The organism is Ruminococcus sp. NATIVEDY160 (genome assembly GCF_045819885.1).
In the GTDB taxonomy this organism is placed as follows: domain Bacteria; phylum Bacillota; class Clostridia; order Oscillospirales; family Acutalibacteraceae; genus Ruminococcoides.
Map to the genome: position 1 here is coordinate 1436248 of NZ_CP162391.1, position 115343 is coordinate 1551590.

General features: G+C 48.5%; 113 protein-coding genes, 2 tRNA genes, 5 pseudogenes and 1 riboswitch (1 of these 121 running past the window's edge). Of the genes and pseudogenes, 41 read left to right on the top strand and 79 right to left on the bottom strand.

All coding sequences use genetic code 11. The features are described 5' to 3' along the window. Both AB1I49_RS07035 and AB1I49_RS07040 read left to right on the top strand, forming a co-directional pair. Positions 1-996: the 3' portion of a LicD family protein gene (locus AB1I49_RS07035; protein WP_407720534.1), read on the top strand. It extends 855 nt beyond the left edge of the window; the window shows 996 of its 1851 coding nt (coding positions 856-1851); the start codon falls outside the window, past its left edge; it ends in the stop codon at positions 994-996. A gap of 94 nt (positions 997-1090) precedes the next feature. Further along, positions 1091-1177, top strand: a tRNA-Leu gene (locus tag AB1I49_RS07040). 280 nt (positions 1178-1457) lie between these two features. On the opposite strand, the gene AB1I49_RS07045 is transcribed toward AB1I49_RS07040, so the two are convergent. From AB1I49_RS07045 to AB1I49_RS07060, 4 genes are all read right to left on the bottom strand, one after another. Next, positions 1458-1658: a hypothetical protein gene (locus AB1I49_RS07045; RefSeq protein WP_407720535.1), complete on the bottom strand. Its 201-nt coding sequence runs from the start codon at positions 1656-1658 to the stop codon at positions 1458-1460. Positions 1659-1858: 200 nt separating this feature from the next. Further along, a complete protein-coding gene (locus AB1I49_RS07050; RefSeq protein ID WP_407721689.1) occupies positions 1859-2812 on the bottom strand; it encodes a hypothetical protein in 954 nt (317 codons plus the stop codon). Beyond that, positions 2721-3077 carry a recombinase family protein gene (locus AB1I49_RS07055; RefSeq protein ID WP_407720536.1) on the bottom strand — a complete coding sequence of 119 codons (357 nt, stop codon included), beginning with the start codon at positions 3075-3077 and terminating at the stop codon, positions 2721-2723. Before AB1I49_RS07055 ends, AB1I49_RS07050 begins: the two co-directional genes overlap by 92 nt. Next, positions 3001-3627, bottom strand: a complete 627-nt coding sequence (locus AB1I49_RS07060) for a hypothetical protein (RefSeq protein WP_407720537.1) — start codon at positions 3625-3627, stop codon at positions 3001-3003. The genes AB1I49_RS07055 and AB1I49_RS07060 overlap by 77 nt, the downstream gene beginning before the upstream one ends. Before the next feature lie 155 nt (positions 3628-3782). Further along, positions 3783-3888: riboswitch (TPP riboswitch) on the top strand. Between the two features lie 55 nt (positions 3889-3943). On the opposite strand from AB1I49_RS07060, the gene thiS reads away from it, so the two are divergent. The 11 genes from thiS (at position 3944) to AB1I49_RS07115 (ending at position 13256) form a co-directional block, all read left to right on the top strand. Then, entirely contained in the window at positions 3944-4138 is a 195-nt protein-coding gene (gene thiS, locus AB1I49_RS07065) for a sulfur carrier protein ThiS (protein WP_201428128.1), read from the top strand. 1 nt (position 4139) lies between these two features. Continuing rightward, positions 4140-4772 carry a thiamine biosynthesis protein ThiF gene (thiF, locus tag AB1I49_RS07070; protein ID WP_407720538.1) on the top strand — a complete coding sequence of 211 codons (633 nt, stop codon included), beginning with the start codon at positions 4140-4142 and terminating at the stop codon, positions 4770-4772. Between the two features lie 17 nt (positions 4773-4789). Beyond that, entirely contained in the window at positions 4790-5560 is a 771-nt protein-coding gene (locus AB1I49_RS07075; protein ID WP_201428130.1) for a thiazole synthase, read from the top strand. Between the two features lie 11 nt (positions 5561-5571). Beyond that, positions 5572-6825, top strand: coding sequence for a 2-iminoacetate synthase ThiH (thiH, locus tag AB1I49_RS07080; protein WP_407720539.1), 1254 nt, complete (start codon positions 5572-5574; stop codon positions 6823-6825). After that, positions 6818-7420, top strand: a complete 603-nt coding sequence (locus AB1I49_RS07085) for a thiamine phosphate synthase (protein WP_201428132.1) — start codon at positions 6818-6820, stop codon at positions 7418-7420. The genes thiH and AB1I49_RS07085 overlap by 8 nt, the downstream gene beginning before the upstream one ends. Further along, positions 7407-8048: a thiamine phosphate synthase gene (thiE, locus tag AB1I49_RS07090; RefSeq protein ID WP_201428133.1), complete on the top strand. Its 642-nt coding sequence runs from the start codon at positions 7407-7409 to the stop codon at positions 8046-8048. The genes AB1I49_RS07085 and thiE overlap by 14 nt, the downstream gene beginning before the upstream one ends. A gap of 64 nt (positions 8049-8112) precedes the next feature. Continuing rightward, a complete protein-coding gene (gene thiD / locus AB1I49_RS07095; RefSeq protein WP_407720540.1) occupies positions 8113-8910 on the top strand; it encodes a bifunctional hydroxymethylpyrimidine kinase/phosphomethylpyrimidine kinase in 798 nt (265 codons plus the stop codon). A gap of 14 nt (positions 8911-8924) precedes the next feature. Continuing rightward, on the top strand, positions 8925-10238 hold the full coding sequence (thiC, locus tag AB1I49_RS07100; protein ID WP_201428135.1) for a phosphomethylpyrimidine synthase ThiC: 1314 nt from the start codon (positions 8925-8927) through the stop codon (positions 10236-10238). Between the two features lie 317 nt (positions 10239-10555). Continuing rightward, entirely contained in the window at positions 10556-11470 is a 915-nt protein-coding gene (locus AB1I49_RS07105) for a MetQ/NlpA family ABC transporter substrate-binding protein (protein WP_407720541.1), read from the top strand. 75 nt (positions 11471-11545) lie between these two features. Next, on the top strand, positions 11546-12556 hold the full coding sequence (locus AB1I49_RS07110; RefSeq protein WP_407720542.1) for a methionine ABC transporter ATP-binding protein: 1011 nt from the start codon (positions 11546-11548) through the stop codon (positions 12554-12556). A gap of 40 nt (positions 12557-12596) precedes the next feature. Next, positions 12597-13256 (top strand): methionine ABC transporter permease, encoded by a 660-nt coding sequence (locus tag AB1I49_RS07115; RefSeq protein ID WP_407721649.1) that lies wholly within the window; start codon positions 12597-12599, stop codon positions 13254-13256. A 54-nt stretch (positions 13257-13310) separates the two neighbouring features. On the opposite strand, the gene AB1I49_RS07120 is transcribed toward AB1I49_RS07115, so the two are convergent. Both AB1I49_RS07120 and AB1I49_RS07125 read right to left on the bottom strand, forming a co-directional pair. Further along, positions 13311-13994, bottom strand: coding sequence for a CAP domain-containing protein (locus AB1I49_RS07120; protein WP_316610046.1), 684 nt, complete (start codon positions 13992-13994; stop codon positions 13311-13313). A 120-nt stretch (positions 13995-14114) separates the two neighbouring features. Next, positions 14115-14264, bottom strand: a pseudogene (locus AB1I49_RS07125) (GNAT family N-acetyltransferase); the annotation flags it as partial. On the opposite strand from AB1I49_RS07125, the gene AB1I49_RS07130 reads away from it, so the two are divergent. Together AB1I49_RS07130 and AB1I49_RS07135 are read left to right on the top strand one after the other, a co-directional pair. Next, entirely contained in the window at positions 14239-14883 is a 645-nt protein-coding gene (locus AB1I49_RS07130; protein ID WP_407720543.1) for a PP2C family protein-serine/threonine phosphatase, read from the top strand. The pseudogene AB1I49_RS07125 and the gene AB1I49_RS07130 overlap by 26 nt on opposite strands. Positions 14884-15248: 365 nt before the next feature. Further along, positions 15249-15791, top strand: coding sequence for a dockerin type I repeat-containing protein (locus tag AB1I49_RS07135; protein ID WP_407720544.1), 543 nt, complete (start codon positions 15249-15251; stop codon positions 15789-15791). Between the two features lie 287 nt (positions 15792-16078). Here the strand turns inward: AB1I49_RS07135 and AB1I49_RS07140 are convergent, their stop codons facing one another. From AB1I49_RS07140 to AB1I49_RS07220, 17 genes and pseudogenes are all read right to left on the bottom strand, one after another. Further along, positions 16079-17245 carry a pyridoxal phosphate-dependent aminotransferase gene (locus AB1I49_RS07140; RefSeq protein WP_316610544.1) on the bottom strand — a complete coding sequence of 389 codons (1167 nt, stop codon included), beginning with the start codon at positions 17243-17245 and terminating at the stop codon, positions 16079-16081. 46 nt (positions 17246-17291) lie between these two features. Then, on the bottom strand, positions 17292-18632 hold the full coding sequence (locus AB1I49_RS07145) for a phenylacetate--CoA ligase family protein (RefSeq protein WP_316610543.1): 1341 nt from the start codon (positions 18630-18632) through the stop codon (positions 17292-17294). Positions 18633-18652: 20 nt separating this feature from the next. Then, positions 18653-19540, bottom strand: coding sequence for a thiamine pyrophosphate-dependent enzyme (locus tag AB1I49_RS07150; RefSeq protein WP_316610542.1), 888 nt, complete (start codon positions 19538-19540; stop codon positions 18653-18655). Continuing rightward, a complete protein-coding gene (locus AB1I49_RS07155) occupies positions 19530-20702 on the bottom strand; it encodes a transketolase C-terminal domain-containing protein (RefSeq protein WP_405318374.1) in 1173 nt (390 codons plus the stop codon). Before AB1I49_RS07155 ends, AB1I49_RS07150 begins: the two co-directional genes overlap by 11 nt. Next, positions 20703-20993: a 4Fe-4S binding protein gene (locus AB1I49_RS07160; RefSeq protein WP_316610540.1), complete on the bottom strand. Its 291-nt coding sequence runs from the start codon at positions 20991-20993 to the stop codon at positions 20703-20705. It abuts the gene before it with no gap. Next, positions 20990-21511, bottom strand: coding sequence for a 2-oxoacid:acceptor oxidoreductase family protein (locus AB1I49_RS07165; RefSeq protein WP_316610539.1), 522 nt, complete (start codon positions 21509-21511; stop codon positions 20990-20992). Before AB1I49_RS07165 ends, AB1I49_RS07160 begins: the two co-directional genes overlap by 4 nt. A gap of 12 nt (positions 21512-21523) precedes the next feature. Next, positions 21524-22444 carry an ABC transporter permease gene (locus AB1I49_RS07170; RefSeq protein ID WP_316610538.1) on the bottom strand — a complete coding sequence of 307 codons (921 nt, stop codon included), beginning with the start codon at positions 22442-22444 and terminating at the stop codon, positions 21524-21526. Further along, the gene (locus tag AB1I49_RS07175) at positions 22444-23256 is read right to left on the bottom strand and encodes an ABC transporter ATP-binding protein (protein ID WP_316610537.1); all 813 of its coding nucleotides are present in this window, start codon (positions 23254-23256) and stop codon (positions 22444-22446) included. The genes AB1I49_RS07170 and AB1I49_RS07175 overlap by 1 nt, the downstream gene beginning before the upstream one ends. A 25-nt stretch (positions 23257-23281) precedes the next feature. Next, positions 23282-24409: an ABC transporter substrate-binding protein gene (locus tag AB1I49_RS07180; protein ID WP_407720545.1), complete on the bottom strand. Its 1128-nt coding sequence runs from the start codon at positions 24407-24409 to the stop codon at positions 23282-23284. Between the two features lie 41 nt (positions 24410-24450). Beyond that, complete coding sequence (locus AB1I49_RS07185; protein WP_316612053.1) at positions 24451-24687, bottom strand: hypothetical protein; 237 nt, start codon at positions 24685-24687, stop codon at positions 24451-24453. A gap of 273 nt (positions 24688-24960) precedes the next feature. Beyond that, a complete protein-coding gene (locus AB1I49_RS07190) occupies positions 24961-25746 on the bottom strand; it encodes an amidohydrolase family protein (protein WP_316620689.1) in 786 nt (261 codons plus the stop codon). A gap of 15 nt (positions 25747-25761) precedes the next feature. Then, on the bottom strand, positions 25762-26673 hold the full coding sequence (locus tag AB1I49_RS07195; RefSeq protein ID WP_407720546.1) for a PLP-dependent cysteine synthase family protein: 912 nt from the start codon (positions 26671-26673) through the stop codon (positions 25762-25764). Positions 26674-26675: 2 nt separating this feature from the next. Then, the gene (locus AB1I49_RS07200) at positions 26676-27833 is read right to left on the bottom strand and encodes a trans-sulfuration enzyme family protein (RefSeq protein ID WP_316612050.1); all 1158 of its coding nucleotides are present in this window, start codon (positions 27831-27833) and stop codon (positions 26676-26678) included. Positions 27834-27838: 5 nt separating this feature from the next. After that, positions 27839-28300, bottom strand: a complete 462-nt coding sequence (locus AB1I49_RS07205; RefSeq protein WP_316612049.1) for an S-ribosylhomocysteine lyase — start codon at positions 28298-28300, stop codon at positions 27839-27841. Continuing rightward, entirely contained in the window at positions 28297-29208 is a 912-nt protein-coding gene (locus AB1I49_RS07210; RefSeq protein ID WP_316612047.1) for a class I SAM-dependent methyltransferase, read from the bottom strand. The genes AB1I49_RS07205 and AB1I49_RS07210 overlap by 4 nt, the downstream gene beginning before the upstream one ends. Before the next feature lie 226 nt (positions 29209-29434). Then, complete coding sequence (cysK, locus tag AB1I49_RS07215) at positions 29435-30364, bottom strand: cysteine synthase A (protein WP_405318378.1); 930 nt, start codon at positions 30362-30364, stop codon at positions 29435-29437. Between the two features lie 128 nt (positions 30365-30492). Further along, positions 30493-30786 (bottom strand): annotated as a pseudogene (locus AB1I49_RS07220) (arsenic resistance protein); the annotation flags it as partial. Here AB1I49_RS07220 and AB1I49_RS07225 point away from each other — a divergent pair. Continuing rightward, positions 30764-30970, top strand: a pseudogene (locus AB1I49_RS07225) (IS30 family transposase); the annotation flags it as partial. The pseudogenes AB1I49_RS07220 and AB1I49_RS07225 sit on opposite strands and share 23 nt — an antisense overlap. A gap of 461 nt (positions 30971-31431) precedes the next feature. Here AB1I49_RS07225 and AB1I49_RS07230 read toward each other — a convergent pair. From AB1I49_RS07230 to AB1I49_RS07250, 5 genes are all read right to left on the bottom strand, one after another. After that, positions 31432-31974 carry a flavodoxin family protein gene (locus AB1I49_RS07230; RefSeq protein ID WP_201426519.1) on the bottom strand — a complete coding sequence of 181 codons (543 nt, stop codon included), beginning with the start codon at positions 31972-31974 and terminating at the stop codon, positions 31432-31434. 10 nt (positions 31975-31984) lie between these two features. Beyond that, complete coding sequence (locus tag AB1I49_RS07235) at positions 31985-32980, bottom strand: alpha/beta hydrolase (protein WP_407721651.1); 996 nt, start codon at positions 32978-32980, stop codon at positions 31985-31987. A gap of 18 nt (positions 32981-32998) precedes the next feature. Beyond that, the gene (locus tag AB1I49_RS07240; protein ID WP_407720547.1) at positions 32999-33964 is read right to left on the bottom strand and encodes an alpha/beta hydrolase; all 966 of its coding nucleotides are present in this window, start codon (positions 33962-33964) and stop codon (positions 32999-33001) included. Positions 33965-33976: 12 nt separating this feature from the next. Continuing rightward, positions 33977-34102: a cyclophilin-like fold protein gene (locus AB1I49_RS07245; RefSeq protein WP_407720548.1), complete on the bottom strand. Its 126-nt coding sequence runs from the start codon at positions 34100-34102 to the stop codon at positions 33977-33979. Positions 34103-34212: 110 nt separating this feature from the next. Next, on the bottom strand, positions 34213-34788 hold the full coding sequence (locus tag AB1I49_RS07250) for an acyltransferase (protein WP_407720549.1): 576 nt from the start codon (positions 34786-34788) through the stop codon (positions 34213-34215). Between the two features lie 125 nt (positions 34789-34913). On the opposite strand from AB1I49_RS07250, the gene AB1I49_RS07255 reads away from it, so the two are divergent. Continuing rightward, entirely contained in the window at positions 34914-35789 is an 876-nt protein-coding gene (locus tag AB1I49_RS07255; protein ID WP_399552666.1) for a LysR family transcriptional regulator, read from the top strand. Positions 35790-36175: 386 nt separating this feature from the next. Here the strand turns inward: AB1I49_RS07255 and AB1I49_RS07260 are convergent, their stop codons facing one another. The 3 genes from AB1I49_RS07260 to AB1I49_RS07270 all read right to left on the bottom strand — a co-directional run bounded on the left by AB1I49_RS07260 (position 36176) and on the right by AB1I49_RS07270 (position 43104). Continuing rightward, complete coding sequence (locus AB1I49_RS07260) at positions 36176-36481, bottom strand: hypothetical protein (RefSeq protein ID WP_201426523.1); 306 nt, start codon at positions 36479-36481, stop codon at positions 36176-36178. Positions 36482-36526: 45 nt separating this feature from the next. Then, positions 36527-37135 carry a hypothetical protein gene (locus tag AB1I49_RS07265; protein ID WP_316610375.1) on the bottom strand — a complete coding sequence of 203 codons (609 nt, stop codon included), beginning with the start codon at positions 37133-37135 and terminating at the stop codon, positions 36527-36529. Between the two features lie 77 nt (positions 37136-37212). Then, complete coding sequence (locus AB1I49_RS07270) at positions 37213-43104, bottom strand: hypothetical protein (RefSeq protein ID WP_407720550.1); 5892 nt, start codon at positions 43102-43104, stop codon at positions 37213-37215. A gap of 712 nt (positions 43105-43816) precedes the next feature. On the opposite strand from AB1I49_RS07270, the gene AB1I49_RS07275 reads away from it, so the two are divergent. The 7 genes from AB1I49_RS07275 (at position 43817) to AB1I49_RS07305 (ending at position 52377) form a co-directional block, all read left to right on the top strand. Further along, positions 43817-45142 carry an IS1380 family transposase gene (locus AB1I49_RS07275; RefSeq protein ID WP_407720551.1) on the top strand — a complete coding sequence of 442 codons (1326 nt, stop codon included), beginning with the start codon at positions 43817-43819 and terminating at the stop codon, positions 45140-45142. Positions 45143-45638: 496 nt separating this feature from the next. Further along, complete coding sequence (locus tag AB1I49_RS07280; RefSeq protein WP_407720552.1) at positions 45639-46397, top strand: hypothetical protein; 759 nt, start codon at positions 45639-45641, stop codon at positions 46395-46397. Positions 46398-46550: 153 nt separating this feature from the next. Next, a complete protein-coding gene (locus AB1I49_RS07285) occupies positions 46551-47075 on the top strand; it encodes an S-ribosylhomocysteine lyase (protein ID WP_201426527.1) in 525 nt (174 codons plus the stop codon). 163 nt (positions 47076-47238) lie between these two features. Continuing rightward, positions 47239-49608, top strand: a complete 2370-nt coding sequence (locus AB1I49_RS07290; RefSeq protein ID WP_407720553.1) for an ABC transporter permease — start codon at positions 47239-47241, stop codon at positions 49606-49608. Positions 49609-49710: 102 nt separating this feature from the next. Continuing rightward, the gene (locus tag AB1I49_RS07295; RefSeq protein WP_407720554.1) at positions 49711-50466 is read left to right on the top strand and encodes an ABC transporter ATP-binding protein; all 756 of its coding nucleotides are present in this window, start codon (positions 49711-49713) and stop codon (positions 50464-50466) included. A gap of 22 nt (positions 50467-50488) precedes the next feature. Next, on the top strand, positions 50489-51154 hold the full coding sequence (locus tag AB1I49_RS07300; protein WP_201426530.1) for a response regulator transcription factor: 666 nt from the start codon (positions 50489-50491) through the stop codon (positions 51152-51154). Between the two features lie 2 nt (positions 51155-51156). Then, positions 51157-52377 carry a HAMP domain-containing sensor histidine kinase gene (locus AB1I49_RS07305; protein ID WP_201426531.1) on the top strand — a complete coding sequence of 407 codons (1221 nt, stop codon included), beginning with the start codon at positions 51157-51159 and terminating at the stop codon, positions 52375-52377. A 44-nt stretch (positions 52378-52421) separates the two neighbouring features. Here the strand turns inward: AB1I49_RS07305 and AB1I49_RS07310 are convergent, their stop codons facing one another. Further along, positions 52422-53501: a serine hydrolase domain-containing protein gene (locus AB1I49_RS07310; RefSeq protein WP_201426532.1), complete on the bottom strand. Its 1080-nt coding sequence runs from the start codon at positions 53499-53501 to the stop codon at positions 52422-52424. 125 nt (positions 53502-53626) lie between these two features. Between AB1I49_RS07310 and AB1I49_RS07315 the strand changes: the two genes are divergently transcribed. After that, positions 53627-54307, top strand: a complete 681-nt coding sequence (locus AB1I49_RS07315) for a DUF421 domain-containing protein (RefSeq protein ID WP_407720555.1) — start codon at positions 53627-53629, stop codon at positions 54305-54307. Between the two features lie 132 nt (positions 54308-54439). Here the strand turns inward: AB1I49_RS07315 and AB1I49_RS07320 are convergent, their stop codons facing one another. From AB1I49_RS07320 to AB1I49_RS07365, 10 genes are all read right to left on the bottom strand, one after another. Continuing rightward, positions 54440-55750 (bottom strand): sensor histidine kinase, encoded by a 1311-nt coding sequence (locus AB1I49_RS07320; RefSeq protein WP_201426534.1) that lies wholly within the window; start codon positions 55748-55750, stop codon positions 54440-54442. Next, entirely contained in the window at positions 55747-56421 is a 675-nt protein-coding gene (locus AB1I49_RS07325) for a response regulator transcription factor (RefSeq protein ID WP_316610722.1), read from the bottom strand. Before AB1I49_RS07325 ends, AB1I49_RS07320 begins: the two co-directional genes overlap by 4 nt. A gap of 32 nt (positions 56422-56453) precedes the next feature. After that, positions 56454-57113, bottom strand: a complete 660-nt coding sequence (locus AB1I49_RS07330; RefSeq protein WP_407720556.1) for a hypothetical protein — start codon at positions 57111-57113, stop codon at positions 56454-56456. A gap of 4 nt (positions 57114-57117) precedes the next feature. Further along, positions 57118-57897, bottom strand: coding sequence for an acyl-CoA dehydratase activase (locus AB1I49_RS07335; RefSeq protein ID WP_201426537.1), 780 nt, complete (start codon positions 57895-57897; stop codon positions 57118-57120). Between the two features lie 5 nt (positions 57898-57902). Next, a complete protein-coding gene (locus AB1I49_RS07340; protein WP_407721653.1) occupies positions 57903-58358 on the bottom strand; it encodes a 2-hydroxyacyl-CoA dehydratase in 456 nt (151 codons plus the stop codon). After that, positions 58334-59206 carry a hypothetical protein gene (locus AB1I49_RS07345; RefSeq protein WP_407720557.1) on the bottom strand — a complete coding sequence of 291 codons (873 nt, stop codon included), beginning with the start codon at positions 59204-59206 and terminating at the stop codon, positions 58334-58336. Before AB1I49_RS07345 ends, AB1I49_RS07340 begins: the two co-directional genes overlap by 25 nt. A gap of 10 nt (positions 59207-59216) precedes the next feature. Then, the gene (locus AB1I49_RS07350) at positions 59217-60479 is read right to left on the bottom strand and encodes a 2-hydroxyacyl-CoA dehydratase (protein ID WP_407720558.1); all 1263 of its coding nucleotides are present in this window, start codon (positions 60477-60479) and stop codon (positions 59217-59219) included. Further along, positions 60460-60981: a hypothetical protein gene (locus AB1I49_RS07355; protein WP_407720559.1), complete on the bottom strand. Its 522-nt coding sequence runs from the start codon at positions 60979-60981 to the stop codon at positions 60460-60462. Before AB1I49_RS07355 ends, AB1I49_RS07350 begins: the two co-directional genes overlap by 20 nt. 250 nt (positions 60982-61231) lie before the next feature. Beyond that, entirely contained in the window at positions 61232-61450 is a 219-nt protein-coding gene (locus tag AB1I49_RS07360) for a hypothetical protein (RefSeq protein WP_316611492.1), read from the bottom strand. A gap of 5 nt (positions 61451-61455) precedes the next feature. After that, on the bottom strand, positions 61456-62064 hold the full coding sequence (locus AB1I49_RS07365; RefSeq protein WP_407720560.1) for a polymorphic toxin type 50 domain-containing protein: 609 nt from the start codon (positions 62062-62064) through the stop codon (positions 61456-61458). 15 nt (positions 62065-62079) lie between these two features. Between AB1I49_RS07365 and AB1I49_RS07370 the strand changes: the two genes are divergently transcribed. Together AB1I49_RS07370 and AB1I49_RS07375 are read left to right on the top strand one after the other, a co-directional pair. After that, positions 62080-62514, top strand: coding sequence for a carbon starvation CstA family protein (locus tag AB1I49_RS07370; protein ID WP_316611488.1), 435 nt, complete (start codon positions 62080-62082; stop codon positions 62512-62514). A 160-nt stretch (positions 62515-62674) separates the two neighbouring features. Beyond that, positions 62675-64903, top strand: a complete 2229-nt coding sequence (locus AB1I49_RS07375; protein WP_407720561.1) for a leucine-rich repeat protein — start codon at positions 62675-62677, stop codon at positions 64901-64903. A 96-nt stretch (positions 64904-64999) separates the two neighbouring features. Here AB1I49_RS07375 and AB1I49_RS07380 read toward each other — a convergent pair whose 3' ends face one another. From AB1I49_RS07380 to AB1I49_RS07390, 3 genes are all read right to left on the bottom strand, one after another. Beyond that, a complete protein-coding gene (locus AB1I49_RS07380) occupies positions 65000-67810 on the bottom strand; it encodes a leucine-rich repeat protein (RefSeq protein WP_407720562.1) in 2811 nt (936 codons plus the stop codon). Between the two features lie 16 nt (positions 67811-67826). Then, positions 67827-68924, bottom strand: a complete 1098-nt coding sequence (locus tag AB1I49_RS07385; protein WP_407720563.1) for a hypothetical protein — start codon at positions 68922-68924, stop codon at positions 67827-67829. 157 nt (positions 68925-69081) lie between these two features. Next, on the bottom strand, positions 69082-70482 hold the full coding sequence (locus tag AB1I49_RS07390) for a helix-turn-helix transcriptional regulator (RefSeq protein ID WP_407720564.1): 1401 nt from the start codon (positions 70480-70482) through the stop codon (positions 69082-69084). Positions 70483-70636: 154 nt separating this feature from the next. Here AB1I49_RS07390 and AB1I49_RS07395 point away from each other — a divergent pair, with 154 nt between their 5' ends. Beyond that, positions 70637-71083: a GNAT family N-acetyltransferase gene (locus AB1I49_RS07395; protein ID WP_316611482.1), complete on the top strand. Its 447-nt coding sequence runs from the start codon at positions 70637-70639 to the stop codon at positions 71081-71083. Positions 71084-71141: 58 nt separating this feature from the next. Here AB1I49_RS07395 and coaBC read toward each other — a convergent pair whose 3' ends face one another. From coaBC to AB1I49_RS07420, 5 genes are all read right to left on the bottom strand, one after another. After that, entirely contained in the window at positions 71142-72335 is a 1194-nt protein-coding gene (gene coaBC / locus AB1I49_RS07400) for a bifunctional phosphopantothenoylcysteine decarboxylase/phosphopantothenate--cysteine ligase CoaBC (protein WP_407720565.1), read from the bottom strand. A 9-nt stretch (positions 72336-72344) separates the two neighbouring features. Further along, entirely contained in the window at positions 72345-72734 is a 390-nt protein-coding gene (gene panD, locus AB1I49_RS07405; protein WP_201427695.1) for an aspartate 1-decarboxylase, read from the bottom strand. Positions 72735-72742: 8 nt separating this feature from the next. Then, positions 72743-73585, bottom strand: a complete 843-nt coding sequence (panC, locus tag AB1I49_RS07410) for a pantoate--beta-alanine ligase (RefSeq protein WP_201427694.1) — start codon at positions 73583-73585, stop codon at positions 72743-72745. 13 nt (positions 73586-73598) lie between these two features. Then, entirely contained in the window at positions 73599-74426 is an 828-nt protein-coding gene (gene panB / locus AB1I49_RS07415) for a 3-methyl-2-oxobutanoate hydroxymethyltransferase (RefSeq protein WP_316618781.1), read from the bottom strand. Positions 74427-74604: 178 nt separating this feature from the next. Next, positions 74605-74988 (bottom strand): hypothetical protein, encoded by a 384-nt coding sequence (locus AB1I49_RS07420; RefSeq protein ID WP_186833905.1) that lies wholly within the window; start codon positions 74986-74988, stop codon positions 74605-74607. 171 nt (positions 74989-75159) lie between these two features. Here AB1I49_RS07420 and AB1I49_RS07425 point away from each other — a divergent pair, with 171 nt between their 5' ends. The 6 genes from AB1I49_RS07425 (at position 75160) to AB1I49_RS07450 (ending at position 79920) form a co-directional block, all read left to right on the top strand. Continuing rightward, positions 75160-75477: a TfoX/Sxy family protein gene (locus tag AB1I49_RS07425; protein WP_407720566.1), complete on the top strand. Its 318-nt coding sequence runs from the start codon at positions 75160-75162 to the stop codon at positions 75475-75477. Between the two features lies 1 nt (position 75478). Then, the gene (locus AB1I49_RS07430) at positions 75479-76348 is read left to right on the top strand and encodes an SPL family radical SAM protein (RefSeq protein WP_407720567.1); all 870 of its coding nucleotides are present in this window, start codon (positions 75479-75481) and stop codon (positions 76346-76348) included. A gap of 17 nt (positions 76349-76365) precedes the next feature. Then, entirely contained in the window at positions 76366-77583 is a 1218-nt protein-coding gene (locus AB1I49_RS07435; RefSeq protein ID WP_407720568.1) for a chloride channel protein, read from the top strand. A 117-nt stretch (positions 77584-77700) separates the two neighbouring features. Continuing rightward, on the top strand, positions 77701-79038 hold the full coding sequence (locus AB1I49_RS07440; protein ID WP_407720569.1) for an alpha/beta hydrolase family protein: 1338 nt from the start codon (positions 77701-77703) through the stop codon (positions 79036-79038). Positions 79039-79040: 2 nt separating this feature from the next. Further along, complete coding sequence (locus AB1I49_RS07445) at positions 79041-79484, top strand: LytTR family DNA-binding domain-containing protein (RefSeq protein ID WP_186833900.1); 444 nt, start codon at positions 79041-79043, stop codon at positions 79482-79484. A gap of 1 nt (position 79485) precedes the next feature. Then, positions 79486-79920 carry a hypothetical protein gene (locus AB1I49_RS07450; protein WP_186833899.1) on the top strand — a complete coding sequence of 145 codons (435 nt, stop codon included), beginning with the start codon at positions 79486-79488 and terminating at the stop codon, positions 79918-79920. A gap of 49 nt (positions 79921-79969) precedes the next feature. On the opposite strand, the gene AB1I49_RS07455 is transcribed toward AB1I49_RS07450, so the two are convergent. Next, positions 79970-81421, bottom strand: a complete 1452-nt coding sequence (locus tag AB1I49_RS07455; protein ID WP_407720570.1) for a hypothetical protein — start codon at positions 81419-81421, stop codon at positions 79970-79972. Positions 81422-81640: 219 nt separating this feature from the next. Between AB1I49_RS07455 and AB1I49_RS07460 the strand changes: the two genes are divergently transcribed. The 3 genes from AB1I49_RS07460 (at position 81641) to AB1I49_RS07470 (ending at position 85464) form a co-directional block, all read left to right on the top strand. Continuing rightward, complete coding sequence (locus tag AB1I49_RS07460; protein ID WP_407720551.1) at positions 81641-82966, top strand: IS1380 family transposase; 1326 nt, start codon at positions 81641-81643, stop codon at positions 82964-82966. A 585-nt stretch (positions 82967-83551) separates the two neighbouring features. Further along, positions 83552-84556: a helix-turn-helix domain-containing protein gene (locus tag AB1I49_RS07465; protein ID WP_407720571.1), complete on the top strand. Its 1005-nt coding sequence runs from the start codon at positions 83552-83554 to the stop codon at positions 84554-84556. A gap of 164 nt (positions 84557-84720) precedes the next feature. Next, positions 84721-85464 (top strand): polysaccharide deacetylase family protein, encoded by a 744-nt coding sequence (locus AB1I49_RS07470; protein WP_407720572.1) that lies wholly within the window; start codon positions 84721-84723, stop codon positions 85462-85464. Here AB1I49_RS07470 and AB1I49_RS07475 read toward each other — a convergent pair whose 3' ends face one another. From AB1I49_RS07475 to AB1I49_RS07505, 7 genes and pseudogenes are all read right to left on the bottom strand, one after another. Further along, complete coding sequence (locus AB1I49_RS07475) at positions 85465-86595, bottom strand: low temperature requirement protein A (RefSeq protein WP_407720573.1); 1131 nt, start codon at positions 86593-86595, stop codon at positions 85465-85467. Between the two features lie 189 nt (positions 86596-86784). Further along, a pseudogene (locus AB1I49_RS07480) lies at positions 86785-87143 on the bottom strand (four helix bundle protein). A gap of 167 nt (positions 87144-87310) precedes the next feature. After that, positions 87311-87399 (bottom strand) — tRNA-Ser (locus AB1I49_RS07485). A 108-nt stretch (positions 87400-87507) separates the two neighbouring features. After that, positions 87508-88419 carry a translation elongation factor Ts gene (gene tsf / locus AB1I49_RS07490; protein ID WP_316610676.1) on the bottom strand — a complete coding sequence of 304 codons (912 nt, stop codon included), beginning with the start codon at positions 88417-88419 and terminating at the stop codon, positions 87508-87510. A 36-nt stretch (positions 88420-88455) separates the two neighbouring features. After that, complete coding sequence (gene rpsB, locus AB1I49_RS07495; RefSeq protein WP_186833275.1) at positions 88456-89187, bottom strand: 30S ribosomal protein S2; 732 nt, start codon at positions 89185-89187, stop codon at positions 88456-88458. 193 nt (positions 89188-89380) lie between these two features. Then, positions 89381-90379, bottom strand: a complete 999-nt coding sequence (locus AB1I49_RS07500; protein ID WP_316612511.1) for a hypothetical protein — start codon at positions 90377-90379, stop codon at positions 89381-89383. A gap of 310 nt (positions 90380-90689) precedes the next feature. Further along, a complete protein-coding gene (locus tag AB1I49_RS07505; protein ID WP_186833273.1) occupies positions 90690-90977 on the bottom strand; it encodes a PRC-barrel domain-containing protein in 288 nt (95 codons plus the stop codon). A gap of 108 nt (positions 90978-91085) precedes the next feature. Between AB1I49_RS07505 and AB1I49_RS07510 the strand changes: the two genes are divergently transcribed. Then, on the top strand, positions 91086-91958 hold the full coding sequence (locus AB1I49_RS07510) for a DegV family protein (RefSeq protein ID WP_186833272.1): 873 nt from the start codon (positions 91086-91088) through the stop codon (positions 91956-91958). A 29-nt stretch (positions 91959-91987) separates the two neighbouring features. Here the strand turns inward: AB1I49_RS07510 and AB1I49_RS07515 are convergent, their stop codons facing one another. From AB1I49_RS07515 to AB1I49_RS07565, 11 genes are all read right to left on the bottom strand, one after another. After that, positions 91988-93448 carry a hypothetical protein gene (locus AB1I49_RS07515; protein WP_407720574.1) on the bottom strand — a complete coding sequence of 487 codons (1461 nt, stop codon included), beginning with the start codon at positions 93446-93448 and terminating at the stop codon, positions 91988-91990. A gap of 19 nt (positions 93449-93467) precedes the next feature. Beyond that, the gene (locus AB1I49_RS07520) at positions 93468-93677 is read right to left on the bottom strand and encodes a hypothetical protein (RefSeq protein WP_407720575.1); all 210 of its coding nucleotides are present in this window, start codon (positions 93675-93677) and stop codon (positions 93468-93470) included. Then, positions 93655-94806 (bottom strand): hypothetical protein, encoded by a 1152-nt coding sequence (locus AB1I49_RS07525; protein WP_186833269.1) that lies wholly within the window; start codon positions 94804-94806, stop codon positions 93655-93657. Before AB1I49_RS07525 ends, AB1I49_RS07520 begins: the two co-directional genes overlap by 23 nt. Continuing rightward, complete coding sequence (locus tag AB1I49_RS07530; RefSeq protein ID WP_186833268.1) at positions 94803-95276, bottom strand: glycosyltransferase family 2 protein; 474 nt, start codon at positions 95274-95276, stop codon at positions 94803-94805. Before AB1I49_RS07530 ends, AB1I49_RS07525 begins: the two co-directional genes overlap by 4 nt. Beyond that, complete coding sequence (locus AB1I49_RS07535; protein ID WP_186833267.1) at positions 95225-95911, bottom strand: hypothetical protein; 687 nt, start codon at positions 95909-95911, stop codon at positions 95225-95227. The genes AB1I49_RS07530 and AB1I49_RS07535 overlap by 52 nt, the downstream gene beginning before the upstream one ends. Further along, positions 95848-96441, bottom strand: a complete 594-nt coding sequence (locus tag AB1I49_RS07540) for a hypothetical protein (protein ID WP_407720576.1) — start codon at positions 96439-96441, stop codon at positions 95848-95850. Before AB1I49_RS07540 ends, AB1I49_RS07535 begins: the two co-directional genes overlap by 64 nt. An 824-nt stretch (positions 96442-97265) precedes the next feature. After that, positions 97266-97568: a HEPN domain-containing protein gene (locus AB1I49_RS07545; protein ID WP_407721655.1), complete on the bottom strand. Its 303-nt coding sequence runs from the start codon at positions 97566-97568 to the stop codon at positions 97266-97268. An 84-nt stretch (positions 97569-97652) separates the two neighbouring features. Beyond that, positions 97653-97991 (bottom strand): nucleotidyltransferase domain-containing protein, encoded by a 339-nt coding sequence (locus AB1I49_RS07550; RefSeq protein WP_092970398.1) that lies wholly within the window; start codon positions 97989-97991, stop codon positions 97653-97655. A gap of 73 nt (positions 97992-98064) precedes the next feature. Continuing rightward, the gene (locus AB1I49_RS07555) at positions 98065-98673 is read right to left on the bottom strand and encodes a hypothetical protein (RefSeq protein WP_407720577.1); all 609 of its coding nucleotides are present in this window, start codon (positions 98671-98673) and stop codon (positions 98065-98067) included. 270 nt (positions 98674-98943) lie between these two features. Then, positions 98944-99351 (bottom strand): hypothetical protein, encoded by a 408-nt coding sequence (locus tag AB1I49_RS07560; protein ID WP_407720578.1) that lies wholly within the window; start codon positions 99349-99351, stop codon positions 98944-98946. A gap of 64 nt (positions 99352-99415) precedes the next feature. Continuing rightward, complete coding sequence (locus tag AB1I49_RS07565; protein WP_407720579.1) at positions 99416-99886, bottom strand: hypothetical protein; 471 nt, start codon at positions 99884-99886, stop codon at positions 99416-99418. A gap of 259 nt (positions 99887-100145) precedes the next feature. Here AB1I49_RS07565 and AB1I49_RS07570 point away from each other — a divergent pair, with 259 nt between their 5' ends. The 3 genes from AB1I49_RS07570 to AB1I49_RS07580 are packed head-to-tail and all read left to right on the top strand — an operon-like array spanning position 100146 to position 103306. Further along, the gene (locus AB1I49_RS07570) at positions 100146-100850 is read left to right on the top strand and encodes a LytR/AlgR family response regulator transcription factor (protein ID WP_407720580.1); all 705 of its coding nucleotides are present in this window, start codon (positions 100146-100148) and stop codon (positions 100848-100850) included. Then, positions 100829-102154: a sensor histidine kinase gene (locus AB1I49_RS07575; protein ID WP_407720581.1), complete on the top strand. Its 1326-nt coding sequence runs from the start codon at positions 100829-100831 to the stop codon at positions 102152-102154. The genes AB1I49_RS07570 and AB1I49_RS07575 overlap by 22 nt, the downstream gene beginning before the upstream one ends. Positions 102155-102172: 18 nt before the next feature. Further along, positions 102173-103306, top strand: a complete 1134-nt coding sequence (locus AB1I49_RS07580; protein WP_407720582.1) for a hypothetical protein — start codon at positions 102173-102175, stop codon at positions 103304-103306. Between the two features lie 609 nt (positions 103307-103915). Here AB1I49_RS07580 and mobP3 read toward each other — a convergent pair. From mobP3 to AB1I49_RS07630, 10 genes and pseudogenes are all read right to left on the bottom strand, one after another. Next, the gene (gene mobP3, locus AB1I49_RS07585) at positions 103916-105445 is read right to left on the bottom strand and encodes a MobP3 family relaxase (protein WP_407720583.1); all 1530 of its coding nucleotides are present in this window, start codon (positions 105443-105445) and stop codon (positions 103916-103918) included. Then, positions 105438-105848, bottom strand: coding sequence for a ribbon-helix-helix domain-containing protein (locus tag AB1I49_RS07590; protein WP_201426585.1), 411 nt, complete (start codon positions 105846-105848; stop codon positions 105438-105440). Before AB1I49_RS07590 ends, mobP3 begins: the two co-directional genes overlap by 8 nt. A gap of 246 nt (positions 105849-106094) precedes the next feature. Beyond that, complete coding sequence (locus AB1I49_RS07595) at positions 106095-107024, bottom strand: S66 peptidase family protein (RefSeq protein ID WP_201426584.1); 930 nt, start codon at positions 107022-107024, stop codon at positions 106095-106097. Then, a pseudogene (locus tag AB1I49_RS07600) lies at positions 107025-107825 on the bottom strand (class I SAM-dependent methyltransferase). A 999-nt stretch (positions 107826-108824) separates the two neighbouring features. Further along, complete coding sequence (locus tag AB1I49_RS07605; RefSeq protein ID WP_407720584.1) at positions 108825-110537, bottom strand: hypothetical protein; 1713 nt, start codon at positions 110535-110537, stop codon at positions 108825-108827. Beyond that, positions 110530-110865 carry a hypothetical protein gene (locus tag AB1I49_RS07610; RefSeq protein WP_407720585.1) on the bottom strand — a complete coding sequence of 112 codons (336 nt, stop codon included), beginning with the start codon at positions 110863-110865 and terminating at the stop codon, positions 110530-110532. Before AB1I49_RS07610 ends, AB1I49_RS07605 begins: the two co-directional genes overlap by 8 nt. Before the next feature lie 15 nt (positions 110866-110880). Further along, the gene (locus AB1I49_RS07615; RefSeq protein ID WP_407721657.1) at positions 110881-111606 is read right to left on the bottom strand and encodes an ABC transporter ATP-binding protein; all 726 of its coding nucleotides are present in this window, start codon (positions 111604-111606) and stop codon (positions 110881-110883) included. A gap of 23 nt (positions 111607-111629) precedes the next feature. Continuing rightward, positions 111630-112322, bottom strand: a complete 693-nt coding sequence (locus AB1I49_RS07620; RefSeq protein ID WP_316610861.1) for a hypothetical protein — start codon at positions 112320-112322, stop codon at positions 111630-111632. 52 nt (positions 112323-112374) lie between these two features. Next, complete coding sequence (locus AB1I49_RS07625) at positions 112375-114435, bottom strand: dockerin type I domain-containing protein (protein ID WP_407720586.1); 2061 nt, start codon at positions 114433-114435, stop codon at positions 112375-112377. 73 nt (positions 114436-114508) lie between these two features. After that, entirely contained in the window at positions 114509-115177 is a 669-nt protein-coding gene (locus tag AB1I49_RS07630) for a hypothetical protein (RefSeq protein WP_330055334.1), read from the bottom strand. Positions 115178-115343 lie beyond the last annotated feature (166 nt).

The window sequence follows — 115343 nt, forward strand, 5'->3', positions numbered from 1 at the left end:
GCAATAATCGCGCTGACTGACGGCAAAGAGCTCAACCACTCGCCCGTCGCAACGGGTAAAATCGAAACCTACGGCTGCCCTGCTGCGTTAAAGCTCGAAACCGCGCTGGAGCTGTGCGTTATGAGCTATATGAAAACCACCGAGGGCATGCAGCTTCCAAACACTCACGACGGTCGGCTCGATGCGATTCAGCAAATCCAGCTCGCCTATCTGCTCGAGGTGGACAGAATTTGCCGCAAGCACAATATTAAGTATTTCCTCGGCGGCGGCACCCTGCTCGGCGCGATCAGACACAAGGGCTTTATTCCGTGGGACGATGACTCCGACATTATGATGCTGCGCGAAGACTACGACAAGTTCTGCAAAATCGCCGCTGACGAGCTGCCCGCGAACATGAGCTTTCAGTCAAACAAAACCGACAAAAGCTGCTTTTATGAATTCTCCAAGCTGCGCGTAAACGGTACCGCCTTCGCCACGGAATTTGCTAAAGAGCATAAGACTATGCACAACGGCATTGCGTTTGATATTTTCTGCCACGACAAAACCGCAAACTCGTGCTTCGGTCAGAAGATACACCTCGCTATGACTATCTTCACCCGCGCGCTTGTTTTCAACAAATGGAATCACCGCAAAACCGAAAACGGCAGCAGAATCCAGACCGCTGTTACGAATTTCTGCGTAAAGCTCTTCCCCATCAGATTCAGTCTTTGGCTGATGAACCACACGATATCATTCTTTAAGAGAAAAAAGAACGCCAAATTCCTGTATGACGGAATGGGAAGAAATGTTTATAACGGAGTATTTCCGGCTGATTTGCTCGACAAGGCGATTTATATTGACTTTGAGGGCTATATGCTGCCTGTTCCCAAGAAATACGACGAGTACCTGCGTTTTCTCTACGGTGACTATATGCAGCTCGCGCCGCTCAGCACAAGGCTCGGCTGCCACGAGATTCTGCTCTGCGATATCGGCAAGTATGACGGACTGAACAAATAAGTGATTTTTTCAAAAAAGCCCGAATTTGTCATTGACAATCGGGCTTTTTTATGGTAAAATAATATTTGTGGTTGAGAAACCGCAAAGTGAATATGCAGGTATGGCGGAATTGGCAGACGCGCATGGTTCAGGTCCATGTGAAAGCAATTTCATGCAGGTTCAAGTCCTGTTACCTGCACCAAGCGAAGATAATCCGAACCTTCTCCCTGTCGGGGACGGGTTCGGATTTGTCTTTTTCTATGCTTATCCGAATTTCAACAGTAAGATTGATAGATATGTTCGTTAAGTGCAAGGCAGGAGGTTTACCGCTCCCTGCCATTTTACAGTATCTTTCTTTCTCTTTTGAATTAAAACAAGTTAATCCCAACAAACAATGTGTTTGTTGGGATTAGTAAATAGTTAAGGTAGTAGAATGTGTGTTATCTTTCTTAAAAAGTTCGTAACGATGAAAGATAAATAGTCTATCCGCGTCTTACCGTATTAACAACACTTTGCATACTCCTGCTACGCATTGCCTCATTTGCACTAACTTGTGCAGATACTTCTATTTCTAAACCTTTTAATGAATCTGCAGTTGGTTTTTTGCTTGCTGGAACTTTTTTCAAAACAGCTTCTCCATTACTCCTGCTTGCTATCTTGGATATAGTTTTAATAAAATTCATGATTAATTACCTCATAGTCGTACAAACGATACTAATATCTCCGACCGTAATGCTGTGTTATTTCCGATAGTCCGTCCGCATTGAATATTATAACCTTGTTCTTTGAAAAAGTCAACAACTTTCATAATAAATAATATCTGGAAATATCTGAAATCTTCATGTTTATTTTGAAAGATAATATAACAATGGTTATAATAATATTATTCAGATGGATTGATTATGCTCAAATTCTTTTTATATCCTTCGAATAATTCATCATTTTTTAATTCGAGCATATCTTCAAATTCTGGTTTTGATTGTTCAGGAGAACGCATACACAAAACGCCTGGATAATGCATCAAAATTATGTTTTGAACGCTATGACCTGTACCTAATGCTGCCGTAGCATCAATTACTATCTCGCCAAATGCTTTGCTTTGAAAGTAATCATCCATCCTATACAGTTCACAAATCCATATGAATCGGGGCATGGGAATTGATGCATATACTTCACGTGCAATCCTGTTGCATAATGAATTAGATCGATACTCTTTAAAACTTCGTGATGATGCCATAAATAAACGAATAACAACATCTTCTTTGGGTTTCAAGAATTCTCCTGCCCACACATCTATACCAAAATGCTCGTGATGCAATACAGATCTTACAACAGCTGCTGCATCAGATGCATCTAAAAACATCCTTTTATACAAAGGTACCGCTATGTATTCAACTCGCATATCAGGGTAAATAGATAGTTTATGGAATGGTTTGATTTGATATATTGGTTGATTATCATCAATAACAATATAGTCTTCAAAGAAATCAGCTGAGTTAATAATTGGATGGCATTTTTCTCTATGCTTCCATGGAATCCATTTATTCCGAATTGCCTTTTGCACATGTGATGCTTCGATTTTTCCATGCCCTATACATACGACAGAATGTCCCGAACCATTTCCTCCAACAGGTGACAAATTAAGTGCAACTGGAAATCCGGATTCAATGTAATAATGCAACAATCTTTTAAGTTCATCTTCTGGATTCATTTTAGATAAGCTGAATCGTTCTATTGAAGAAAAACTATATAATCTCGGAGCAAAGCCAAATTCCGACAGAATTTTCGTTAATATCGGGTATGTTACTGCCGCAATCGGCGCAATAGAGAAAATCACAAAACATATTTTTCTCGCCGTTTTCCTGTTTAGGAGCACGGCGCTTTGTCTTTACGACAAGCGTCTGCACCAACTCAAAATCATCACGGTTGATAATCGGCTCGTGAACATCCTTGAATATAACCCAATTTTCTTTGGGATTATCATAGCGTTTCTTATTCTTATATGATTTAGAATACGTCTTGAAGTTAATAATATCGCCACAATACTCCTGTTGGGTAAGAATTTTGGTAATTGTATTTCCCTTCAACTTTGAGGTCGGCATTTTGTTTGCCAAGCTCGTCAAGTATGATCATGTGTTCGGTGAAGGCCGCCCTGAGATTGACCTGTATTCGTAATCCTTCGCTCGTTTCATAGATCAGTATTTTATCAATAAGCTGCCTGAGATTCGCGTCGCTGATCTCCCCCTCCTTGATGATTTCGTCAATCAGCTCCACGGTTCGCTTCATTTCGGATTTGCGCTTTTTGATTGTTTCGCTGTAGTGCTGAATATCATAAAGCTCCTGCTCGATTTTTTTGATGTCGCTTTCACATGCTGAGAGCATTTCATCATAGACAGAAGCGTGTTCCCTGTCGCGGATTCTCTCCAGCAGAATTTCTTTCTGGTCATTCTTTCTCTGTTCAAGCTCGGCGTTGAGCTGACGGATTTTGCCCGTGACCGTGCTCTTTTTCTTCAGCCACTTTCGAACCTCGCCGTCGATGTTTTCATAAAGCTGTGCCGCTTGTTCCTTGACATTGCTGATTTCTCCGCAGATGATCTCGTCGAGCTCTGTCTCCCGGATGCGGTGCGGAGGACAGTTTTCCTTGCCTTTCATTTCTTTATATGATAATTCATATAAGATTACTATGCTTTATTATATCGATATATTTCTATTTGTCAATAGTTCTGTGTGATATAATTGCATACATAATTTTTCAATTGAAATATTTCCTGATGCACTTGACTTTTCAACAAAAGGGTGTATAATAGCCTTGAACAAACGGGAGCTTGTGTGACAGGCTGAGAGGGAGGTACTACCTCCGACCGGTAACCTGATTTGGATAATGCCAACGTAGGGATATACCTTAGAATTGTTGCGGAGTACTGCCAAATCGGCGGTGCTCCGTTTTTTCTTGCAAGGAGGTTACAAAATGGTTTTAATCAACGGAAAAAACACGTCTGCAGACGGAAAGACAGTCAGTCAGTATCTCGAAGAAGCAAACTTCAATCCTCAGACGATTGCGGTTGAACTTAACGAGGATATTCTGCCCAAGCCGCAATACGGAGAAACCGTGCTCAAAGACGGCGATGTCCTCGAGGTCGTCAGCTTTGTGGGAGGAGGTTAATATGCCTACCAAAGAAGAATGGCAGAATGCCTTTGCCGCTCGACACGGTGAAAAGCTGCAAAAGGTCTTTTCTTCATCGGTCGTCGCCGTATGCGGTCTGGGCGGCTTAGGCTCAAATATCGCGACAGCACTCGCAAGAGCCGGAATCGGCATGCTGATTCTGATCGACTTTGACAGTGTGGATCTATCCAATCTCCACCGTCAGCAATATAAAGCCTCGCAAATCGGCAAATACAAAACCGACGCGATAGTAGAAAACCTGTGCGAGATCAATCCATATATCCGGACAGAAGCACACACCATACGTCTGACTGAGGAAAATGCCCTTACCCTGCTGTCACAGGCAGATGTGATCTGTGAGGCGTTTGATAATCCGCAGGCAAAGGCAATGCTGTGCAATCTCGTATTAGAGAAGCTGCCGCAAAAGTTCTACGTTGCCGCGTCAGGCATGGCAGGTACCGACAGTCCGAATCTGATCAAGACAAAACGCGTCAGCAAACGCTTTTATCTCTGCGGCGACGGCGTTAACGGCGTAGGAGAAAGCGACGGCCTGTTTGCAAGCCGCGTAATGCTGTGTGCGGCTCATCAGGCGCACACGGTTTTGCGCGTGCTGGCAGAGGAATATGAAGTATAACGAAAGAAGGTCAAAATATGAATAACGATAAACTGATACTCGGCGGTCACGAATTCAACTCGCGTTTTATTCTCGGCTCGGGTAAATACTCTCTGAACCTGATTGAAGCGGCAATCAAAGACGCAGGCGCTGAAATCATCACGCTTGCAGTAAGGCGCGCCAATACCAAAGACGGAGAGAACATTCTCGATTTTATCCCGAAAAACGTTACCCTGCTGCCCAACACAAGCGGCGCGAGAAACGCAAAGGAAGCGGTCAGAATTGCCAAACTTGCGCGCGAGCTGGGCTGCGGCAATTTTGTAAAGGTAGAGATCATGCGCGACTCCAAATATCTTCTTCCAGACAATCAGGAGACGATCATAGCGACTGAAACGCTTGCAAACGACGGCTTTGTCGTTCTGCCGTACATGTATCCCGACCTCAATGTTGCGCGCGACTTGGTCAGCGCAGGCGCGGCGGCGGTTATGCCTCTTGCCTCTCCTATCGGCTCCAACAAGGGACTTGCCACAAAGGATTTCATTCAGATACTGATTGATGAAATCGATTTACCCATCATCGTTGACGCGGGCATCGGCAAGCCCTCTCAGGCGTGCGAAGCGATGGAAATGGGCGCTGCGGCGGTCATGGCAAACACCGCTCTTGCAACCGCGGGCGATTTGCCATTAATGGCGGCAGCCTTCCGTCAGGCAATCGAGGCAGGCAGAAAGGCGTATCTCTCGGGCTTGGGCAGAGTGCTCACCCGAGGCGCTTCCGCTTCCGATCCTCTGACGGGATTTCTGCATGACTGAGGGAGAATGAAATGGAAAACCGATTTTTAGTTGATTCCGATTCTCTTTCAGAGGAAGCGCTCAAACGCAAGCACCGTCTGGAAACCGACCCTTCATCAAGAACAGACCATATGGCATATATGGAAGAAATGGAGATTATCGAATCCGACGTGTGCGAGAACGTCATCTCGCAGATGAAATCCTACGACTACACAAAGTACACTGCAAAGGACGTAAAAGCCGCGCTTGAACACGAAACCTGCACGATTGAGGATTTCAAAGCGCTCCTTTCCCCTGCCGCCGAACCGTTTCTGGAACAGATGGCACAGCGGGCGCGTCTTGAAACAGGCAAGCACTTCGGCAACACGGTCTATATGTTCACGCCGCTGTACATCGCGAATTACTGCGAAAACTACTGCGTCTACTGCGGCTTTAACTGCTACAACAAAATCAGCCGCATGAAGCTGAGCATGGAACAGATAGAACACGAAATGCAGGTCATCGCACAGAGCGGAATGGAGGAGATCCTTCTTCTCACCGGCGAAAGCCGCGGACAAAGCAACGTCGAATACATTGGCGAAGCCTGCAAGCTCGCGCGGAAGTATTTCCGCATGGTCGGACTGGAAATCTATCCTGTAAATACAGACGAGTACCGCTATCTGCACGAATGCGGAGCGGACTATGTCACCGTTTTTCAGGAAACCTACGACGCCGACAAATACGAAACGCTTCATCTTTTTGGTCACAAGCGCGTCTGGCCTTACCGCTTTGACGCGCAGGAGCGCGCGCTTCGCGGCGGCATGAGAGGCGTTGCATTCTCCGCTCTGCTTGGGCTTTCCGATTTCAGAAAGGACGCGCTGGCTTCCGCCCTGCACGTCTATTATCTGCAGAGAAAGTATCCATATGCGGAAATGTCGCTTTCCTGCCCCCGACTGCGCCCGATTATCAACAACGACAAAATCAGCCCTCTGGACGTTCACGAAACGCAGCTGTGCCAGATTCTCTGCGCCTACAGAATTTTTCTGCCGTATGTCGGCATCACGGTTTCCTCGCGTGAAAGCGCAGAATTCCGCAACGGTATCGTAAAAATTGCCGCGACAAAGGTTTCCGCGGGCGTATCGACAGGCATCGGAGACCATGAGAGCAAGTACAGCGGCACTGAAGCGGACGGACAGCAGGGCGACGAACAGTTTGAAATCAGCGACAGCCGCAGTCTGTCAGCTATGTATTCAGATATTACAGGCGAAGGCCTGCAGCCTGTGCTGAACGATTATTTATATGTGTAAGATAATATGTATCACAAACCGCCTTCTGTGCGGCAAGGACTTTATCGGTCATCTCGAAGCTGTCGCAGCGGCTCACCCCGACGCTGTTATTCTGCGCGAAAAGGGTTTGTCGGAAGCGGATTATCTGCGCCTTGCGGAACAAACAAAAGCTATATGTGAAAAGCAGCAAACGCTGCTGATTCTTCACAGCTTTCCCAACGCGGCAAAGGCGCTCAGTCACAAAGCGATTCATTTACCCATGCCCATGCTCAGACATCTTTCGGATAGAGAGCGCGCGTACTTTTCTGTCTTAGGCGCGTCCTGCCATTCTGTTGAAGAAGCGAAGGAAGCCGAGCGGCTCGGGTGCACCTATATCACCGCAAGTAATGTTTTTGAAACTGATTGCAAAAAGGGCTTGCCGGGAAAAGGCGTAGAGTTTTTGCGTGAGATTTGCGAAAGCGTCAATATAGATGTATACGCGCTGGGAGGTATTACCGCTCGGAATATCGCTGAGCTCATGCGTTCAGGCGCGGACGGCGCTTGTATCATGAGCGGCTTCATGAAGTCCGAGAACCCCGAAATATTGATGGAGGAATTACACAATGCGATTTCATAAGGATATGCTGCTTTTATACGCCATTACCGAGGAGTACTGCAACCGTCAAAGACCGCTGATCGAGATGGTAAAGGAAGCGCTCGAAGGCGGCGTTACAATCTTGCAGCTGCGCGAAAAGCATTTGAGTGACGAGGAGCTTATGACGGAGGCTCTGGAAATCAAGGAGCTTTGTCATTCCTACGGCGTTCCGCTGATTATCAACGACAACGTCGAGCTCGCTTTGCGCTGCAGTGCGGACGGTGTGCATGTCGGTATTGAGGATACGCCCGTTGCCGAAATCCGTGCAAAGGCAGGCAATGACTTTATCATAGGCGCGACGGCAAAAACCGTTGAACAGGCAACCGCCGCCGAACTGGCAGGAGCGGATTATATCGGCGTCGGCGCGGTATTCCCTTCACCTACCAAGCAAAACGCCGTGCGTATCACAAACGCTCAGCTTCGTGAAATCACCTCAGCTGTGTCGATTCCTGCCGTCGCAATCGGCGGCATTACGCTTGGTAACATTTCGCAGATCGACTGCGGCACCCTTTCAGGGATCGCGGTGGTATCGGCGGTTTTCGGCGCGAAGGATATTACGCAGGCAGCTAAAGAGTTAAAAGCCAAGGCGACTGCTTTGGTTCATTCATAAAAAACAGCGGCGGATCGGGGGCACCACCTTCCGTCGCTCAACAAAAATAATGTGAGGAGAAAATATGAGAACTGCATTATCAATCGCGGGAAGCGATTCCTGCGGAGGCGCCGGTATTCAGGCAGATATCAAAACCATGACAATGAACGGCGTGTATGCCATGACCGCCGTCACCGCTTTGACCGCGCAGAATACGCTCGGCGTGAGGGCGATTCAGGAGGCGACTCCCGAATTTCTCCGTCAGCAGCTCGACGCGGTATTCGAGGACATCTTCCCCGACGCGGTCAAAATCGGTATGGTCGCAAGCTCGGACCTGATTCGCGTTATTGCGGACAGGCTCCATTGTTGCAAGGCGATGAACATCGTTGTCGACCCGGTCATGGTATCCACAAGCAACGCAGCCCTGATAAAGACCGACGCTGTTAGCACTATGACAGAGGAACTGCTTCCTCTCGCCACACTCATTACGCCAAACATTCCCGAAGCTCAGGTTTTGTCGGGAATGGAGATACACAGCAGCGCCGATATGGAGAAAGCCGCCGAACAGCTCGGCAAATCCTATGGCTGCGCGGTACTGCTCAAGGGAGGTCATTGCGTGAATGACGCAAATGACCTGCTTTACTCAAACGGTACGCTCCGTTGGTTTGAGGGAAAACGCATCGACAATCCAAACACCCACGGCACAGGCTGCACGCTGTCAAGCGCGATAGCAGCAAATCTTGCCAAGGGTTACACTTTGGAAAAGTCTGTTGAACGCGCCAAGGATTATATTTCGGGCGCTCTTGCCGCTATGCTCGATTTAGGTAAAGGCAGCGGTCCCATGAACCACGCGTTTGCGCTGAACAATAAATATTCTGACTGAAAGGAACCACTGAAATGAAACAATACTATACGCAAATGGAAGCCGCCAAAAAAGGCATTATCACTCCCGAAATGGAAATTGTCGCCGCCAAAGAGGACATGGACGTTGAGCCGCTGCGCGAGAGAGTCGCGCAGGGCGTTATCGCGATTCCCTGCAATGTGCGTCATTCCTCGATCTCCCCCGAGGGTATAGGTATGGGTCTGCGCACCAAAATCAACGTAAACCTCGGTATTTCGGGCGACTGCAAGGATTACTCGGTCGAGATGCAGAAAGTTGATATGGCAATCAGATTCGGCGCGGAAGCGATCATGGACTTGAGCAACTACGGCAAGACCAACACCTTCCGCCGTCAGCTTATAGAAAAATCTCCCGCAATGATCGGCACCGTACCGATGTACGACGCGATCGGTTATCTCGAGAAAGATCTGCTCGACATCACCGCAGAGGACTTTCTGAGGGTAGTTCGCGCTCACGCCGAGGAAGGCGTTGACTTCATGACGATTCACGCGGGTATCAACCGCCGCGCTGTGGAAGCATTCATGCGCGACAAAAGAAAAATGAACATCGTATCCAGAGGCGGCTCTCTCCTGTTTGCATGGATGATGATGACAGGAAACGAAAACCCGTTCTTTGAGCACTACGACGAGGTGCTTGATATTCTACGCGAATTCGATGTTACCATCAGCCTTGGCGACGCTCTCCGCCCCGGCTGCATTGACGACAGCACTGACGCAGGACAGATTTCTGAGCTGATTGAGCTTGGAAATCTGACAAAGCGCGCATGGGAAAAGGACGTTCAGGTAATGGTCGAAGGTCCCGGTCACATGGCAATGAACGAAATTGAAGCGAACATGAAGCTGCAAAAACGGCTTTGTCATAACGCTCCGTTCTACGTTCTCGGTCCGCTGGTAACCGACATCGCTCCCGGCTACGACCACATCACCTCCGCAATCGGCGGTGCAATTGCTGCTGCGAGCGGCGCTGATTTTCTCTGTTACGTAACCCCTGCCGAGCATCTCAGGCTGCCCGATCTGAGCGACGTAAAGGAAGGCATTATCGCCAGCCGTATCGCGGCTCACGCTGCGGACATCGCAAAGGGCGTTCCTCACGCGAGAGAACAGGACGACGCTATGGCGGACGCCCGTCACAAGGTTGACTGGGATGAGATGTTCAAACACGCGATTGACCCTGAAAAGGCTCGTGCGTACTTTGAGAGCACTCCGCCTGCCGACCGCCACACCTGCTCCATGTGCGGCAAGATGTGCGCTGTCCGCACAACCAACATGATTCTTGAAGGCAAAAAGGTCGAGTTTTGCTCCGAGCTGTAAAATCATTTCATACCGTACAATTTGCAAGCAGCAAGTTGTGCGGTATTTATTTTGTTTCTGTGCTTTTTTCTAAAACAGTTATAGTGGTATCCTATTGCTCGGTATAGATATTTCGAATTGGACAACAGCAGACTTTGGTTGTATAATGACAGCTGTAAGACCTACTTATCCACTATGAAATGAAGATGGAGTGAGAATCATGGAACTACAGTTTCCTCATTTGCTTCGTCTGAACTTTCGGTTCGGGCGAATGTGTTGATGACAAACCAAAACGATTATAAACAAAACAATTCGGAGTATAGAAAGGATTTATTATCATGAAAAAAATAACCGCAATTCTTACAGCAGCCGCACTGGTTCTGACATCAGCAATAGCTTTTGCAGGCTGCTCAAACAAAACCGAATCATCTGATTCATCTGCTTCTTCCGACAAAGCGACATCAGCGGTCAGCACCTCTGCCGAAAAGCTTACAATCGCGATCCCGAATGATACCACAAACGAAGCTCGTGCGCTTCTGCTCTTACAGGAGCTTGGCTACATCAAGCTCAAGGACGGTGCAGGAATTACCGCAACACCGAAGGATATCGCCGAAAACGCCCACAACCTCGAATTCAAGGAAGTAGAAGCCGCTCAGGTTCCCAACGCACGTCAGGACGTTGACTACGCGATCATCAATTCAAACTACGCGATTGAAGCAGGTCTGAATCCCGTCAAGGATTCGCTCGGTATTGAAGGTTCAGCATCCGCATACGGCAACATCCTTGTCGTCAAGGAGGGCAACGAGAAAGAACCGAAACTCCTAGCATTAAAAGCAGCGCTCGAAAGCCAGAAGGTAGCGGACTTTATTAAAGAAAAGTATGACGGCTCTGTTGTAAGCGTCGTAGAAAAAACCACCAACGGATTTGATGATTCCATTGATTACGCAGCACTCAAGGGCGAAAAAGTAACCATCGCAGCTTCTCCTACACCGCATGCAGAGATTCTCTCTGTTGTCAAGGACATTCTCGCAGAGAAGGAAATCACTCTTGACATCAAGGAGTACACCGATTATGTTCAGCCCAACAACGTAGTTGACAGCGGCGAGCTTGACGCAAACTACTTCCAGCATCTCCCCTATCTTGATGACTTCAACGCTGAAAACGGCACAAAGCTCGTTTCAATTTCGACAATTCACGTTGAACCTCTCGGACTCTACGGCGGAAAGCAAACAACTCTTGACGCCTTAAAATAATCATATAAAACTCTGCGCCGACCGTACTGCTTCGATCGGCGCATACTTGTATAAACTATCAGAAAGGCGACAGTTATGATTGAGATTAAAAACCTGTCCAAAACCTTCTCCACGGCTGACGGCACATTCCAGGCACTGAAAAACGTCAACATCTCTGTCAGCGACGGTGATATTTTCGGTATCATCGGAATGAGCGGCGCTGGAAAAAGCACTTTGGTTCGCTGTATCAATATGCTCGAGCGTCCCAGCGAAGGCAGCGTGGTGATTGACGGCGTAGATGTCGGCACGCTCGGGAGACGTGAACTGCGCAAGCTTCGCCGCAGCGTGACGATGATTTTTCAGGGCTTCAACCTTTTGATGCAGCGCACCTGTCTGAAAAACGTCTGCTTTCCGCTGGAGCTCGACGGCGTCGGCAAAAAGGAAGCAAAAAAACGGGCTCTTGAGCTGCTTGAGCTCGTCGGACTCAGCGACAAGGCTAACGCCTATCCCTCACGTCTTTCGGGCGGTCAGCAGCAGCGTGTTGCCATTGCGCGCGCTCTGGCGACAAACCCGAAGGTGCTGCTCTGCGACGAAGCGACCTCTGCCCTCGATCCGAAAACAACGCGTTCCATTCTCTCTTTAATCAAGGATATCAACGAAAAGCTCGGTATTACCGTCATCATCATTACTCATCAGATGAGCGTGATTGAGGAAATATGCAGCCGTGTGGCAATTCTTGAAAACGGCGAGGTTGTCGAACAGGGCGAGGTCAATCAAATATTCAGCTCACCAAAATCAGAGGCGGCAAAACACCTCGTGTTCCCCGGTGAAGAGGAAAATGTCGCCGAGCTCCAATACGGAAAACGCGTGCTGCGTGTAGTGTTCAACGACTCGGAATCGACAGAAACGCCGTTGATTGCAAAGTTAGCGGCGGAAATAGGCATCGCGGCAAATATCCTGTACGCTTCCACCAAGAGCGTCGGCGGAAAAGCGTTCGGCTGTATGCTGCTGAGCTTTCCCGACGGAGAGACAGCCGAAGGAGCCAAAAGGTATTTGTCGTCACACGACGGAATCACGGTAGAGGAGGTTGTAAACAATGGGAAATGATTTGTTTTCTGCTGAGGTGCTCAACGAAACATGGGAAATCATGTGCAATGATATGCCTCTGGCGCTCTGGGAAACCTTCTATGTCACTGTCACCGCAACATTTTTCGCGATAGTCATCGGACTGCCGCTCGGCGTGCTGCTGGTGGTTGGCGAAAAGGACGGTATACTGCCGATCCCAAAGCCTGTCATGGGCTTTCTGAACGTACTGATCAACGTGCTGCGCTCGGTTCCGTTCCTGATATTAATGATTCTGGTGTTTCCTCTTACCCGTCTGATTGTGGGCACGATCGTCGGCACAACAGCGTCAATCGTACCGCTTGTGATCGCCGCGTTCCCGTTTGTAGCGCGGCTCGTAGAAAGCAGCCTGCGCGAGGTCAATCCGAATATCATTGAGGCTGCGCAGAGCATGGGTGCATCGCCGCTGCAGATCATCGTCAAGGTGATGATACCAGAGAGCGTTCCATCATTGATATCCAACTTCACCATTGCCGTCACCACGGTTCTCGGCTACACCGCAATGAGCGGCATCATCGGCGGCGGAGGTCTCGGAAAAATCGCCATTAACTATGGATATTACCGGTATAAATATCTTGTTATGCTTGTTGCCGTCGTAATTCTTGTGCTCCTCGTTCAGCTTTTCCAGAGCGTAGGCACTAAGCTCGCAAAGGCAACCGATAAACGGCTGAAAAGCGGAAAGTAAAAAACACGCAGGCAGATAGCCAAGCGGTTATCTGCCTGCGATTATTTCGATTAATCAGCCGATAAAAAACTGTGACCAGTACATTACTCCGTTTGCGGAATAACTGCCGACACCGATTTTTGTGTAGGACGCGGAAAGTATGTTCTTTCTGTGACCTTCAGAATTCATCCAGCCGTTTACAACCTGAGCAGGTGTCGCATAACCGTAGGCGATGTTCTCGCCTGCCGAGCGATATGTCACGCCCAGATCCGAAGCCGCCGTAAAGCAAGAGCTTCCGTCAGGCCGTGTGTGCGAGAATGACTGCACAATCTCCTTCGCCCTGACATGAGCCACGTTCTGCGCCCCATCGTCCTGAATCAAAGCCGCAAGTCCGTACTTTGCACGTTCTTCATTAACCAGCCGAACGACCTCCGCCTCATATGCCGCGTTAAACTCAGAATCCTGCGGCTTGACAATTTCCGCAACAGGTTTTGTCGGCTGTTCCGCAGGTTCTTGGGCAGACTTGTCCACACTGCAATTACCCTCGGGACAATAACCGCCGCTGATTTTCTGCAGCATGCTCCAATCGCAGCATTTACCGTTCTTTATCTGGTCCATGATGTACCGGACGTTTTTGCAGTTTGCACCCGAGCAGTATACCGCATTTTTGTAAGTCGCTGCCCCTGCCAATACGGATGAACCGGAAATAAGCATCACAGCCGAAAGACCGATGGATAAGATTTTTGAGAATCGCTTCATAACAAAGCTCCCTTCATTGAATTTGGCGTTGCCGCCTATTTCATGCTACCGCAGTTCAAGGGAGTTTTCAATGCAAAAAATCTGGCAAGACCGGATAATTTTTTCTCATGTTAATGCTGTTTTTTCCTTTTGAATACAGTCAAGGACAAGCTTTTCGCCGATATGCTGTCCGCGGCAGGATGATGAAACGGCGAAGCTCGCGTTGCAGATATGCCCGCAGCGTCCGACATTGTTAGGGTGAAGAATGTACAAGCCCACAACAGAAGAAGATCATCTTGCGCTGGTGATAGCAGACGTATCCGGAAAGGGTATTCCGGCTTCACTGTTTATGATGTCCTCAAAAATTCTTATCAACGACCATGCCCTTATGGGCGGCACTCCGGCGGAGATACTCGGTAGAGTCAACAAACAGGTCAACGCCAACAACGACGCCAATATGTTCGTGACTGTATGGCTGGGCATACTTGAAATCAGCTCAGGCAAGCTCACCACAGCAAGCGCCGGCCATGAATACCCGATCATCAATATCAACGGCAGATACGAGCTGCTGAAAGACAAGCACGGTCTGGCGATCGGAGCTATGCCGACGGCAAAATACAAAAACACTGAGATTACACTCAAAAAGGGTGACAGCATATTTGTTTATACCGACGGTGTTGCCGAGGCTACTGACGCGAACAATGAACTCTTTGGCACTGACCGCACTGTTGAAGCCCTCAACGCTATCCCCGGAGACGCTTCGCAGAAGGATGTACTGGCGGGCGTCCGCGCTGCTGTTGACACTTTTGTCAAAGAAGCGCCCCAGTTTGACGGCCTGACGATGCTCGGTCTGAAATACAACGGTCCTGCAGATAATGCCGGAACAGAGGAGCATCATGACGGAGCTTAAAATAGAAGCGGCTGTTAAAAATATCGAGGCGGCGACAGGCTTTGACAAGATTCTCACTTACGAAAAAAGGTGATCACCCCAAGCGGTTTGCCTGTTTCACAAGAGTACAAATGCGGAATCCGTTACAGGAGAATAAAACAACCTCCGATACGGCGTCAGTCAAGGGCACCGTATCGGAGGCTGTTCTGCTGTTTTCATAATACACGTTCCCTGCCCGAAAATCTGAATATTTCATGATCTGCAAGAGAGTGTTCCATTTCGGAACACTCTCTTGAAAGCTGCATCAAAATACAATATAATGATGATAGGTATAGATGCTTCTGACATCAACCATTCATAAAAGAATGGAAAGGAAATCAAGTCAAATGAAACGCTTTTTATTTTACTCAAAAAAGACAGTATGTCTGCTGTTGGTGCTGATTCTGACGGCAGCCTTTGTACCGGCGGTATACGCGGCTGAGCCGGAGGATGCGCTAATGAAAGGCACGTTTACCATGACGACCTTTGACGGCTTCGATCCGGGCGAGCAGACCTTCTATTACAGCGACAGCTATTTTTCATCATCCGGCAAAAAATCAAACGAACATCTGCGCACAATGTCCGCCGCGCTGGTTTTTCCGTTAATGGATTCTTACTATACCGAACGCAAAGACGGCGTCTTACTCGGCGACGCGGACGGCGACGGAGAGATAACGATTTCAGACGCGACAATGATACAAAAATACATCGCGGATTATAATATGCCCGATAATTTTCAGATAACGGCTTGCGACGTCAACGGAGACGGAAGCGTTAATATATACGACGTTACTGAAATCCAGCGTTTTCTCGCAGATTTCGGCAATCCCTATCATATTGGCGAGCCTGTCAGATATGATGAATATGAACTGCCGTTATTATCTAAATAATTCTCCTTGCATTCGTTGATCAATCTGCGCGATACGCTTAACGCAAAGCTCGCGGAAACGGAAGAAGATTGGAACTCGTAAAACCGCTTGACTAACTTTTTCTTCTATGCTAAACTGTCAAAAACCCCATAACCATGCGGGAAATCGAGATTCACCGAACGGGTGTGGCCCTCAAGTCCACGTGTAAGCAATTTCATGCAGGTTCAAATCTGGTTTCCGGTACAAAATAAAAAATCCGAACCTTTCTCCGGTTGGAGATTGGTTCGGATTTTATTTTTCCTATTCATTTATTTCCTTTTGATTTTCGCCCTGATATATTCCAGTCGGTTGAGCGCTTCGTTGAGAGTCTCGTTCTTTTTGGCGAAGTGCAGGCGAATCAGGTGATTGACGTCCTCGCGGAAAAAGCTCGATCCCGGTACGGCACCTACGCCGACATCTCTTGCCAGTACCTCACAGAATTCGAGGTCGCTTTTATAGCCAAACTCCGAGATATCCAGCAAGATATAATACGCGCCCTGCGGTACGGTGTGGACGATACCGATATCATCGAGTCCTTTCAGGAACAGATCTCGCTTTTCGGTGTATTTATTCTGAAGATGTTTGTAGTAATCGTCGCCGAAGTTAAGTCCGACAACAGCAGCCTCCTGCAGCGGAGCAGCCGCGCCGACTGTCAGGAAATCATGAACCTTTTTTGCAACATCGATGATATGCGGAGGCGCGATGATATAGCCAAGCCGCCAGCCTGTTATGGAATAGGTCTTGGAAAGCGATGAGCAAGATATCGTGCGCTCCCACATATTTGGCAATGAAGCAAAATATGTGTGATGATACGGCTCGTATATGATGTGCTCATACACCTCGTCGGTAATTACGAAAGCGTCGTATTTCTCCGCTAAGTCCGCAATGATTTGCAGCTCGTCACGGGTGAAAACCTTGCCGCTGGGATTGGACGGGTTACAGAGAATCAGCGCCTTTGGTTTCTGTCTGAACGCCGCCTCCAGCTCGTCAGGATTGAAATTAAATTTGGGAGGATAGAGCGGCACATATATCGGCTCCGCTCCCGAGAGAATCGTGTCAGCACCGTAATTTTCGTAGAACGGTGAGAACACTATTACCTTATCCCCGGGATTTGTGACGGTCATCATCGCCGCCATCATCGCCTCGGTGCTGCCGCAGGTCACGACAATATTTTCGTTCGGGTCTATGTCAACTCCCATCAGGTGCGACTGCTTTCTCGCAAGCGCTTCACGGAAATTCTGCGCGCCCCAGGTGATGGAATACTGGTGAAAATCTTCTCTGGTGACCTCGGCGAGTCTGTCGAGCAGCTCGCGCGGCGGTTCAAAATCAGGAAAGCCCTGAGAGAGATTCACCGCGCCGTATTTGTTTGAAATGCGCGTCATGCGCCTGATGACCGAGTCGGTGAATGTTTCGGTTCGTTTGGATAGTGCGGGCATATGGCTGCCTCCATCTTTGTATTTTGCTTAGCTAATTATACTCAAATCAGATGTTATAGTCAAGGGTGCGCTCGTCGATCACGCGTCTGGACTTATGCTCTGAGCGTGTATCAAGTCCGCCGTCAGGATGAACCACAACCCTCGCGGGCTTTACACCGATACGCGCCTTCAGAGCCGCTGTCACCTCTGCAGCCACCTCGTCGTCAGACTTAGTATTGTCGGCATTCTTCTCGATTTCAACGGCATATTTATTGGTGAAGTCCTTCTCAAAGATACGGATAAGATACTCGCCCGTGATACCCTCATGCTCGCGGATAACCGCCTCGATGTCGCTCGGGAATACGTTAACAGCTGATACGATGAACATATCGTCCTTTCTGCCCAGAATGTGGATTCTTCCGTGCGTTCTGCCGCAGGAGCACTTGCTGTTGTCGATCCAGCCGATGTCGCCTGTGCGGAAACGAATCAGCGGACGCGCGTGCTTGCGGAGAGTTGTAAATACAAGCTCGCCTACCTGACCGGGCTCGAGGATTTCGCCCGTATGGATATCGATGGTTTCAACTAAAATATGGTTCTCGGCGATGTGCAGACCGTCCTTCGCTTCGCACATTGCGGCACACGCTCCAAAGATGTCGGACAGACCGTAGAAGTCGTAAACCTCCGCGCCCCAGATATCCTCGATCGCTTTTCTTGTGGCTTCAATCGAGCCGCCCAGTTCGCCTGCAACAATGATTTTCTTGATATTCAAGTCCTTTTTCGGATCAATGCCGCTCTTGAGCGCCTTTTCTCCAAGCTGCCATGCGTAGGACGGAGACGTCCAGATTACTGTCGGCTGATAGGTTTTCAGAACGAAAAGCAGTCGTTCGCTGGGAAGCGTACCTCCCCAGATGCACAGCGCGCCGAGGTTCTGCGCGCCGATTACGTCGGGACCGCCGACATAGAGCGAGAAGTTGAGCGCGTGAACATAGCGGTCAGTCGGACGTATGCCGACCTGCCAGAACCAACGGCTCTCGGTGTCCTGGAATTCATCGAAGTCCTTCTTGGTGAACGGGCTCATGGTGGGAACGCCTGTGGAACCTGACGAGGTCGAGATAAATACAACGTCCTCCTCGGGCACTGCCGCCAGCTCGCCGAGGAAGGAACCGACGCCCTGGGTATCTCGCTGGGTTTTCTTGTTGATAAAGGGGAATTTCTGAATATCCTTGAGGGTTTTGATGTCCTCGGGCTTTACGCCTGCCTCGTCAAATGAGCGCTTGTAATACGGCGCGTTATCATAAGCGAATTTTACAATTTCCTGCAAATCCGCAAGCTGTCTTTTTTCCAATTCCTCACGGGGTAAGGTTTCAAGCTCCTCATCCCAGTATTTATTGTTTATATCTCTGCTCATTGCTGATTACTCCTTATTACTCAATTAAAATTTTTATGAATAAACTCCCACTTCGCATCGCGGGACTGTGTGATGATTTCTATATCCTCCGCCGTTAAGTGCTTGAAACGGCTTTGTTTTCTGAGGTAGCTTTCAACGCTTGAAAACTCCTTTGGCTGATGATTCAGTGTGAAAGCGCCGTTTTCATACTCGGCAAGGTACCACAGACCGCAGTCTACCACCTCTTTGGCGATATCCACTGTTTCATCTGTTTTCACACCCCAGCCCGTGGGACACGGTGCGAGAATGTGAATGTATTTTGTGCCCTTTATGCTCTTTGCCTTCTCCACCTTGCGCATGAAGTCGTTGAGATATCCGACGCTTGCGGTGGCGGCGTAAGGAATCCCGTGGGCGGCGACGATCTCAAACAGGTTTTTCTTCGGTCTGAGGTTGCCTCGGATGTTTTTTCCCGCGGGAGTCGTTGTCGTTCTCGCCCCAAACGGGGTCAGCGAGCTTTTCTGAATGCCCGTATTCATATAGGCTTCGTTGTCATAGCAGATATAAAGAATATCGTCGTTGCGGTCAATCGCGCCCGAAAGCGCCTGCAAACCGATATCCGCCGTGCCGCCGTCTCCCGCAAAGCCTACAGCGTGAAAGTCGGTAATGCCCTGCGCTCTCAGCCCTGCTTCAACGCCCGTCAGCATGGAAGCGGTTCCCGCAAAGGTTGAGATTATGGCATTGTTGCCGAAGCAAAGCTGCGGAAAGTTGAAGCCGACCGCCGACATACAGCCTGCGGGAAGAACGGCGACGGCGTTTTCACCGAGAACCTTCAAGGCGATTCTGACAGCTAAGCTGCCGCCGCAGCCCGCGCACGCCTTGTGACCGTAAAAAAACTCTGTTTCGTTCAGATTCTTTGCGTTAACCGCCATTTGCTACACCGCCTATCCCTAAAAATTTCACCGCTGATTTTTGTGATTTCAACTCGTCAAAGATTGTTCTTATTTCTTCTGCGGAAATATTTTTGCCGCCGAGGCCTCCGATATAATTCGAATTTGGAATATTAATTCCTGCCTTCTGCAGCGCGGAATTGACGTTCGTGTAGACCGTGCCCTCGTTACCGAAGGAGATGTCCTTTTCCAGAACCGCTACTGCCTTGGCGTTTTTGACGGCATTCGCGATTTCTTCATTCGGGAACGGACGGAGATATCGCAGCCGCAGCAGACCGACGCGTCTGCCCTCTTGTCTGAGTGCGTCCACAACCTCGCGGACAAGTCCCGCGATACTTCCGAGCGTGATTATGATATAATCCGCGTCCTCGGTTCGGTAGCTCTCGGTCAAACCGCTGTATCGCCTGCCGAAAATGGTTTCAAATCTGTCCTCGGCTTCCTTGATAACAGACTTTGAGTTCAATATCCCGATGTGCTCCTTGTATTTGAAAATGGTATTTGTGTCGGGTCCTGCCGAAAAAGCGAGGTTTCTTGGATGCTGCAAATCGAGCTTGTTCTCTGTTTCGTACTTTGGCAGAAACGCGTTCGCCTGTTCCGATGTGGGCACGTCAACGACCTCGTAGGTATGGGTTAGAACAAAGCCGTCGAGATTAGCCATGAATGGTGTGCTGACGTTTTTGTGCTCCGCGATGTAGAAGCTCATCAGCGCAAGGTCAAGCGCCTCCTGCGCGTTTTCGGCGAAAGCCTGGATCCAGCCGCTGTCGAGCTGCGAGAGCGAATCACGCTGGTCGCCGTAGATATTCCACGGCAGCGCGGTCGAGCGGTTCGCGTTCATCATAACGATCGGGAACCGTCCGCCTGCCGCGTACGGCAGGCACTCCGCCATATAGAGCAAGCCCTGAGAGGACGTCGCGGTAAAGGCTCTCGCGCCGACTGAGGACGCGCCTATCGCGCAGGACAGCGCCGAATGCTCGGATTCCACATGAATAAATTCCGCGTTCAGGCTGCCGTCCTCAACAAATTCGGAGAGCTTCTCCACCACGATCGTCTGCGGCGTTATCGGATAAGCGGAAATCACCTGCGGACGCGCCAGCCGCACACCGTAAGCAAATGCCTCGTTGCCTGATAAAAATGCTTTTGCCATTTACTTTTCCGCCTCCATCTCTATCGCGCCTATTTTACAGATTTTGCGGCAGATACCGCAGCCCTTGCAAAAATCGTAGTCGATTGCCACACTGCTTCCCTCGCGGTAAATCACACCGTCGGGACAATACAGATAACAATTCAAGCAGCCGACGCATTTTTGCGCGTCAATTACGGGACGGACGTTGCGCCAGCCCGCGTTCTTTGTGACAAGATAGCCTGCCTCATATGCGGTCGCGTCGGGAATATCCTCAAAGGCGTTCGGAACGAAATCCCTCAGATACGGCTTCATGCGACGACCTCCTCATATGCCGCTTTGACGGCGGCGATATTCTTCTCATGCAGACGGCGCGGCATTGTCTGTCGAATCGCTTCATATATTTCCTCTAAAGAAATTTCATTCGAGATTGCCGCGAACGCGCCAAGCAATATTGTGTTTGTGATAGGAAGTCCCAGAATCCGCGCCGCTATGCTGTCTCCGTCGAGCGTTATTACGCGCGGGTCGTCGAGCTTTTTTTTTGTATTTAAAAGAATTTTTCCGTTCTGCTTCAGCTCGCGGAATGACTTCGCGCTGAAAAGCGTGTCGTCCAGAAAAATACTGTAGTTGGATTTTGTGATTTCGCTGCGGTTGCCGATCGGCTTTTGGTCGAGCTTGGTAAACGCCCTGATCGGCGCTCCTCTGCGCTCGGGTCCGAAGGACGGGAACGCCAGCGCGTACGCATTATCCTTGAGCGAATAAGCGTCGCCGAGAAGTCTTGCGGCGGTGAAGGCTCCCTGTCCTCCCCTGCCGTGCCATAATATTTCTGTCATGCTTTCGCCCCCTCAGTGCTTCCAGCGAAGCAGGTATTTTTGAATCTTATTGAATCCGAATGAAATGACGACAATCACGATGCCAATCACGATCAAGCCGACGAGCGTGCGTGTGTAGTCGCCGAAATCAGAGTAGTTTTTGATGTAGAAGCCGAGTCCGCTCTGTGCGCCGATCATCTCCGCCGAAGTCAGCAGGACAAACGAAACAGTCAGTCCCTGATTGCAGCCGATGAAAATCTGCGGCAGCGACGCGGGCAGAATAACGGAAAACAGCATGGTGAATCGGTTGACGTTGAGTACCCTCGCGGAATCGAGCGTCTTTTTGTCAACGTTCATCACGCCGCTCATGGTACCTGCCAGCACAGGCCAGAAGGTCGCCAGAAAGATGACAAAAACCGATACCGAACGGAAGGTTGGCAGCAGCGCGATGCCGTATGGAATGTATACGATCGGCGGGATCGCGCCTAAGAACTTTGCAAGATAAGTCGCGACGTTGCCGAGTCGTTCGCTTGAACCGAGCAGCAATCCGAGAATGATCGCAACGGCAGCTGCCAACAGGTAACCCTGCAAAATAATGCCGACCGAGCTGAGAATGTTCGTGAATATTTTTTCGTAGTCGCCGATGAGCTGCCAGAAAACTCTTCCGGGCGGCGGAAACAACGAGGGCTTCAGCAAATTGAATTTTGCCGTCGCCAGCGTCCATGCAATCAGCAAACCGTATATAAAGCTGACGATATCCACGAACAGAGTCAGTCCGAGCGGCTTTTTGATCAGTGCCGACACAATCAGCGTCAGGATCTCCACTCCGACGGCGAACCATATCACATAGCCGGCGTAGGTGTCCGTGGTCAGTTTGTCCGGCAGGAGCTGAACGAGCAGCAGCGCGATAAACAGGAAATGTACCGTTCTGAGATAACGTTTTTTGAGAGTCATTACAGCACGACCTCCTCTCCGCCGATCTTGTTCACAATGTCGCTGTAGAACATCGCGAGCAGCCTGTTGCGGAACTTGTTGTATTCCTTTGTCTGAACAAGCTGCGCGCGATTCCTCGGGCGTGCAAATGGAACCTCTATCTCTTTGTATACCTGACCGGGATGAGCGGTCATCATCACAATCTTATCCGAAAGCAGGATTGCCTCGTCAATGTCGTGAGTGACAAACACAACGGTTTTTCTCGGGCTTGTGCCGTCGCCCTCCCAAAGCTCTAGCAGAAGCTCCTGCAGAATGGTGCGGTTCTTCGCGTCGATTGCACCGAACGGTTCATCCATCAGAAGAATGTCCGTGTCCATTGCGAGCGCTCTCGCGATTGCAACACGCTGCTGCATGCCGCCCGAAAGCTGTGAGGGATATTTGTTTTTGAAGTTTTCCAGTCCGACCTTTTCGAGAAACTCGTCCGCGATTTGCAGACGTTCCGCCTTGGAAGCGGACTTATTGACCTGCTTCACACCGAAAGCGACGTTCTTCCTTGCGGTCATCCACGGAAACAGCGAATAGTGCTGAAATACGACGCCTCGGTCGGTGCCCGTACCCTTGATCGGCTCGCCGTCTATCAGGATTTCTCCCGAGGTCGGGAAATTGATACCCTCCAGAATGCTGAGCAGCGTGCTCTTTCCGCAGCCGCTCGAGCCGATGATGCTGACGAACTCGCCCTCTTCGATCGAAAAGCTGACGTCCCTCAGGGCTGTAAAGCGGTTCTTCTTCTCGGTATAGTCAACCGTTAAATTTTTGATTTCTATCTTACTCATAAACCTTCATCCCGGATATGTTTTGTTATTCGTATTTGTCGAAATGCTCCTGAAGCTCCGCGTAGATTTTATCGCCGGGGTTTTCCTTGATCAGGCTTGCCAAAGCATTCTTGTATATCTCTGTGTTATAGAGCTTATCGATGTCGTAGTCCTCGGTGTAGCCCAGCTCCACAATGGAGTTTTTGAGAGCAACGGTACCCTGCTTGTCGGGATCGGGAACTGAGGTTCCGTAGCCGCCGTACACCTCGGTGTTGATCAGGTTTTCCTCAATGTCAATGTACTTTTTTACGTCCTTGACGGTCTGCTCCTTGTTCTCCTGTGTGAACTTGTACGCCTTGATCAGTGCGCGCTCAAACGCATTGTAGGAGTTGGGATATTTGGAAAGCGCCTCGGTTGTGGCGACCTGACGGCAGCAAGGCTGATTCTTGAGGAGCTCTTCCTCGGAGCAGCGGTAGACGATCTTGTAGCCCTGACTCTCGGCAAGCGAGGTGTATGGTGAATACGCCGAAGCCGCGTCGATGGTGTCATTCTTGAGAGCGTTATAGGCGTCCTTCTGGCTGTCGAAGTAGACGATATTGACCTTGTCCTCCCCCTCGCCGATCTTTATATTCTTATCCTTTAACAGGATCTGCAGCTCCGCGTCCTGTACGGAGTTCTTGACGGAAGCGACGTTTCTGCCCTTGAGAATCGAAACGTCCCAGTCGGTTTTGCCCTCGACGTACTCCGGCTTGATCACATAACCGTGACCGTTGGTCATCTCACCGCCGAAGATAGTCAGGTCGTGTCCCTTGCTCTGGAATGTCAGCGCGGGAACAGAACCGATAAAGGCAACGTCGAGCTTTTCGGATTCAAGACCGCTCGAAAGCTCCGCGGCAGATGAAAACAGCGTGAGAGTAACGTCAAGTCCCTCTTCCTCAAAATAGCCCTCCTCCTTGGCAACAAAGCCGAGCAGGTGAGCGGTGGAATTTAGGTGTCCGAGGTTGAAGCTTGTTTTTTCGAGCGTTGCCTTTGCTGCTTCCGTTCCGGACTCCTTTGCAGTGCTTGCGGAAGCGGAGTTCTCGGAGGTTGAGTCTGATGAAGCTGTATTACAACCCGCAAAAGCGGTTAATGTCAGTGTGGCGGCGAAAAGAGCCGCGAGAATTCTTTTTTTCATTTTTATTTCCCTTTCTAAATGTGTTGATCAATTTATCTTTATCAGTCTCCCGCACAGCAGTCGGGAACATCTGAGGTTTTTGATGTATCGTTATCCGCGTGTTCCTTGCTCTTGCAGCAATCTGGAACCTCGGAATCAGTCGCTTCTTTGTCCTTGCAGCAGTCGTGCGTTGTGCTTTCGCTGTGACTGCTCTCGTTTGATGCGTTTGTCGACGCGCAGCCTGTCACGCTGAACGCGGCGACAAGCGCGATGATACAGACGATTAATACTTTTTTCATTTGATTACTCCCTTTCTGCCCGTTTTGGGCATAAAAAAACGGAAGTCATGCGCTGACTTCCTCAGTGAAACGCAGAATTGCCCTTCACATTCGGAGCGCACAGCATGCCACAACGCAGAAATATCCCTTTTGCATCGTACACATAATAGTATTACAACACGTTGAATAACGCATGGTCATGATGCTCTCTCCTTTCGTTTCAGTGATTATATTTTATCATGGTTTTTGTTAAATGTCCAATATCCGATAGGTATAGTAGGTAATAGGTTTTGCCTATTGGTTTTTTAAGATACGAAGCGCGTTTTTGTACGCGATTTTATCAAATTCTTCCGCAGACAGCGGCAGCTTCCGAAAGGAATCAACCTCGGTTTTGGGGTTCCAAAGAGGAAAATCAGTTCCGAACAAGATCCTGTCAGCGCCGTAGCCCGCGATGTACCGCGACACTCTTTCGGGCGGTAAAAACATGGTGCAGCTCGAAATATCAAGAAAGCAGTCTGTATCCCTCAGTAAAGCAAAGGCTTCCCCGAACAGCGACCAGCCGCCCAGATGGGCGGCGATGACCTGTAATTTCGGGAAATTGTCTATAACACGTTTCAGCCGCGCGGGATGGGAAAAATCAAATCTCTTATCGCCGCAGTGCACAAGCAGCGGCAGCTTTCCCTGAACCGCTTCATAGACCTCGAACAATCTCTTGTCATCAGTATTGAAACGCTGAGTGTCGGGGTGCAGTTTGATGCCCTTAAGCCCTGAGTTAAGAATATATTCGGCTTCTTCCATTATGTTTTCGCAATCGGGGTGCAGCGTGCCGAATCCGTGAAATTCCTTATGCGCGGCTGTTTCACCGAGAATAAACTCGTTGACGTGACGTACCTGCTCAGGCTTTGTCGCAACGGGAAGGAGGACAAATTCATCAATACCGGCTATTTTGCCCTCCCTCAGCAGCTCGTCACCCGTGCCGATACATGCAGGCGATATGCCGTAAAAGTCCGCGGTGGCATTCGTCGCCTTTTGGGCTATTTTATTCGGATAAATGTGCGCGTGAAAATCAATAATCGGCATTTCTTACTCCCAATTTTATTCATACAAATGCTTTGTGAAATAACGGTCGCCGCGATCGGGCAGGATAATCACGATATTGCCGCGCGCGCCGCTTTCAATAAGCTTTTTCGCCGCAGCAAGCGCCGCTCCCGACGAGGAACCCGCAAAGATTCCTTCCTTTTTGGCAAGCTCGCGCGCACCGTCAAAAGCTTCGCCGTCATTCATCTTTACAACCCTATCGACAAGGGACATATCCATCGTATCGGCGATGAAGTCGTTGCCGATGCCCTCAATATTGTAGTCGCCGTGTTCACCGCCGCCCATTGTGGAACCTTCGGGGTCGGCAAGCACGCCGACGATGTTTTTATTTTTCTCTTTCAGAAATTTAACTACACCCGAATATGTGCCGCCGCTGCCTGCGCCTGCAACGAGATAGTCTATCTGACCGTTCAGATCCTCATATATCTCTCTGCCTGTCGTTTCGTAGTGAGCCTGCGGATTCGCCTGATTCTTGAACTGCTCGAGCGTTACCGCGCCCGGAATGGATTGGCGGATTTCCTCCGCCTTATCCCACGCACCGAGCATACCGCCCTCGCGCGGGGTGTTGATGATCTCCGCTCCGAGCGCGCGGAGAAGCGTCTGCTTTTCCTGTGAAAACTTGGTCGGCACCACAAGGATGATTTTGTAGCCCTTATTCAGCGCGGCAAAGGCTATGCCGAGACCTGTGTTGCCTGCGGTCGCCTCGACGATTGTGCCGCCCTTTTTGAGAATACCGCGCCGCTCCGCGTCGGCTATCATATATTTTCCGATTCTATCCTTGACGCTGCCCGACGGATTGAAAAGTTCCAGCTTCGCGTAGAGATTAACGCCGTCAGGGAGATCGAGATGATTGAGCTTTACAAGCGGCGTGTTGCCGATAAGCTCCTGCATATCGTTGTAGAGTGCCATGATTATTCCTCGCTTTCCGCAATCGCCTGTTCCAAATCGGCGAGAATGTCGTCGATATTTTCAATGCCGATGGATAGTCTGATCAAGCCGTCGGTAATGCCGACCTTCTGGCGCACCTCATATGGAATTGACGCGTGCGTCATGCTTGCGGGATGGCAGACAAGACTCTCAACGCCGCCGAGACTTTCCGCGAGTGCAACAAGCTTGAGTGACTTGAAAAATTTCTTAATATTGTAGTTTTCGTAAAGCTCGAATGAAATCATTGCACCGCCGTTTTTCGCCTGACGCTTGTTTATTTCGTAGCCCTGCGCGTCGGGCAAGCCGGGATAGTAGACCTTCTTGACAGCCCTGTGGTTCTGAAGGAATGCCGCGGCTTTTTCGGCGTTCTCAACGTGACGGTCAAGACGCACTCCGAGGGTCTTGATACCTCTTATCAGTAAAAAGCTGTCGAAGGGACCGAGAACGCCGCCTGTGGAGTTCTGGATAAACGCGAGTCTTTGCGCCAGCTCGTCGTCATTGACTACGACCAAGCCGGACACTACGTCGCTGTGACCGCCGAGGTATTTTGTCGCGCTGTGGACAACGATGTCCACGCCCAGTTCAATCGGTCTTTGCAGGTACGGCGTCATAAAGGTGTTGTCAACAATCGAAAGGATTCCATGCTTTTTAGCAAGCGCAGCGACTGCCGCAAGGTCGGTGATCGTCAGCAGCGGATTAGCGGGACTTTCGACGAGGATCGCCTTGACATCACTTGTAATTTTCTTTTCGAGAGCCTCCAAATCTGTTGTGTCCTCAATTGAATAGCCGATATTGAAGTGGTTGAAAACCTTGTCGAGCACGCGGAAGGTGCCGCCGTAGACATTGCTTGAAATCAGGACTTTGTCGCCCGATTCAAACAGACTGAGCACCGCTGTGATTGCCGCCATGCCCGAGCCGAAGGCAAAACCTGCCTTGCCGTGCTCCAGCTCAGCAATAAGCGATTCCAATGCCGCCCGCGTGGGATTGCCTGTGCGGGAGTACTCCCACTTCGGTTCCTCACCCAAGCCGCTCTGCTGATAGGTTGAGGTCTGGTAAATCGGTACATTGACCGCTCCCGTGAATTCGTCTGTTGAAATGCCGCCGTGAATCAGTGCGGACTCGATTTTTTTATAATTAGCCATAATGATTACTCCTTGTATTTCAAATCTTCTGCTGTCCAGTTTTGTAAAACTGACAGCATATCTTTTGCCGTTTCTTTTGCGCCGTTCAAATCCTGCTCGCGGTAGTTGCCGCATTCCTCCCGTTTGGCTCCGGGTATTTCGCCGCTGAACCGCGCGATATATTCAAAGCTCTCCTTAACAAGAGCGATTGCCTGTGTGTGTGAAATATTATTCCTTACAAGAAAATAAAAACCTGTTCTGCACCCCATCGGGCCTACATAAATTACGCTGTCCGAAAATCTGCTGTTGCGCGCATAGGTCGAGAAAAGATGCTCAAAGGTGTGCAGCGCGCCGTTGCCGAGATAATCGCCGCCGTTTGGTTTTTTCATGCGAATATCGTAGGTAATTACGTCACCGTCCGTCCGAGAGAGATACATTCCCTTATCTAACTTGTCATGGTTGACGGTAAAGCTTGCGATTTTGTTCATACGCTCTCCCTCCTGTCCGCCAAAATGAAATGGATGTTTTCAAACGCCGTGATGCCGTCCGTTCTGTTTTCAAAATACTGCCGCTCGATCATCTGTGGCGTTTCATGATCCTCTATCTCATAGCTGTAACGCTCCAGCGTTTCGCTGATCTCGCGGAACGAGTAGCCGTGCATCATTTTCTCACCGAGCTTTTCGGTGATTTCCGCGAGCGTATGGACGCGCTCCGCGCCTGAACCGCTCAGTGTTGTTTCGTCGGGATAATCAAAGACGATTTGGCTGTCCGCAGTGCAAAGACCGCTGATTTCGCCTATCGTCTGCGCGAATACCGGAAGCGTCAGGTAATAGGACACGCCGAGGATAGCAAAAAACGACGGCACATCAGGCTGAAAGCCCGCGTCAAGAAGCGCTTGAGTCATGTTATCGGTAGAAAAATCAATCGGCACAAAGGTCAGATTGTCGGGAATGTTCCACTCGAGCTGCTTCACTCTCTCACGCTTGTATCTGCCCGTATTTGGGTGGTCAAGCTCAAAAACATGAATATCGGGATTGCCGTTGCGGAAGGCAAAGGTATCCATGCCCGCGCCGCAAACGACGTACTGGCATTTCCCGTGCTTTTGCGCAAATTCCAGCAGCTTATTCTCCGCGAAAGCGATACGCGACAGCGGTATCGGCGCGATATAGCGATTCAGCTTCTCAATAATCCTCTTTGAGCTGAACGAATAGTTGATACTCAGTTGCTCCGATTCAAAGTCATTTTCAATCAGCTGACCGATTTCCTCATATTCCTCCTTGCCCATCAGATCATAAGCGAGGTAATCGTCAAAAATCTTCTGTCTGCCTGTATTGGAATGATAGGCGCGGGCAAAGGAGCAAAGCTTAGCAGTAGTGCTTTCTCTTGTTTCAGTCATATTCAACCCTCTTTTAAACATAAAATACCGCCTGCTTACGAAAGCGCAAACAGGCGGTGAAACGATAGCTGTATATGATGTCTCAACATCGCGCTATGCCGCCTGTATGCATCATACAAACACAACAGCACATGGGCATAGCAACGCTGCCGAAACGCACGGCGGCGATTTCAGCTGAAAAACGGTTCAGTTTTGCGTTGCTGAGATAAAGCATTTTGATAACCTCTTATTCTGTAAACATCGGTGTGGATAAATAGCGTTCGCCCGTGTCGGGAAGAAGCGCTACGATGATTTTGCCCTTGTTCTCGGGACGCTTAGCGAGCTGAGCCGCTGCCCATACAGCCGCGCCTGAAGAAATTCCGACAAGCAAGCCTTCTTTTTTGGCGAGGATCCTGCCTGTTTTGAAGGCGTCCTCATTCTCAACCTTGATAATCTCGTCATAAACGTCTGTATTCAGCGTCTCGGGAACGAAGCCGGCGCCAATGCCCTGGATCTTATGCGGACCTGGCTTCTCACCGGAAAGCACAGGCGAACCCGCAGGCTCTACCGCGACTATTTTTACATCGGAATTCTGACTTTTCAGATATTCGCCGACACCCGAAACTGTTCCGCCTGTTCCGACTCCTGCAACAAATATATCCACCTTGCCGTCTGTGTCATTCCAGATTTCGGGACCGGTTGTGCTGCGGTGCGCGCTCGGATTTGCCGCGTTCGTGAACTGGCTGGGGATAAAGCTGTTTTCGTTTTCCGCAGCAAGCTCCTGCGCCTTCTGAATCGCGCCCTTCATGCCATTCACGCCGGGTGTCAGAACAACCTGCGCGCCATAAGCCTTGAGAAGATTCCTTCTCTCGACGCTCATAGTCTCGGGCATAGTCAGAATAACCTTGTATCCCCTCGCAGCCGCTACCGCCGCAAGACCGATACCCGTGTTGCCGCTCGTCGGCTCTATGATGACTGAATCGGGCTTTAACACGCCCTTTGCCTCAGCGTCGTCGATCATCGCCTTGGCGATTCTGTCCTTGACGCTGCCGGCGGGATTGAAATATTCCAGCTTTCCGAATATCTTTGCGCCGAGATTTTGATACTCTCCGTAATTCTCAAGCTCTAACAAAGGTGTATTTCCGATCAGGTCGGTAATCTTTTTATAGGTTTTCATCCATAGTGCTCCTTACTTAGCGGAATCATATTGCATAGTTCTCCTACTAACTTAGTAGGTTTATCTGCAATACTATTATCACACTATTCTATGAATTTGTCAAGACATCTGCTAATAGGTATTTCCTATTACCGGTTATCATTATTTCTGAAAACGCTTTTCGTCTTATTGGCAATGCTGACCATGAACAGCATTACGGGAACCTCCGTCAGCACACCTACTCTCGTCGCCAGCGCTGCAGGAGAGGTGGTGCCGAACAACGCGATCGCCACAGCGACAGCAAGCTCGAAGGAGTTCGAGGCGCCAATCATTCCAGCGGGCGACGCAATATCATGTGGCAGCCTCAATATCTTGCATGCAAGATACGCAATCGCAAACACTAAAAATGTCTGCAAAACCAGCGGTACTGCAAAGGGAACTAACGAGTGCCACAACAAAATGCTGCGCAGATTTATACCGAAGGGCAAAAGCATTGACGACTACAGCGCTGATGACATCCTCTACTTTGCGGATAAAATCAACAACCTGCCCAGAAAGATTCTGGGCTACAGAACCCCGGAAGAGCTGTTCGAGCAGGAACTCGACCGCATATATGTTGCCGCGTGAGCCGCGTCGCCGCGAGTTTTTCGAGGGAGGAGCGTAGCGACGAGTGAGGAAAACTCGCGGCGATCTACTACAGACTCAAAAACTGTTGCAACTTGCTATTGCAATTTGCGAAATAATTTATTAGTAACAGCTTAAAAAAATAAACGAGCAGGGCATCAAATTAAACCGTCCTGCTCATTTTTTAGAGGCTTCACTAGAAAGTGTGGGTAGATAAAACCCGCGTTTATGCCGCGAAAGCTATTGACAATGAGTATGCATATGGTAGGCTAAATGCCGGGCAGCAGCCCATTTACATGGCTTGCCTGCGCTGACGGAATACCATATGCATAGAGGCTCATTGTCAATAGACCGTGGAATAAATGCGTTTTATTGATTTATCAGTATTTTTCTACTAGACTGCAATTTCTTAACCACTGGTTCTATGGAAGAGCCATTTTTTATCTCAGATATTTCTCGTACTTTTATGAAATTGCCTTGCCCATCTCAAAAGCTTCTTTCAGTTTCGTACTGCCCTCTATCTCCTTCGGAACAGTAAAGCCTCCGGCAAAGACCTTTCCGGCAAAGCGAGCTTTTTCAAAGCAGTCGATCCAGCCCTGTACGCCTTTCAAAGCGCCTTCATCAACATACGCTTCATCCTCTGCAGCCGTTGTGAGAAGATAAACGTCGCGGAAACGGTAATCGAGCGTAAATAGAGGATTGGCGCGGTCGATCATTGTTTTCATCTGACCGCTCATTTCATAGTAATAAATCGGCGTCGCCCAGACGATCACATCGGCGTTAAGCATCTTTTCTGTAATCGCGTTCGCGTCATCCTTGATGACGCAGTGACCGAGCTTCTGGCAGGCAAAACAACCCTTACAAAAATCGATTGTTTTATTCTTCAGCGAAATCAGCTCTACTTCGTTTCCGGAAGTCCTCGCACCGTCGGCAAATGCGTTGGCGAGAATTTCGGAATTGCTGTTCGGGCGAATACTCGTGCTGATAATCAATACTTTTTTAGCCATAGCTCTCTCCTTACAAATATTCTCTGAAAAATGCTTCCAGCTTATCAAACGGGATCGCGTTCTTTCCGCCGCCGTCGTAAAGGTCGGTATGCACCGCGTCGGGAATAATGAGCAGTTCTTTGTTTTCCGTGTATTTGCTGTCCTTTGTCATACTTTCATAAGCGTCCTTACTGAAATAGCAGGAGTGCGCCTTTTCGCCGTGAATGATCAGAACCGCGCTTCTGATTTCGTTTAAGTACTGCAAAATCGGCTGATTGATAAACGACTGACAGCCGACCATATTCCAGCCGTCGTTGGAATTGAGCGAGCGCGGATGATGGCCGCGGTCTGTCTTGTAGTAGTCGTGGTAATCTTTTACAAAGAACGGCGCGTCGTCGGGCAAAGGATCAATCACACCGCCCGCGCGTTTGTAGCTGCCGTTTTTATAGTCCTCCAAGCGCTGCGCGTTGATTGCGGCTTTAAGCTTGTAACGCGCTTCTTCGTTATTCTCGCTGTCAAAATACCCCTTCGCGTTGACGCGGCTCATGTCGTACATAGTGGAGGCAACCGTCGCCTTGATTCTCGTGTCAAGCGCGGCTGTGTTGATCGCCATACCGCCCCAGCCGCAGATACCGATAATGCCGATTCTGTCGGGGTCGACCTTATCATGTAATGAAAGGAAATCCACCGCCGCCATAAAGTCCTCGGTGTTGATGTCGGGGGACGCCATATATCTTGGCTGACCGCCGCTCTCACCCGTAAAGGACGGGTCAAAGGCAATCGTCAGAAAACCCCGCTCAGCCATTGTCTGCGCGTACAATCCCGAGCACTGCTCCTTGACCGCACCGAAGGGTCCAGAAACAGCGATAGCGGGCAGCCTGCCCTCCGCGTTTTTCGGCACATACATATCCGCCGCGAGAGTGATGCCGTAGCGGTTGATGAATGTCACCTTGCTGTGGTCTACCCTGTCGCTCTTAGGGAAGGTCTTGTCCCAATCCTGCGTTAATACCAACTCTGCTGTTTTCATCATTGCCTGTTCCTCCTGTTATTTGAAAATTTTCCTCAGATAATTATAGAAGCACTGTCTCCAGAATTTATAATCATGTCCATATTCGTCAGCCAGATCTGTCTGATTCTTAACGCCCATTTCATCGAGAACCTGATGATAATACTGTGTACAGTCGATATTCCACGGATCTTCGCTGCCGACCGCCATATAAAGATAATACGGCTTTGTTTCGGCTGTCGGCTGAGGAAATTCCTCAAACACGGGCGTATTCCAGAAAGTGCCTTTATAGTATTCGGTTGGAATCACGCCGGTATCGGGCGCGAATCCCGCAATATAGCCGAATTTATCGAGCCATTTGAAGCCTGTGCAGAGTGATTTCGCACCGCCTTCACTCATACCTGCAACGGCTGTGTATTCTCTGCCTGTTCTGACGGGATAGTTTTTCTCTATATACGGCATTAAGTCCACCGCGACGTCATCGATCGCTTTGTCGTATATGTAACGAAGTTGTTCCTCGGTCTTGTTTTCCTTATCGGACTGCTTGTCGGTGTACATATCCACGTTGACAAGAATCATCGGCACAGTCAATCCGTCGTTCAACATATTGCCGTAGAGCAGGGTCACATATGAATCTGTATCGATCTGATCGCTGTGGCTGCCGCCAAAGCCGTGGAAAATATACATCACCGGGTAGGTTTGGTTCTCATCATAGCCCGCAGGCAGAAGAATATTGCACTGCTTGTTATCCCCCGCCGTTGTCGAATAATAAGTCACGTCCGTTTGTACGGTTCCGTAATCCACGCCGCTTTTCTTTTCAAAATAGCTGTCTGGAATGTCATAGCGGTTCTCAACGGAATATGGGTCGTAATTTGTATCATCAGCGTCTGTTTTTGATGTGCTGCTGTCTGAGGTTGTTCCTTTTGCGTCATTATTCTGTGCGTTGGTACAAGCGGAAAAAACAAACGTACTGATCAGCAATAGTGCAACAATGATTTTTTTCATAAAGCCCTCCGATTAATGACTGAGTGTAATTGTTACGTTGCCGTTTGAAAGCAGCTCCGTCAACTCTGCCTGTGTTTTGTCTGTGATATGTCCTAGGCGTGTATATGCCCATGTGTTGGAGCCGTAGAACACGACCATTGAGTTGCCGTTACTGCCGTGGTTTCTGTTTCACTTCTTTCGCTGTTGCAGGCGCTGAACAGAATACAGCAAACCGCAATCAGCAAAACGGCGAATATTTTATTCATACACTATTCCTTCGTTTCGATTTGCTTTATCAGCTTTGCAGGCACACCGCCGACAATGGTATTGGCTTCAACGTTTTTATTTACGACCGCGCCTGCCGCTACTATCGCGCCGTCCCCTATTGTCACACCGGGAAGAATGGTCACATTCGCGCCGATCCAGACGTTCTTGCCGATAACAACGGGCTTTGGAATGAGATTAGCGCGCTTGCTCGGATTCATATGATGATTGAGAGTTGCAATCACCGTTTTGGGCCCCACCAGCGTTCCGTCACCGATGGTGATACCGCCCTGATCCTGAAACTGACAGCAGGAGTTGATAAACACATTTCTGCCTAATTTCAGATTCTTTCCGCAATCGGTGTAGAACGGCGGAAACATATACGTTCCATCGGGAAACTCTTTGTCCGTTAGTTTTTCCATCAGCGACTTGATTTCATCGGGCGTGTGGCAGGCGTTGTTCAGCTCGACTGTTATTTCCATAGCTTTATTGGACAGCTCGGTCATTTTCAGATGAACGTCTGAGAATGCAATTACTTCCTGTCCGCTGTTCATATAGTTTAAAAACTCTTGTGTAGTCACAGAATCACCTCTCTGTGTCTATATTATACATCAGGCTCTTGCAAATTACAAATACTTATATTAAATATTGTATTATGCTTTACAAGCATATTAGAAGGTGGTATGATAATATAGAGGTGAGCATATTGGAACTCAGAGTTTTGAATTATTTTTTGGCAGTTGCCAGAGAGGAAAGCATTTCAGGTGCGGCAAACGCTCTGCACCTTAGCCAGCCTACGTTGTCACGGCAGTTGAAGGATATGGAAGATGAGCTCGGCAAACAGCTTTTTATTAGGGGCAGAAAGAGGATCGAGCTGACCGATGAAGGCAGGATCCTGAAGAAACGAGCAGAGGAGATCATCGCGCTTGTCGAGAAAACAGAAAACGAAATCACCGTATCCGATGAGCATATCTCCGGCGATGTTTTTATCGGCGCAGGTGAGACCGTCGGTGTGCACTTTCTGACAAAAGCTGCAAAGCGTGTGCGGGACATCTACCCAGACATCCGCTTTCACATCATCAGCGGCGACAGAACCGATGTTGTCGAAAGGCTTGACAGCGGTCTTGTGGATTTCGGCTTGGTGTTCGGAAGCGTTGACGAAACAAAGTATGAATCAATAAATATCCCCAACAGCGATGTATGGGGTGTATTAATCAGAAATGACAGCCCGCTTGCGAAAAAGGAAATGATAGATCCTAAGGATCTATATGACAAGCCGTTGATTGTGTCCCGTCAGGCAGATAAAACCGGAATCGTAAAGCGTTTGCTTCAGCGCTCGGCAGATAAGATGAACATCGTCGCAACCTACAACCTTATTTTCAACGGCGCTCTGATGGTGCATGACGGATTGGGTTACGCACTGTGCTTAGAGAGCGTTCATCAACCGGATCCAAACAGCGAGCTGGTCTTCAAACCTCTGTCCACCGCTGTCAGTGAAGACCTGCACATCGTATGGAAAAAAGACAACGTCTTCTCTAAAGCCTCACAAAAGTTTTTTGAGGAAATAACAAAAGCACGTTAAATGACAAACCTCCGCTTGGAAATCTTAAAAGCCCAAACGGAGGCATTTTTATATCTCTATTATCCCGTGATTTTCCTCGTTCTTTTCGAACGCGTTACAAAAAAATCAATATCTGATTGTTCTACGAGCGCAAAGCTCGCAGAAACGGAAGAAGATTGGAACTCGTTCTTAAGAATCCCCATATTCTTTTATGCCGTATGGTATCATGACATTATTGTTTTTTCCATTTCACTCCCTGAATTATTAGTCACAACAGAAGAATAAATGATTACACCCTCGCCGAAAACGACGAGGGTGTAATTATGCTTATCAGTTCATTATATCCATTTTAGCCGAAGATAAACATCAATATTACGAATAAACCGATAATACAGTCATAAATACCTCTAGTGTTCAGAACGACTATTCATCCACACCAGAACCATTGTTCCGCCCAAAACAAACATAATAATAAAAGCATACCACGCAATCAACTCTCCTGTCTGAACCGGACTGCTGTCCGACGGTTCGGGGCTGGTTGGCAAGGGCTGTGTTGCTTCGCTCGTCTGTTCCGTTTCTGGTTCAATGCGGGCAATTACCTCCGTGCTTCCGCCTTGTCCGCTTTGCGCGGACATAACGGCGGGAACAGTTAAGAGAAAAAGGCTGAACAGCATGAAAAACACACACGCGCCCTTGAATATGCAATTTTTCATACCAATAACCTATGGCAAAGTCATCTCAATAACAACGCCCTGTTATCAAACGTTGTCAATCGTGCTGAAGAATACCATGTAGCCGCTGTAATCGCCGGCGATTTCAGCAATGTTCTGACCGTAGAGCTGCTTCTGATGGAAGCGAAGCGTACCGTTCAGAGTCTGACCCTCTTCATTGAAGCTGGTAAGATAATAGCCCTTGGTGAAGAAATCACCATTGTTGACTCTGGTGGACTCGTTTAAGGTTTCGGTAGAACGGTAAACGTCATAGTTAAATTCTATTGCAGAATTCTCTTTATTTGCGATTTGGAAAGCACGGTCATCTGCACTTGCGTTCTGATCCTTGACATAGACTGCGATTGCCTGCTTTGCGGTGTCAAGACCTGTAATTTCGGTTGCCTCAACAGCATAGGTTACATCCTTGTTGTAGTCATCATTGTCATCGGCGGGAATGGCAAGTGTTCCAAAATCAACTACATCGGGAATGGTGATGATGTAGCTTACGTCGCCGGGAGCGGCGCCGTCAATGTGGGCAATGACTTCTGTATTGCCGCTCCGATTGGTTTCTGTCAGCTGAGCCGCAGATACGGATACGGCTGATAACGCCGCGAGAGCTGCTGCAATAGTGATGGAGATTATTCTTTTTACTTTCATGGAAATACGTCCTTTCAATAAAGATTTTTTATCTCAAGCTTATTTGACAATAAGCCGAATGCCTGATTTTGCTTTTCTTATCGGTTTTCAAATTTGCGCCTCCTGAAATAAGCAAAAACCACGATTGCCAATATAACGATAAGCAATGCGCCTGTATAGAAAGGTTCTCCCGTCTGAACCGCGCCGCCCGCGACAGTGCTGCCGGATCTGCCGGTGTCGTCGGTACTCTTATTTGCGCTGTCCTTTGTGGAGGACGAAGCGTCATCGGAAGGCTTCGTTTGAGTAAGTGCAAAGCTGCCGAGGTCGGCGACGGTAAAGGTCGCTGTACCATTTTCAACGCTGTCGGGCGCGATGGCAATTACTTCGCCGTCTGAATTGATCACCGTCAGCCAGATGGTTCTGCCGTTTGTGGGAACCGACAGTTTCATGCCACCCGCTGTCCACAGCTCGGCAGGCATATAGTTTCCGCTGCAGTCAATCGTATTGGCGCTGTAGGCGGCGATGATATTGCCCTTTGCCGCAAGCTTTGCGTATTCCTCGCTGCCGGAGGAAAGAGGCTGCAGGTCAAATTGCAGATCCTTGTGCATCAGGCTGCTGACCGTGAGGTTTTCGGCGAGGGTAAGCGTCCGCCGGTTCAGGGTTCTGCCCTGAATGATTGGAAAACCATTGTTGAAATAAGTATTATTATAGGCTGTATGCACCCATGCGACGGTATCATCGGTCACGGTGTTGAGCTTGTCAACGAACGCGGGCTTTTTCATGTCGGCGGTTTCCATCAATCCGGAGTTATCGCTGAGCTTTGCGGAGGATAATGCGCCGACAGCGGGAATATTGTCGAAATCCGGATAGAATACATTTCTGACTGCCGCAGAGCTGTTATCACCTGCGATCATACCCTGCTTTTTGCTGTCGCCGCAGGAGGGATGACCGGAGTTATAGCAGGCTTTGATCTTGCCACTGTTATTGCCCGCGATGCCGCCTGAGACTTTACAACTGCTCGAGGTGGAACCGACGGCGCCGTTGTTGGCACAGCCGTAGATTTCACCATTGTTGTCCGCAGCGATACCGCCGCTGGTAACCCCCTCAACTACCGTGGCGTTGCGGGTGCCGGTAATAGTGCCCTTGTTGACTGCCGCAACACCGCCGCAGTTCTCGCCGAAGATATAGGAATTATAGTCTGACGGCTTGATTACTTTTCCGTTAGAAAGAGTGACGGTCTTGCTGCCGGCAAGATTGATACCGCTTGTGCAGTGGTCGATGGTTCCTTCATTGAACGCCGCAATACCGCCTGCGTACTCGGCGGCTGTTACACTGCGACAATCCAATACCATCAAATCTTTAACAATGCCGTCCTTGCCGATGTAATCAAATAACGCCTCGTTTTGGGAGTTATTCATTCTCAGACCGACGATGCAGTAGCCCCTTCCGTCAAATGTGCCGCTGAACGGTTTGTCGGACGTTCCGATACCCTGAGTCCATTCTGAACCGTCGGGCACAATGATGTCGGCGTCAAGATAAGCGGAATCAGAATTGCTGCCGCTATTTACCTGGTCGCGGAATTCGCACAGTTCCTCATAGGTGCGGATACCGCGACCGGCAGGCTCCGGCTCCGTTGCAGGCTCTGTTGTCGGCTCCGTGGGTTCAACGGTTGTCGGCTCCGTGGGCTCTGTCGTGGGCTCAACAGTCGTCGGCTCCGTGGACTCCGTCGTGGGTTCAATAGTTGTCGGTTCAACGGTTGTCGGCTCAACAGTAGTCGGCTCAACGGTCGTCGGCTCTGTGGGCGGCTGCGGAGGATTGCCGTCGGGATAGTTGGAATAGCGGTTCTCGCTCTCGATGTAGTAGATCGTGCCGCGGTTCTTGTCGGGCAGCGGATAATCGTCGGGCGTTTTGCCGTTGTCGATGTTCTGATACCACGCCTGCGTGCCGTCGGTCACGCCCTTGTTTAGCTTGTATCCCGTCTCGCCCGTTTTAAACTGTTCCGCAGAGTGAGGGGAAGCGTGTCCGTAATCGTTAGAACTGTTTACGAGATAGTAGCAGTTGTTGATACTCACTCTATCCGATGTCACAACCGCGATCGGATCGCTGGAACTGGATGAGGCGGCAGTTAGCATTCCGTAGTTGTAGCAGTTGTTGATATTGAGGTAGCAATAGTCGAAGAAAACGGAAGTCCACGGGAAAACGATGATACCGGAAAGAAGCCCCGACAAATCTTTGTAATTATCCCATGATGATGAGAGATCTCCGATATTCGCGCAGTTTTCGACGGTTGCCGTGGGATAGGCTGCTGAGAATACGATACCCGCCGCACATCTGATCGGTCCGCTGAAGCTGCCGAAATTGAGACAGTTGCTGACGGTGTCTTTATCCATAATGTCTGTCGCGATACCCGCAACAGTTACGAGCATGGTCAGGTTTTCGTCGGCAGAGAGGGTCACGTCAACATAGCTGTAAACGTGGTCGATGGTCGTTCCTACGGTCAAGCCTCCCGCTATCGAGGCAAAGCTCAGCACGCTTGAAGAGTACGGATTATAAGTGTCTTCGCGGTGATAGTCCAACTCCGCTTTTCCTTTCAAGGCAAAATTCTGGATCTTTGCCCCATCGCAGTTGACGAAAAATCCGTACTTCATGTTTTCTTCATCATGATTCGTGACCGTTTTGCTGAAGTAGAAATCGTTAATGGTGAAGCCCTGTCCGTCAAAAACGCCGCCGAAATCAGGGATCGGCTCCCACTGAAGGCTTTCAAGGGTGATGTCGTTCATCAGCTTGAACTTCGGCGATTTGTTCTGATTATCAAATATCGCGTGGGTGTGGTCGTTTCTCACCAGCGCGGAGATCCAGAACAGGTTGCCGGCGTTTCTGATCTGATAGCAGCCGTCCTCACCCTGAATGGGCGTTTCATACAGACCGCAGTCGCGGCAAATGCCATTGTGGAAATCATGGTAATCGGGAATGTTGAGTGTGATGTTTTTGGCGGGCATAGTGAAGGTGATGGTCTTGGCATCCTCGTCAACAGTGAGCGGAACATTCTCGGTGATATCCTTGCCCCATTCATCGGTGATGACGATAGTGCCGGTCAGCGCTTCGTTGATGGTGGCGATCAGCGTAACGGTATCGCCCTCATCATACTTCATCTCATAGACGGGAAGGGTTTTGCCGTCGCTGTCAACAAAGAACAGTCCTCTGTCATGCACCACGGAATCTCGGATCGTAACGGTATAGTCCTTTTCCAATTCAGCAAATTCGGGAACCACCACGATGTTCTCGGGGTTTTCCGCGTCAAACGTCACAGTGTAATCGTTATTTATGATGGTGACGGGATAATCCATGTTGCTGGTTTCGCCGTGTGCACTGACGGATTTCAGAACGTGTTTGTCGTCCGTCACCGCTTCAAGCTTCGCCGTTTCGCCGGCGTTGTAAGCAACGGGAACAAAATCCCAGCCGATGTAGAGCCAGCCGCCGCCAACCTTCATATAGCTGGTGGGCTTGCCGTTATTGTCATATACAAATTTATCGGTATCAAATATTAAAAGCTTACCCGATTTATCGTAATCCGCTCTGACAAAAACGTCCTGCGCCGGCATTACAAAGGAATACGCACGTTCGGTAGGCACAAAGCACTGCGCATCGGAGGGCGAGCAGGTCACGTTCTTCAGCTCGTGCTGCTCGGGTTCGGTGGTGTCCTCATCCAGCAGCCATACCTTCGTCACCGTGCCGCTCTCATAGGGACGTACAAAGAAGGTGACCGTCTCTCCCTCGGCAAATTCCTTGCGGGAGATACTGTCGTGTTCTCCGAATTGCAGGTCGCCGTCGAAGGAATTGAGCAGGGTGACGCTGTGGCGAGGGGTCGCGGCGTTCTTCGTGGTAACCTTGACTGTGCAATCCTGATAGGGAGAGGAGAATACAAGCTTATAGCAGCCGCTGCTCACCTCGCAGAGCACATCGGTGACATCGACGCTTTTCTGGTCGCCCGTTTTGGAATCCTTCATTGTCTGGTTGCTGTTATAAAGGGTGGTCATTTCGCTGCCGTCGGCGCGATAGAGCTTGATAGTGTCGATCGCCTTGCCGCTGTCGGGCGTCATTTGCAGCTCCACTGCGGAGCCGCTGTTCACCTTTTGACCGCCGTCGGCAAGCTTGTTGCCGCCGCAGTACAGCGATACTGCCGCGCCGCTGCCCTCCGCCTTTATATTGCGGCTGATGGTCTCGTAGTTCTTCATGATGATCGTCACAGGGTTATTGCCGCTATTAGGAAGATCGGCGATTTTCACGTTGAACTGGTTAGAGCTTGCGGAACCGAGAATCGGCATCGACTCGTTGAGGATCTGCATCTTGTTGCTTGAGTTGTCGTAGCCGCTTTCATTCAGGATGACATAGGCGCCCGTTTTCAAATCGTCATAGTCGTTTGAAGCAGACTTGTATGAGCTCTCGACGTTCGCCGTCTGGGTAAGTCCCGCGACATTTCTGAGGTATGCGTCAAGTTGGTTGCCGGACGAATCCCAGATGTTCGGCGAAAGCAAGTCATTCAGATCTTCCCCGTTGGTGATTGTTTTAAAGCCTCTGTCCCTGCTGTTTTCGTTTGTTTTTTGCAGATTGAAATAATCCTGAGTCGGACAGTAATCACCCGGCATATTATAATTAAAATATAGGTATTGTGTGGTGAATTGGGTCTTTTCATCCTTGTAGTTGCTGACGGCGTATACGGATGAGGTGCCATAGGGCTTGATCAGATAAAACTTGCGGTCGGCATCGGTCACATACGCCTTAAGCTTTCTCGTCAGATCTTGAAGCAGGTTATCTTCAACCTTATGCTCTTCGTATTCTTGATAGTCCATCTGCATATTCTGCATCATGTCGTAACCGCGCATCAGAGAGGTGAGCTGGTTCTGATAGAGCGAACAGAGCTGATAGACGCCGCGAACAGCCTTTTTCTGGCGTTTATCAAACAACGACCATGTGTCGTATACCACCTTCTGGCGGTCCGACTCTTTATCTTTATCATCGCAGTAGCTCACGTCGGAGTTCAGCAGGCACACCTTGTAGCTCGCGTACAGCTGGTAGGCGGTAAGATAGGTAATCAGCGGAGAGGCGGCGTCGCCGATACTCGCCGTCATCAGATCGTACATCTGGTTCTCGCCGACGATCTGTGCCTTATAGCATTCCTCCGCATAATCGAGATAGGTCAGATTATCGGAGCGGTTACCCCAACCGTTAGTGTCCGATAAATCATCCAACAATGCCTGCGACGGCGAATACGGAGAAATCAGCTCCAGATATCCGGTCAGGTCGCTGTCAAAGTTGATGCCGTCCTGATGCTCAACCGCATCGGCGCCGTCGGTTTTTATGCCGTCGTAATATGCGGATACCGTACTGTAAGCGGTTTGAAGATTATGAAAATCCTCATATAGCTGATTCTCGGTCGCATCGGGATCGTTCGAGTCTTTGCAGTATTTTTGAAGCGCATCGTTCAGATCGGTAAAATTATTGATGACGCTTCTGTATTTGTCGTCGAACGAACGCTCTTCCGATACCTTATCATTGAACGCGTATTTGGTGATGATCACGTTCAACTGTGAAAGCAGACTGTTTGTGTGAGAGGTTGCGGCGCGGACGGTCAGATCCAGCTCGGAAAGCTGCTGCTGAATCTCGCTGCACGCCGAAAGAATTTTGGAGTTAGCGACGCCCTGACCGCCGCCGAGGATCTTTCTCGTGGCGTTGAGCACCATCTGAACATTCTCGTTTTCAACCGAGGACGCCGCCTTGCCCAATCCTGCCAGAATAGTGCGGTCGATCAGGTCATAGGCAAACTTCTTCATTTCCTTTGTGGCTAAGCTCGTCACAATTCCGCCGACGGACTCATCGGATGTCTGAACCGCCGATACCACTGAGGGCATAACGCATGACAGAACTATCAGCACAGACAGCAAAGCAGCCGTGACGACAAGTCCTGCTTTTTTTGATAGTCGTTTTAGCATACACAACACTTCCTGTTATAATTTTCCAGGATTATAATAGCAAAAAATACAGGTTATAACAAGGTATTCGGGACTAACGGTCAAATTTAGGGACGAACGGTATTAATTTTTTCGACAAATCGAACAATAATGATATAATAGAAGTTCGACTGCCGTATGCTCGAAAAAAAGTCACTCAGGTGCTTGACGAAACAAAAAAGCACCCTCGGCAAAAGTGAAATTATAGAGATAGCTGACTGCAAATCCCTGCACTCGGAAATTCTCTACTTCAGTGCCTCTACCGCGATTTTGATTCCAAGCTGACGGTAAAACACCATAGGGTAATTTCCACACCATTTGGGATCCACGAAAAAGATGTTCTCATAGTCAGATATATCGTCAAGATACTCTTTTAATTAGGGACGAGCCTTTGCTCTTAGCTCGGCGTTTGCTTATTTGATACATAAAATATAATCATTATCATACAGCTTGACTGTATCGATCTCAACACAAAAGCGCGGATACCATCCGGTTATCCCGCGCTTTTAAATTAAAATAATTAGCCTAAATTATTCACGCAAGTGCCGGTAAGGACCCCAACACCGGGGAAAACACTGATAAAATCGAAAAACGGGCTTTCACCTAAAAGATGAAGCCCGCAGGGTATGGAAAAGGGACTTCAAATTTGGTATAATGTAGTTACCACAACAACAAACCAAAGGAGAGAAGTCCCATGGCTATTATATCAGAAACAGTGTTGGAAAGCAATAAGAAAATTCGCGTAAATTTCGATGGCGGCAATCTTTCTTCGGATGGCGGACTGCTTTTGCTCAAGGAGTTTTATCACAAGCTGGGCGTCAATTCGCTGCTCAGAAATCGTTTCCGCACAACGGACACTGCTTCATTCCGAATCCACAAAGATCATGAGAATCTTTTACAGATGCTCTATCAGATTACCGGCGCCTATTTTCAGGACGATCACGCCGACAGCCTGAGAAACGATCCTGTCCTGAACGCTGTTATCGGCAAAACCGCTTTAGCCTCTCAGCCTACTCTGTCCCGTTTTCACAACCGCATGGATGAACGGAGTTTACAGCAGTTGGAAGAGATACAGCGGATTCTTCGCAGAAGAGTCTATTCCGTCGAGAAGCCGGAGCACATTCTGTTCGACCTCGATTCCACCCTGCTGGCTGCTTACGGCACACAAGAGGGCGAAGCGTTCAACTACCACTACCAAGCCCACGGTTATCATCCCCTGCTTTGCTTCGACGGAATGACCGGAGATTTGCTGAAGGTAGAACTGCGCCCGGGAACGCAGTATTGCAGCAACGGAGCAGCCGCGTTTATGCTGCCGCTTCTGGAGGAATATCAGAGAGATTATCCTCAAACAGCGCTCTTTGCACGGGGAGACAGCGGTTTTGCCACTGATGAGCTCTACAGCCTGTTTGAAACGAACGGTACCGGCTATGTCATTCGGCTCAAGGAAAATCCGGTACTGAGAAGACTTGCTCAAGACTTGGACTCTGAACTGTATGATCTTACCCGGGAGGACACTGTTTCTCATGCCGTCGTGTATGGTGAATTTCTGTACAAGGCGGGTTCTTGGGATTACCCCAGACGCGTCGTCTGCAAAATCGAGAAGCCTTACGGTCAGGCGATTCACATGCATACCTTTGTTGTGACCAATATGGAATCATCTCCTGAGGATTTGATCCGCTTTTACTGCAAGCGCGGAAATATGGAAAACTTCATCAAGGAGTGCAAATCCGGATTTGATATGAGCTATGTCAGCAGTTCTTCCATGATTGTCAACGCCAACCGGGTTCAGATTCATGCGCTTGCATACAATCTCTTCAACTGGTTCCGCCGCCTGACACTGCCTGAATCCATGCGAAAGGATCGTATCGACACTGTCAGACTCAAGCTGTTGAAAATTGCAGCCAGAATCGTCAGCTCCGCGAGATATGTGTATTTTAAACTGTGCAGTTACTGTCCGCATCAATCCCGGTTTTTCGAGACTCTCGCCAATATTAAAAAACTCAGTCCGCAACTCGAATAGACGTTACCCCGTGTACCTTGACAGCTTCAAAGAAATCCCGTTCAAAAATTATCTGACCCCCAAGGGAGTAGTGCGCCTTTTTTCGGTGGAAAACTTTGCAGGATGTCAGTGATATTGATGTCTGATAATGCACAACCATTTGCAGATGCAGTTTCGGATGTGCATGAATAATTCAGGCTTAGGGCTCGATAAAACCGCAACGAAAAAAGAACACTTTTCTTCAAAATCTATTTTTCTGCTATCTGATCGTCAGCAATTGTCCTGTAAAATAAATCGTTCTTTTTTTGAATGCTCTCCCTAACATTACGTGCTATCGAAAAAGCAATTGCTTTTTTTACAAAATTCGTTCTTATCTTAAAGCATTTGATGGAGTTTTATATAAAATCATTATACAGGGACAAATACATCTTATAAAACAATTGCTATTGAGAACGCAATATGTTATACTGCTACAGGCACAGAAAAATGTGTGTAAAAAATGAACGGAGGAATAATCATGTCAACTGATAACAAAAAACTTGAAACAATAGCTTCAGAGACAGAAACAGAAGAGGTCGAAGAAGCAACACCGAAAAAGAAAAAGCTGTTCACGGCAAAGCGAATTGAGGTAATCACAGCTATTTTCTTAGGCGTAACAGCGCTGCTCACGGCATGGGCAACCTGGATCGGCTCGCTTCACGGCGGCAATCAGGCAACCAATTTCACAAAGAGCAACAACCTCGCTTCCGAGGGAAACGCCGCTTATAACTCAGCTATGCAGATGTATCTCTCAGATCTGATGGCATGGAATACCGCGATCGATTATCAACTCGACGCTGAGGTTGCCAAAATGAAGGGCAACGAAGAGGAAGCGAAAATCTATGAAGACAAAATGCACTATTTCATGCAGCAGAACAGCAGTCAGATCCTGAGTGATGCTATGAATCAGATGGACGATTCAATGTCCTCTCCCTTTGAGGTAGAGGGAATGACCGATAAATACTTTGAGGAATCAAATAATCTTATCGCTCAGTCTCAGGAGCTTCTCGAGGAAGGCAAGCGCGACAACAGAAACGGCGACGCCTACAACCTTGTCAACGTTATCTATTCCGTTGTACTCTTCCTGTTAGGTATCGTCGGCGTGTTCAAGAACCTGCCGAACCGCGTTGTAGTACTTTTTATCGCGATCGCAGGCGTTGTGCTCACTACTATCTATATGTTCACGATACCGCTGCCCACAGGATTTAATATCCTCAGCTTCTTCGGAATGGCTTAATTATCATATAACACCCTGTGCCCCGTTTTTTTCGGAACGCAGGGTGATTTTTTACGTTTTTGCCCATGACATATTGATATTGAATTTTCAGCCCGTTTGTGTTATGATTTAACCACACAGATAATACGTTATATAATGAAAGGTGTTATGGACATGAAAATGATACAGAGCTTCTCCGTAGACCATACAGCCATTGTCCCGGGCATATTTCTCAGCCGTGAGGACATTGTCGGCGACAGCATTGTGACAACCTATGATATAAGACTGAAAAGACCGAACAGAGAACCCGTTATCGATGTGGCGGCTATGCATTCGCTCGAGCACATCATCGCGACCTTTCTCAGAAATGACCCCGACTGGAAGGACGAGGTTATCTACTGGGGTCCCATGGGGTGTCTGACAGGCTTTTACCTCATTCTCAAGGGCAGCCGCTCTCCCCGTGAGATTTATGAATTGTTGCTGAGAGCCTTCAGATCGGTCAACGACGCTCAGGAGGTTCCCGGCGCCGCTCCAGTAAACTGTGGTCATTACCTCATGCACAACCTCGGAATGGCAAAATGGTACGCGGCGGAATTCGCTGACTACCTCGAAGCAAACCGGGATAATTCCAAAATCTTTGAGTACCCGAAGGCTGAACGGCTTGTAACTGACGACGGACAGCATTTCTACGACTCGTAATAACAAATATCAAGCGCTTGCCTGAGTGGCAGGCGCTTTTTTCATCGTTTTAAAAAATATTATTTCATTTAAGGATTATTTAATAATTTCTCCGCTATACTCATGCTGTAAGGTTCACAAGAGCGATTTTTGTGATACAATATACTCAGTAAGGAGAATACGTATGTTTTTTGACATTTTGAAACGCGACCTGAAACGCAAAAAGACAATGAATGTGATTGTCCTGCTGTTCGTCATTTTGTCGGTGATGTTCATTTCCTCGAGCGTGACAAATCTGACGGCGGTGACCGGCTCGCTCGACAGCTTTTTTGACAAGGCAGGAGTCGGCGACTATATGACCTTTGAGCGCAGCGGCGGCAGCGTGACGGTAAAGGACGCTGTGAAGAACGCCGAGGGTGTGACAGACTTTAAGCAGGAGGAATGTATTTTTATTTCGGGTCACAGGTTTGTTGAACACGACAACGCAAAGGACAAGCAGAATGCTAACGCGGGCTTTGTAAGCTGTATATCTCATCAGATAGAAAAATATTTTGACAGCAATGACAGCGAAATTACCGAGGTAAAGGACGGCGAGGTATATGTCCGTCAGTCCCTCCTCGACAACAGCAACGCGAAGGTCGGCGACAAGGTTGAGCTGACCGTCAGCAATGTTACCCGGACCTTTACGGTAAAGGATACGCTCAAGGACGCGGTGCTCGGCTCGCGCATGATGGGCAACGCGAGGTTCCTGCTCTCGGAGAACGACTACAAGGCGTTTGAAAAAGCAGAACCTATCGAGCCGTATCTGTTCTACATCAGCTTTATTAACACCACAGATCTTCCCGCGCTCCAAAAGGCTCTGATCGCCTGTGACGCTGTGGCTTTCGGCGGCGACCGCTCGCTGATAGAATTTACATATATAATGGAAATGATCATCGCGGGCATTCTGCTGATCGTCAGCATCGCGCTGATTCTGATCGCGGTCGTGATCCTGCGCTTCACTATCAGCTTTACGCTAAGCGAGGAATACCGTCAGATCGGAATTATGAAGGCGATCGGTATTCCGAACGGCAAAATCCGCTCGCTATATCTTGTAAAATATCTCGCGATCTCGATTGTCGGCGCCGTGATCGGTTTTGCGGTTTCGATCCCGTTCGGCAGTATGCTGCTGAAAATGGTTTCGCAGAGCATCGTGATGGACAACTCGGGCGCAGTTATTCTCAGTATTCTCTGTGCGGCTGCGGTTGTCGGAATCATCGTGCTGTTCTGTTATGTAAGCACGCGCAAGGTAAAAAAATTCACGCCTGTTGATGCTATCCGCAGCGGCACAACAGGCGAACGATATAAGAAAAAAGGCATCATTAAGCTCGGCAAAAAGCCCGTAAGCCCCGTGTTCTTCATGGCAGTCAACGACATTCTCAGCAGTCCCAAGCGTTTTTTGATTATGCTGTTTACGTTCTTCATCGGCATCTCTATGCTGATGATAGGACTGAATATCTCATCAACGATGAAGAGCGGCAAGCTGCTCGGCTGGATTAATATGGCTGAGTGCGACGCGGCGGTTGTGGAATCGGGTGCGATTGAAAAATACATGGTTCCCGACGGCAGAGAGAAGCTCAACAATAAAATAGCCGAGGTGGAATCTGACCTCGCTGAAAAGGGCTGGGAAGCGGATTGCTTTGTGGAAACCATTTCAAATGTTGTCGTTGTCAAAGGCGATACAGAGCTGAAAACCCACGGCGTAGAGGGCGTGAATATGACGCCGGACGAGTATCTGTATTTGGAAGGCACCGCGCCGCAGAACAAGCACGAGATTGCCATGTCGTATGTTGTCGCTGACAAATTAAATGTCGCAATCGGAGATACCGTCACGGTAAAAACTCTTGACGGCGAGACAGAGTGTATGATTACGGCGACCTACCAGACAATGATGTCTATGGGAGACAATATCCGCCTGTATCCCGGTCAAACCTTCAGCTTTAAGAACCTTGCGGGAATCAACGATTTTCAGATTCGTTTTCATGACAATCCAAGTTCCTCTGAGATTGAGAAAAGAATAGAAGCCATCAAAGAAATGTATCCCAATGACAAGGTAATGAACGCGGGCGACTATGTCGATTACTGCGTAGGCGGCGTAGGAGGTATGATGGACGGAGTAACGGGTTTGCTGCTGCCGATTATCATTCTGATCGATATTTTAGTTGCCGTATTGATGGAAAAGAGCTTTCTCACAAAGGAACGCGGTGAGATAGCGATGCTCAAGGCTATCGGCTTTAAAAACCGTTCAATAATATTCTGGCAGACGCTCAGAATCGCGATCATTATGATTGCGGCGGTACTGCTCTCTGTCGCTCTCGCCGACCCAATCGGCAAGCTTGCGACAGGCGGTATTTTCCAGATGATGGGCGCGAAAAACATTATCTTTGACACCGACGTACTCAAAACCTGCATCATATATCCCGCTATCGTCTTTGCGGCAACGGTTTTCAGTGTATTCCTGACTGCGCTCGGGATACGCAAGGTCAATTCAAACGAAATCAACACTGTTGAGTAAGGCGCCGGTGGGCACGTTCTGCGCCTTTTGTAAACTCACCAATCGGGGAAATGTTCATCAACAGCGCGTCAAACGATCGATTTATCAAGAAAGAGGATTACTATGGCTAAAATTATTGAAGTGAAAGACCTTTGTAAAACATATATCACCAACAAAAGACAGAACAACGTCCTGCGCAACGTCAGCTTCTCAATCGACGAGGGCGAGATGGTCGCCGTGATGGGGCCGTCAGGCTCGGGCAAGTCTACCCTGCTCTACACCGTTTCGGGAATGGACAGCATGACCGCGGGTACGGTTCTCTTCGGCAGTAAAAACATCTCCGCGCTCAAGCCCACTCAGCTTGCGGCGCTCAGACTTGACGAAATGGGCTTTATCTTTCAGCAGATGTATATGCTCAAGAATCTCTCGGTACTCGACAACATCATTCTTCCGGCGCGCCAGTCAAAAGCCAACACTCTCTCCGCGAAGGAAAAGCTCGAGCGCGGCAAGGAGCTTATGCGTAAGCTCGGTATCATTGAAATCGCCGACAATGACATCAACGAGGTATCCGGCGGTCAGCTTCAAAGGGCATGTATCTGCCGCAGCATGATCAACAGTCCCAAGATGATTTTCGCCGACGAGCCGACAGGCGCGCTCAACCGTCAGAGCTCCAACGAGGTTATGGAGGAGCTGTGTAAAATCAACGCGGACGGCACCACAATCATGCTCGTGACCCACGACGCGAAGGTCGCCGCAAAATGCTCGCGCGTGCTTTATATTGTTGACGGGAATATTCAGGGAGAGTATAATTTAGAGGGCAGCGACGAGAGAACAAAGGAACGCGCCCTGAACAACTGGCTGCTTGAACAGGGCTGGTAATCGGATTTTGGAGTGAAAAGAAATGGTCGACATTCTTGTTGTAGAGGATAATATCGAAATGGCAGCGCTGCTGTGCGATTTTCTGGAAGCTGACGGCTATTCGGTAAAGCACTGTGCGGACGGCGACAGCTCCGTAAACTCCTTTGAATCGGAAGGCGCAAGGCTGGTGATACTCGATATTATGCTGCCCTCCCTGGACGGTTTCGCGGTCTGCCGCAAAATACGCGAGAACGCCAATACCCCGATCATCATTGTCAGCGCGAAAACCGAAAAGGACGACAAGCTCAACGGTCTGATCCTCGGCGCGGACGACTACATCGAGAAGCCGTATGACATCGATATTCTGCTCGCAAAAATAAAGGGCATCTTCACGCGGCGTTATCAGACAGACATTCTCTCAGACGGATTCCTGAAAATCAACAAGAGCAAGCGCATTGCATACAAGGGAAACACACCTCTCGACCTCAGACAAAAGGAGTTTGACCTGCTTCTGCTGCTCGCCGAAAACGCCGGCAAAACTCTCAGCAAGGATTATCTGTTCAATCAGATTTGGGGCTTTGACAGCTTTTCCGAACCGCAGACGCTGACGGTTCACATCAAATGGCTCAGACAGAAGATTGAAGCCAACCCAAAAAAGCCCGAACACATTGTGACTGTCTGGGGCGTCGGGTACCGCTACGAGAGGTAATTATGAAAAGCTATATCAAACTGACGGTTGCCGTCATCGCTCTGATCGCGGTGATTTTTACAGGAGCGAATTTCATTTTAAATAACGCAGGCAAGGGTGACGAAGGTCGCCCTTATCGCGTTGAGGCGCAGAGAATCGCCGTAAAAATAGAAAACGGCGATGACTATTCCCTGTCCGACTATCCGACTATCACAAATGTTGAAAAGCTGACAGACGGCTTCAAGAGCGGCGACAGCGACTATCTTGTCAAGGATATCGGCGGCACTCTCTACCGCTTTGACTATTCATATAATTCCGACAACAGCACCGCAGTCAGGCTGTTCAACATCAGCTTCGGAGTTGTGGCGGCGTTTGTGCTCGTTCTGATGGCGGTTCTCTTCATCAGGATCATCAGACCGTTTGAAAAAATCAGCGATTATCCCACGGAGCTTGCGAAGGGCAATCTGACGGCGCCGCTTAAGGAAAGCAAGGACAATTATTTCGGCAGGTTTTTGTGGGGACTTGACCTGCTCCGCGAAAAGCTCGAAAGTCAAAAATCAGCCGAGCTTGAGCTGCAAAAGCAAAACAAGACGATGGTGCTCTCACTCTCGCACGACATAAAAACTCCTCTCGGCGTGATTGAGCTGTACGCAAAGGCGCTCGAAAAGGGCTTGTACAAGGACGAGCAAAAGAAGCTCGAGGTCGCGCGGAACATCAACGGAAAGTGCGAGGAAATACGCGGCTATGTGGACGGAATCGTCAAAGCTTCAAGCGGCGACTTTCTGAATCTGGAAGTGCATAATGGCGAGTTTTATCTCTCGGCGCTGATAAGCCAAATCAAAGCATTCTACACCGACAAGCTGAACCTGCTGAAAATCGACTTTTCCATTGAGAGCTTTTCCGATTGTATCCTGTCTGGCGATTTGGAAAGGTGCGTTGAGGTTCTGCAAAACATCATCGAAAACGCCGTGAAATACGGCAATGGCAAGGAAATATCTATTGCTTTCTCGAGAGAGGACGACTGTCAGCTCGTGCATATCCGCAACAGCGGCTGTACTCTCAGCGAAAACGAGCTGCCGCATATTTTCGACAGCTTCTGGCGCGGCTCAAATACCGGAAGCAACAGCGGCAGCGGCTTGGGACTTTACATCTGCCGCACACTGATGAGAAAAATGAACGGAGATATTTTTGCAGAAATCGACGGCGGCGACATGATCGTCACCGCGGTTTTTACAATCGCATAAAAATAAAAAATCCTCAGCAGGTCATTCTTGCTGAGGATTGATTTTTATTGGATTATGTTTTTCAGCAGCGCTCCCGGTAAGGAATCAATATAGGTCTGTGCCGAGCTCTTGTTGCTCGAAACAAACAGTCTCAGACCGCGCTCGACGTTGATATAGTCGATTGAGTTATATGTGCCGATAGCGCCCGGGTGACCCGTACCGCCGTCAAACATCTTCATCAGTCCGTAGCCGTAGCCTGTGCCCGCGTCGGGCGAATAGTTCTCTGTCATCTCGAGGAAGGTTTCCTTTGAAATCAGCTTGCCCTCGGAAATTGCCGACATCCACGCATCCATATCCGCAGCGTTTGACGCGATATCGCCCGCGCCGTTGGAAAGACCTGTTTCAATCACATTGCCGTTATCCTCACCCCTCGTAAGTCCTTCAGCCCATGCGGGATTGTCCTTTACCTCCTCGACAAAGCCCGAGTGAGTCATCTTGAGCGGCTCAAAAATATTCTCGCGCACAAAGTCGTGATAGCGCTTTCCCGAAACCTGCTTGACAATATCAGCGAGCAGGAAGTAGTTCGAGTTGGAATAGGCGTATTTCGAATCAGGCTCAAACTTGAGCGGCTGCGCGAAAATCCACTCCTTGACGGCGGCTATATTCTCGTCCTCGGTATTGTCGAAGGAAACGCCGTCGCACGTCGCTTCGTTCACCATGTCAATTATTCCCGAGCGCATTGTGAGCAGGTTCTTCACAGTCATGTCCTTCCCCACTTCGTACTCGGGGAAATATTTTTCGAGCTTATCGTCAACGCTTAGCTTGCCCTGCTCGCGCAGCATCATTATCGAGGTCGCGCAGAACTGCTTGGAAACGGAACCGATGTACATTGAGGAATCGATGGTGAGGTCGTTATTGCTCTTGTCCTTGCCGTTGACATACTGATAGATGACCTCGCCGTTTTTCGTCAGGCTGGCAACTCCTTTGAAGTTGTTTCTTTTCAGAACGCCGTCCATCGCTTCCTTCTGGTCAGCGGTTATTGCGGCAGCGGTCGTCTGTTCGGTGTCCGACGGGCTGACATTTGAACACGCAGCGGTCGAACAAATAATCATTACTGAGGAAATTATAGCGATAAGCTTTTTCATATAAATACTCCTTTTATCAGCTTTTTTATTCATTATAATACGTCCGTCTGAAGTTCATCTGAAGAAAACGAGGAATAAATTCCAAACCGGCCGCGAATAATAGTACTTGAATCGGAGGGACAAAAATGGAATTTTTAACGGTAATACTGGCGTCGCTGTTTTCGGCGGCGGTTCTGTTTATAATCGCAAAAATCATCGGCCACAAGCAGGTAGCCCAGCTCGAGTTTTTCGACTACATCACGGGCATCACCATAGGCTCGATTGCCGCGGAGCTTGCAACTACGCTGGACAAACCTTGGTGGAAGCCGACAGTTTCGATGATAGTGTTCGGTATAATTACGGTGGTGCTCAGCGTGCTGACGAGGAAATTCCCTCGAAGCAGGAAATTCATCAACGGTACGCCGACGATTATCTTGAACGACGGCAAGCTGTACCGCAAAAACATGAAGAAGGCAAAGCTTGAGCTCAGCGAATTCCTGCTCTTGTGCAGGCAGGAAGGGTATTTCAATCTCGACGATATCCAGACTGCGGTCTATGAATACAACGGCAAGCTCTCTATCCTGCCCGTCAGCACAAAGCGTCCGCTGAACCCCGAGGATATGGAGCTTTCGCCTGAGCCTGAGCATATCGGCACAGAGGTCATCATGGACGGAAGAGTCATCGGCGACAACCTCAAGCGCAAAGGGCTCAACGAAACGTGGCTGCAAAAGGAACTCAAGGAACAGGGCTATAAGAACGCCAAGGAGATTTTCCTCGGTATCTGCGGCGATGAAAACAAGCTTACCCTCTACCCTCTTAAGGATTAAACCCACAAGGCAATTAGCTTCTTCCGTCGATGTCCTCCTTGATCTGCTCAAAGGTCACGCCGTATTTTTCGGCTATGTCGGCGGCGTAGCTGACTCCCTGAGGCGGAGCATTGCTAAGAGCTTCTGCTTGTTTTAATTCTGAGGAAGCGTGCAGATGATCTGCAGCCTTCCGTTTTCGGTGATCCGTGCTTTGATCGTGCCGCCGTGCTTTTCCGTTATCGCGCGCGCTATTGAAAGACCTATGCCGAAGCCGCTGTTTTCTTCCTTTGAGCGCGATTCGTCGCCGCGGTAAAAGCGGTCGAAGAGGTGCGACAGAGCTTCCTCGCTAAGCGGTTCCTTCGAGGCGTTCTCGGTTGAAAAGACGATGTTCTTTCCCGAGCGGCTGAGGGTGATAAGGATATCGCTGTCCTCGGGAGCGTGCTTTACAGCGTTCTCGCACAGGGTGCTGATAAGTCTGCGGACAGCCTGCTCGTCGCCGCAAAGCGTGAGATTTTCCTCCGCGTCCAAAATCAGATTCTTGCCGTTGAACTCAGCCATGCCCGCAAAAGGTGCGGATACGTCCGAAACGGCGTTTGAGAGATTGAAAACACTGCGCTCGAGGTGCGAATCAGCCTCGTCCATGCGCGAGAGATAGATCAGCTCGTTGACGAGCTTGCGCATATTCGAAACCTGCTTCTGCGTACCATGAATCCACTCATTTTGTCCGATATCCATTGACAGAACGTCCATGTTGGCGGAAATTACCGTCAGCGGAGTCTTGAGCTCGTGACCCGCGTCGGTGATGAACTGCTTCTGGCGCTCGATGTTCTCGACTATCGGCTTTATCGCCTGATTGCTCAGAAGAAATACCACCAGCCACGCGAGAAGGATTCCCGCGATACAGGCGCATAATGAAATCAACGCTAGCGTCGCGACCTCGGAATACTTCGATTCGCAGTTGAGGAATACGGCTACCTTCGCGCCGTCGTCCTTGTTGGTGATACGATACATATATGTGCCCGTATTTCCCGAGCTGCTGTCTGACGCGAAAACGCCCTCAGCGATCGAGAGCAGCTCCTCTTCGGTATAGTCGGTTTCCTTTGAGCCGACTCCGAGTAAAAGCTCACCGTCAGTCCTCTGTATAGCGATAAAGTACCTCGATTCCTCGAGAGTGCTCTGCATATGGTTGTGACCCTTTTGCTTTAGCTGCTGGCCGCTGTCGTCTGTAGCGCCGTTTTCGTGCCTGCCTTCTCCCTCGCCTTCGCCGTTCTGGAAGCCGCCTTTTTTCTGCTTTTCCTGAGAGATGGCGTTTTCATTCTCGACGAGGTAGTCAAGGGTCGTATTGAGCTCGCCGATAGTGCTGACAAGATGAACCATGTTTATTGAGCCTGCTACGAGCAGCATGGCGAGAGTAAGCGCTAGCAGCGCGATACGGATAAAGCGCTGCCGAATTTGATTCATCATAGCGTATTCTCCAATGTATATCCTACTCCGCGGACGGCTTTGATCTGAGCGTGCGCGCCGAGTTCTGTGAGCTTCTTGCGTAAAAATGAGATATTGACCCAGACGACGTTGATCTCGGAGTCGCTGTCCCAGCCCCAGATACGTTCCATTATCTGATTAATACTAAGCACCGCACCCTTGTGCTCAATGAGCATTTCCATAAGCTGAAAGGCTTTGTTGTTGAGGCGGACTCTCTTTGCGCCGCACTTGATTGACATGGCGGATTTGTCAAGCTCGATATCCGAAAACTTGATCACGTCGTGCTTGAAGTCCTCCTTGCGCCTGAGCATCGCGCGGACGCGTGCGAGCAGCTCGGAAGCGGCGAACGGCTTCGGAAGGTAGTCGTCCGCGCCTGTGTCAAGACCCGCGACCCTGTCCTCGACAGCGTCGCGCGCCGTGAGCATGAGAGCTGGTGTGGCTATGCCCTGCGAACGCATTTTTTTGAGCACTTCAATGCCGCTGAGCTTTGGCATCATCCAGTCGAGAATCACTCCGTCGTATTCGCCTGTTTCAATATAGTCAAGCGCGTCCTGACCGTTGAAAACGACGTCGACAGAATATCCCGAACGCTCCAGAAGCGTCTGTACCGCCTTCGCGATGTCGCGGTCGTCCTCGGCAAATAATATACGCAAGTCAGGTCACCTCCATAGTGTTGTCATTTTTATTAATTATACCAAAACAGTGATACCATTGCAAGAATCAAAAACGCGATATATACCGTCAGCTGAACCCACGGCATCGCCTTGCCGAGCTGCGAGCGGATTTTGCCGCTGAGCGCGCCCGATAGTCCGAATATCAGTAGCATCGGCGAAAGCGAGCTTGCGAGCGCGAACACTGTTCCGAGCAGAAACGCTTCCGGAATTGACAGAGTGATTACGTAGCCCGCGACCATAATCAGCGGCGCGCACGGTGTAGCTCCGTAGGCAAGTCCTACTGTAAACGATGGGATCACGCGGCTCATGTTCTTTGACGAGCACTTGCCGCCGCATTTTGAGCAGGTTTTTTTACGGTCTCTGAACCATTTCCAAATCAGAAACAGCGCCGAGGCGAGCATTATCCACGACATGGCGTGGTGGAGATTGAAGCCGCCGATATAGCCGTTTTCGTCGATGAATACATTTCCGATCGCAGCGCAGATGGTAGTGATCGAGCAGACGGCAAGCACCTTTCCGAGGAAGAATCCACCGACATGCTTCATCGAGGAAGCAAAACCGCCGCCCTCGGAAAGAATGTATACCGCCAGAAACGATGACGCCGAAGTGCCGCAGCAGGTACCGCAGCCGAGTCCGACGGAAATTGCAGCTGTGAGCACTTCCGCTAACATACGATCAGCCCCTTTCGCTCGCGAGCAGCGCCGCGCCTATCGCGCCGTTGAACTGAGGATGGTTCGCCACAAACACGTCGCGGATAAGCTCGTCCTCAAACGCCTTTCGCAGTCCTATATTCAATGCTCCGCCGCCGGTCATCAGGACGTCGCCGTTCTTTTCGCTCTTCTTCATCATCTTGATAATGCGCTTAGCCATTGAAAGGTGCATTCCCGAGAGTATATCGCGGCGGTCGTACTTGCGCGCGATAAGCGAGATGACCTCTGACTGCGCGAATACTACGCAGGTGCTGTTAATGTCGCAGGGCGCGCTGCTCTCGAGTGAAAGCGGGCCGACCTGATCGATAGTCGTCTCGAGTATCTGCGCGATGACCTCCATAAACTTGCCTGTTCCGGCAGCGCATTTGTCGTTCATGCTGAAATTCTTGACCGAGTAGTTGGAGTCAAGATAAATTATCTTGCTGTCCTGACCGCCGATGTCTACGATCATGCCCGGGTGGTACTCCCTCGGTGCCGTGACCCTTACGCCGTAGGCGTGGGCGGTGATCTCGCTGACATCGTCGTCCGCGACCTCGAGAATCTTGCGGCTGTAGCCTGTCGCCATCGTATATGCTATGCTTCCGACTCCGCTCTCACTCATCAGCTTTGCGAGCAGCTTCTTGGCGGAAGTGTTGTTGTCGATACCTGTTGAGGTGACGCCTGTGCGTATCACCCTCTTGTGCTCATCGAGCAGGGCGGCCTTGAGGTAGGTTGAGCCGCCGTCAAGTCCTGCGTATACCTTCATCGAAATTACCCCTTTCCGTATTTTATCAGCTCGATAAACGCCTCTACGCGGATTCTGAGCTGTTCAACATCTTCTTCGTTATAGTCGCTCTCGACGCGGATAACGGGAATATTCAGCTTGCCGAGCTCCTCCTCGAGCACCTGATATTCGTAGTCGTAAACAAGACATCCGCGCAGAACGTGGTAGATAACGCCCTGTACATTGTAGTCCTTGAGCATCTGCATGATTCTGTAGACCCTTCGCTTGTTGTCTGTAAAGGTCGGGCAGGTACAGGGACGTGTGCTCTTGTTCGCAAGCGCCCGCATTATCCCGTCCGTGCTCTGATCGACGATCGCGGGGGGATCGTAGGCTCCGCGTTCTCCCATACAGGTTTCGTCGCCGACGAGCGCTCCGCCCATCTCCTCGATAAGCAGCGGAAGCTTGAAGTTCGGAAATACTATAGGCGAGCCTGTGATGAGGATTCTCGGGCGGTTCTCCTTCTTCTCTTGTCCCTCGCCATAACTCCCGTCTTGCCGACTGGCAGCTTCTCTTTTTTGTAGAGCAGCTTGCGAAGGAGAACTTCGAGGGTGATACAAACCGCCGAAACCAGAATGATGATACCGAACGGCAGCATTGCAAACAGCCAGCGTGTGGTGAATATCGTATCCGCCTCAACCTGATAGTTGATTGAATAGGTGTTCAGCGCGTCGGGGCGGTAGGTAAAGGTCAGGCCGTTTCTCACGTCGTTGAGATTCAGCCCCGTGATGTCGCCGTTTTCGTCGGTTGTAATGGTTTTCACCGTGCCGTCGGCGAGAGTTACCGTGATTTCTGAGTTCTTCACCGGCTCGGAATTAAAGTAAACCGTGAAGCTCTCTCTGTCCTTGTAAACGACTTCAAACGGTATCTCATTGCTGAGGAACGAGTTCGCGGTAGCATCGTAGCCCTGAGTGTACTCCATATCGGTCTTCGCAACTCTCGTGACGTTCTCGGTCACGCCGTCGCCGTTTGTGTCCTCCCTGATACCCGTCTGAACCGCCGCGAAGCTGCCCGCGAAATCGGACGGCAGCGATTCGATGTAGGTGTTCTCAATAACAGCTGCGCCGCTGTAGGTGAGCGCGTACACCGTTGTATTATCTCCGCTGTGCAGGGTCACAGCATCGTTATCGTATGTAAACGAGAGCGCTTCGCCGTCGTTGGCAACGCTCAGCGTGGCTCTCTCGACAGGGTCGTCGTATTGGAAAAATGCCAGATCTGCCGCAAAGTACGCCGCAACGCAAAGAGCGACGGCAAAAACGGCGAAGAGTATTTTTCCTGCTGTCTTGTTCTTCATATCTCGCCTCCTATGCGGTGTGTCTGTACCTTCGCGCAACCAGCCTGCGCTGCGTCAGCATTTCGCCGAACGCCTCCATGCGGATTCGAAGCTGCTCCATATCCTGATACTGATAGTCGGTTTCGAGTCTGAATACGGGAATGTCCTTTTTCTCCGCGGCTTTCTCGATATGCGGAAGCTCAAAGTCGTACTCAATCTGTCCCTTGAGGATATGGCAGACGATCCCGTCGGGCTTGAGCTGCTTGATCAGGTTCATGACGTATGAGTACATTCCCGTGTTATATATTCTCGCGCCTGAGGAAATCGTGCTCAGGTGGATCTGCGCGATCTTTCTGAGAAGATTGTCGGCTGAGCCGAAGCGGTTCGCTCTGCCGAGCTCGATTGACGCTTCCAGAGAAAGGCTGTCGGCAACCGCGGCAATGTTCATTCCCGCAGAAGTTATAAGCTGCGGAACCTTGTAGTTCGGGAACACAACGGGCGAGCCGAGGATAAGGATACGCGGTCTGTCCTTGCGTCTGTAGGCATAGTGATTCATAATATTCTCAAGCTCATTTACAAGAGCGGTGATATGAAGCAGCCATTCGTCGAGGCTGTCGGCAAAGTACATGCTCTGTGAAGCGAGAATCACGGCCTCGTCAGTGATGAAGCCGCCTGCCAAGGCTGCTGTATCGAGGAAGTTCTGTCTTTGGCGGTGCGCAGAGGCGACCTTCCTGACGGAAGCTCTGAGGTGACGGACATTGAAGCGCTTGCCTGTATGCCTGCCGATCGTTTCCGCGAGAGTCACAAGCTGCTCTGTGTAAAATCTGATCGAATTCTCGCTCTCGTCTGCCGGCGGAACGTCGATAGCCGCTACCTTTCTGCCGCTGTTTCTAAGAATCGAAATCAGCTTGCGCCTGCTGTCAGAGGATACAGCCGTAACGATAAGCGCGTTTTTCGTGATGTCAAACTCGGGATTTATCAGCCAGCCTATCGAGGAACGGCTGAACGGATCGGTGTCGCGCGGAGTCAGTTCGTCTGCCCAGTGGGCTGTCTCGAGGCTTCCGCCAAGCACATAAAACGGACGGTCGCAGACGGAATAGAGAATCTCTGCCGGAATATCGTCGCCGAGCACGATAACGCCGGGATTTCTGCTCTGAAGATAATCTCTGTTGAACCTAGCCGCCGCTGTTTCAAAAAACCAGTTCAGTTCGTGCAGCATAGGGTTTTCCTTTTGGATTCTGTTTATTGTTTCTATCGCTTCATTAAAAAATGAATTATGCTCCATAGGTTTCATAATATTCCACCGTCGCGCTCTCTGCTTTAGCGCGTCCTTTCATACATCTCGGGTTTACAAGCAGGCAGTTGTGTCTGCAGCCGCCGCAGGTCATGCTGCGTAAAAACTGCTCGAGCGTAGGCACGTCGCCGCTTGTATCGTTCTGCTCAAATACCAGCTCGTTTTCGTCATCACTTTCGGGAGAGTAATCGTTTGTGATGATCTCCTCGGTCGCGTACTGCTCGGTGATCACTTCTGTTACGGGAGCGGTGGTATCGGGCTCTGTCGGAACCGTCGTCGGCTCTGTAATATCGTACCTTGTAGTACCCTGAGTCGCCTGAGCTGCAGTTGTCGGCTGTGTTGCGGGCTGTGTTGTTGCCGCTGCCGTTGAGGGACTTGTCGCCCATTCGCTCATTGTCTGACTCTCGCTGTTTATCATTGAAAACGGCAAACGTATCAGCGCGTATGTGAAGCAAACGCCTACCGTCGCCGCCGAAAACCTCTTTATTATTTTCATTCTCATATGAGTCACCTCCTATGTTCTGACTATATATTACATGCCTTTCCTAATACGAACTTAAAATACTTTTTATTCTTTCCAAAAGGCTTTAATCGCCGCCAACAAGACGGACAAGCCCGTAAATATCCACACGGCTATCCAACACCCTGTCGGAATATTGAAGACGTTTGCTGATAATATGTATATGATTATGAGCAAAGATAACATTTGACTTCCTTTCGGGCATAAGAAAAGCACGCTGAAAATCAACGTGCTATAATCTTTCAATGCTTATGATTTCTGTTTCATATAATCCGTACACTTTCCCGTCTGTTGATAAAATATCAAGTTGAGCTATTTCAGGCTCATTGTCAAGTGCTTGGGTAAACCCATAATACTTACCTTCCACCAAAGTATCATCTGTGCATTTCACACGGAGAGTTACTTTGTTGTTTAGCCCTTTTATGGCAGCCAATTTACCGTATAAATCCATACTCGTTACTCCTCTCTCGGGACAATGTGAACGCCTTTATTGCTATAGTGTATCTTGAATGATTTTGTAATTTGTTCGGTTTTTGCCTTGCTGTTTACTGCATATCCGACATAATCATCGGAGACAATAATTTCCTTTTTAGACCACTGCCCATTTTTATTATAAACCAGCTTACCGTGACTGGCATATTTATTTACAAGCAGTTGTATTTTTTCAACGGGAACTGTAATATAACTTTTCCCCTCAATGTAATTATTGTGTCCTTTAATATGTTTACCCTGACTGCCCTCACTAACCGTAAGGTTGACTTTACCATCTTGAATCAGTTTTGAAATTTCTTCTGGTTGCAAGTCTATTATATCATCTAATTTAACTTTTTCAACCGTTTTTTCAGCTTTTTCAGCCTGTTTTCCGAAAGAAACATCCATGCCCTTCCTGCCGTCAATGCTGATCCGCTCCCTCTGCTGGGGCAGGTTCATCGCCTTGGAAAACGCGGCGTATTCGTTTGACAGCGCGCGGTATTTCGCCTTGGCGGCGTTGATGTCGTCCTCGTTCGCCCCGCCCTTTTCAAGCAGCTCGATCTCCTCGCGCTTGCGGCGCAGGCTTGCTTCCATGCGACACAGTCGCCCATGATTGCGAAGTGTATCAAATCCGAAAAGGAAGGCAGAAAGATATTCTACGGCGCGATGATCAGCGAGTCTGTTATCGCTCTGGTCTGGGCGGCGGCAGGCGTCGCGTTCTACGGAACAACACAGCTCCTGAGCGATGCGCTCGCCAACGGCGCTTCAAACGTTGTATATGAGATCTCCACGGGAGTTCTGGGCGTATTCGGCGGTGTGCTCGCGGTAGCAGGCGTTATCGTCTGCCCCATCACCTCGGGCGACACAGCGTTCCCGGCTGCGTTTATGTCCGCAGTCAGCCTGACCTACATTATGATGGCTCAGGAGGGCTTCAGGCTCACTCAGACAATCTCGTACATCTCAGGCGCTTCGTTTGCCGCGGTACTGTTCGTAATCTATCTGGTATTCCTTATCCGCAGGCAAAAGACTCTTAAGCCCATTTAATATCAATACGGTCTGACCGCTATGTGCTGTCAGACCGTATTTTCTTTATTTGAATTAAAGAATTAATACAGATTTTTGCCATAATATTGATTTATTACTGTAGAAGCAGTATAATATAATTAGGAAAGTATCAAACGCTGAAGAAAGAGAGGATTAAGCTATGAAACGGAAAATAAAACCACTGGCTGTGCTTTCAGCCGCCCTGATTCTGGCAGGAAGCGTTCCCGCGTCAACCGCCTTTGCCGCGACCGACGAGGGAAGCGATACTTCTCACATATCTCAGATCGTTGATCCGGTAGTCAGCAATTTCTATCAATATATGCTCAACGACTCTGGCGAAGCTATCCTCCTGGATTATTATGGTACCGCGGAAGATATTGTTATACCCGACGAGATCGACGGACACCCGGTCACAGAGCTTAACGGCAATTTGTACCGCCACAAAAAGAATTTAATAACCCTGACGATTCCCGAGGGTATAAAGACCATTCACGGCGTAGTTTGCTGGAACTGCCCGAGCCTCACGACCGTTTATTACAACGCGCCCGAGTGCGAAGCAGAAAACGGCTTCGGCGCCTGTCCCGCGCTCGAGGACTTTATTATCGGCGAAAATGTTAAGTACATTTCGGGCGGCATTATCCCCGGCAGCATAAAGTACCTGACGATTCCCGACTCTGTTACAAGAATTGCGCCTGAAGCGTTCCAGAGCAGGATCAACCTGAAATCAATCATCATTCCCGACAGCGTTACAACCATCGGAGAAAGCGCGTTCAGATACTGCAGCGAGCTTGAGGAAATTAAAATTGGCAGCGGCGTCACAGAGATTTCCGACACCATGTTTACATCATGCCGCAAGCTGAAAAAAGTCGAGCTGCCCGACGGTATAACGCGCATAGGCACGGAGGCTTTCAACGACTGCCAGCTGCTCAGTGATATAAATATCCCGAATCAGCTCAGAGAAATCGGTGACAGAGCCTTTGCCGGGTGCGGTAAGCTGAGCAGCGTAACCTTCCCCGTTACTCTCGAATCGATCGGTGCGGGAGCGTTTGTGAACTGCATGAATCTCGTTAAGGCAGACCTTACTGAAAACATAAAATCCATCGGCATTATGGCGTTCTTCTGCACGGGCATTTCGAGCGTGAAAATCCCACAGGGAATTACCGAGATAAGCACTCAGTGCTTCTACGGCTGCACAAAGCTCACCGAAGCGTACATTCCCGAGGGTGTTACAACAATCGGCGGAGGAGCTTTTGCGAGATGTAAGTTCACCTCTCTCAGCCTTCCCGAGAGCATCACGACGATCCACGGCAACGCGTTCGGCGGCTGCAATGAGCTCACCGACGTTCATCTCGGCAAAAACGTCACATTCATCGGCGACAGCGCGTTCAGCGCCTGCACCTCGCTGCAAACCATCAATATTCCGGATACCGTCACCGAGATCCAGAACAACGCCTTCAAGGACGACTCTGCCCTGACAGCTATTCACGTTCCCGACGGCGTGACCTACATCGGCTCAAGCTGCTTTATGAACTGCGAATCGCTCGAAAGCATTGACGTTCCCGACAGCGTCACCGAGATTCGCTCGAACGCGTTCAACGGCTGCGCGAAAATGACTGAGCTGCCGTTCTCAGACGCGGTTATCTGTATTGGCAGTCAGGCTCTGCACAACACTCCCTGGCTCGACGCTCAGGCTGACGGCTTGGTTCTCGCAAGAAAAGTCGCCTATACCTACAAGGGAGATATGATCGAAAACACTGCCCTCACTCTCCCCGACGGAATAATAGGAATCGCAAACGGCGCGTTCTATTATCAGCGCAACCTGACCTCTGTAACGGTTCCCGACGGAGTCAGGCATATTGACGCGTATGCATTCATGGGCTGCAGCAATCTCAGCGAGGTAAAGCTTCCTCAGAGCATAGATTACATCGGCAGTTACACATTTTCGAAATGCAGTGAGCTTGAGAGCTTCACAATTCCGGGTTCCGTCACGGCAATCAAGCCAAATACCTTTGACGGCTGCTCAAAGCTGGAGTCAATCACTATTCCGCGCTCTGTCACAAGCATTGACGGCACCGCGTTCCTTAACTGCGATAAGCTCAAAACCGTATACGGCTACCTTGGTACCTACGGCGAAAAATACGCGAAATACAGGCGCTGGACGTTCATTCCGATACGTGATGACGGCTCGGTTATTATCAAAGGCGATCTCAGCGGCAACGGCAGCATCGAGGTTGACGATGTTACAACGGTTCAAAAAGTCATCAGCGAGCTTGTTGAATCCACTCCTGAGCTCGAGTACGCCGCCGACGTGAACAAGGACGGCAAAACCGACATCTCCGACGCGACACTGATTCAGAAATACATTGCGGAAATGGTTGATTCACTGTAATAACACAAAACAAACGCCTTCGCGGAAACAATGCGAAGGCGTTATTTTTTATACAAGCAACAGCGGCAGCCCTTGAAGAGCTGCCGTTGTCTTTATTTATTCTGTTATCAATTCGCCGATGTGGTTGCCGTCTTTATAATCCGCCAGATACCGCTGGATACTTGTTGCATCGGTAATATCCAGACCGTCTCTGCCGATATCGGCAGCCTTATCGTTGAAATTCTCAACTTCAAGGTCTGCGATTTTCTTCTGGATCGATGTTACGTCGTTTATGGTTACTTCTCCGTCGCCGTCCGCGTCACCCAGAATGTAGCTCTCGGTGCCGCCCTTTGAGTCGGAAATAACAACTCCCTTCTCGCTGTAACCGCCTGAGATCACCTCAACGCCTTCGCCGAGCACAATCGCGCCCTCTTTGTCGGAGATAGACTCGCTTATCGCTCTCTGTACCGCCTCTATCGTCAAAGTGCCGCCTGTAACGCCGACTCTGCTGTTTTCGCTGTCGGAGGTGATTCCGCACTGACCTCTGAGTGTGAGCGAACCGCTGCTGAGCATGAGCGAGCTTGAATCCTGATCGTTGCCGAGGAGAAGTCCTACGCCCTCGGTGCTCTCGGCTACAACCATGCTGTCCTCGAGATTGAAGCCGCCGTTATTCACAACGATACCCGAGAAGCGTGAGCTGCACTGAGAGAGAATGTGGGATTTGTTCTTGATTGCAAGCGATTTCGACCAGATGCCTGTTGCCGCGGAGTTGATAGTGATGTCAACGCCGTCCAGAGTGAGCTTTCCTGTGCAGTAGAAGCCGTAGCCGTACAATGCCGTGCTTTCGGTAATGGTCAGGCTGCCGTCGCCTGTGACCTTTATGTCGTGAGGAACCATATTGTAATCCTCGTCAAACTCATAGCTGCCGATGCCGTCGCCGCCTGTCTCGGTAATGGAGCACTTGCCGTTGACAACAACAGTCAGTTCCTTGTCGAGGAAGGTAAGGATACCTGTGCCGAGGTAGTCCTTCTCAGCGCCCTGAGTGATCTGCGCGTTATCAAGAGTGAGTGTATATTCCTTCGGGTCAAAGGTCGCGGTACCCTCGCCGCACTGTACGGTGAGGTGATCCTCGGTGATCTGCTCATTGTTGACCCAGAGGTCGTACGCAGTCGGGACGTGGCTCGTTACAACATAGACGCTGAAGTGGTCGGTTACGAATTCCATTGCATCGTCGTCAGCGTTGTAGCCGGCTTTCATATCGGTCAGACTGCCGTCTTCCTCCTGGCGGAAAACCTTTGCTTTCTCGTCGCCGCCCGGGATTTTTACAATTACGTCGCCCTCGGGCTGAACGGTCTCGCCGCCCTCTGTGAGCTTGATGTCATAAGCCTTATCGACCTTATTGTCACCTTCAACCTTGATTGCCTCAAGCTGAGCTTCGTCTGTAATTTCATTAACGGTCGGTGTCGCCTCGGGCTTTGCAGTCACCTTAACGCCGCCCGATTCCTTCTCGGTGTAGCCTGTGGGCGGAAGGAGCTTCTGCGGCTCAATAATCAGACCGCAGTCTCCGCAGTGAACGCCCGCCGTCTTGCCCGCGGTGGTCGCTGTCGGCTCTACCGCAGGGTCGTTAATCTTCCAGTGACTGTAAGGCTTGCGGAAGTCGGACTTGCTGCTCTCACTGCAGTTCTCGCAGTAGGTCAGGGTGTAGCCCTGCTCGGTGCAGGTGGGATATACCTTCTTGGTTTTCCACTTGTGACCCGTCGCGGGAAGGATCGTATTTTCGCTGAAATACTGGTAGCCGCATTCACACAGATAGATCATCAGGCCGTCCGTCGTGCAGGTGGGAGGAATCGACGTTGAGGCTATGTAAATATGCGAGAGCGGATTTGCCGGGTCATGATTGAGCTGAATAGCCTGAGCGGCTCCGCCGCCACCGCCGCCATAAGCGGGATCGGTGTTCACCTGATAGTTATTCTCCTCCTGGATCTTTGCTTTCAGAGCGGGAGAAGCGTAAATATTCACCTTGCTGCGCGCATATCCGAAGGGCTGGTAACCGATTTCCTCGACGCTTGAGGGTACATGGACGTCGGTGAGGCTCGTTTCCAGAAAAGCCTGCGCGCCGATCTTTTTCAGCGTGTTCGGCAGGCCGACACAATGGATATTCTTGCAGTACATGAACGCGCTGTAGCCAATCTCGGTAACACCGTAAGGGATCTCCACAGAAGTGATACCGAAAAGATTCTCCATGCCTCTCAGACTGCTGCCATAGAAGGCGTAGTCCTCAATTTTCTTCAGCTTGCCGACAGGCATAACGCAGTTGACGAGCGTCTGATGATTATAGAACGCGTAGGAGTGAATCGTGGTGACAGAGGTCGGCAGATTGACAACGCCCATATTGAATCTCGCAAATACAACGCCGTATTCATCCGGGTCTGCGTCGATGCCGTTGATTGTATCGTTATAGTTCTTGTTCGCCTGCTTTGCGTAAAGCACGCCGCCCTTGTACTCGAAATATTTGTTTTCGGAGCTGATGTTGATTGTCTCCAAGGCGGTGCAGTCCATCAGCATCCAGCCTGCGATATACCGCATATTCGCCGGAATTGTCAGCTCGGTCATGGTTTTGTGGTTCTTAAAGTGACGGTCGTCCTTATTGTTTGGATCCGTATTTCCGAAAATGTAGTTGTTGTAAAGAAATACAACGGGCTTGCCGTCGATCTCATTCGGTATAGTTACCTTTTCATCATCGCCGGTGTAGTTGGTGAGCCAGATTTCATCGTAGCTCTCATAGGTTTTAGAGTCATATCTTGAGTGTACCTCATACTCCCAGTTGCCGTAGGTGAACTTTTGCGCGGCGTTCACCGTCACGGGCATTATGCTGAACAGGGACAGCACAAGCGCCGTGCACAGAATTATTGATAACAGCTTTTTCATTATTACTCTCCTTTAATTAATCTTTGTCTATCCAGCCGACATAGCCTTCGGTGTACTGATTGTCAGTAATCGGCGTATATCGGTTCTGATCTCCGATATCGTCCAAAAATCCGTTGTAGGCGCGGTAGATCTCGCCGGTACTGTTGTCGTAGACGCGCTCATACTCCTGCAGCATATCCGAACGCTTCTCCTGAATGATGGTGTCTGACTTGCTTCTCTCCTCAAACGCCTCCATAACGGGGTCGTTATCGTTAACGGTGGTTTGCGGGTTTGTCGCCGACTTAGCTATCTCCTGCCACTGCTTGATGTAGTAGTCGGTGTACTGGAATGACTTGGCTATCGTATCGATAACGGGAGCCCAGTTAACAAGACTGCCCATAGGCGCCCACTGGGTGCAAATACAGTTGATCTCCCACGCGCCGTAATTTGAACCTCTGATGATTACGTCCTTGGAATCCATAATCACCGCGGAGTATACGCCCTCGCCTTCCCAGCCGTTTTCCTTGAAGGTAGCGTACAGCGCCTGATAATCGCGGATAGGAGTGTACGGACGGATTGACTGTATTAGCTCCTTGTTGTTTGGAACGCAGGAATTCTGAACCGTGAAGTAGTCCGTGGTGTCCTTGTACATCGTCTCAAAATACTCCTGAACCGTACCCTCAGACAGTGAAATGCTGAAGCCGAGTGTGGACGCCATTGACGCGTCCTTGGCGGCATAGGCGTGATCCTGATTAAAAAAGCCTATCTTGCCGTCGGGGCTGACAGCTCTCCACGCAAGCTGGTTCGCGTCGCCCTGAAACTCAACCTGCCAGCCGCTCGGAATCTGCAGTGTAAAGTACTGGTTCGAATATGGCTCCCACTGTACAGACGCCCACTCTGCCGGTCTGACATTGACGTTCTCTATCGCCGGAGGTTGGGTTTCCTCGGGATAATAGACGTACTTTGTCGTGGACTCCTCAGTTGATGGTACGAAATCAGTCGTTTCAATCTCGATGTCCTCGTAGTCCTCAGTGTCGTCAATTAACAAATTGCCGAGGAATCCCAGTCCGTAGCAGCCTGTCAGCGAGAACGTGACTAGCAGCGCCGAAAGGATAAGGGCTATTATTTTTTTCATGTATCTGCCTCCTTGAAAAATAGTTTATCTCATGATAAATCTACCACATATCTCGTAAAAATGATATAGAATGTTCCTGCTATGTGGCTTGTTTATGCGGTTTTTTAAACAAAAAATCCTCTCCGCCACGGGAGAGGATAAAACACAAAAATATCGGTCAATTATTTATGACAAGCTTGCACAGAGCCGAGCGGGTCTGTACTCCGGTCTTTTTGTAGATAGAAGTGACGTGGTGCCGCAGGGTGCTGACGGAGATATTAAGCCTCAAAGCTATCACGTCCTGCTTGTCGTCGGTGGTCACAAGCTCGCGGAGCACCTTCATCTCTGAGGGTGTGATACGGTAGCTGTCCTGAATCACCGGGAACGGGTCAGGCGGAAGCTCAGGCTCATAAGTAGTTTCGGGAACAGGCGCTTCTTCGGCAGCTTCGGGCATTGACAGATCAAACGCGCCGGTGAGCGCCATCATCACAATAACCACGACGAGAGCAATTATATCGATTATCAGAACCGCGACCTGAGAAAGTGCAGAAAACTTGAGCGTCATTCCAAGTATTACAGCCGCGCTGTCGAGAACCCGTCCCATGACCGCCCAGACCGCGGGATGCTTTGTCCTCGAGGCAAGCCGCAGAAACGTCAGGTTATAGTAGGCAATAACAGATGTAATGGCGACATAGTACAGGCACATATTCAGTATGTATGTCTCTCTGCCGAGCAATACAGTGTTCAGAAGCGCGACAACAACAACGCAGAGTGTGCTCAGAGGCAATAGCTTGCCGCCCTTTATATCTGCCAAAAAGCCGAAAAGAAGGATCGCGGGTATCATCAGAAGCCGAGGCCAGGTGTAGACGTTGTAGTCGGTGTAGCCCGACGCTACCTGCAGATGATGAATATAGCTGTTATAATAGGTTGTAAAAATCAGCAGAGCCATGGTAATAACTACCGTATAGAACAAAATCGACCGTGGAACAAAGTCTTTTCTCTGTTCGGGCAAGGCTATTGTTTCCTTACTCTTTATCAGGAGAAAACCCATCACGGCAAAGGCTGCAGCAAGCAGTACCGACAAAGCGGGGATCACCGTCCACTGAAGCTGCAGGCAGAACTGAAGCGCGACCGCGGCGGCATATCCTATTCCTATACACAATCCCGCACGCGTTTTTTTCGCAGTAAGGGCTGCCAGCCGGTAATAGACCGCTCCGCCAGTACAGCCGAGGAAAAACACTGTAAGCCCCGTTGTTACGAGATAAAGCAATGAGTCAGCCGGGCTGAATAGCATTACAAGCGCGCCAGACATGCACAACGCAAGTGAAGAAACAGTCAGACCGTTCTTAATCTTCTCCGAAAGCAGTCTCGGCTTGATGAGAGCATGAGAGAAAAAGCCGCAAATCACAACAATCTGAATAAAGAGATACACCAGCTCCTGGTGCTGTTCCGCAAGAAAGCCGCGTCCCGCCTGATTGCCCATGCGGAGGATAATAAACTGCACGAACATAAAGGCTGAGAACAAAACGGCCATTCTTATATTCTTATTCCTTTTAACGGATAATATTGCATTATTCATTGTCTTTTCTCCCTGATTCTTGTCAACAACACAATTATTATAACGGAATAACAAGATTTTTTCAATAGGATTTTTTGAATTCACAAAGAGGTGGTTTTTTCCCTAATGGTGTGTTATTATTAATTATGAAAGAAAAATTGAAAGGATTGATAATATGAAATATGATTATATCACTCTGCGCGAACGTCCCGAAATTAAGGAAACCGCTGCGGAATGGTTCAGCTCAAAATGGGGCGTGCCAAAGGAAGCGTATCTCGAGTGCATGGAGGATTACCTGAGCGGCAAAACGGAGTACGGCTGGTACCTCTGCCTCGACAGCGATAAAATCGTCGGCGGTATGGGCGTTATCGAGAACGATTTCCACGAGAGAAAGGATTTAGCTCCCAATGTCTGCGCCGTTTATACCGAGGAGAGTTACCGCGGTCAGGGTATCGCGGGAACGCTGCTGGATATGGTAGTCGACGATTTGCGATCCAAGGGCATCTCGCCTTTATACCTTATCACCGACCACACGGGCTTTTATGAGCGGTACGGCTGGGAGTTCTTCTGCATGGTTCAGGGCAGCGACCCCGAGCCTTCAAGAATGTATATACATAAATAAAAAAACGGCAGCTGCCGACCAGAAAAAGCCATACCGCGGTTTTCGCGATATGGCTTATTTATCTGCACATAGTCAATAGCTCATCGAGGAGTTTGTCAGCCGCGTCCGATTTTGACAGAAGCGGCAGGTCAGTCACTCCGTCGCGCTTAATCAGCACAAGGTGGTTTGTGTCCGTGCCGAAGCCCGAGCCTTCATCTCTGAGTGAATTCGCCGCAATCAGATCGGCGTTTTTCTTCTGCAGCTTGGCGCGCGAGTTCTCGAGCATATTCTCGGTTTCCATAGAGAACCCGCAGAGCACCTGACCGTCGCGCTTGTTCTCACCGAGCCATTTGAGGATATCCGCCGTGCGCTTCATCGGAATCGAAAGGCCGCCGTCGGATTTCTTTATCTTCTCATCAGCCGTGATCTCGGGAGTATAGTCGGCGACAGCGGCGGTCTTGATGATGATATCCGCGTCGGCAGAATTCGCCTTGACAGCTTCAAACATATCCTGAGCGCTCAAAACATTTACGACTCTCACAAACGGCGGCGGGTCAATACTCACGGGACCGCTAACGAGAGTTACCTCTGCTCCTCTGAGCATGGCCTGACGCACCACGGCGTAGCCCATCTTGCCTGTGGAGTGATTTGTGATAAAACGGACAGGGTCAATGCTCTCTCTTGTCGGTCCCGCCGTAACAAGCACCCTCTTCCCTGCCAGATCTTTTTCTTTCGCAATCACACGGAGAATGTAATCGAGCAGAACCTGCTCGGACGGCATTTTGCCTGCTCCGGTGTATCCGCAGGCGAGGTAGCCGTTGTCGGGCGGAATGACTGTTACGCCGAACTCCTCAAGCGTTTTTATATTGCGCTGAACAACGGGATTTGTGAACATATTCACGTTCATCGCGGGCGACACTATAACGGGGCATTTCATTGCGAGATACGTCGTGCTGAGCATATCGTCGGCGATTCCGTGCGCCATCTTTGCTATTATATTCGCAGATGCGGGTGCAACAAGCATTACGTCCGCCTTGTCGGCAATGGAAACGTGAGCCACGTTATACATGAAGTTGCGGTCGAAGGTGTCGGTCATGCACTTGTTTTTTGTGAGCGTTTCAAAGGTGATCGGGTTGATAAAATTCGTCGCATTCTTCGTCATTATCACGTGAACGTCGGCGTGCAGCTTAACAAGACTGCTCGCGAGATTCGCGATTTTATACGCTGCGATACTGCCCGTAACGCCGAGAACAACTGTTTTTCCTTTTAACATGGCGGCTCCTTACATATCGCACAGCTTGCCGTGCTTTTCGTACCGCGTGATTTTGGAAACGCGGTTATTGTCGTCGACGAAAACCACCTTTGGTGAATGCGCCGCCGCTTCCTCGGGGGTCATCTGAGCATAGCACATAATGATGATCTTGTCGCCGACGCTTACCTGACGCGCCGCGGCTCCGTTAAGGCAAATCATGCCGCTGCCGCGCTCGCCCGCGATCACGTAGGTCGAAAAGCGGCTGCCGTTGTTCACATCGACGATCTGCACCTGCTCGTATTCGATGATTCCCGCCGCTTCCATCAGCTCCTCGTCAACCGTGATGCTGCCGACATAGTCGAGTTCAGCCTGAACCACCGTCGCGCGGTGAATCTTTCCTTTAAGTAATGTAATATTCATTTTGCTCCTTATTCCGCGATAAAGTTGTCAATCAGTCTGGTTTTGCCGATATATACCGCAATTGCAACGAGTACGGGCCCGTCGACTTTGTGGTGGATCTCGATCGAATCCCACTTGACCATCTCTACATAGTCGATTCTCGCGAGCGGCTCGGACTCTATCAGCTCTCTCATGGCTGAAAGCACCTTTTCTCCGTCATGCTCGCCGTCTTTGATCATACGCTCACCCATGAAAATCGCCTTGCTCAGCACGAGCGCCGCCTTGCGCTCCTCGGGTGAAAGGTATGTGTTGCGCGAGCTCTTGGCGAGTCCGTCCGATTCGCGGATAATCGGACAGCCGACTACCTCGAGGTTCATGTTTAGGTTGCGCACCATGCGTCTGATTACCGCGAGCTGCTGAGCGTCCTTCTGACCGAAGTACGCCCTGTCGGGCATCGCGATATTGAAGAGCTTGTTAACAACCGTGCAAACGCCCCTGAAATGGGTCGGACGGCTCTTGCCGCACAGCTCCTTTGTAACGCCTGTCATATCGACAAAGGTGGTGAAGTCGTCACCGTACATCTCCTCGGGCTCGGGGTGGAAAACCATCGCCGCGCCTGTGCTCTCGCAGAGCGCGCAGTCAGCCTCCAGATCGCGCGGATAGGTTTCAAGATCCTCGTTCGGAGCGAACTGGATCGGATTTACGAACACGCTGACGACTACCCTGTCGTTCTCGGCAACCGCGCGCTTTATAAGACTCTGATGTCCCTCGTGCAGATATCCCATTGTGGGTACAAGACCGACGCTCAGACCCTGACTTTTCCATTCGCGCACCTGCGCCTTTACTTCGTTAACTGTTCTTGCTAAAATCATGCGTCTGTCCTCCTCAGCCGAGCTTTTCGATAATTTCGTCGTCGATCGCGTAGCAGTGCTCCTGTGACGGGAACACGCCGCTCTGTACCTCTTTTATATACTGCTCGAACGCCGCCTTCATTACCTCTCCGACGTTCGCGAATTTCTTGACAAATTTGGGTGTAAAGTCGGAATACATTCCGAGCATATCCTGATATACAAGCACCTGACCGTCACAGCCGGCTCCCGCGCCGATGCCGATGGTTGGAATAGTGAGCTTTCCCGTGATAAGCGTCGCGAGCTTTGCGGGTACGCCCTCTATCACAACAGAGAACGCGCCTGCCGCTTCTACCGCCAGAGCGTCCTCGATCAGCTTCTTAGCCGCCGCTTCCGTCTTGCCCTGAACCTTGTGGCCGCCGAAAGCGTTTATCGACTGCGGGGTCAGTCCGATATGCGCGACAACGGGTATGCCTGCCGCAACAATCGCCTTTATCTGCTCCGCCACTTCAACGCCGCCCTCGAGCTTTACCGCGTTGGCTCTCGCTTCCTTCATCAGCCTTCCCGCGTTGACGACAGCGTCATATACGCTCGTCTGGTAGGACATAAACGGCATATCGACCACGACCATGGCGTTTTTCGCTCCGCGCGCAACTGCCGCTCCGTGGTGGATCATGTCCTCCATCGTAACGGACACCGTGTCCTCGTAGCCAAGCATGACGTTGCCGAGAGAATCGCCGACAAGAATCATATTCACGCCTGCCTCGTCGATAAGGCGCGCCGTGGAATAATCATAGGCGGTCAGCATTGTTATCTTCCTGTTTTCGTTTTTTGCCTGCTGCAATGTTAAAACTGTGTTCTTCACTTTAAAATCTCCTTTACACACATATTTCACATTCTCGCAATAAAAGTATCAGTTTGAAGGTATAGCTTCCTCAGAATGCTATCCTTACCGATTATACCATAATTTTATGCCGTGTCAATGGAATAAGGACTATATAAAGAAAAAGGACGGTTTTCACCGCCCTTTTAACGCGAATCAATTAAAGTCCGAGAGCGTTGAGCTCCTGAGCTGTTACCTCGACGAGCTTCTCGCACTCCTTGGCGTTGCTGCCGAATACCTTGCCGACGCCTGCCCAGCCCTTTGTAAGGCCGTCGAGAGCAGCGTTGGACATCATGTTGCCCATGCCTGCCTGCTCCTGCTTCTGAACCTGGAACTTGTTTGATTCCTGACCGAAGCCTGTGCGCATGATCCATACCTGGTTTCTGCTGTCAAGTGCAGGGAAAGTGATTACATATACAAGACCGTGCTTTGTGAGAGAAGGCTCACCCGCGGTAAACTTCTTGTCCTTGATCGCCTCGTAAAAAGATTCGATTGTGTACTTGTTTGAGGTTTTTACTGTTTTAACTTTTACTCCGAATGCCATAGTAACTCAACCTTTCTGAAGATATTGCATTGCTGCAATTTCATTATACAATATTTATTTGCGATAATCAATAAAAAGTATCAGTTTCTGCAATCTTTAACATTTTTATATTGCTTAAAATTCTCTTACGTGGTAATATTGATTTATAAACACACGGCAAGGAGAATCTTTATGGCTACATCTAAGGAATATCTGCAGTACATAGTCGACCGGCTCAGCGGAATGGACGAGATTTCTCACCGCGCGATGATGGGCGAATACGTCATTTACAACAAGGGCAAGGTTATCGGCGGTATCTACGACAACCGCTTTCTCGTCAAGCCCACAAAGTCCGCAAAGGAGCTTCTTCCCGACGCTCCGTATGAGGAGCCGTACCCCGGCGCAAAGGAAATGCTGCTCATCACCGACCCCGAAGACAGCGAACTGATGGAAAAGCTGCTCAACGCCGTGGCGGACGAGCTGCCCGCGCCTAAAAAGAGGAAGAAATAAAATGCATTACGTTAAGGTGATGGGTATCCTTTCTCCAAGCAACGGAATGAACCTATACCGCGGCTGCTCGCATGGCTGCATATACTGCGACTCGCGCAGCAAATGCTATCAGATGAATCATGACTTCGAGGACATCGAGGTCAAGGAAAACGCGCTCGAGCTGCTCGAAGCCGCTCTCAGGCGAAAAAGAAAGCGCTGCATGATTGGCACAGGCGCGATGACAGACCCGTATCTCCCGCTCGAAAAAAAACTCGGATACACCCGTAAAGCCCTTCTGCTCATTGAAAAATACGGCTTCGGCGTTGCACTTCAGACGAAATCTGATCTTGTGCTGAGGGATCTGGATATTCTCAGACAAATCAACGAAAAGACAAAGGCAGTTGTACAGATGACGCTGACGACGGCTGACGAAAAGCTGTGCAGGATTATCGAGCCAAACGTCAGCACTACAAATGAGAGGTTTGAAGCGCTGAAAGCTCTCCGCGACGCGGGTATTCCGACAGTGGTGTGGCTGTGCCCTGTTTTGCCGTTTATCAACGACACGGAAGAAAACATCAGGACAATTCTCGGAATGTGCGTTGAGGCAGGCGTCAGGGGTGTGCTGTGTTTCGGAATGGGACTGACTCTGCGCGAAGGCAACCGCGAGTATTTTTACAGGCAGCTCGATATTCATTTTCCGCGTCTTAAGGAAAGATATATCCGCGAGTACAGAAACAATTATATGGTTGACAGTCCGCGAAGTACAGAACTTATGCGGCTGTTTCACCGAATCTGTGAGGAGAACGGAATTCTTCACAGCAACGATCAAATCTTTGAGTATCTGCGTAAATTTGAGGAAAAGAACGCCGCAGAGCAGCTTTGTCTGTGGTGAAAAAAGAGGGATAGTTTATGGCAAGACTGAAAAACAAGCTGATCGGAATGCTCTACACCGTTCTGCTGGGCGTAATAACAGGAGCGATCGTCTGGGCGTTTCTGAGGGTGATGAACCTCGGAATCGGATTTCTCTGGGATTTTCTGCCCTCGCAATTCAGCATACCTTTTTATACCGTCGGCGTTTGTCTTATCGGCTCGCTGCTGATAGGACTGTACAAAAGCAAATTCGGCGACTACCCCGAGGAGCTCGGTATGGTGCTCGGAAAGCTCAAGAAGAACGGCCGCTATCCGTACAACAACCTGCTCATAGTGTTGATCGCGGCGCTGCTGCCGCTGCTTATCGGCGCGGCAATCGGTCCCGAGGCAGGCCTGACGGGTGTGATCGTCGGCTTGTGCTGCTGGGTCGGCGACAAGCTCAAGCGCTACTACAAGGAAGACAGCGACCTTGCCTCCATCGGCGCGAGCGCGACACTCGGAACGATATTCCGCTCACCGATGTTCGGATTCGTTGAACCGCTCGAGGGTGAGGCTGACACAAAGCTGCCTAAGGCGTCAAAAACAGTGCTGTATATTCTGGCTATCCTCAGCTCGTTCGGCATATTCATTCTTCTGAACAAGCTGACGGGAGGAAGCACAGGCTTCCCCGCAATCGAATTTAACGGAATTGAGCTTACAGATTTGCTCTGGGGACTCGCGCTGACACTCGTCGGAGTAGTAATGGGCGTGCTGTTTCTGGCGTTTGAAAAAATCACGCACTTTCTGCTCGGACTTGTCAAAAACGTCATTATCCGCTGCGCGATCGGCGGTCTGGCGCTCGGAATAATCGGCACTCTGCTGCCTCTCACAATGTTCTCGGGCGAGCATGAAATCGAGAAAATACTGAGCGACGGAAAGACTATCGGCATAGTCACACTGTTGATCATCGCCGTCGCAAAGCTGTTCCTGACAAATGTATGTATCGCGTCATGGCTTAAGGGCGGACACTTCTTCCCCGTTATCTTCTCGGGAATCGCCGCGGGCTACGCGTTCTCAATGATAATCGGAATTGACCCCGGAATGTGCATGGCTGTTGTCACGGCGGCGCTGCTCGGCAGTATTATGAAAAAGCCTGTCGCGGTGACTCTGCTGCTCCTGATTCTGTTTCCGTGGCAGTTTGTTCCCGTCATGCTCGGCGCTTCGGCGCTCGGCGGATTCTTTGACCTGCCGCGATTCTTCAACAAAGCCGATAAATAAAAATAATCAAAAACTGCAACTTACTTCGGATTTCTGCATTTCACCGCCAAAACTGTTGTCAATTTTCATTTGCCGCGCTATACTGTTGCCATAACAAAAACGAAAGGTTGATTGATTATGGGACTTATTTTTCTGATAATTTTCGCGCTGGCTGAAATCGCGCTTGTGGTGCTGACGTTCACAAGGTTCGGCGAAAAAGCGGCATGGCTCAAAAACCGCGCTGTCATAAGAACGGCTGAGGCCGCGCTGATGCTCGGTATCATTCTCGTACCCGCTACGAACCTGAAATGGCGGTTCTTCTTCGCAATGGGAATCCTAGCCGTCCGCTTCCTCTTCGCAGGAATCATGTGGCTCATCAAGCGAAACAAGGCAACAGGCAAAAAGAAAAAGGCAGGCAGCGTTGTAGACTGCATTGTATCGATTATGCTTATCGGGTTCGCTCTCGTGCCCTCGTTCATCTTCGCGAACTACGGCGGACTGCCTACAACCGGCGAATTCAATGTCGGCACAACGGACGCAATTCTCGTAGACGAAAGCAGACCCGATACCTTTGAAAACGACGGTTCCTTCCGCGAGGTTCCCGTGCACTTCTTCTATCCGGAAAACGCCGAAGGCTCCTTCCCTCTCGTTGTGTTCTCACACGGCGCTTTCGGATACTACCAGAGCAATTTCTCCACCTACCGTGAACTTGCGAGCAACGGCTATGTCGTAGTTGCTCTAGACCACCCGCACCACGCGTTCTTTACAAAGGACACCGACGGCAAGATTATTACCGTAGATCAGGATTTCATTAACGAAGCTATGGTAATCGGCGGCGGTGATGACGTGAGCAACGAGGAGGTTTATGAGGGTACAAAGAGCTGGATGGAGCTGAGGATCGCAGACGGCAACTTTGTCCTTGACACGATTGAAGCGGCTAAGAAAAGCGGCACACTCGGCACAGCCTGGCACAGCGAGAACAGCGACGCTGTACTCAACGTCCTCGCGATGACCGACACAGATAAAATCGGCTGCATGGGTCACTCCCTCGGCGGCGCGACAGGCATTGCTCTCGGCAGAGAACGAGATGATATTGACGCGGTTATTGACTTTGACGGCACGGTTCTCGGAGAGGTTGTCGAAATCAAAAACGGCAAATGCGTTCCTAACGACACTCCTTATCCCGTTCCTGTTCTCGTCTTTTCCAACGGCGAAAACGTCGAGGAAGGCGCTTACGTGAACATAACCGGGGACTTTGTAAATAACGCGAAGGACGGCAAATTAGTTACCTTCAAACACGCCGGTCACATGGACTTCACCGACCTGCCTCTGCTCTCTCCGTTCCTGGGCTCAATGCTCGGTCACGGCAACATCGACACCAAGGAATGCATGACAAAAACTAACGAGATCACACTTGAGTGGCTTAACTATTATCTCAAAAACGAGGGAACGCTTGACTTTCAGGCTCAGTACTAATTATGCAAACAAAGATCACCAGAATTGAACGCGACAAACCCGAAATACTCGAAATCCGCTGTCACGAAATCAGCGACGAAGTGCGCGAGATAGTTGCCTTTGTCAAATCAAGGCAAGGACAGCTTACGGGCACCGCCGACGACAGAATGTATGAGATCGCTGTATCTGATATATTCTATATCGAATCGGTGGACAACAAGACCTTCATATACTGCAAAAACCGCGAATATGAAACAAAGCAGAAGCTGTATGAGCTTGAGGAAATACTCAGAGAAAAGCATTTCCTCAGAGTATCGAAATCCGTGCTGCTCAATCTGATGAAGGTCAGCTCTATCAAGCCCGCTCTGAACAGCCGCTTCACCGCAGTGCTGTTTTCAGGAGAGCAGGTCATTATTTCGAGGAAATACGTTCCCGAGCTGAAAAAAGCCCTGAAAGGAGAAAGTTGATTTGACCATAAAAGAATTTCTGATATCGCGTGTCCAGCTGTTCTTTCTGCTGACAACGCTGATCCTCGCGGCAAGCGCCATAATCGGAGCGGTCATCGCTCCCGCGGAAGAGCTTCACTACTACCAGCTTTTCGGCCCGATGGCATTCGCGGGATTGTGCGTACTGCCCACCTGCGTTAGCTTCTTCAGAAAAGAACCGACGCTCGGTCAGTTTATTATCCGAAAGGCGATCGAGCTTGTGCTGATCGAGTGCATTATTCTCTTTATCATTTCGCCGCCCGACGACGACAGCATTCCCGCGCTGCTGTTCTATGTAATCCTCGGAGCGGTCGTGCTGGTAATCTATATCCTCGCGCTGCTTATCATGTGGCTTCAAAAATATAGGCAATCAAAAAAGCTATCCGATCAGCTCAAAAAGCTACAGACAAGCGAATAATACAGACGAAAACCGCAGCCCTATACGGACTGCGGTTATTTTTTGCCTGTCAATCGGGCTTTGCGGGCGGATTGCCTTCGGGCTTGTTTCCGCCGGGAGCACCGCCGCCGTCGGGAGGTGCTTCATGGCCGCCCGATGAAGTTGAAACCTTAATTTCGATCGCTTCACCCTGAGATGCTGTGCCCTCTGTGTATTCCTTGCCGTCTACATAGAGCTTGTGACCGTTGAGGTTGATCGAATCCGCGTCGCAGGTGAGCGATGAAATATAGGAATCGGCTGTGAGAGTCCATGTGGAACCCTTCTCGACCTCTACATAAACGCTGCCCTCGGCACCGTCGGGATTGATCGCGCCTGTAAAGTTAGAGCCGCTCTTGAGATACAGGTTAAGCGTAGATACGCTGTCTACGAGCATATCTCCGTTTATCGTCTGCTTCTCGGCATTGAGAGTCACCTGACCGCCGTTTGAGCCTTCCTTGCCCCAGCCTGCCGCCGCAGCTCTGAGGAATACGCCATCGCCTTCGTTGGTGATTGAGGCGTCGCTGAGATTGATTTCAGTCGCCGTGTTATTGACAAAGAACACGTCGCCGTTCTTGTTTACAAGACTGCCGCCGTTCATCGTGAAGCCCGACAGACCCTGTGCCGCGTCGCCGGACATAGACTGATAAATCATTACCGCCTGATAATAGCTCGACTTATCGCTGTTCTTCTTGTTGTTGTCGGCTGTGAGAGTCACGTTGTTGAGAGTTACCGAGTTCTTGCCCTCTACGACAACGCCCTGCGAAGCGGTCGAAACCATCTCGGCGTCGCTGACGGTTATATCGGCGGTTGAGTAAATTACCGGCGAGCCTGTGCCGCTCGTGGAATAGTAGCCGCCGTTTACATTCACGGTGCCGCCGCCTCTGTCAGAACGGATTGCCGCAGAAGAATTGCCCGAGGTTTCGATTGTGAGATTTGCGGCGTTCATCGTGCCGCCGCCTGTCGTCATCAGACCGCCCGAGCAGTTGCCCGTGGTGTTGATGTAGGAATCAGAAATATTGACGGTCGTGCCCTCTCCGTAGCTGAAAACGGCGTTAGCGTGCTTTCCGTCTGTCTTGACAACCATCTCGCTGAGATTGAGGGTATCGCCGTTTGTAGCGAATATCGCCGCGTTCTCGCCGTAAAAATCAGCTTCGTCGCCGTCGGCTTCGCCTGTCTTTGTAACAAGAATGTTGCTGTAGGACGCTTCCTCGCCGTCCGCAGTTATCGCGTGAGCGCCGTCCTCACTGTTCGATATCGTATCCTTGATCGTGATATCGCTCTCGGCAAGCCGTTTTGTCTGAACCGCCGTTGACGCTGCCTGGGTGGTTTCAGCCGAGGTCGCCGCTTGTGTGGTTCCGCTCTGAGTTGTTGTCTCCGCGACTGACGAAAACTGATTGCCGCAGCCGCTGATTGAAACCGCTGCAGCCACCGCAGTTAAAAGGGATATTAATATCATATAAGATTTGCTGATTTTGGCTTTCATAACGCTTACCTCCTTTAATTTGTCTTTATTTTAATTCCTGAATATTAAACCTAAATTATTCACGCAAGTGCCGGTAAGGACCCCAACACCGGGGAAAACACTGATAAAATCGAAAAACGGGCTTTCACCTAAAAGATGAAGCCCGCAGGGTATGGAAAAGGGACTTCAAATTTGGTATAATGTAGTTACCACAACAACAAACCAAAGGAGAGAAGTCCCATGGCTATTATATCAGAAACAGTGTTGGAAAGCAATAAGAAAATTCGCGTAAATTTCGATGGCGGCAATCTTTCTTCGGATGGCGGACTGCTTTTGCTCAAGGAGTTTTATCACAAGCTGGGCGTCAATTCGCTGCTCAGAAATCGTTTCCGCACAACGGACACTGCTTCATTCCGAATCCACAAAGATCATGAGAATCTTTTACAGATGCTCTATCAGATTACCGGCGCCTATTTTCAGGACGATCACGCCGACAGCCTGAGAAACGATCCTGTCCTGAACGCTGTTATCGGCAAAACCGCTTTAGCCTCTCAGCCTACTCTGTCCCGTTTTCACAACCGCATGGATGAACGGAGTTTACAGCAGTTGGAAGAGATACAGCGGATTCTTCGCAGAAGAGTCTATTCCGTCGAGAAGCCGGAGCACATTCTGTTCGACCTCGATTCCACCCTGCTGGCTGCTTACGGCACACAAGAGGGCGAAGCGTTCAACTACCACTACCAAGCCCACGGTTATCATCCCCTGCTTTGCTTCGACGGAATGACCGGAGATTTGCTGAAGGTAGAACTGCGCCCGGGAACGCAGTATTGCAGCAACGGAGCAGCCGCGTTTATGCTGCCGCTTCTGGAGGAATATCAGAGAGATTATCCTCAAACAGCGCTCTTTGCACGGGGAGACAGCGGTTTTGCCACTGATGAGCTCTACAGCCTGTTTGAAACGAACGGTACCGGCTATGTCATTCGGCTCAAGGAAAATCCGGTACTGAGAAGACTTGCTCAAGACTTGGACTCTGAACTGTATGATCTTACCCGGGAGGACACTGTTTCTCATGCCGTCGTGTATGGTGAATTTCTGTACAAGGCGGGTTCTTGGGATTACCCCAGACGCGTCGTCTGCAAAATCGAGAAGCCTTACGGTCAGGCGATTCACATGCATACCTTTGTTGTGACCAATATGGAATCATCTCCTGAGGATTTGATCCGCTTTTACTGCAAGCGCGGAAATATGGAAAACTTCATCAAGGAGTGCAAATCCGGATTTGATATGAGCTATGTCAGCAGTTCTTCCATGATTGTCAACGCCAACCGGGTTCAGATTCATGCGCTTGCATACAATCTCTTCAACTGGTTCCGCCGCCTGACACTGCCTGAATCCATGCGAAAGGATCGTATCGACACTGTCAGACTCAAGCTGTTGAAAATTGCAGCCAGAATCGTCAGCTCCGCGAGATATGTGTATTTTAAACTGTGCAGTTACTGTCCGCATCAATCCCGGTTTTTCGAGACTCTCGCCAATATTAAAAAACTCAGTCCGCAACTCGAATAGACGTTACCCCGTGTACCTTGACAGCTTCAAAGAAATCCCGTTCAAAAATTATCTGACCCCCAAGGGAGTAGTGCGCCTTTTTTCGGTGGAAAACTTTGCAGGATGTCAGTGATATTGATGTCTGATAATGCACAACCATTTGCAGATGCAGTTTCGGATGTGCATGAATAATTCAGGTTAAAAAAACCTTAAATAAATTTACATTTTTGAAATTTATAACATCATTTTGACAGCTATTCTGAAAAAAAGCTGTTAACCGCTAGAAATCAAGAAAATTTTCTATATTTATGTATTTTTTCCGCGAATAATCTGCCCCACTCTTGGCATTCTTGACGTAAATTTATTTTTGGAGCATGAATACTAAAATAATTAGATTTTTAAATAATCAAAAATATGGTTAGTTTGCACAATAAGATGTGATATTTTTGGTGAATACTTCCTGCCATTTTTTCTATTTCATTGCTATTAGGGAGAATTTTTTCGTTTGTTAGGCGACAAAACACGACTGTTTATGTATAATATGTATCAAAGGGTAAAAAAATGAAATAGAGGGTTGAAAGAAAGAAGGAGTACCTGAGGTAGTTTATGAAAAATTTCGTTATGCAGTATTGCAACAATATCCCAAATGCAGTAACCGAATTTGACGAGAAAAAACACACCGGCACTATAAGGTTTCTTAATAACAACGGAGATCTTACCGGAACGGTAATTTTCTACATTATAGATTCCGGATTGGCTTTCGACAGGTATTCTTTTTCTTCAGAGGAAGACGTTGTCATTACTTCAGATGCAGAAATCTTTTCTCATATACCTCTCGAACGCGTAAAAATCTCATATTGCAACAAAGGCAGATGCGAAGCCACACTGACTAATAACCACCAGTATTATATTTCGGGCGGAGAAATCTCAATCAACTGTGAGCACCCTACAAAAGCTATGCGTATTTTCGGCGGTGATTTTGAAGGCTTTCAGTTCTATGTATTTCTCAATTCAAAATGGCTGAATAAAATGAAGGATTACAGCGACTCAGAATCAGCTCCCGAAAAAATCTACAATATTTTCACAAACAGAAGCGAGCCCAGAATCATCAAAACCGACAAGAAGATGACGGAAATCGCCAGGGAAATCATGAGCTATGCGTCAGAGTCAAAGTTCAATATGATTTCAATCAAGGCAATGGAGCTTATGATTCTGATTGCAAATGATGATAACGAAGCTGTAGGTCTTGAGCGCAAATACTATACAAATACACAGATGGAAATTGCTAGACAGACACGCGATATTCTCTGTGAGGATCTGAGCGTACGCTACTCCGCGAAGGAGCTTGCTCAGCGCTTTGGCATCAGTGAAACAAGCCTTAAGAGCTACTTCCGCGGCTACTTTGGTTTAGGCTATCACGAGTACCAGAACAATATCAGAATGGAAAAGGCCGCTAACCTCTTGGAAAACACCACATTGAAGGTGCTTGAAATTTCACTAAAGGTCGGCTTCCGCAGCCAGACCAAGTTTGGAATCTGCTTTAAGAAGTATTACGGAATGAATCCGCTTGAATACCGCCGCAGAGCCAAACTGAAAAACAAAAATGATTAATTCCCCGTTTTCGACTCCTATACGCTGGAACTCTGTCCTGTGCTTTTGCGCAGGGCAGAGTTTTTTTGGCAAAAAAACGAACCTTCGCGTCCCGGCCAGTATTGACACATACTGCAATAGAGATTAAAATAATTGCGTAAGGTTATTTATAAGGAGAATGAGATATGGGGCAAAAGCTCTTCACGCTGTCATTTGACGACGGCACCGAACAGGACTGCCGCCTTATTGCGCTGATGGAAAAATACGGAGTCAAGGGTACATTCAACATCAGCAGCGGAATATTCGGACGGAAAAGCTATATTAAGCGCGTCGGAAACGGCGGAAAAAGCGCCGCTGAGAAAGACATTCTTCACCCCGAGCTTTACGTCAACCACTATATTCTCACCGAAAAGGACGCGCTCAGTCTCTACTCAAGCCCGAACGTCGAGATCGCGAGCCACGGAACGCATCATCTTGTTCAGTCGGATCTGACAAAAGAGCAGACTGAGGAAGAAATCACACAGGATTTCGAGAGATTGTCCGAGCTGTTCGGATATCGTGTTGTCGGGCATGCCTTCCCTAAGGACACCTTTAATGGAAACGTCATTGAAGCGCTGAAACGAAACGGCGCACTGTACGCGAGGAGGGTTTCGCGCGAACGCCCGAAGGACTTTTCCTTCAATCGAAATGAGCTGATACTTATGCCGACCTGCCGCCACACAGACCCCTTCTCGGACGAGCTGCTCAACAAATTCATTAACACGCCAGCGGGCAATGACGACATGGTATTCGTTCTCTGGGGGCACAGCTACGAGCTGGATTACGGCACAAAACTCGGCTGCTATGAGCACATAGAGCGTCTGTTTCAAACCGTATCGCACGCAAAGGACATACGCTTTGTCACTAACCGCGAGCTATACGAAACGTGATCAAAGAGTGATTTCCGCTTTTCTGCCCTGTACAAACAGAATAAAGAAGATAGCATAGACATACAGCACAGTAATCGCAATGTTGACGTACATCATCTCGCGGAACAGGAGCATCAGCGCTACAAAGCTGAGCCCGAGCACACAGAGAAGCAGAACTGACTTGCGGGTAAAGGCGCATTTGCGCTTGGCGTACTTCTCAGTCAGGAACATGAATGTAAAATATAGCACCATTGAACCGACAAGAAGCACCGTCTTTTGGAGCAGGTTCACTTCCCCGTCACGCATGAACTCCAGCGCGACGGAAATATTGTTGAGTGCGAATATCATAAAGACGTGTATCATCATATAACCCGTACCGTTTGTTATGGTTTCGCGGTCGATGATCCTGTTGTACAGAATCCCATAGGAAAGCAGCAAACCGACGACGATGAGAAAACCCATGGTCGAGAAATAAATTCCGCTTACCGTGATTTCTCCCGTGAAATATGAGGATAGAGATATGATCATCTCGCCGAAGGTGAACACTACGTAGAGCATCGCACGCTCGGAAAGATGGGCAAAATCCACGGGCACCATTCTGTTGAGATTGCCCGAGAGGATCGTCGCGACTATTCCGAACACGATCGGCACATAGGCGATCGAAACGCCTGTGAAGGTGAAAACAAGTATATGGACGCCTACGAGAGCGGCTTCCGTGAAGAGAATCGCCGCCTTACGCTTGAGCTGCATGGTCTCCCACGGAGCGTCCTTCTGGTTTCGCAGTTCGATGAGGTGCTGCACGGCGATATTGACGAGAATCAGCATCCACGCGATATTGAAGTGGTAGAACGCGCTCTCCCACCCTACGGATATTCCGACAGCCATATGGTAGAGCAGGTACATATTGATAAAAAGAAAGACGTGGTCGCGGACTCCGTTTCTGCCATATATATTAATGTAGAATGTCTTAAAGTTCCAAATCTGGATCACCGCGAGGGTGCAAAGCACATAGGCAAGGAAATTCCCTTGGGTCACGTAACCGTTATCGACGTGGTGCAAAAGGGAGTTATTGCGCCCGATGATAAATACAAATATAAGGTCGTATATCAGCTCAAGATATTCGACCTTCTTCTCTTTTTTCAGCTCCAACATGCTTTCACCTTCGTAAAAATGGAATGTGTACAGAAATTAATCTAAATATATACTATCATTTATATCGTGATAAGTCAATCGGAACAAAAAGCAAAAATCCCGCCACTTTCGTGACAGGATTTTCGTTTTTGGCAAGGATGAGCAAAAAAGATGTATTTTCCAAAAACCGCTGAGGGTAGTGAACCCGTATCAAGTCTTTCCATTCTTCGCGGTTTTCAAAGAAGATATCAGAATCCGTTTGATTTCCAAACAGTCGTCAATTAATGATTTTGCTTGCTTTTCATCTAAATATTCTGTTAAAAGCAATAATCGCAACCAATACTCTGTTTCGGCCGTTTCCTTTAGTGATATTTGCAGCTTTGCAATAAAGTCCGCTTGACTGACTCCGTAAACCGCTTCGTTTGCATTTGCTCCGATGATGTTCCGCTTCGAATGATTTGTTTGGAAATAATGCTTTCCTTTTTCTCTTTGGACAAGTATTGATAGAGCTTAACGATTCGTGCGGCGAAGTGCAAAGATTTTTCCAAAAGCGCGTTTTCGTATTTCATAATAGCCAATAACCTTTATTGAATTTTAAAGAAAAAAAAAGAATAAAGAAAAAAGAATAAAGAATAGTGAATAATACACCAGAAACGCCCTATGGGTTCATCTGATTATTATTTATTCTTTATTCATTATTCTTTCTTCTTTGAACCTTACGTCAGTAAGGCGTTTCTGGCGGAGACGGCGGGATTCGAACCCGCGGGGGATTGCTCCCTAACTGATTTCGAGTCAGCCCCGTTATGACCACTTCGATACGTCTCCGTATTCAACCTTATCTATTTTACCCTTTTTTGCTCGAAATGTCAAGTGAATTACAAAAGAAAAAGGAGTATCACGGGGATACTCCTTTGAATAAGCTGTTTGGTATGATTATTTTACCATGGAAGCAACTTCTGCAGCGAAGTCGTCCTGTCTCTTCTCGATGCCCTCGCCCTTCTCAAAACGAACGAACTTGGTGATCTCGATGGAGCCGCCGAGCTGCTTAGCAACGCTGTTTACATACTGGGAAACAGTCATCTTGTTGTCCTTTACAAACTCCTGGTCAACAAGGCAGTTCTCCTTGTAATACTTGTTGATCTTGCCCATAACGATCTTGTCGGCAATCGCTGCGGGCTTGCCCTCGTTGATTACCTGCTGGCGCATAACTTCCTTCTCGTGCTCGATAACATCTGCGGGAACGTCAGCCTTGGTGAGATAAGGAGTGCTGAGCGCTGCGATCTGCATTGCTACATCCTTGCCGCAGGTAACGAACTCGTCCTTGTCAGCAACGTCTGTGTTAAAGTTTACGAGAACGCCGATCTTGCCGCCTGCGTGTACATAAGCTACGCAAGCGCCTTCCATGCGCTCAAAACGGCGAACCTGAATGTTTTCGCCGATTGTGAGAACCTTCTCCTGGAGCATCTCAGCGATGGTCTGCTCGGAGCCGGAAGCCTGAAGCGCGAGGAGTGCCTCAACGTCAGCGGGGTTCTTCTCGATAACGGTCTGTGCGCAAGCCTTAACGAACTCCATGAAGGAATCGTTCTTTGCAACGAAGTCTGTCTCGGCGTTAACCTCAACAACAACGCCTACCTTGCGGTCGTCGCTGGTGGTAGCGTAAGCAACGCCCTCAGCGGCAACTCTGCTCGCCTTCTTAGCCTGCTTAGCAAGACCCTGCTCTCTCAAAAAGTCAATTGCCTTATCCATATCGCCGTCAGCCTGAGTGAGTGCCTTCTTGCAATCCATCATGCCGCAGCCGGTCTTTTCTCTCAGTGCTTTTACGTCCTGAGCGGTAAATGCTGCCATTGTAAAAACTTCCTTTCGTAATATGGTATCGGAAAATTATTCCGCTGTCTCTTCAGTCTCGGTCTCCTGAGCAGCAGCGCCCATCTGACCTTCCTTACCCTCGATAACAGCGTTAGCCATTGCGCCTGCGATAAGCTTTACGGCACGAATAGCGTCGTCGTTGCCGGGGATTACATAGTCGATTTCATCGGGATCGCAGTTTGTATCAACGATAGCTACGATCGGAATATTGAGCTTCTTTGCCTCAGATACGGCGATTCTCTCTTTTCTGGGGTCTACGATGAAGAGTGCGCCGGGCATCTCGGTCATGTCCTTGATACCGCCGAGGAACTTCTCGAGCTTGTCGATCTCAAGGTTGAGCTTGATAACTTCCTTCTTGGGAAGGATATCAAAGGTGCCGTCCTCCTGCATAGCGCGGAGTTGCTTGAGACGAGCGATTCTTCTGCGGATAGTAGCGAAGTTGGTGAGCATGCCGCCCAGCCATCTTGCGTTTACATAGTAAGCGCCTGCACGCTCTGCCTCTTCCTTAACGGAATCCTGAGCCTGCTTCTTTGTACCTACGAAAAGAATGTTCTTGCCCTCTGCGGAAAGCTCACGAACGAAGTTGTAAGCCTCCTCGAGCTTCTTGACGCTCTTCTGAAGGTCGATGATGTAGATACCGTTTCTCTCTGTGAAGATGTACTCCGCCATCTTGGGGTTCCATCTTCTGGTCTGGTGACCGAAGTGTACGCCGGCCTCCAGGAGCTGTTTCATAGAAACTACTGCCATTTTAATTTCCTCCTTAGGTTAAAACCTCCGCCGCGCTCTGAATTTTGTCACTGAAAACAGCGCCTTTTGGCGCCGTCACCTTTGCGACAAGCGTCGGCGTGCGAAATGCTTATATATTATACCATAAAAATAGAAAAAATCAAGAGTTTTCTTGCAAAAACTCTTGATTTTAATTTGTGTATTTGAGTTTTGGTTAAGCGTTCAGGTCAAAGAAACGAACGCCGCCAACCTGTGTGATAAAGGTCTGGGTCTCGTGCCATGAGCTGTAGCCGATGTAGAAGCAGATTACTCTGTGCTGTACAGCCGCGCCGTTGTTATCGAAGATGTAGGATACAGCGCTCTTTACGTCGGAATTGGGCTCAATGGATGTTGAACCGAAGTACTGATACTGCGAAATGATCTGATCGATCGAGCTTGTGTTTGAACGGTTCATGGCGTCTCTGATGGACTGTGCGACAAGCGCGCATCCGAGATAACCCATAGAACCTGCCTCGCCCATTACGAGTCTCTCGAGCTTTGCTCTGTCGTAGCTTGACAGGCTTACTCTTGAGGGGCTGTAGCTGTAATCGGGATTTGCAATATCAATCAGGTAGCTGCCCGAATAGTCCGAATAGGAGTTATTCGCGGCGTATACCGAATCGTTATCATCGTCATCGTCGTAGGAAGCTACCTCAGCGTAGGAATCATCGGAATAACCTGACGCGTAGCTCTCAGCCTTGGCTGACTTGACTGAACCTGAGCTCTTTGAAGATGACTCGGAAGATGAAGAGGAAGATGAGGACTTCTCCTCAGACTTTGTCTCTTCTTTCTTATCGGAAGCTGAGCTCTCGGTCTTTTTCTCGTCCTTGGAAGCGGAAGCCTCCTTGATTGCCTTTGTGGTTTCCAGTGCGGCAGTGACCGCCTCAGTGTTGGGAGCGGTAGTTACTTCCTCGCAGTTGTTGGTGATGACAGCCGAAAACTGATCAAGACCGCCGATTGAGAAGGAAGCAGCTCTGCTGTCCTCATATGCGTCAACGTTGGGAGCAAGAGTTGTTGTCGGGATAACCAGCGCCGCGCATGCGATCAGGCTTGCGCATACGGCTGAGGCAATCTTGACGCCCTTGTGACTCTTTACAGTTTTCTCTGCCTTCTTGGCAGGCTGTGCATATCTGCGGGTTTCACTTCCATAGTGTTTATTATTTGTAGCTCTCAAAAATTTTTCCTCCTTTGGAGTTGAGCGCCAAGCTCACGCCTATATATAATATGTATATGCGGGCGGGCTTTACAGACGGCGCTACGTCTTTAGTCGTTAAATTTTATCAAACACACAATTTCTAAGTGTATTAAAACACAAATAAAATTAAATTGCAAGTCTACCCCCGCCAAAAGGGCTGTAATCGTTATTACAGCCCTGTAATAACTCGGGTTTTTAATTTCTTAAGAAAAATATTCCTTGTTAATTTTCAACAAAATTATTGGCGTTTTGTAGTAGAATGCGCCGAATCTTTAGAAAGTAAAAAATTTCAATTTTTCCCGAAAAATAGCCGTTTTTTCGGCCTTTTCTCGGGTTTCGGCGTCTTGCAGGAAATTATGATCGTGTCTTCGCCGATAAGCTTAATTTTCTCCCACGGAATAATATAATCTTCGCTTTTTCCGAATATTCCAAAGAAGAATATTCGTGCAAATATTACAAAAGCTACAACTGCTGATGATTTTGTATCCACAATTATGTCATCTACGTAACCAAGCCTCGTACCGTCGATTTCACTGATTACTTCCTTGTGCCGAAGGTCGGATAATCTGCAGTCCATAGCCACCCCTCCTGCCCTATATATATGCCGATAGGGTTGCAGATATTCATTGACATTTGACCGTTCATTTGATAGAATAGAGGAAGAAATATACAAGGAGGTCAAGTTATGAAGTATGTTTTTATGACCGACGTTTCCTGCGACCTTACACAAAAGCAGGTTGATGAAGTCGGTGTAGCCGTAATTCCCATGGAATTTCAGATTGGGGACAAGTGCTACATGCATTACCCCGACTGCCGCATGATGAAGCTCGACGAGTTCTACGCCCTCATCGATGAGGGCGCTTATCCCAAAACAACTCAGATAAACATCGACGGCTTTAAGCGCTACTTTGAGCAATATCTCAAGGCGGGCAAGGACGTGCTCTACACGGGCATTCCCACGGGTCTTAGCGGCACCTTCAACACCTGCATGATCGCGGTCGAGGAGCTCAGAGAGAAGTATCCCAACAGAAAGCTAATCGCTATCGATTCATGCTGCGATTCCGCGGGACTTGGACTTCTTGTTTATATGGCAGGCAAAAAATATCAGGAAGGCGCGTCTATCGAGGAGCTTGAGGATTACATCGAGAGCACCAAGAAGAACATTGCGCACTGGTTTGTTGTAGACGATCTCGAGCATCTCAAGAGAGGCGGAAGGATTTCCGCTGTAGCCGCAACATTCGGCAAGGCACTCCAGATCAAGCCGATTATAAGCTGTGACGAAACCGGCAAGCTCGCAAACGTCGGCAAAATCAGAGGCAAGAGCCATGTTATCGACACACTTGTCAAGCACCTGAAGAGAGACGGCGAGAACCTCAAGAAATCCACCGTCTTTATCGGACACGCTAACAGCCCCGAGGTCGCCAAGGAGCTCAAAAAAGCGATCAAGGGCATCTGCAAGGAAGTTCAGCTCTGCGAAATCGGCCCTATCATCGGCTCACACGTCGGCTCCGGCATGATTGCCGTCGTTTTCCCCGGAAAGAGAAACCTGCAGGCTTAATATTTATAAGACACAAAAATACCCTCCCGTCAATTCCGGGAGGGTTTCGTTTTATCATACAGCTCCGCAAACGCGCGGGTCATGTGGGTATATGATTTTTTCAGCCGGGGCTTTTGCGTCAAATTGTCTATCCCCTTGAAATTTGCGTTAAAAAGCTCAATTTTGCCCGATTTGCCCGCGCCTGTCCTTATACCGTCAAAGGTCGTAAAATCGATTTCTGAGCCCGTCAGAGGCGCTATACACGCTTTTGTGCGCGGGTTCTTGACTCCGAGCAGGTACCAGGCAAGTCTGATTTCGAGCTGATTGTCCGCAAGGCAGAAGTCCGCGAGAGAATCAAAGTCCTCTGACGCAGGATTAGCGTTTCCGTAGCGCAACAATCCTGTCTCAACAGACTTAGGCGGAATTGTGACGTCCTCGTCGGGAAGATACATCTCATTCGAGACAAGCATTTGAATCGGGCGGTATTCGCCGCTGTTTTTCTCAAAAGGTTTCTTCTCGTCCTCGCCGAATATGCCGCGCAGAACAGCATATTTATAGTGGAAAACATCACGGTACGCGTCACACAGCAGACGCGTATTTTCTTTTCCGTTGATTTCGAGCAGGTAATCGACGGGTTCGGTAAACTCAAGATCCTTGTCCTTCGCCGATTTGCTGCCCTCGGCGGTTATCTGAATGGGCACGTAATAGGTATCGTTGTCAAAGTCAAAGTCCTTCGGCAGCGACACGAGAAGATGCATATAGTCCGCGTCGTACTGCACACAGACGCGGCTCTCTCCCACTCCGATGCTCTGAGTCCATTCCGAAGCGTCGCCGTCCGGATAGATATCGCTCGTATCAAAGCCAAGCAAGCCGTAGCCCTGTTCGGCGGACGAGAGGTCGTGCGTGCGCATTGCAGGGTCGTCGGGGTAGTACATGTCAATGTTCCATGTGCGTTTGAACCACTCGTCCTGCCACGAGAAAAGAAGTCCTCCGCAGCAGCCAGCCTCGCGGATATCGGCGGTCATTCGCGCGTTGAGCCAGCCCTGTTCGTCCTCGTTCAAGCCGCCCTGCTGATAGTTGTTTATGCCGATATGCGCCACTCCGCGCGAGGTGGACAAGCCGTACTCCGCGATAAGAAGCGGCCGTTTATACTGCGTTTTCAAGTCCTTCGGATTCATCACCGTGAAAACGCGGACGGTGTTTGCGTTCATTGCCGCAATCTGACGGAACCATTCCATGAAGGTGTCATATGTGGTGTCGGGACTCTTGAGGTCGGTCTGCGGCTCAGTAAGACCCATATTCACGCCCTTGATGTAGACCTTCTCTCCGCTGCCGTCCGAGGTGCGCCGGTAGAAATATCCGTTGTCTGACGCAAAGAACGGCATTCGGACATCGCCCGTATCAGGCAGGTCAAGCCGCGCCGGTGCGGCGCTGAACGCCGATTGTTCAAAGCAACCCGCGAGCGTCAGCGCGATCATCGCCGCCAGTATCAGAGCGGTTATTCGCTTCATCGGTAAGCTCCTTTCGCGTTCATTTGGTCGGTTCTGCCTTGCTGCTCTCTCTGTACTGCCTGAGATATTCCTGGAGTTCGAAATATGAAGGTTTCAGACGCTCATGCCAGGTCGGAGTATTCCAGCCGGTATAGGTGTAGCTGCCTCCGAAGGAAATGGATTTTTTGCTCTTGTCGGTGCAGACGCCCATGCCAAAGCTGAAAGAATCATAGTCCTGCGGCGCAAACACCTGCTCCTGCCAAAAATCGCTCATCTGCTGTTTTGACGACGGATCCATGACGTTGAGGAGCTGCCACGGAATACGCGGTGTAGGTATCCACCTTGCCGTTTTCGTCTGTCTTTTTCAGGTAGTCCTCCTGATAATTCAGGCTGTCGGGATAGTAGGGATAGATGTGGTATGACGCGAACATACCCGCGCCGAAATTGCGGAACTTTACGTTCTCGGTGTTGACGGTCGCCTTGTCCTCGTCGTAATGCGGCTCGTTTGGGTGACTGAGCGGGTCGGTGGTGATCCAGTTTGTGAACGCGAGCGGAGCCTGGAACTTGTATTCGTCGGTTTCGTGCTCTATCATCGCGTCGCCCACACGGCAGAGAAACGCCTCGAATGGGGTCGCGGACTGGGTGTAGAGATATTTGCCGTCGTAGTCGCTCATATCGGGGTGCTGCTCGTTTGTGTTCAGAACAAGATTCGGATCCCACTCTATGCCGATGATCCAGCCGGCGAGCCAACGCGAAACGTCCGTGCGGTAGGTGCCGGAAGCCTTGCCTGCCGACTCAGGGATAAGTGCGTTGCCGTGGATAACGTCAACAAGTGAGATCGCGTCGGTCTTGAACCCGCTGAGAATCTTCTCGTTCTCGGCGTAAACATCGCCTAAGCGCTCGATATCGTCCTCGTTGACCCAGATACCCTGATATAGATAAACAGGCTTTTCGGCTTTTTCATTAAAGTCCCTGAGCGCGAGATAGAACTGCGGACGCATTGTGGTATATACGCGGACGCAGTTGCAGTTCATTTCGCTGATGTATTCGAACCAACGAAGATATGTGTCATAGCTGATGGTCAGGTCGCCCGGGAAAAGCGCGGGCTCGGAAGCGCCGATATTGACGCCCGTCATAAGCTCCTCCTGCCAGCCGCCGTTTTTGTAGACATAGAAGGATTTTCCTTCGGTTTTGAATTTGTAGCTCAGGTCGTTGACAGTATCGGTAAACTCCTCGTTTTGCTGCTGCGGCGCGTCCTTGTCGCCGTTTTCCCGAGTAAAGGAAAGCTGCTTTATACCGAACGGCGCCAGCAAGCCAGTCTGAGCCAGCAGAAACAGAGTAGCGATTGTTGCGACGACCGCGATAACGTACTTTTTCATTGCTCAAACTCCTTGCGCTTGATTTTGCCCCAGGTTTTTCTGAGCTTTCTGTATTTGAGAATACCCTCCAGACGGAAAACGGAAATCATCTGGCGGTATCCGAAATTTTCGAGAATAGCGTAGATAGAAATTGAAATACTCTGCTTGGCGGTCATTGCCGCGCGGTGGGTGTACTGCTCGAGCACCAGACTGCCCTCGGACAGAATGACGCCCAGAAGCACCGCCAACAGAAAATACATGACGAAGAAGAACATATTCAGCTCGCCCATGATAAGAGAGAACGGTATCAGGAAGTAACCGATCGTTTCGATTGCAGCGCCGAACAGCTCGAAAATCCAGTTGTACGGCATCGAAAATAATCCGACCATGCCGTAGCGAGGATTGAAGGTCATGCTCCAGTGCGAAACGAGGGTATCCATCAGTCCGATTTGCCAGCGTCTACGCTGACTGCGGATATCTCCGATCGACATAGGACCCTGTGTCCAGCATATAGCCAGCTCGTTGAATCCCTGTTCTTTGCCGCCATCTGCAGGATCTGTTCGTCTTCCTCATAGCCGAATTCGGCAAGAGCCTTGATACAGGCGATTTTATGCTGCTGGTTGTTGCCCGTCGCGCCCGAGAGATACATCTGACGGAACGCGTCGAGCCTGAAGTGAGCAATCGCCTTGATGATAGTATTTTTCATATAAGGGTTGCAGGTTTCGAACAGCCTTGAGGCAAGCTCAACCCTGTCGCCCGAGAAAACGTCGAAAAACTCGTTGACAATGCGCGCGAAATACATTCTGTCATCCTGGATTGAAAGCAGGTATTCCGCAACGACGTCGGTATCGCCGAACTTCGCGAGTCCCATCGCCGCGTTGTAGGCGAGGTCGCGGTTCTTGTTGTCCACATACTTGCGAAGCTCGTCGCGGTACTGCGAGGCTCCCAGATCAGACAGTCTGCGGCAGGCGTAGCTCTTGCGGTAAACATCTCCGTTTTCGAGCATTTCCGCGTAGATTTCCACAGGCTTTGCCTGCTCGTTGACCTCGTCGATTATCACGTCTACGCCCTCGTCGCCGCTCTGGTCGCGGTACTGACGCATAGCTTCGATCGATAATTCATACACCTCAAAATCCCCGTTGACGGATCCGCAACATTGAGCCAGTTCCACGGCAGACGAATCTGCTGCATAATATAGACCTTGGAATTACCTTCCTTCTTGTTGAAGCGGCTGACTGCGGTATAAAACTCCGGCGGCAGCAGATCCTTGGCTACTATGCAGTTCGCGCCGAGCTCTGACGCGTTTTCAATAAGCTTTTCATAGAAGGTAAAGTCGCGGGTGTACATTGTTTTTCCCGGCTCGCAGGCGTTAATAGCAACCGCCTTAAAGCTGATTGACTTCCACTTGCCGTCCTCGAGAACCTGGAACTTGCCGTTGTTTACGCGCGAAACCTCTTCGTGGTGCTTTGTCTCCTCCGTATAGCGCGTAGAAGCGGTATCGCTCAGGATCTTGCGCATGAGAGGATTGTAGAAATTCCAGTAGAAGTTTGAAATATAGCCCTGCCTGTCGTATGAAAACAGCTGGAAAAACTGGCTGGCGAACAGGAACTTGCCGTAGCGTCCGCCCGAAACGTAATCTCCCCCTGCCCCTTTCAAGTAGACATTTTTTGAAAGAAATATCCAGTCACATCGCAGCCGCCGAAAAATTACGTGTCCTTTTCAGGTTCTATAACACAGTTGAGCAGTGGTCAGAAAGCACGTCATTCACGTGCGCAAACAAGCTATTCTGCACGCGATATCCCTGATAATGAAATGTAATTGACGTGCGTATCACACGCGGTAATACAAGTTCTTACTCAAATCGGCGTTTTTGTGTTGAAAAACGCTTGACAAAACCGCGTGTCTGTGTTATGATATTTCCTGCAAGTGACAAGTGTTCATTTGCAGCGATCATATATTTAGGGGTATAGCTCAGTTGGTAGAGCAGCGGTCTCCAAACGTGAACGCCGCAACGATTATCCGCATAAATACTGAACTTTCAAGGCTTGAAACGTTGGTTTCAAGCCTTTTTTCGTGTTTTGATTTTTGCAAGTCGTTAAAGTGATTTATGCAAAATTGAGGTCAAAACCTGCAAAAGATTTTGGAACAGCATCAAAAGACCAGCAATTTTTCATTAGGTTGGAAAGAGACAATTATCCCCTCCTGAAAACCTTGGCTGATACTTTTTCGAGTAAGTATACTTAAATACCAAGGCAGTCTCACCCAACGAAAACCAATTTAATTTTACCCCAATTATAAATCTAAATTTCTTCTCGATAAAGTATAAAACGCTGCACTCAACAAGTCATGTCAAGTGCAGCGTTCACCTTTTTGATCGTAAATATTTTTAACCTGCCACCAGCATTTACAGCATTGGCGAAAAATCCCTTTCTTTGATTTAGCGTCGCAAATTTTGACAGTTAATTGCCGTTATTGCCTTCCTATAACTTTGGCTCAAGATACTTTTGAACCTCTGTAATCAATTTATTAACTTTAGGGATCATATCATCAAGATCTTCTTTTTCAATCGGAATATAATCGTCGTAATCACTGTCATGGCGCATTAAGGACATTGTTGCGATGATGCTCGAGACATCTCTGTCAAAAATGCCGGTTTTAACATACAATCTTCTGAACTCGGAAATAACACCGCTGTGATGCTTTCTGTCTATGCCGTCCAGCGCCAACACTGCTCTCATTGCGTGAAAAACGCTGAATACTGTCTGCTGGCGGCACTTCTGTATCTATTTTCCTTATACAGTGCAACCGCGTCTCCGTAAAATTCAACCGCACGCTCTATTCTGATTTTTGAAATAGATTTCCAATCATCAACTTGCATATTTTATTCCCTCTCTGACGACGTTTTGATAAAACGGCAATACATTCATCAATCTCTCAAACTGTTCTGCGGGCTTTACACTGATTGACACGGTTATATCATGCTCCAAGCTCAAATCACTTGATAATTCCGCAATGTCCGAACGGTGATGGGATATAACAGATTGAGGCTGTTCAACCGTCAGAAGAATATCAATATCCGACTCCTCGTGAAAGTCGCCTCTTGCGTATGAACCATAGAGATACGCTTCCTCTATTTTGCCGAAAATTGCTCGGCAACCCTCATAAACCTCCTGCAACACTATCATTGCTTCGTTTTGAGTACACATTTAAGCAACCTCCTTACTCCCTTTGATTCTATTATAACCGATTTTACTGTATAGTCAACATGCAGATTTTTTCTCATAAATATAGTCGGTCTATGTTTTCAAACATCTGCCTGATCCAATCAGAAACATTAAACAAATTCGTAAACCAGTCAAACCACTCATTTCCAACACGATCAGGGATAAAGAAAACATATGGAGCAGTAGCTAAAGCACACAACAAAGCAAAAATGAATCGCTGACGCTTAATCAATGGAAAACGTTTTCTGATGAGCAATTTGAAGGTCAGGTGATAATTCAGCAAAAAGGCACAAGTGACCGCTGCAAAAAAGCCTAAAGGGATAAAGGAGTTCAAATGTGAAAGGCTGTAAAACGGATCAGCCATATACGACGCATGTTCAGCGAAAAAATCATATTTGATATCTAAAAATCGAGAAATAATCATAGGAGGAAGTCCGCAAATAAGCGCTCCTAAAATATGTGAAACCATTGCACAACCATAAGCAACCGGAACGGTTCTTGCAAGAAATGCACCTCTTATTCGCTTAAAAGTGAGAAATGATATTGCCAACATTGAGAAAAAGCAAAATAACAGCAAAGACAATGGCACGCACAATAAAAGCGGAGGTAAAAAAATCAATACGTATATAGGTAATCCTATTGAATAAAGATGTTTATTTCTCATCGTGCTCATCCGTTCTTAAATAGTCATTGGCGGCAATCACAAAAGTGAGCCTATTATTGTTTTATACATCCAATGGACAGACCTCCCAAAACAAGAAGGCAATAATTTGTGGTGAAATAACTAATCAAAAACTATTTCAATTCCCTTTGTTTTCCGATTGATGCGGAACAAATTCTCATGTGAATTGACCGCTTGTTTTTTTTAATTTTATTATAACCGATTTTGCTATTCAACAGTCATATTTACCTTTCCGGTATTGTCGTCTGCTGCCTATGTTCTTCCATGGTCGCCGACTTCCCAGTTACCGTTGTCAAGCGTTACCATATAATAAGTTTCAGTTATCAGACTATTTGTATTATCAGAATCCTGATTATCGTAATATGTGACGGATAATTCCAAGACATCCTGTAACAACTTCGGCTCAAATGAACGCCTGAATCTCCACAGGTTGTCATCCCGAACCTGTTCGTTATGCTCGTCGTTGTAATCGATTGTATAAAGAGTACAGTCATCAAAGTTCTTAGCAAAAAATGATTTAGCCGCTTCTACGACGTTATTCAACTCAGTTTCCGAATATCTTTGAGAATCAGTTAAATGGACACCGACATCTGAAGCCTCTCCGCAGCCGCTCAACGTCAGTACAAGAATTATCAAGAATGCTGCTATAAATTTTTTCATTTACAAAACTCCCTTCATTTTCGGGTGAAGTGATTTTTAATCATTGCCTCTTGAGGATTAATGTTTATGAAAACAGTGTCATCGCTTTATTGGCTAAATCCAATAAATATTGACGCGGTAGAAAAAATGTGACCGGCGCAGTGGATACAGCAATGATCGCTGCCGCTCTTTTGTTCTTGCTTAAAGAATAGATTTCGGCTCTGAAAAGGCGATAATTCATGAGGAATATTGCCAGTATTGCCATTAAAAATCCCAATATAATAAATGGAAACTTGTCGACGCGCAAATAGAACAATTCCGGAAAAAAACAAATGAAAGCGCCTATTATGTCTCCCGAGAATCCAATTCCCCAAATCATTAAGACAGTTTTGAAATATAGTTTCAAGCGTATTCTTTTATAAAATATCAAGGATATCAAAAGATATACAAGAGCGTCAATCAAAAAGTTTCCAGCCAAAACAAAGAAAATGACTGGCGGAAAAAACATCAGCAGATACGTCGGAAAAATCAAATTATATAATAGATTCTTTTTCAATGTATTTACCTCCTGTTCATCGGCGAGGTGCTTTGAACCCTTTCGGGTAAAGCGATTGTAGATAAATTCATCGGCAGAGAAAATTGAATAATGCGTCTGATATTTTCTTCTCACTCAAATGCTAACATATTATCCGCAAACTTGTCAACCCTCCAAAATGTCAGATTTTACCGGAAAATACACAAATTTTACCAGATTATTGTTTTTACTGTATACAATATGTTATACTGATATATAGATAAGTATCGGATGTGGTAACATGAAAATCTTAATTGTTGACGACGAACAGAGCTTTTTGACGGAGCTTCGGCGGATTACTTCGCGTATCTGCCGCGAGAACGGAATTATCGCGGATATCAACGTCACCTATGACGCGGAATCGCTTGTCAATGGCGGCGGAAAACAATATGATGTCATACTGCTTGATATTGAAATGCCGAAGCTATCGGGACTTGATTTAGCGGAAAAACTGAACGCTGTCAGAAACGGCTCCGACAAGCCTTTTATCATTTTTGTTACGAACCGAGAAGGTCTTGTTTTTGAAGCGCTACGGCAGCAGCCCTACTCCTTCATTCGCAAATCGCATCCGGAGGACTTGGCTCCCTGTCTGATTCGGCTGAATGAAAAATGCGAAGAAGAGTATCTGACAGTCAAGTCCGGACGAAGCACGGATAAGGTTGCGTTTCGGGAGCTGATTTATCTTGAAAAAGTGAATAACTATGTGGTGTTTCACACCACACGCAGCGAACTGCGTGAACGCGCCGCAATGGACGAAAAAGCGGCTGAGCTGACCTCAAAAGGATTTGTCCGCGCTCATATCGGCTGTCTGATCAATATGCGTTATATCGCGGAGATTATGCCGCAAAATATTCGTCTTACCGACGGCACCCTTCTTCCGCTTAGCAGAAAATACAGCAAGGAAGTCAGACGGCAATTCTTTGAATGGATGGTAAATGTGCAATGAACGTCGGATTAGTTTTAGAAATCACGGCGAACATGATCGAACAGGTGATTCTTATCGGATTTCTCTACCTGTTTTTCGATAAGCCCGAGAGCAAGGTGAAACGGATCATTCCCTTGTGTGCGGCAGTTTGCCTGCTGTCTGCAGCGTCGATATACTTTACCTTCAATGAGATGACCTTTCACTTTCTTTACTACATTTTCGCCATGATTGTCATGGTGCTGTATGCCGTGCTTTTTTTGAAGGGAAAGCTGTATTTGCGGATTATCATTCCCATCGCGGTTTCAAACATATCAATCGCTTACCTTACGGTAAATGTCATGAGCACCTTCGGAAAAATCCCCTTTTCCGAAGCGGTTACATCGTCCGAAGCGTTTCGCTGTCTGGTTCTTTTTACTGCCAACGCTTTCTACGCGGTTTTTCTGTTTGTTATCTACAGGTTCAGCAAAGGCAAAATCAACATGCGAAGCCTGTCCGATATTCTGGCATTTATCGTCATACCACTCATCACCTGTACAGTCGGGTTTACCGCTTTGCTGGCGTTTGCGGCGGTTGATTTTAACGGGGATATACAGATCCATATCACCATCATCGCGCTGAGCACAGGACTTATGGCGGTTATCTTCTGGTACCTGCTGATTAAGGTCAGCAAAGATTACCGGGTAAAGGCAGATCTGATGGTAAGCCATCAGCGCGAGGAGCTTTACAGGCAATCCGTATTAAGCACAAACGAGCAGATTGAAAAAATCTCCGCCGTTAAGCACGACGCAAAAAATATGCTGATGTCTGCAAGCATGCTGATTTCTCAGGGCGAATACAACAAGGCGAAGGCGTTATGCGAAAGCATGAGCGAGCAGCTGTCTGCGGCTTATACGCCCGTTCACACCGACAATCCAATGCTCAACGCGATAATGAATGTTGAAATCGAAAAAGCGCAGGAGAAATCAATTGACTTCTCGTATGAAATCGGCGATACGCTTCGGTTTGTGGAAGATACGGACATTGTATCCATCATCGGTAATCTATGCGATAACGCGATGGAATACCTCGTCTCACGCCCTGTTGAGGAGCGAAAAATGACACTATCAATTACGGTTCATCAGGCGTATTACTGCGTGATTTGCAGGAACGCCGTCGCAGGCTCAGTGCTGCAATCAAATCCTGACCTGCAGACCACTAAGGGCAATAAGACGCTTCACGGCAAGGGAATCGGCATACTGCGAAATCTCGCAGAAAAATACGGCGGAGAACTGCTGTTCAATGAGGACAGCAATCAGATTACGGTTTCTGTGATTATGATGAATTGATAATCGGAGGTGGATCTTGTGAAAAAAGAATATAAATTAACAGTTCTGCTGATACCATTCGCAATATTATTATCCGCATGTGCTGGACGTATCAACTTATCGGATTCCGAACCGATCGACAACGCCTACGGCAATGAGTTCGCCAACGGCAGCGAGGTTGAAGAAGGCTTATGGCGCACAAAAGATGCGCTGTATGTCAGAAGGTTTTTGCGAAACTGGGATTGGCAATCTTCTTCCTATACTACGCAAAGCATCTACAAGTTGACCGACGTGGGACAGGAGCAAATCTACTCCGAAAAAACGGAACACAATTTAAGTACCGATCTGCAAATGCGGATGTATCACGGTGAATTACTGGATTATTACCTGCACACCGACACAGAGTCCGGTCATCCTGAAATATGGAGACTGAATATGGACAGCAGGCAGTTCGAGAAATACATCGAATTGGCGCCGCCGAACGGAAGCATACCGTACCGTTTTTTTGTCTTGGAGGATAAACTGTATTTCATTTCTTCGCCCGAAAAGGAAGAAGTGGAGGACTATGTATACCTCTATGATGACGGCACATACACACTGCTGGCGTCCAATGAAACCTTTGGAAATATGTTTCTTCCCCTCTATTTTTCCAAACACAATATGTATTATGTGTTGCCGGAATCATTTGATCAAATCGCTGACAGTCGGTTTTACACCTACTATATTTTCGATTTGGAAGCGACAAAAACCGTCAGGGAAATTCGGCTGGATAAAGTGGCGGAGCTCGATCAAAGCGGCAAAGGCTCATGCAATGACATCAGATTTACAGATCATTATGTTTATTTTAACTATCATTTTACCGACGATGATACCTATACCTTGTACCGCACCGACCTCAGTGATATGAAAACAACCAAGATCGTCGATAACAGAGGTTGCAGGATGAACAGCTGCGGAGATACCCTATATCTTGCGTTCGCGCCAAAGGACGCTTCGGATACGGTAAGGACGCTGCACGTTTTGACGCCGGAAAACGATACCCCTCAGAAAATCTGTACCATGGACATCAACAACCTTTACCTTGTCGATGACAAATGGGTGTATTTTACGGACTTCAGCAATACGATCTACCGGATTTTGCCGACCGGCGAAAATCTGCAAAAGGTTATGTGATTAATTAAACGGTAACGCTGCTAATATAATTGAACTTTCTTGTTTCTCGGATATTTATTCAGACAGCAACATCGGAACGACCTGCTCATTTTTGCAAAAGCAGCTCCGCCCCAAGCAGAATCAACAATTTCAGCTCCGGATCTTTTTCGGACTATCTTTGATTTAGCGTCTCAAATTTTGAACAGTCCTGTTGCTCTGTTTTTACTATACACTACGTGTATAGTAAAAAGGGCATATGCTATGGGCGAATATGGATATGACTGCTATCGACCTGTAAAACGGGCTGTCTCTCACAAATCGCGACAAACGCCCAACACCGTGCAAACAATCCGTTCGGGTACTTTTCTCGCCTTTCTCTAACAAATCGCACACAGGGCGATACACGGCTAAACAGCGCGTTTATTGCTCGCAGTACCGTTTTTTGGTTATCGCTCACTATAGCCGAGCACAAACATAACCTTCAAACACCTCTCAATACGGGCTATCGCTTACAAACCGCGACAAACGCTCAACACCGCGCAAACACTTTTGGTCGGGTACTTACCCTACTTTCCTCAACAAATCGCACACAGGGCGACACACGGCGAAACAGGGTGCTAACCTCGTTGTTCACATAGAAAGACCGTAATATTCTTCGTCTTCGTCATCTACGTTATCATCATAATCGTTATCATCGTTATTCAGATAGTCAGAATATGCGTTGTCGAAATCATATTCGATTGACGGCTGAGCATTCGATTCTTCGACAGCCTGCTCATTCTCCTGATTCCCAAGTGAAATCAGGTAATCAAGCATAGTCAGGATACCCTCTGCGGCTTGGCTGTCATAGACTTCTTCATTGATACCACTGCTGTCTGCACCTTCTTTCTGACCGTGAGCCAGCTTTTTCTCACGGATTTTATCTCGTTCTTTGCTGTCAGTCAGGGGCATCATCTTATTGAGCTCATCCAACCTTTTTCCGGCGATGCTGACGATTTGTTTCGCCAACATAGAGAAAAGAAATCCTATACGGGCAGTATTTACAGTCATCTGTGCGTTGAAATTCATGCTCAACGCCGTCCTGATAAGCATATTTTTCAGAGACCGAAGCTCGGGATTCTTCTCAATAGGTACGTCTGGTTTATCTTTCGTATCATAGTAAAGACTTAACTTTTCGCGGTTGACCTCATTCCACTTTGCATAGATTTCAGATAAATCACCGTCTTTGGCGAACTCATGCAGAGCGAAATCCACCAGCTTTTTTGTCTTTCTCGGCAGATAGCCGTAGAGCTTCTTACCCTTCTGCTGCTGAACTTCATCACGGATTTTTCTCAGTAGCAGTAAATAATAATCGGAGTTCGGGATCGATTGCCGTTTTTGAATCTTCTGTAACTGATCAGCCAACTGCTCTTTCAACTGATTCCGATAGCCGGTTTCTATCGTCGCCAGCTTGTATTGCTCGTCGCGGAAGATGTCCTGACCGAAGGCTCGTCGCAGTTCTTTAATACCTTTCTCAGAGAGAAAACCCTCCTGCCCTTTTGATAAAATGATCAGATGGATATGCGGATGGTGAGTCGTATTATGGAAAGCTCCGTACCATTCCAAATCCTCCACCTTGATTCGGTGGGCTTTTGCAATCTCATTCATGTTGCGGCGAACAAGATTTTTCCACGCTTCTGCATTGTTGAAATGCAGACGTTCCGCGTCCTCACGCCGCAAACTGACCACCTCCGTCCAGATAACACCGTCGTGATTGGCGACCCGATCCGCAACGGTATCAAGGTCAATCGGCATATCGAATTGCGTAAATAATCCGTGAGAGCCGAGTTTTTCAACGCCGGGACGGTTGGAAATATAGCTAACCAAACCTTTCAATTCATCAGCACGGTCGGCGTATCTCTCCGCAACTGCATTCAAAAACTCGTTAGCATTTTCTCTGGTGGGCATTGCATAGTAGTCATCATATTCAAGAAACTTTTTGCTTTCCGGGAACTGCTTTACCACAGAAAGAATAAGATCGTGCTGTTGCGATGAGGCAATATTGAATCTCTTGCTGTTTGGTAGCTTTTCAACGCCTTCACGGGTTGCCATATATCTGATGAGATCAGCCATATCTTTCGCGCTTTTTTGAAAGCGACATGAAACAATTATCTTAGCCATTTTCTTCTCCGTTGATGAAATCTCTTGCCTTTTCCAAGTCGAGAACGCCGTTATGCTCCGCGACAATCTGTTCGGAAACATCATTCAAATAATTCAAAGCGTAGTCGTTTAGCTCGAAGTTACGCGCAGAAAGAATATTGCTTTTGCTCACTTCAACCGCCAACTTGAACAACATCTCACTCAGGTTTTCTTCAAAGCGTGACAAAACCAGCTTGATGTTTTGACTGATGATCGGCGACAAATAGCTGACGCTTCCCTTTTGAGCAAGAAAACCGAGGTAGTAATCTACCGCCTCGCGCACCAATGAACTTCGCGAGTAGCCCTGCTCCTTTGACATGATTTCATCCATCTTTTCCAACTGATCTTTTGTAAAACTGATAGTAACCTTCTTGTATTCTTCCATAGTTTCCTCCTAAAAATATCTCCGTTCACACAAACGCCGCAAATACTGAGGAACCCCTCAGCAAACGTTGCGCGTGTTCGCCTAAAACTGCATAACGGTCGGCTCTGCCGTCCGATGTCTTTCGCGGGCCGTCCCCAAAAGGACGGCTCGCTTTTACCTGCTTCCAATAATCACCGGCGTTTTTGGCTATAAAAAATCCCCTTGCCGTAGCAAGAGGATAACTATCATTTCGTTATTATCTCAAATCTAATGATTGATAATTTCAATTATCGGATTAGCGTTCGCTTCCATTCTCACCCTGCCGCCTATCGGGAAGGTTATCATCGGGAAAACGTGTCCGAAGTCAACACCAAACATAACAGGAATGTTTTTTGGCAATTTGTCGGATATAATTCTTTTGATAACATCCGCGCTCATCTTGCAGCTATCGTCAAATCTGCCGAACACAATGCCTTTTATTTTTTCTTTGCCATAAGCCTGCAGCAATGACTGAAAATTACGGTCAAATTCATAAATGAAATGATCGCCCATAATGTTGTCATCTTCAAGGAATAAGACTATATCGTCTGCTTGTGGCATAAACTGTGTGCCTTGCAGTAGATTAAGCGTACAAAGATTACCGCCGATTATCGCGCCTTCACAAACACCTTGTTGAATGATTGTATATTCTTTTGCGATTTGAGATGGTTTCAGCGTTAAGCAGCCCTCGTTCATCACGCAATCAAAGAACGCTTTTTGTGTATACTCCGGCTCTGTTTCAAAACCAAAGGTGCTAAAATGAGCTCCGTGATAGATGATGAGTCCGGTCTTGGCATATATGGCATTGAGCAAGGCAGTAATATCTGAATAGCCGCATAGAATTTTAGGGTGTTGTCGGATGATTTCATAATCAATATGTTCTAATATTTGGTTCACATTGAAGCCGCCGATTGCCGTCAGAATTGCTTTAACATTGCTATCGAGAAACGCTTCGTGTATATCCTCGACTCTGGATTGTATTGACGACGAATTATAATCGTCTATTTCCCGACTGTGCTTTGAAAAGGAAATATAAAAGCCCTGTTGTTCAAGGCAATGCAAAGCCTTGTTGAATATTTCGTCACGAACAATCGCTAAACTGCGTGACGGAGCGATGACTCTTATCTCGTCGCCTTGATTTAGTTTTGGAGCAAACACTTATCTCACCTGCACTTTCCTCAAAATATCCAAGCTGTGATTGGTAGCGCCTATCAAATCCTGCCGTTCGCAGGTCGCAAAGTGATAGGACAGCCATTTTGCAAAGGTTTAGTCGTCAAATTCTTCGAGATACTCACGAATATACCGGCTTGCGCCATCGGTTGCGACAAGCTTTATACGCTCAACGGGAACAGCTGCGTTCAGGCGCTCTATATCCTCAACACGCACCATTTCAAACAGGTCTTTCGGTTCGCTGATACATTTCCAATCATCGGTAATCATATTCAAATCCATAACGGATTTCAGCTGATTACAACCAAAAACATATTGAATAACCGTCGCTTCGTTCATACAATAGGCAACCAAAATGTAACCGCCCGGCTTTGTGATCCTGACAGCTTCTTTTAGTGCGAAAACTTTATCTTTCTCGGAATACAGATGATACATCGGTCCGAGCAGGAGCGTAACATCATAGGTGTTATCATCCAGCATATTCAAGTCAAGCGCATTACCGAGAAAGGTTTTGATGTTTTCGCTGCCGTCGAGTTTGCTTTTGAGAATGTCAAGATTATGTTGCACCAATTCAACAGCAGTAACATCATAACCTTCTTTGGCAAGGGTAACGCTATATCTTCCGGTGCCTGCGCCGATTTCAGCAATTTTGCAGTCCGCGGTCAGCAGCGGATCTAAATAGCGGCGTGTAGTAAGGTATTCCACTCTGCCAAGACGATTGTTTTCAAGCCTTCCGTCCTCATCGTATTCGTTGTAAAAGTTTTCTAAGAATTTGTTATCGCCAATCATTACTTTTAACCTCATATTTATTCCTTATCTTTTTTATTCTATCACGAATCGAAAGCTATGGCAATACCAACTCCATAGCAGCCAAATCGCAGCCGCTGAAAAAATTATCAATAGACGTGTGAAAAAAACGTGCCCAAGCAGCGGTCAAAGACCACGAAAAACACGTGTGTGTAGTGCAGCATAGTTTATCATAACGGCATTCCCTGTCGCGTGCGAAAGCAGTATGTTTCCGGACAAAATCTTTTAAAAAGAATTGCGATTCCGCGTTTTTGTCCAGAAAACATCTTGACAAACACACGTGTATGTGTTATTATATTTTCTGCAAGTGACACGCGTTCATTTGCAGCGATTACATATTTAGGGGTATAGCTCAGTTGGTAGAGCAGCGGTCTCCAAACGTCAACCGCAACTTGATTTCCCTCATGATTACTGGATTTCTCAGGCTTGAAACTTCGGTTTCAAGCCTTTTTTCGTGTTTGTAATTTTGCAAGTCGTTAAAGTAATTTATGCAAAATCGAGGCCAAAACCGGCAAAAGATTTCGGAACAGCATCAAAAGACCAGCAATATTTCATTAGTCGATGAAAGGCTGTTTTCCGATGTCTGAAAACGTCTGACTGATACTTTTTAGAGTTAGTTCAACTCAAATTTCATATCGGTCTCGCCTATTGAGAAGCAATTCAATATATCCATAATCATAAATCTAAATTCTATCCCAATAAAGATTAAAACGCTGCACTCAACAAGTAATGTCAAGTACAGCGTTCGTAGTTTAAACTGTAAGTGATTTCAACCCATCGTCAGTTATTTCAGCACGGCAAAAAATAGCTTTTCTTTGTTTATGCGTCGCAAAATTTGACCTTTAACTCTGAGGTTTTTCCACTACTATATGCTGCTAAATATACAAAAGAATTATTTAAACTTCCGCAGTAATAATCTATATAATCTGAAGAAATAATTGCTTTGTCATGTCCTGTTATCCAACTATTAGCTGCTGAAAGTTATTCGATCACCGTCAAACTCTTTTCCGCTTTTTTGACGGAGGTTTTGTTGAGCGCTGCAGCGATCACTAAAACTATGAGCGCAAAAACCGCAGCCGTGACAGCAGCGATCGTCACCGTTGTGCTGTTAATGAATATCGCGGAAAGCTCCGGGATCATCGCAATGATAATGAGAACAAACAGAGCGATATACATTACAAATCCGATGATAAGCGCAACGGCGTTTATACCGCCCAGTTTGCGCGATATTTCCGTTTCGCTGTCCCGAGTGAAAACCGGACTCTTGGCATTGCTCACGAGCATACAGTTGACAAAGATCAAGTTACAAAGTACACAGACGAACGCACTATACAGAAATACCCAGCTGCCTGTGAATGTGACGATGCCTGTCGCAATACAAACGATACCGAGAATCAGGATGTACGGCACGCTTCCGAGCGAACAGATCAGCATGGCAAAGCGGAGCTTGCTTTTGTAGTAATCCTTAAAATCAAGCGGCATGGCACGTAAAATATAGAAGCTGCCGCCCTCGCGCGAAAAGGCGGTTCCGGGCAAATTATTGAAGCCGCAGGCAAAGCAGGACGCCGCAACACCGAGAAAGATCGCGCAGATCAGCGCGGCGCTTGTGTCAACAGAACCGGCGGTGCTGAAAAGTGCGTTTTTACCGAAAGCGAACGGCAGAACAAAAAACAGCGGCCAGATAAAGGTCATGGCAAAACCGTAAATCATATAAGCCGGATTCCTGTGCGCATTTTTCGCCTCGTAGGAGGTCAGCGCTTTCAGAGCGCTGCGCTTCTTCCGACCGGAAAGCATGCTTTTTTCGACAGGCTTTTTTGCGGAGCCGGTATTTTGCATGGAGAGCGCTGTGGACAGATAAAACAGCTTGATAACAAGCAAGGCGAAAGCGATAGCTGCAGCGGTAATGCCGAGACTGACGAACAGTCCTATGATACTTCCGTCGAACATAAAGCCATTCATAAACGCGATGTTCGGGAAGTACTCGGATAAACCTGAAAACGCCGAGAGGGCGCTCAAAGCAGCGTCAGGGGAATCATTGCTGTTGAGAATGCTGCTGACGATCAAATATCCGACTGTCAGCACGAGCGTCAGGATACCGCCGATCGCTACCATGATATCGCGATTTCGGATAAAGCCGCAGCATTTGAAGATCACGACTGTCAGCAGCGCGGCGATCGCAAGACCGGTCACGGGAATAAGGACGCTTGAAAGCACCGTGCCGATGTAAAACGCCGCGCCCATTCCCGCACGCAAGCCGAACCCGAAAAAGCTCGCGTTGATCAGTATAACGCTCAGAACTACCGGAAACTTCAAGGTCACGGTCAGCTTGGCAGTCACGATCTGACCCGCCGAAAAAGGCATGGGCAGCAAAACCGGAAGATCGTCCGCCGTGTACAGCACAGTGACAATGTTTTTGACCGATAGCACAAGGCTGAGCAGAAACAGTATCATCATCAAAACATTTGTAAAGTCTTTAAGGGAGATGTACGGCGAGATCAAGGGTTCCGCAAAGTAAGCCGCCGCTGTCAAAGCCGCCGTCAGGAATACCAATCCGACATCGGCAAATATTTTTGCCGCCCTCGGTGAGATCAGCGCTTCACTGCCGCCGATCTTTGATTTGCCGTTGCATTTTTCCAAAACAGAAATGAGCTTTCTCACCTTGGAAAACTCGCCGGTGCCTTTTTGATCACTCATCGTCGGTCATCTTCTTGCATTTTGACGCAACAATAAAGTAGACGACTACCATAAGAATAATGACGCCGAACAAGATCAACTTGATCCACAAGGTATCGTCAAGAACCTTTTGAAACTCGAGAAAATCGATAATACATTCTCCGATCAAAAAGAGACCGACAACGATATACATCAAGACATTGATAAGCTTGTAAGTGCGCGCGCCTTTCTTTGAATACGAGGCGATTTTCGCCTCCTCGCCTTTTGTGAGTGTGCCGGTGAGAAGGATCTTTATACCGAAGATGATCAAACCGATTCCAAAAACTCCAAACGCAATAGACATAATCATTTTTACTACCTCCGATTACTCTTTTGTTTCTGTTAATTCAAGAAAAATGTTTTCCAGTGAAGCATTTGATTTGTGCGTAGCCCTCAGTTCATCAAGGGTTCCGCAGTACAAAAGCTCTCCTTTTTTGATGATGCAGATCTCGTCGCACAGCTTTTCGGCAACCTCGAGCACATGTGTTGAAAAGAACACCGAATTCCCTTTTTTTACGTGCTCGCGCATCATCTGTTTGAGCTCAAATGCCGACTGCGGATCGAGGCCGGTCAGGGGCTCGTCTAAAATCCATACGGACGGATTGTGGATCAGCGCGCCCATGATCATTATTTTTTGACGCATTCCGTGAGAATACGAGAGGATCGTGCCGCTCAGTGAGTCGTAAATGCCGAAGCGTTTGGCGTAATCCTCAATGAAGGCGGCTCTTCCGTCTAAGGACGTATCATAAATATCCGCCATAAAATTCAGATACTCGATGCCGCTGAGTCTCAAAAAGTGATCGGGGCTGTCGGAAACATAGCCAAACTGACTTTTCGCCTTTTTTCCGTCCTTCTGAATGTCGATCCCGTTGATCGTAATGGAACCGCTTGTCGGGCGTATAACGCCCGTGATCGCTTTGATCGTTGTTGATTTACCGGCTCCGTTGTGGCCGATAAATCCGGTGATTGCGCCGTCTTTCGCGGTGAACGAGATATCGTTCACAACGGTTTTATCGCCGTACTTTTTGGTGTAGTTTTGTACGCAAATCAGTCAGATCATCTCCTATAAAAGTTTTAATACCAGTTGTAAAAATAATAGTTTCCGCCGTGATCGGCGATAAAGTAATTGATCATTGTTGCGTATCTTGACTCGCTGATCTCGGTATCGTTATACTCGAAAACATATTGTTCATAAGGCTTCCACTCGCCGCCGCTTGGCGTGTATCTGGTGATCTCGGTGATCTTTCCGTTTTCCTTTTTGACCTCAAATTTTCCCTGCTCTTCATATCCCGTATCCGAATACACCGCGGACAGGAAGCTGACGATACCGTCGTCGTCATAATCGGCGGAATATATGCCTCTGAACCTCACCCAATTCTTTTCTTCACCCTCAGACCATTTCGTGTAAATGCCGGTGTTGGTAGTTCGCTTCAGCAGACCGTTTTCGGTAGTGACCGAAACAGAATCCATTTCCTCCTTCATAACGTCGGGAGTATATCCTTCGCCTGACATAAAATCATCATGAAGAACCATTGTAAAGTATTCTCCGCCGTTGCCGTACTGGTACATTTGTTTTTCCGTACTGCTGCTGTTGAGATGTTTCATATCATAATCGTAAACTCTGCCGTCGTTGTATTTCACAGTGGTTATTGTATTATTTGTAAGATCGGTCTCGGTTCGGGTCGCAGGCTTTTCGCCGTCAAAAGTGTATTCAAATACTGTCTTTACAGGTACGGCATCCTCGTAATTTTCGAGGTTTTCAATCATGACCGGATAGGCGTTTTCGTATTCGAACGACGTTGTCAGCGCGAGCTCCCAATCATCGTATTGATAGTCCCAGCGATAGCAATCGACGCTCTTTTACAAGAGTGTGCGCCGTATCGGCCGTCTGATTCATTTTTTCGCCCGTTTTGCCGCAGCCGGTCGTAAATTCGGCTACGTATTTCTGAATACAGGTGGTGTCAAGAACGGAGACCCTGCCGTCGCCGTTTACGTCGGCAAGCTGCTTTTGCAGGTTGGTAAAGCCGATAAGGTCGATCGCCGCCTTTTGGATCAGCGTCGCGTCGGCTATGGTCACATTGCCGTCGCCGTCAACATCGCCGTACACCGGTCCGTTATAGATGGTATCTATCTTGCGGCTGATATCCTCTATATCATACAGTCCGGAGTAATCAATTGTTTTTGTGCCGTCATCGTTGGCCTTCTGCTTTGTCAGGTCAAAGTCGAGCTCAGCGCCGTTGTCAACGTCTTTGTTGTCCGAGGTAATGAACTTATTATAGCTCGACATCGTGTAGAAAAACAGCTCGGGAGTATACGCGATAAACAGCGAGCAGGCGCCGCCTCCGCTTCTTTCGCCAAAGATCGGGAAGCCCGCGTCCTTTGCCAGGCAAGGAAGCAGATTGCCGCAGGAGTACGAAACCTTTGATGTGATAAAAGCATATTCAAAATCATAATATACACTCTTGTCGAGGTCGTTGATCTCTCCGTCTAAATTCAAATCCATATCGTTATCAACTCTTGAGAGGTTGCCTGTAAGAGTCTGTATTTTTCTGTAGGATGCTGTATAACTGTCTTTGTCTTTGTTTGTGATCATAGCCATGATATACATAACGACCGCCGCGTTGCCGCCTGTGTTGCAGGACAGGTCAATAACAAAACGCTTAATACCGTTTTCCTTTGCGTAGTCAAGAGACCATTTGAAATTATAAACCGCCTCGTTAACAAACGAGTCAAAGGCGAAAACAGCTGTGTCTCCCTCAATATAGAGCTTTGACGCCGACTTATCATCCCATGCTTTGACAAGCTCGTAGTTCTCGTATTTACCACTTCTGTATTCTGCCATATTTCTGCTTTTCTGACCGGAGGCAAGAGTTTTCATCACATAGTTCATCGCTTGTCGGTCACGGAAGTCCTCTAAATCGACTATTCTGTTGAGCTCATCATTTAATGCGTTACCCGGGGTAATAAGCGTTAATACCGCAGGATAATTTACCGCCGTATGACCTCCGTCGTAAAACGCTTCTCCGAGATAAGCCGTTCCGAGAACATAATCAACCATATTTTCCGATAGAAGCAATTCTTTTGCGCGACGGGTATCGTCATTGTACTCGTCCAGAGCTTTGTCAAAGCCTTTTTCTTCAAGCATCGACGCGATCTCAGCCTGACCGGGTCTGCCGTAAAGCTTATCAAACGCGAAGCAAAGATCGTTATAAGTCAGCTCGACCAGATCCTTGCTGCGCACGAGAGAATCATAAACCATCGAGTTTTTGAAATAACAGGTTCCCATAACTATATCGGAAGTATGAATAAAATAAATGTTGTCCTTGTAATACGCCGCCGTATTATACGTCGCGCCGAAAATAAGTCCGATCGACGACACGGGGAAATAGGTTTTTCCGTCATATTCGATAATATCGATTTTATAAGGCGAAAGGTCAAGATCGAGCCCGTTTATTTCTCCCTCGTTGACAGGCGCGTATTCCTTGAGGTAAGGCACGTCCATTTCGGTACCATCCACGTTTGACTGAGCCGAGATAAAGACCTCAAAACAATCGAAATGAAGCGTATCGTGTTGGGGGTCGATAACCATTGTCCCCTTAGGATTGGTTATCGTGTAGGTGCCGTCCGCGTTTTTTGATTCGGATGGCTCGTCAACATATATGTGCTTTAAAAAATCAACCGTAGAAATGAACGCCATATCGGGCATGGAGCTTTTGAACAGACATTGCATCGTCTCGGTATCTCCCATGTTATAGATATGCGCCGTAAGGTCTTTCGCAGTGATCCCGTCTCCGGTTGCAGACGCAGTCATCGGAGCCGCCACACTCAGCAGCATAACAAGGACAAGGGTCACACTGACAGATGATAGTAATTTTTTCATTTTCATACCTCCGTGATAAACAGACAAGGCGTTGCCGCGCCCGACAGACGGGGTAACGCCGTCATAAAGATGATTAGTTTTCTGCCAGCATCTTCTTCGCTTTTGCGAGATAGATCAGCTCGAGACTATAGATGAACACGGTAAACAGCGCCGAAAGACCGGACAGCCAGTTGATAACGCCTGCGCCGAAAGAGGATGTATATGCGCCGAAGCGAATCAATATACTGAGGGCCAAAGTGATAAGGTAGGAAACGACGATCGTGGTAAGGATGCTATGACCTCTCTTGACCATATCGGGTCTGTTGCACTTCGCGGACAGATTCATCAGACCGCCGATCATGAAGAGCGCAACAAGCATATTCAACACAGTGGCAATCGACGATAAAACGGTGCCCAGACCGCCGAGGAAGCCGGTCTGATTCTCAAAGAACGCGGCTACGAATGCAAACAGAGCGCTGAATACGGCACAGAGCACCGCTCTCTTGATTCCTTCCTCATCCTTTGCCGCCTGAATAAAGCCGATGATGTTCATGATCCCTGCGACCAAAAGCGCGATACCGGAAACGATCAACAAAGCGCCCGAAACGGCAAGCAGAGTTGTACCGACTGAATCACCGGTTTCTTGCGAAGCTCCGATCAAGCCCGGAATGAGTCCGGCTCCGCCGATCAAGGCAGCGATCAGTGAAATGATTTCGGCGTTAAAGATCTTTTTCACGCCTTTTGCTGCATTTGGGAATTTCATATTATTCTCTCCTTAGAGTAAAATTTATATAAAAAACGTAAAACGTTTATTATCTAAAAGCGGGTTCCCATCCTTTGTTTATAAAATGACTCAGTTTAATTCTATCACAAATACGCCATAAGACAATAAGATGTGTCAGAGCGTGACATCTTCTTTTGGAATGGTG

Excerpts from the sequence above, each read along its gene's own strand:
- AB1I49_RS07180 (WP_407720545.1), bottom strand. The coding sequence starts at position 24,409 with ATGAAAAAAAGAATTCTCGCGGCTCTTTTCGCCGCCACACTGACATTA.
- AB1I49_RS07530 (WP_186833268.1), bottom strand. The coding sequence starts at position 95,276 with ATGTCGATCGGAGATATCCGCAGTCAGCGTAGACGCTGGCAAATCGGA.
- AB1I49_RS07335 (WP_201426537.1), bottom strand. The coding sequence starts at position 57,897 with ATGAAGGTATACGCAGGACTTGACGGCGGCTCAACCTACCTCAAGGCC.
- AB1I49_RS07330 (WP_407720556.1), bottom strand. The coding sequence starts at position 57,113 with ATGTTAGCGGAAGTGCTCACAGCTGCAATTTCCGTCGGACTCGGCTGC.
- thiC (WP_201428135.1), top strand. The coding sequence starts at position 8,925 with ATGAAACAATACTATACGCAAATGGAAGCCGCCAAAAAAGGCATTATC.
- AB1I49_RS07120 (WP_316610046.1), bottom strand. The coding sequence starts at position 13,994 with ATGAAGCGATTCTCAAAAATCTTATCCATCGGTCTTTCGGCTGTGATG.
- AB1I49_RS07350 (WP_407720558.1), bottom strand. The coding sequence starts at position 60,479 with ATGAAACCTATGGAGCATAATTCATTTTTTAATGAAGCGATAGAAACA.
- AB1I49_RS07375 (WP_407720561.1), top strand. The coding sequence starts at position 62,675 with ATGAAACGGAAAATAAAACCACTGGCTGTGCTTTCAGCCGCCCTGATT.
- AB1I49_RS07575 (WP_407720581.1), top strand. The coding sequence starts at position 100,829 with ATGGATGGTAAATGTGCAATGAACGTCGGATTAGTTTTAGAAATCACG.
- panC (WP_201427694.1), bottom strand. The coding sequence starts at position 73,585 with ATGATTTTAGCAAGAACAGTTAACGAAGTAAAGGCGCAGGTGCGCGAA.
- AB1I49_RS07175 (WP_316610537.1), bottom strand. The coding sequence starts at position 23,256 with ATGAGTAAGATAGAAATCAAAAATTTAACGGTTGACTATACCGAGAAG.
- AB1I49_RS07625 (WP_407720586.1), bottom strand. The coding sequence starts at position 114,435 with ATGAAAAAATTACTATCATCTGTCAGTGTGACCCTTGTCCTTGTTATG.
- AB1I49_RS07270 (WP_407720550.1), bottom strand. The coding sequence starts at position 43,104 with ATGCTAAAACGACTATCAAAAAAAGCAGGACTTGTCGTCACGGCTGCT.
- AB1I49_RS07130 (WP_407720543.1), top strand. The coding sequence starts at position 14,239 with ATGTACAAGCCCACAACAGAAGAAGATCATCTTGCGCTGGTGATAGCA.
- AB1I49_RS07300 (WP_201426530.1), top strand. The coding sequence starts at position 50,489 with ATGGTCGACATTCTTGTTGTAGAGGATAATATCGAAATGGCAGCGCTG.
- AB1I49_RS07200 (WP_316612050.1), bottom strand. The coding sequence starts at position 27,833 with ATGGCTAATTATAAAAAAATCGAGTCCGCACTGATTCACGGCGGCATT.
- AB1I49_RS07160 (WP_316610540.1), bottom strand. The coding sequence starts at position 20,993 with ATGAAGCCGTATCTGAGGGATTTCGTTCCGAACGCCTTTGAGGATATT.
- AB1I49_RS07205 (WP_316612049.1), bottom strand. The coding sequence starts at position 28,300 with ATGAACAAAATCGCAAGCTTTACCGTCAACCATGACAAGTTAGATAAG.
- AB1I49_RS07165 (WP_316610539.1), bottom strand. The coding sequence starts at position 21,511 with ATGACAGAAATATTATGGCACGGCAGGGGAGGACAGGGAGCCTTCACC.
- AB1I49_RS07140 (WP_316610544.1), bottom strand. The coding sequence starts at position 17,245 with ATGCCCGCACTATCCAAACGAACCGAAACATTCACCGACTCGGTCATC.
- thiE (WP_201428133.1), top strand. The coding sequence starts at position 7,407 with ATGCGATTTCATAAGGATATGCTGCTTTTATACGCCATTACCGAGGAG.
- AB1I49_RS07610 (WP_407720585.1), bottom strand. The coding sequence starts at position 110,865 with ATGATTATGTCTATTGCGTTTGGAGTTTTTGGAATCGGTTTGATCATC.
- AB1I49_RS07265 (WP_316610375.1), bottom strand. The coding sequence starts at position 37,135 with ATGAAAGTAAAAAGAATAATCTCCATCACTATTGCAGCAGCTCTCGCG.
- AB1I49_RS07605 (WP_407720584.1), bottom strand. The coding sequence starts at position 110,537 with ATGAGTGATCAAAAAGGCACCGGCGAGTTTTCCAAGGTGAGAAAGCTC.
- AB1I49_RS07390 (WP_407720564.1), bottom strand. The coding sequence starts at position 70,482 with ATGAATAATGCAATATTATCCGTTAAAAGGAATAAGAATATAAGAATG.
- AB1I49_RS07465 (WP_407720571.1), top strand. The coding sequence starts at position 83,552 with ATGAAAAATTTCGTTATGCAGTATTGCAACAATATCCCAAATGCAGTA.
- AB1I49_RS07440 (WP_407720569.1), top strand. The coding sequence starts at position 77,701 with ATGGGACTTATTTTTCTGATAATTTTCGCGCTGGCTGAAATCGCGCTT.
- AB1I49_RS07380 (WP_407720562.1), bottom strand. The coding sequence starts at position 67,810 with ATGAAAAAGCTGTTATCAATAATTCTGTGCACGGCGCTTGTGCTGTCC.
- AB1I49_RS07475 (WP_407720573.1), bottom strand. The coding sequence starts at position 86,595 with ATGTTGGAGCTGAAAAAAGAGAAGAAGGTCGAATATCTTGAGCTGATA.
- AB1I49_RS07290 (WP_407720553.1), top strand. The coding sequence starts at position 47,239 with ATGTTTTTTGACATTTTGAAACGCGACCTGAAACGCAAAAAGACAATG.
- AB1I49_RS07420 (WP_186833905.1), bottom strand. The coding sequence starts at position 74,988 with ATGGCATTCGGAGTAAAAGTTAAAACAGTAAAAACCTCAAACAAGTAC.
- AB1I49_RS07570 (WP_407720580.1), top strand. The coding sequence starts at position 100,146 with ATGAAAATCTTAATTGTTGACGACGAACAGAGCTTTTTGACGGAGCTT.
- thiF (WP_407720538.1), top strand. The coding sequence starts at position 4,140 with ATGCCTACCAAAGAAGAATGGCAGAATGCCTTTGCCGCTCGACACGGT.
- AB1I49_RS07395 (WP_316611482.1), top strand. The coding sequence starts at position 70,637 with ATGAAATATGATTATATCACTCTGCGCGAACGTCCCGAAATTAAGGAA.
- AB1I49_RS07245 (WP_407720548.1), bottom strand. The coding sequence starts at position 34,102 with ATGGTCGTGTTCTACGGCTCCAACACATGGGCATATACACGCCTAGGA.
- panD (WP_201427695.1), bottom strand. The coding sequence starts at position 72,734 with ATGAATATTACATTACTTAAAGGAAAGATTCACCGCGCGACGGTGGTT.
- AB1I49_RS07110 (WP_407720542.1), top strand. The coding sequence starts at position 11,546 with ATGATTGAGATTAAAAACCTGTCCAAAACCTTCTCCACGGCTGACGGC.
- thiS (WP_201428128.1), top strand. The coding sequence starts at position 3,944 with ATGGTTTTAATCAACGGAAAAAACACGTCTGCAGACGGAAAGACAGTC.
- AB1I49_RS07470 (WP_407720572.1), top strand. The coding sequence starts at position 84,721 with ATGGGGCAAAAGCTCTTCACGCTGTCATTTGACGACGGCACCGAACAG.
- AB1I49_RS07075 (WP_201428130.1), top strand. The coding sequence starts at position 4,790 with ATGAATAACGATAAACTGATACTCGGCGGTCACGAATTCAACTCGCGT.
- mobP3 (WP_407720583.1), bottom strand. The coding sequence starts at position 105,445 with ATGGCTAAGATAATTGTTTCATGTCGCTTTCAAAAAAGCGCGAAAGAT.
- rpsB (WP_186833275.1), bottom strand. The coding sequence starts at position 89,187 with ATGGCAGTAGTTTCTATGAAACAGCTCCTGGAGGCCGGCGTACACTTC.
- AB1I49_RS07425 (WP_407720566.1), top strand. The coding sequence starts at position 75,160 with ATGGCTACATCTAAGGAATATCTGCAGTACATAGTCGACCGGCTCAGC.
- AB1I49_RS07460 (WP_407720551.1), top strand. The coding sequence starts at position 81,641 with ATGGCTATTATATCAGAAACAGTGTTGGAAAGCAATAAGAAAATTCGC.
- AB1I49_RS07155 (WP_405318374.1), bottom strand. The coding sequence starts at position 20,702 with ATGGCAAAAGCATTTTTATCAGGCAACGAGGCATTTGCTTACGGTGTG.
- AB1I49_RS07135 (WP_407720544.1), top strand. The coding sequence starts at position 15,249 with ATGAAACGCTTTTTATTTTACTCAAAAAAGACAGTATGTCTGCTGTTG.
- tsf (WP_316610676.1), bottom strand. The coding sequence starts at position 88,419 with ATGGCAGCATTTACCGCTCAGGACGTAAAAGCACTGAGAGAAAAGACC.
- AB1I49_RS07295 (WP_407720554.1), top strand. The coding sequence starts at position 49,711 with ATGGCTAAAATTATTGAAGTGAAAGACCTTTGTAAAACATATATCACC.
- AB1I49_RS07365 (WP_407720560.1), bottom strand. The coding sequence starts at position 62,064 with ATGGAAGCAAGCCTGCGCCGCAAGCGCGAGGAGATCGAGCTGCTTGAA.
- AB1I49_RS07590 (WP_201426585.1), bottom strand. The coding sequence starts at position 105,848 with ATGGAAGAATACAAGAAGGTTACTATCAGTTTTACAAAAGATCAGTTG.
- AB1I49_RS07510 (WP_186833272.1), top strand. The coding sequence starts at position 91,086 with ATGAAGTATGTTTTTATGACCGACGTTTCCTGCGACCTTACACAAAAG.
- AB1I49_RS07045 (WP_407720535.1), bottom strand. The coding sequence starts at position 1,658 with ATGAATTTTATTAAAACTATATCCAAGATAGCAAGCAGGAGTAATGGA.
- AB1I49_RS07525 (WP_186833269.1), bottom strand. The coding sequence starts at position 94,806 with ATGAAAAAGTACGTTATCGCGGTCGTCGCAACAATCGCTACTCTGTTT.
- AB1I49_RS07235 (WP_407721651.1), bottom strand. The coding sequence starts at position 32,980 with ATGAAAACAGCAGAGTTGGTATTAACGCAGGATTGGGACAAGACCTTC.
- AB1I49_RS07240 (WP_407720547.1), bottom strand. The coding sequence starts at position 33,964 with ATGAAAAAAATCATTGTTGCACTATTGCTGATCAGTACGTTTGTTTTT.
- AB1I49_RS07505 (WP_186833273.1), bottom strand. The coding sequence starts at position 90,977 with ATGGACTGCAGATTATCCGACCTTCGGCACAAGGAAGTAATCAGTGAA.
- AB1I49_RS07210 (WP_316612047.1), bottom strand. The coding sequence starts at position 29,208 with ATGACTGAAACAAGAGAAAGCACTACTGCTAAGCTTTGCTCCTTTGCC.
- AB1I49_RS07515 (WP_407720574.1), bottom strand. The coding sequence starts at position 93,448 with ATGAAGCGAATAACCGCTCTGATACTGGCGGCGATGATCGCGCTGACG.
- AB1I49_RS07620 (WP_316610861.1), bottom strand. The coding sequence starts at position 112,322 with ATGATTGAAAACCTCGAAAATTACGAGGATGCCGTACCTGTAAAGACA.
- AB1I49_RS07185 (WP_316612053.1), bottom strand. The coding sequence starts at position 24,687 with ATGAAAAAAGTATTAATCGTCTGTATCATCGCGCTTGTCGCCGCGTTC.
- cysK (WP_405318378.1), bottom strand. The coding sequence starts at position 30,364 with ATGAAAACCTATAAAAAGATTACCGACCTGATCGGAAATACACCTTTG.
- thiD (WP_407720540.1), top strand. The coding sequence starts at position 8,113 with ATGAGAACTGCATTATCAATCGCGGGAAGCGATTCCTGCGGAGGCGCC.
- coaBC (WP_407720565.1), bottom strand. The coding sequence starts at position 72,335 with ATGTTAAAAGGAAAAACAGTTGTTCTCGGCGTTACGGGCAGTATCGCA.
- thiH (WP_407720539.1), top strand. The coding sequence starts at position 5,572 with ATGGAAAACCGATTTTTAGTTGATTCCGATTCTCTTTCAGAGGAAGCG.
- AB1I49_RS07445 (WP_186833900.1), top strand. The coding sequence starts at position 79,041 with ATGCAAACAAAGATCACCAGAATTGAACGCGACAAACCCGAAATACTC.
- AB1I49_RS07305 (WP_201426531.1), top strand. The coding sequence starts at position 51,157 with ATGAAAAGCTATATCAAACTGACGGTTGCCGTCATCGCTCTGATCGCG.
- AB1I49_RS07360 (WP_316611492.1), bottom strand. The coding sequence starts at position 61,450 with ATGGATTTATACGGTAAATTGGCTGCCATAAAAGGGCTAAACAACAAA.
- AB1I49_RS07060 (WP_407720537.1), bottom strand. The coding sequence starts at position 3,627 with ATGAAAGGCAAGGAAAACTGTCCTCCGCACCGCATCCGGGAGACAGAG.
- AB1I49_RS07085 (WP_201428132.1), top strand. The coding sequence starts at position 6,818 with ATGTGTAAGATAATATGTATCACAAACCGCCTTCTGTGCGGCAAGGAC.
- AB1I49_RS07275 (WP_407720551.1), top strand. The coding sequence starts at position 43,817 with ATGGCTATTATATCAGAAACAGTGTTGGAAAGCAATAAGAAAATTCGC.
- AB1I49_RS07385 (WP_407720563.1), bottom strand. The coding sequence starts at position 68,924 with ATGAAAAAAATAATAGCCCTTATCCTTTCGGCGCTGCTAGTCACGTTC.
- AB1I49_RS07285 (WP_201426527.1), top strand. The coding sequence starts at position 46,551 with ATGAAAATGATACAGAGCTTCTCCGTAGACCATACAGCCATTGTCCCG.
- AB1I49_RS07260 (WP_201426523.1), bottom strand. The coding sequence starts at position 36,481 with ATGAAAAATTGCATATTCAAGGGCGCGTGTGTGTTTTTCATGCTGTTC.
- AB1I49_RS07105 (WP_407720541.1), top strand. The coding sequence starts at position 10,556 with ATGAAAAAAATAACCGCAATTCTTACAGCAGCCGCACTGGTTCTGACA.
- AB1I49_RS07345 (WP_407720557.1), bottom strand. The coding sequence starts at position 59,206 with ATGAAGAACAAGACAGCAGGAAAAATACTCTTCGCCGTTTTTGCCGTC.
- AB1I49_RS07310 (WP_201426532.1), bottom strand. The coding sequence starts at position 53,501 with ATGAAAAAGCTTATCGCTATAATTTCCTCAGTAATGATTATTTGTTCG.
- AB1I49_RS07355 (WP_407720559.1), bottom strand. The coding sequence starts at position 60,981 with ATGAGAATGAAAATAATAAAGAGGTTTTCGGCGGCGACGGTAGGCGTT.
- AB1I49_RS07315 (WP_407720555.1), top strand. The coding sequence starts at position 53,627 with ATGGAATTTTTAACGGTAATACTGGCGTCGCTGTTTTCGGCGGCGGTT.
- AB1I49_RS07055 (WP_407720536.1), bottom strand. The coding sequence starts at position 3,077 with ATGCCGACCTCAAAGTTGAAGGGAAATACAATTACCAAAATTCTTACC.
- AB1I49_RS07560 (WP_407720578.1), bottom strand. The coding sequence starts at position 99,351 with ATGAAAAAATTTATAGCAGCATTCTTGATAATTCTTGTACTGACGTTG.
- AB1I49_RS07430 (WP_407720567.1), top strand. The coding sequence starts at position 75,479 with ATGCATTACGTTAAGGTGATGGGTATCCTTTCTCCAAGCAACGGAATG.
- AB1I49_RS07370 (WP_316611488.1), top strand. The coding sequence starts at position 62,080 with ATGATTGCGAAGTGTATCAAATCCGAAAAGGAAGGCAGAAAGATATTC.
- AB1I49_RS07115 (WP_407721649.1), top strand. The coding sequence starts at position 12,597 with ATGTGCAATGATATGCCTCTGGCGCTCTGGGAAACCTTCTATGTCACT.
- AB1I49_RS07555 (WP_407720577.1), bottom strand. The coding sequence starts at position 98,673 with ATGAGAAATAAACATCTTTATTCAATAGGATTACCTATATACGTATTG.
- AB1I49_RS07630 (WP_330055334.1), bottom strand. The coding sequence starts at position 115,177 with ATGAAATTCCCAAATGCAGCAAAAGGCGTGAAAAAGATCTTTAACGCC.
- AB1I49_RS07230 (WP_201426519.1), bottom strand. The coding sequence starts at position 31,974 with ATGGCTAAAAAAGTATTGATTATCAGCACGAGTATTCGCCCGAACAGC.
- AB1I49_RS07150 (WP_316610542.1), bottom strand. The coding sequence starts at position 19,540 with ATGGCGGTTAACGCAAAGAATCTGAACGAAACAGAGTTTTTTTACGGT.
- AB1I49_RS07455 (WP_407720570.1), bottom strand. The coding sequence starts at position 81,421 with ATGAAAGCCAAAATCAGCAAATCTTATATGATATTAATATCCCTTTTA.
- AB1I49_RS07145 (WP_316610543.1), bottom strand. The coding sequence starts at position 18,632 with ATGAGCAGAGATATAAACAATAAATACTGGGATGAGGAGCTTGAAACC.
- AB1I49_RS07550 (WP_092970398.1), bottom strand. The coding sequence starts at position 97,991 with ATGTGTACTCAAAACGAAGCAATGATAGTGTTGCAGGAGGTTTATGAG.
- AB1I49_RS07320 (WP_201426534.1), bottom strand. The coding sequence starts at position 55,750 with ATGATGAATCAAATTCGGCAGCGCTTTATCCGTATCGCGCTGCTAGCG.
- AB1I49_RS07435 (WP_407720568.1), top strand. The coding sequence starts at position 76,366 with ATGGCAAGACTGAAAAACAAGCTGATCGGAATGCTCTACACCGTTCTG.
- AB1I49_RS07170 (WP_316610538.1), bottom strand. The coding sequence starts at position 22,444 with ATGACTCTCAAAAAACGTTATCTCAGAACGGTACATTTCCTGTTTATC.
- AB1I49_RS07195 (WP_407720546.1), bottom strand. The coding sequence starts at position 26,673 with ATGGCACTCTACAACGATATGCAGGAGCTTATCGGCAACACGCCGCTT.
- AB1I49_RS07280 (WP_407720552.1), top strand. The coding sequence starts at position 45,639 with ATGTCAACTGATAACAAAAAACTTGAAACAATAGCTTCAGAGACAGAA.
- AB1I49_RS07190 (WP_316620689.1), bottom strand. The coding sequence starts at position 25,746 with ATGCCGATTATTGATTTTCACGCGCACATTTATCCGAATAAAATAGCC.